Source organism: Capnocytophaga sputigena (assembly GCF_900446695.1).
Classification (GTDB): domain Bacteria; phylum Bacteroidota; class Bacteroidia; order Flavobacteriales; family Flavobacteriaceae; genus Capnocytophaga; species Capnocytophaga sputigena.
The window spans coordinates 1-115343 of the sequence record NZ_UAVP01000003.1 but is presented as its reverse complement, the minus strand read 5'-3'; the positions used below and the strand labels follow the sequence as shown (position 1 = coordinate 115343).

General features: G+C 34.7%; 120 protein-coding genes (1 of these 120 running past the window's edge). 32 read left to right on the top strand and 88 right to left on the bottom strand.

The genetic code is table 11. The features are described from left to right. Window positions 1-804, bottom strand: the 5' portion of a protein-coding gene (locus DR017_RS00655; RefSeq protein ID WP_002679185.1) for a leucine-rich repeat domain-containing protein. Its footprint begins 108 nt before the window's first position; 804 of the gene's 912 nt are visible here — the first part of the coding sequence; the start codon lies at window positions 802-804; its stop codon lies off the left edge, out of view. A 66-nt stretch (window positions 805-870) separates the two neighbouring features. Between DR017_RS00655 and DR017_RS00650 the strand changes: the two genes are divergently transcribed. The 3 genes from DR017_RS00650 (at window position 871) to DR017_RS00640 (ending at window position 3847) form a co-directional block, all read left to right on the top strand. Further along, a complete protein-coding gene (locus tag DR017_RS00650; protein WP_002679032.1) occupies window positions 871-1770 on the top strand; it encodes a GYDIA family GHMP kinase in 900 nt (299 codons plus the stop codon). Window positions 1771-1855: 85 nt separating this feature from the next. Beyond that, complete coding sequence (locus DR017_RS00645) at window positions 1856-3184, top strand: TrkH family potassium uptake protein (protein WP_002679137.1); 1329 nt, start codon at window positions 1856-1858, stop codon at window positions 3182-3184. A 3-nt stretch (window positions 3185-3187) separates the two neighbouring features. After that, complete coding sequence (locus tag DR017_RS00640; RefSeq protein ID WP_002678988.1) at window positions 3188-3847, top strand: potassium channel family protein; 660 nt, start codon at window positions 3188-3190, stop codon at window positions 3845-3847. 79 nt (window positions 3848-3926) lie between these two features. Here DR017_RS00640 and DR017_RS00635 read toward each other — a convergent pair whose 3' ends face one another. The 5 genes from DR017_RS00635 to sucD form a co-directional block, all read right to left on the bottom strand. After that, window positions 3927-5132: an acetate/propionate family kinase gene (locus tag DR017_RS00635; protein WP_002679127.1), complete on the bottom strand. Its 1206-nt coding sequence runs from the start codon at window positions 5130-5132 to the stop codon at window positions 3927-3929. Window positions 5133-5191: 59 nt separating this feature from the next. Further along, window positions 5192-7267, bottom strand: coding sequence for a phosphate acetyltransferase (gene pta / locus DR017_RS00630; RefSeq protein ID WP_002679033.1), 2076 nt, complete (start codon window positions 7265-7267; stop codon window positions 5192-5194). A 109-nt stretch (window positions 7268-7376) separates the two neighbouring features. Next, the gene (locus tag DR017_RS00625) at window positions 7377-8093 is read right to left on the bottom strand and encodes a PA3715 family protein (protein WP_002679057.1); all 717 of its coding nucleotides are present in this window, start codon (window positions 8091-8093) and stop codon (window positions 7377-7379) included. A gap of 58 nt (window positions 8094-8151) precedes the next feature. Further along, window positions 8152-9303, bottom strand: a complete 1152-nt coding sequence (locus DR017_RS00620; RefSeq protein ID WP_002678942.1) for a serine hydrolase domain-containing protein — start codon at window positions 9301-9303, stop codon at window positions 8152-8154. A 136-nt stretch (window positions 9304-9439) separates the two neighbouring features. Next, window positions 9440-10315 carry a succinate--CoA ligase subunit alpha gene (sucD, locus tag DR017_RS00615; RefSeq protein ID WP_002679130.1) on the bottom strand — a complete coding sequence of 292 codons (876 nt, stop codon included), beginning with the start codon at window positions 10313-10315 and terminating at the stop codon, window positions 9440-9442. 226 nt (window positions 10316-10541) lie between these two features. On the opposite strand from sucD, the gene panD reads away from it, so the two are divergent. Beyond that, window positions 10542-10892 (top strand): aspartate 1-decarboxylase, encoded by a 351-nt coding sequence (gene panD, locus DR017_RS00610; RefSeq protein ID WP_002679059.1) that lies wholly within the window; start codon window positions 10542-10544, stop codon window positions 10890-10892. Then, window positions 10889-11845: a lysylphosphatidylglycerol synthase transmembrane domain-containing protein gene (locus tag DR017_RS00605; protein ID WP_002678968.1), complete on the top strand. Its 957-nt coding sequence runs from the start codon at window positions 10889-10891 to the stop codon at window positions 11843-11845. Before panD ends, DR017_RS00605 begins: the two co-directional genes overlap by 4 nt. Here DR017_RS00605 and DR017_RS00600 read toward each other — a convergent pair. The 27 genes from DR017_RS00600 to DR017_RS00470 all read right to left on the bottom strand — a co-directional run bounded on the left by DR017_RS00600 (window position 11775) and on the right by DR017_RS00470 (window position 38532). Then, window positions 11775-12212 (bottom strand): hypothetical protein, encoded by a 438-nt coding sequence (locus DR017_RS00600; protein WP_081450862.1) that lies wholly within the window; start codon window positions 12210-12212, stop codon window positions 11775-11777. The two genes, DR017_RS00605 and DR017_RS00600, sit on opposite strands and share 71 nt — an antisense overlap. 3 nt (window positions 12213-12215) lie before the next feature. Continuing rightward, window positions 12216-12776 carry a hypothetical protein gene (locus tag DR017_RS00595; protein WP_002679066.1) on the bottom strand — a complete coding sequence of 187 codons (561 nt, stop codon included), beginning with the start codon at window positions 12774-12776 and terminating at the stop codon, window positions 12216-12218. Window positions 12777-12808: 32 nt separating this feature from the next. After that, the gene (locus DR017_RS00590; protein WP_002679041.1) at window positions 12809-14350 is read right to left on the bottom strand and encodes a YifB family Mg chelatase-like AAA ATPase; all 1542 of its coding nucleotides are present in this window, start codon (window positions 14348-14350) and stop codon (window positions 12809-12811) included. A 72-nt stretch (window positions 14351-14422) separates the two neighbouring features. After that, complete coding sequence (locus DR017_RS00585) at window positions 14423-15715, bottom strand: glycosyltransferase (protein ID WP_002679044.1); 1293 nt, start codon at window positions 15713-15715, stop codon at window positions 14423-14425. A gap of 67 nt (window positions 15716-15782) precedes the next feature. Continuing rightward, window positions 15783-16976 (bottom strand): tRNA 2-thiouridine(34) synthase MnmA, encoded by a 1194-nt coding sequence (gene mnmA, locus DR017_RS00580; protein WP_002679187.1) that lies wholly within the window; start codon window positions 16974-16976, stop codon window positions 15783-15785. Between the two features lie 8 nt (window positions 16977-16984). Continuing rightward, a complete protein-coding gene (locus DR017_RS00575; RefSeq protein ID WP_002679018.1) occupies window positions 16985-17386 on the bottom strand; it encodes a hypothetical protein in 402 nt (133 codons plus the stop codon). A gap of 25 nt (window positions 17387-17411) precedes the next feature. After that, window positions 17412-18209 (bottom strand): PD-(D/E)XK nuclease family protein, encoded by a 798-nt coding sequence (locus DR017_RS00570; RefSeq protein ID WP_002679123.1) that lies wholly within the window; start codon window positions 18207-18209, stop codon window positions 17412-17414. Beyond that, window positions 18209-19897, bottom strand: coding sequence for a gliding motility-associated ABC transporter substrate-binding protein GldG (gene gldG / locus DR017_RS00565; protein ID WP_002678990.1), 1689 nt, complete (start codon window positions 19895-19897; stop codon window positions 18209-18211). The genes DR017_RS00570 and gldG overlap by 1 nt, the downstream gene beginning before the upstream one ends. Then, window positions 19894-20613: a gliding motility-associated ABC transporter permease subunit GldF gene (gene gldF / locus DR017_RS00560; protein WP_002679149.1), complete on the bottom strand. Its 720-nt coding sequence runs from the start codon at window positions 20611-20613 to the stop codon at window positions 19894-19896. Before gldF ends, gldG begins: the two co-directional genes overlap by 4 nt. A 126-nt stretch (window positions 20614-20739) precedes the next feature. After that, the gene (locus DR017_RS00555; RefSeq protein WP_002679030.1) at window positions 20740-21705 is read right to left on the bottom strand and encodes a hypothetical protein; all 966 of its coding nucleotides are present in this window, start codon (window positions 21703-21705) and stop codon (window positions 20740-20742) included. 22 nt (window positions 21706-21727) lie between these two features. Next, a complete protein-coding gene (locus DR017_RS00550; RefSeq protein WP_002679003.1) occupies window positions 21728-22750 on the bottom strand; it encodes a hypothetical protein in 1023 nt (340 codons plus the stop codon). Then, entirely contained in the window at window positions 22747-23673 is a 927-nt protein-coding gene (locus DR017_RS00545) for a hypothetical protein (RefSeq protein ID WP_002679191.1), read from the bottom strand. Before DR017_RS00545 ends, DR017_RS00550 begins: the two co-directional genes overlap by 4 nt. Window positions 23674-23685: 12 nt before the next feature. Beyond that, a complete protein-coding gene (locus tag DR017_RS00540) occupies window positions 23686-25533 on the bottom strand; it encodes a hypothetical protein (RefSeq protein WP_040361123.1) in 1848 nt (615 codons plus the stop codon). Window positions 25534-25546: 13 nt separating this feature from the next. Further along, the gene (locus DR017_RS00535; protein ID WP_002679105.1) at window positions 25547-26257 is read right to left on the bottom strand and encodes a hypothetical protein; all 711 of its coding nucleotides are present in this window, start codon (window positions 26255-26257) and stop codon (window positions 25547-25549) included. Window positions 26258-26286: 29 nt separating this feature from the next. Further along, on the bottom strand, window positions 26287-27486 hold the full coding sequence (locus DR017_RS00530; protein ID WP_002679011.1) for an SPFH domain-containing protein: 1200 nt from the start codon (window positions 27484-27486) through the stop codon (window positions 26287-26289). 410 nt (window positions 27487-27896) lie between these two features. Next, window positions 27897-28748, bottom strand: coding sequence for a hypothetical protein (locus tag DR017_RS00525; RefSeq protein WP_002679208.1), 852 nt, complete (start codon window positions 28746-28748; stop codon window positions 27897-27899). Window positions 28749-28752: 4 nt separating this feature from the next. Continuing rightward, entirely contained in the window at window positions 28753-29769 is a 1017-nt protein-coding gene (locus tag DR017_RS00520; protein ID WP_002678934.1) for an aldose epimerase family protein, read from the bottom strand. Between the two features lie 117 nt (window positions 29770-29886). After that, window positions 29887-31356: an IMP dehydrogenase gene (gene guaB / locus DR017_RS00515; RefSeq protein WP_002679095.1), complete on the bottom strand. Its 1470-nt coding sequence runs from the start codon at window positions 31354-31356 to the stop codon at window positions 29887-29889. Between the two features lie 170 nt (window positions 31357-31526). Then, window positions 31527-32402: a putative outer membrane beta-barrel protein gene (locus DR017_RS00510; RefSeq protein WP_002678993.1), complete on the bottom strand. Its 876-nt coding sequence runs from the start codon at window positions 32400-32402 to the stop codon at window positions 31527-31529. Between the two features lie 7 nt (window positions 32403-32409). Further along, complete coding sequence (gene arsC, locus DR017_RS00505; RefSeq protein ID WP_002678984.1) at window positions 32410-32751, bottom strand: arsenate reductase (glutaredoxin); 342 nt, start codon at window positions 32749-32751, stop codon at window positions 32410-32412. A gap of 30 nt (window positions 32752-32781) precedes the next feature. Then, window positions 32782-33546: a DeoR/GlpR family DNA-binding transcription regulator gene (locus DR017_RS00500; protein ID WP_002679202.1), complete on the bottom strand. Its 765-nt coding sequence runs from the start codon at window positions 33544-33546 to the stop codon at window positions 32782-32784. Window positions 33547-33717: 171 nt separating this feature from the next. Beyond that, window positions 33718-34266: a DUF8439 domain-containing protein gene (locus DR017_RS00495; RefSeq protein WP_050772798.1), complete on the bottom strand. Its 549-nt coding sequence runs from the start codon at window positions 34264-34266 to the stop codon at window positions 33718-33720. 53 nt (window positions 34267-34319) lie between these two features. After that, a complete protein-coding gene (gene dnaX / locus DR017_RS00490; RefSeq protein WP_002678951.1) occupies window positions 34320-35411 on the bottom strand; it encodes a DNA polymerase III subunit gamma/tau in 1092 nt (363 codons plus the stop codon). A 2-nt stretch (window positions 35412-35413) separates the two neighbouring features. Next, window positions 35414-35932: a hypothetical protein gene (locus tag DR017_RS00485; RefSeq protein WP_002679082.1), complete on the bottom strand. Its 519-nt coding sequence runs from the start codon at window positions 35930-35932 to the stop codon at window positions 35414-35416. A gap of 55 nt (window positions 35933-35987) precedes the next feature. Continuing rightward, window positions 35988-36323 carry a 2Fe-2S iron-sulfur cluster-binding family protein gene (locus DR017_RS00480; protein ID WP_002679007.1) on the bottom strand — a complete coding sequence of 112 codons (336 nt, stop codon included), beginning with the start codon at window positions 36321-36323 and terminating at the stop codon, window positions 35988-35990. After that, window positions 36324-37433 (bottom strand): RHS repeat domain-containing protein, encoded by a 1110-nt coding sequence (locus tag DR017_RS00475; protein ID WP_002679129.1) that lies wholly within the window; start codon window positions 37431-37433, stop codon window positions 36324-36326. It abuts the gene before it with no gap. A 40-nt stretch (window positions 37434-37473) separates the two neighbouring features. Next, window positions 37474-38532: an NAD(P)/FAD-dependent oxidoreductase gene (locus tag DR017_RS00470; RefSeq protein ID WP_002679020.1), complete on the bottom strand. Its 1059-nt coding sequence runs from the start codon at window positions 38530-38532 to the stop codon at window positions 37474-37476. Between the two features lie 200 nt (window positions 38533-38732). On the opposite strand from DR017_RS00470, the gene DR017_RS00465 reads away from it, so the two are divergent. Next, on the top strand, window positions 38733-40958 hold the full coding sequence (locus DR017_RS00465) for a patatin-like phospholipase family protein (RefSeq protein ID WP_002679124.1): 2226 nt from the start codon (window positions 38733-38735) through the stop codon (window positions 40956-40958). A gap of 82 nt (window positions 40959-41040) precedes the next feature. After that, window positions 41041-42495: an aminoacyl-histidine dipeptidase gene (locus tag DR017_RS00460; RefSeq protein WP_002678952.1), complete on the top strand. Its 1455-nt coding sequence runs from the start codon at window positions 41041-41043 to the stop codon at window positions 42493-42495. Between the two features lie 129 nt (window positions 42496-42624). Here DR017_RS00460 and DR017_RS00455 read toward each other — a convergent pair whose 3' ends face one another. The 3 genes from DR017_RS00455 to pepE are packed head-to-tail and all read right to left on the bottom strand — an operon-like array spanning window position 42625 to window position 46070. Further along, window positions 42625-43239 carry a hypothetical protein gene (locus DR017_RS00455; protein ID WP_002679017.1) on the bottom strand — a complete coding sequence of 205 codons (615 nt, stop codon included), beginning with the start codon at window positions 43237-43239 and terminating at the stop codon, window positions 42625-42627. Window positions 43240-43251: 12 nt separating this feature from the next. Then, complete coding sequence (locus DR017_RS00450) at window positions 43252-45375, bottom strand: Tex family protein (protein ID WP_002678994.1); 2124 nt, start codon at window positions 45373-45375, stop codon at window positions 43252-43254. Beyond that, a complete protein-coding gene (gene pepE / locus DR017_RS00445; RefSeq protein WP_002679201.1) occupies window positions 45372-46070 on the bottom strand; it encodes a dipeptidase PepE in 699 nt (232 codons plus the stop codon). The genes DR017_RS00450 and pepE overlap by 4 nt, the downstream gene beginning before the upstream one ends. Window positions 46071-46195: 125 nt before the next feature. Between pepE and DR017_RS00440 the strand changes: the two genes are divergently transcribed. Continuing rightward, the gene (locus DR017_RS00440) at window positions 46196-48547 is read left to right on the top strand and encodes an ATP-dependent helicase (protein ID WP_002679072.1); all 2352 of its coding nucleotides are present in this window, start codon (window positions 46196-46198) and stop codon (window positions 48545-48547) included. A gap of 11 nt (window positions 48548-48558) precedes the next feature. Here DR017_RS00440 and speB read toward each other — a convergent pair whose 3' ends face one another. The 9 genes from speB to pncA all read right to left on the bottom strand — a co-directional run bounded on the left by speB (window position 48559) and on the right by pncA (window position 55939). After that, window positions 48559-49431 carry an agmatinase gene (gene speB / locus DR017_RS00435; RefSeq protein ID WP_002678964.1) on the bottom strand — a complete coding sequence of 291 codons (873 nt, stop codon included), beginning with the start codon at window positions 49429-49431 and terminating at the stop codon, window positions 48559-48561. A 100-nt stretch (window positions 49432-49531) separates the two neighbouring features. Continuing rightward, entirely contained in the window at window positions 49532-49900 is a 369-nt protein-coding gene (locus tag DR017_RS00430; protein WP_040361118.1) for a DUF4293 domain-containing protein, read from the bottom strand. A 55-nt stretch (window positions 49901-49955) separates the two neighbouring features. Next, on the bottom strand, window positions 49956-50861 hold the full coding sequence (locus DR017_RS00425) for a YitT family protein (protein WP_002679038.1): 906 nt from the start codon (window positions 50859-50861) through the stop codon (window positions 49956-49958). An 85-nt stretch (window positions 50862-50946) separates the two neighbouring features. After that, complete coding sequence (locus DR017_RS00420; protein ID WP_002679182.1) at window positions 50947-52137, bottom strand: pyridoxal phosphate-dependent aminotransferase; 1191 nt, start codon at window positions 52135-52137, stop codon at window positions 50947-50949. A gap of 14 nt (window positions 52138-52151) precedes the next feature. Beyond that, a complete protein-coding gene (locus DR017_RS00415; protein WP_002678970.1) occupies window positions 52152-52976 on the bottom strand; it encodes an endonuclease/exonuclease/phosphatase family protein in 825 nt (274 codons plus the stop codon). A 31-nt stretch (window positions 52977-53007) separates the two neighbouring features. After that, on the bottom strand, window positions 53008-53622 hold the full coding sequence (locus DR017_RS00410; RefSeq protein ID WP_002679089.1) for a hypothetical protein: 615 nt from the start codon (window positions 53620-53622) through the stop codon (window positions 53008-53010). Between the two features lie 176 nt (window positions 53623-53798). Beyond that, window positions 53799-55151 carry a M14 family metallopeptidase gene (locus DR017_RS00405; protein WP_040361115.1) on the bottom strand — a complete coding sequence of 451 codons (1353 nt, stop codon included), beginning with the start codon at window positions 55149-55151 and terminating at the stop codon, window positions 53799-53801. Window positions 55152-55168: 17 nt separating this feature from the next. Next, a complete protein-coding gene (locus tag DR017_RS00400; RefSeq protein ID WP_081450861.1) occupies window positions 55169-55399 on the bottom strand; it encodes a hypothetical protein in 231 nt (76 codons plus the stop codon). 3 nt (window positions 55400-55402) lie between these two features. Continuing rightward, on the bottom strand, window positions 55403-55939 hold the full coding sequence (gene pncA / locus DR017_RS00395) for a bifunctional nicotinamidase/pyrazinamidase (RefSeq protein WP_002679080.1): 537 nt from the start codon (window positions 55937-55939) through the stop codon (window positions 55403-55405). A gap of 77 nt (window positions 55940-56016) precedes the next feature. Here pncA and DR017_RS00390 point away from each other — a divergent pair, with 77 nt between their 5' ends. From DR017_RS00390 to recN, 6 genes are all read left to right on the top strand, one after another. Then, on the top strand, window positions 56017-56658 hold the full coding sequence (locus DR017_RS00390; RefSeq protein ID WP_002679146.1) for an O-methyltransferase: 642 nt from the start codon (window positions 56017-56019) through the stop codon (window positions 56656-56658). Between the two features lie 69 nt (window positions 56659-56727). After that, the gene (locus DR017_RS00385; RefSeq protein ID WP_002679101.1) at window positions 56728-58278 is read left to right on the top strand and encodes a helicase HerA-like domain-containing protein; all 1551 of its coding nucleotides are present in this window, start codon (window positions 56728-56730) and stop codon (window positions 58276-58278) included. Beyond that, entirely contained in the window at window positions 58278-58823 is a 546-nt protein-coding gene (locus DR017_RS00380) for a hypothetical protein (protein WP_002678979.1), read from the top strand. Before DR017_RS00385 ends, DR017_RS00380 begins: the two co-directional genes overlap by 1 nt. Before the next feature lie 22 nt (window positions 58824-58845). After that, a complete protein-coding gene (gene ribB / locus DR017_RS00375) occupies window positions 58846-59970 on the top strand; it encodes a 3,4-dihydroxy-2-butanone-4-phosphate synthase (protein ID WP_002679055.1) in 1125 nt (374 codons plus the stop codon). A 10-nt stretch (window positions 59971-59980) separates the two neighbouring features. After that, a complete protein-coding gene (gene porD / locus DR017_RS00370; protein WP_002679074.1) occupies window positions 59981-60862 on the top strand; it encodes a type IX secretion system protein PorD in 882 nt (293 codons plus the stop codon). 5 nt (window positions 60863-60867) lie between these two features. Next, window positions 60868-62526 (top strand): DNA repair protein RecN, encoded by a 1659-nt coding sequence (recN, locus tag DR017_RS00365; protein ID WP_002679048.1) that lies wholly within the window; start codon window positions 60868-60870, stop codon window positions 62524-62526. Window positions 62527-62543: 17 nt separating this feature from the next. On the opposite strand, the gene idi is transcribed toward recN, so the two are convergent. The 3 genes from idi to lgt are packed head-to-tail and all read right to left on the bottom strand — an operon-like array spanning window position 62544 to window position 64550. Then, the gene (idi, locus tag DR017_RS00360) at window positions 62544-63059 is read right to left on the bottom strand and encodes an isopentenyl-diphosphate Delta-isomerase (protein ID WP_002679064.1); all 516 of its coding nucleotides are present in this window, start codon (window positions 63057-63059) and stop codon (window positions 62544-62546) included. Window positions 63060-63068: 9 nt separating this feature from the next. After that, window positions 63069-63581, bottom strand: a complete 513-nt coding sequence (locus DR017_RS00355; RefSeq protein WP_002679015.1) for a DUF192 domain-containing protein — start codon at window positions 63579-63581, stop codon at window positions 63069-63071. A gap of 18 nt (window positions 63582-63599) precedes the next feature. Next, window positions 63600-64550, bottom strand: coding sequence for a prolipoprotein diacylglyceryl transferase (gene lgt / locus DR017_RS00350; RefSeq protein WP_002679042.1), 951 nt, complete (start codon window positions 64548-64550; stop codon window positions 63600-63602). A 110-nt stretch (window positions 64551-64660) separates the two neighbouring features. Here lgt and DR017_RS00345 point away from each other — a divergent pair, with 110 nt between their 5' ends. Continuing rightward, complete coding sequence (locus tag DR017_RS00345; RefSeq protein ID WP_002678939.1) at window positions 64661-65194, top strand: RsmD family RNA methyltransferase; 534 nt, start codon at window positions 64661-64663, stop codon at window positions 65192-65194. A 3-nt stretch (window positions 65195-65197) separates the two neighbouring features. On the opposite strand, the gene DR017_RS00340 is transcribed toward DR017_RS00345, so the two are convergent. After that, complete coding sequence (locus tag DR017_RS00340; RefSeq protein ID WP_002679061.1) at window positions 65198-65884, bottom strand: DNA alkylation repair protein; 687 nt, start codon at window positions 65882-65884, stop codon at window positions 65198-65200. A gap of 124 nt (window positions 65885-66008) precedes the next feature. On the opposite strand from DR017_RS00340, the gene DR017_RS00335 reads away from it, so the two are divergent. The 9 genes from DR017_RS00335 to DR017_RS00295 all read left to right on the top strand — a co-directional run bounded on the left by DR017_RS00335 (window position 66009) and on the right by DR017_RS00295 (window position 74646). Continuing rightward, window positions 66009-66503: a phosphoribosyltransferase family protein gene (locus tag DR017_RS00335; protein WP_040361110.1), complete on the top strand. Its 495-nt coding sequence runs from the start codon at window positions 66009-66011 to the stop codon at window positions 66501-66503. A gap of 14 nt (window positions 66504-66517) precedes the next feature. Then, window positions 66518-68374: an SLC13 family permease gene (locus DR017_RS00330; RefSeq protein ID WP_002679035.1), complete on the top strand. Its 1857-nt coding sequence runs from the start codon at window positions 66518-66520 to the stop codon at window positions 68372-68374. A 41-nt stretch (window positions 68375-68415) separates the two neighbouring features. Next, entirely contained in the window at window positions 68416-68682 is a 267-nt protein-coding gene (locus DR017_RS00325) for a DUF6722 family protein (RefSeq protein WP_002678945.1), read from the top strand. 20 nt (window positions 68683-68702) lie between these two features. Continuing rightward, entirely contained in the window at window positions 68703-69857 is a 1155-nt protein-coding gene (locus tag DR017_RS00320; RefSeq protein WP_002679094.1) for a cysteine desulfurase family protein, read from the top strand. Window positions 69858-69983: 126 nt separating this feature from the next. Continuing rightward, complete coding sequence (locus tag DR017_RS00315; RefSeq protein WP_002679002.1) at window positions 69984-71804, top strand: DUF349 domain-containing protein; 1821 nt, start codon at window positions 69984-69986, stop codon at window positions 71802-71804. 8 nt (window positions 71805-71812) lie between these two features. Then, complete coding sequence (locus DR017_RS00310; protein WP_002678927.1) at window positions 71813-72394, top strand: non-canonical purine NTP diphosphatase; 582 nt, start codon at window positions 71813-71815, stop codon at window positions 72392-72394. 7 nt (window positions 72395-72401) lie between these two features. Beyond that, complete coding sequence (locus DR017_RS00305; RefSeq protein ID WP_002679010.1) at window positions 72402-73082, top strand: ABC transporter ATP-binding protein; 681 nt, start codon at window positions 72402-72404, stop codon at window positions 73080-73082. Between the two features lies 1 nt (window position 73083). Further along, window positions 73084-73938, top strand: coding sequence for a glycosyltransferase family 2 protein (locus tag DR017_RS00300; RefSeq protein ID WP_040361106.1), 855 nt, complete (start codon window positions 73084-73086; stop codon window positions 73936-73938). Continuing rightward, window positions 73939-74646 carry an SAM-dependent methyltransferase gene (locus DR017_RS00295; RefSeq protein ID WP_002678936.1) on the top strand — a complete coding sequence of 236 codons (708 nt, stop codon included), beginning with the start codon at window positions 73939-73941 and terminating at the stop codon, window positions 74644-74646. Here the strand turns inward: DR017_RS00295 and rsmG are convergent. After that, window positions 74643-75260 (bottom strand): 16S rRNA (guanine(527)-N(7))-methyltransferase RsmG, encoded by a 618-nt coding sequence (rsmG, locus tag DR017_RS00290; RefSeq protein WP_002679078.1) that lies wholly within the window; start codon window positions 75258-75260, stop codon window positions 74643-74645. The two genes, DR017_RS00295 and rsmG, sit on opposite strands and share 4 nt — an antisense overlap. Window positions 75261-75306: 46 nt before the next feature. Between rsmG and DR017_RS14230 the strand changes: the two genes are divergently transcribed. Next, window positions 75307-75804, top strand: coding sequence for a DUF4421 family protein (locus DR017_RS14230; protein WP_256587499.1), 498 nt, complete (start codon window positions 75307-75309; stop codon window positions 75802-75804). Then, window positions 75747-76271 (top strand): DUF4421 family protein, encoded by a 525-nt coding sequence (locus DR017_RS14225; protein WP_256587498.1) that lies wholly within the window; start codon window positions 75747-75749, stop codon window positions 76269-76271. The genes DR017_RS14230 and DR017_RS14225 overlap by 58 nt, the downstream gene beginning before the upstream one ends. Here DR017_RS14225 and DR017_RS00280 read toward each other — a convergent pair. The 29 genes from DR017_RS00280 to DR017_RS00135 all read right to left on the bottom strand — a co-directional run bounded on the left by DR017_RS00280 (window position 76219) and on the right by DR017_RS00135 (window position 100031). Continuing rightward, window positions 76219-77376: a class I SAM-dependent methyltransferase gene (locus DR017_RS00280; protein ID WP_040361104.1), complete on the bottom strand. Its 1158-nt coding sequence runs from the start codon at window positions 77374-77376 to the stop codon at window positions 76219-76221. The genes DR017_RS14225 and DR017_RS00280 overlap by 53 nt on opposite strands. A gap of 31 nt (window positions 77377-77407) precedes the next feature. Continuing rightward, on the bottom strand, window positions 77408-78496 hold the full coding sequence (corA, locus tag DR017_RS00275; RefSeq protein ID WP_002679159.1) for a magnesium/cobalt transporter CorA: 1089 nt from the start codon (window positions 78494-78496) through the stop codon (window positions 77408-77410). A gap of 295 nt (window positions 78497-78791) precedes the next feature. Then, the gene (locus DR017_RS00270) at window positions 78792-79232 is read right to left on the bottom strand and encodes a hypothetical protein (protein WP_002679194.1); all 441 of its coding nucleotides are present in this window, start codon (window positions 79230-79232) and stop codon (window positions 78792-78794) included. A 49-nt stretch (window positions 79233-79281) separates the two neighbouring features. Next, a complete protein-coding gene (locus DR017_RS00265; RefSeq protein WP_002679183.1) occupies window positions 79282-79863 on the bottom strand; it encodes a hypothetical protein in 582 nt (193 codons plus the stop codon). A gap of 14 nt (window positions 79864-79877) precedes the next feature. After that, window positions 79878-80165 (bottom strand): YciI family protein, encoded by a 288-nt coding sequence (locus DR017_RS00260; RefSeq protein ID WP_002678996.1) that lies wholly within the window; start codon window positions 80163-80165, stop codon window positions 79878-79880. Window positions 80166-80205: 40 nt separating this feature from the next. Beyond that, complete coding sequence (locus DR017_RS00255; RefSeq protein WP_002678962.1) at window positions 80206-80886, bottom strand: SDR family NAD(P)-dependent oxidoreductase; 681 nt, start codon at window positions 80884-80886, stop codon at window positions 80206-80208. A 487-nt stretch (window positions 80887-81373) separates the two neighbouring features. Next, window positions 81374-81727, bottom strand: a complete 354-nt coding sequence (locus DR017_RS00245) for a VOC family protein (protein ID WP_002679102.1) — start codon at window positions 81725-81727, stop codon at window positions 81374-81376. Window positions 81728-81781: 54 nt separating this feature from the next. Next, a complete protein-coding gene (locus DR017_RS00240; protein WP_002678938.1) occupies window positions 81782-83257 on the bottom strand; it encodes an SLC13 family permease in 1476 nt (491 codons plus the stop codon). A gap of 94 nt (window positions 83258-83351) precedes the next feature. Then, window positions 83352-84557 carry a hypothetical protein gene (locus DR017_RS00235; RefSeq protein ID WP_002679147.1) on the bottom strand — a complete coding sequence of 402 codons (1206 nt, stop codon included), beginning with the start codon at window positions 84555-84557 and terminating at the stop codon, window positions 83352-83354. A gap of 13 nt (window positions 84558-84570) precedes the next feature. Further along, entirely contained in the window at window positions 84571-85098 is a 528-nt protein-coding gene (locus DR017_RS00230; RefSeq protein ID WP_002678995.1) for an SH3 domain-containing protein, read from the bottom strand. Then, window positions 85095-85538, bottom strand: coding sequence for a hypothetical protein (locus tag DR017_RS00225; protein WP_002679125.1), 444 nt, complete (start codon window positions 85536-85538; stop codon window positions 85095-85097). The genes DR017_RS00230 and DR017_RS00225 overlap by 4 nt, the downstream gene beginning before the upstream one ends. A gap of 2 nt (window positions 85539-85540) precedes the next feature. Further along, window positions 85541-86983, bottom strand: a complete 1443-nt coding sequence (locus DR017_RS00220; protein ID WP_002679076.1) for a lipopolysaccharide biosynthesis protein — start codon at window positions 86981-86983, stop codon at window positions 85541-85543. Between the two features lie 5 nt (window positions 86984-86988). Further along, entirely contained in the window at window positions 86989-88332 is a 1344-nt protein-coding gene (locus DR017_RS00215) for a tetratricopeptide repeat protein (protein ID WP_002679081.1), read from the bottom strand. A gap of 17 nt (window positions 88333-88349) precedes the next feature. Then, window positions 88350-88994, bottom strand: coding sequence for a DUF6707 family protein (locus DR017_RS00210; protein WP_002679029.1), 645 nt, complete (start codon window positions 88992-88994; stop codon window positions 88350-88352). A 6-nt stretch (window positions 88995-89000) separates the two neighbouring features. Then, the gene (locus DR017_RS00205; protein ID WP_232501551.1) at window positions 89001-89927 is read right to left on the bottom strand and encodes a hypothetical protein; all 927 of its coding nucleotides are present in this window, start codon (window positions 89925-89927) and stop codon (window positions 89001-89003) included. 27 nt (window positions 89928-89954) lie between these two features. Then, window positions 89955-90644: an SMI1/KNR4 family protein gene (locus DR017_RS00200; RefSeq protein WP_002679121.1), complete on the bottom strand. Its 690-nt coding sequence runs from the start codon at window positions 90642-90644 to the stop codon at window positions 89955-89957. A gap of 11 nt (window positions 90645-90655) precedes the next feature. After that, window positions 90656-91087, bottom strand: coding sequence for a hypothetical protein (locus DR017_RS00195; RefSeq protein ID WP_002679005.1), 432 nt, complete (start codon window positions 91085-91087; stop codon window positions 90656-90658). An 11-nt stretch (window positions 91088-91098) separates the two neighbouring features. Then, the gene (locus DR017_RS00190; RefSeq protein ID WP_002679143.1) at window positions 91099-91788 is read right to left on the bottom strand and encodes an SMI1/KNR4 family protein; all 690 of its coding nucleotides are present in this window, start codon (window positions 91786-91788) and stop codon (window positions 91099-91101) included. A gap of 9 nt (window positions 91789-91797) precedes the next feature. After that, window positions 91798-92430, bottom strand: a complete 633-nt coding sequence (locus DR017_RS00185) for a hypothetical protein (protein WP_002678998.1) — start codon at window positions 92428-92430, stop codon at window positions 91798-91800. A 32-nt stretch (window positions 92431-92462) separates the two neighbouring features. Continuing rightward, window positions 92463-93170 carry an SMI1/KNR4 family protein gene (locus tag DR017_RS00180; protein ID WP_002679189.1) on the bottom strand — a complete coding sequence of 236 codons (708 nt, stop codon included), beginning with the start codon at window positions 93168-93170 and terminating at the stop codon, window positions 92463-92465. 109 nt (window positions 93171-93279) lie between these two features. Beyond that, a complete protein-coding gene (locus tag DR017_RS00175) occupies window positions 93280-93735 on the bottom strand; it encodes a DUF1569 domain-containing protein (protein ID WP_002667695.1) in 456 nt (151 codons plus the stop codon). Window positions 93736-93749: 14 nt separating this feature from the next. Next, complete coding sequence (locus DR017_RS00170; RefSeq protein ID WP_002679178.1) at window positions 93750-94196, bottom strand: GyrI-like domain-containing protein; 447 nt, start codon at window positions 94194-94196, stop codon at window positions 93750-93752. Window positions 94197-94285: 89 nt separating this feature from the next. After that, window positions 94286-94954: an SH3 domain-containing protein gene (locus tag DR017_RS00165; protein ID WP_002679086.1), complete on the bottom strand. Its 669-nt coding sequence runs from the start codon at window positions 94952-94954 to the stop codon at window positions 94286-94288. Window positions 94955-94977: 23 nt separating this feature from the next. Continuing rightward, complete coding sequence (locus tag DR017_RS14220) at window positions 94978-95175, bottom strand: hypothetical protein (RefSeq protein WP_002679100.1); 198 nt, start codon at window positions 95173-95175, stop codon at window positions 94978-94980. Between the two features lie 240 nt (window positions 95176-95415). Beyond that, a complete protein-coding gene (locus DR017_RS00155) occupies window positions 95416-97035 on the bottom strand; it encodes an ABC-F family ATP-binding cassette domain-containing protein (protein ID WP_002679122.1) in 1620 nt (539 codons plus the stop codon). Between the two features lie 27 nt (window positions 97036-97062). Continuing rightward, window positions 97063-97551, bottom strand: a complete 489-nt coding sequence (locus DR017_RS00150; protein WP_002679046.1) for a DUF1877 family protein — start codon at window positions 97549-97551, stop codon at window positions 97063-97065. A 59-nt stretch (window positions 97552-97610) separates the two neighbouring features. Then, window positions 97611-98306, bottom strand: coding sequence for a class I SAM-dependent methyltransferase (locus DR017_RS00145; protein WP_002679104.1), 696 nt, complete (start codon window positions 98304-98306; stop codon window positions 97611-97613). Between the two features lie 93 nt (window positions 98307-98399). Next, window positions 98400-98882 carry an Lrp/AsnC family transcriptional regulator gene (locus DR017_RS00140; RefSeq protein WP_002678948.1) on the bottom strand — a complete coding sequence of 161 codons (483 nt, stop codon included), beginning with the start codon at window positions 98880-98882 and terminating at the stop codon, window positions 98400-98402. Between the two features lie 102 nt (window positions 98883-98984). After that, the gene (locus DR017_RS00135) at window positions 98985-100031 is read right to left on the bottom strand and encodes a M14 family metallopeptidase (protein WP_002679097.1); all 1047 of its coding nucleotides are present in this window, start codon (window positions 100029-100031) and stop codon (window positions 98985-98987) included. Between the two features lie 388 nt (window positions 100032-100419). Between DR017_RS00135 and DR017_RS00130 the strand changes: the two genes are divergently transcribed. Further along, on the top strand, window positions 100420-100899 hold the full coding sequence (locus tag DR017_RS00130; RefSeq protein WP_002678959.1) for a helix-turn-helix domain-containing protein: 480 nt from the start codon (window positions 100420-100422) through the stop codon (window positions 100897-100899). A gap of 312 nt (window positions 100900-101211) precedes the next feature. Here the strand turns inward: DR017_RS00130 and DR017_RS00125 are convergent, their stop codons facing one another. Beyond that, window positions 101212-101610: a hypothetical protein gene (locus tag DR017_RS00125; RefSeq protein WP_040361095.1), complete on the bottom strand. Its 399-nt coding sequence runs from the start codon at window positions 101608-101610 to the stop codon at window positions 101212-101214. A 165-nt stretch (window positions 101611-101775) separates the two neighbouring features. Between DR017_RS00125 and DR017_RS00120 the strand changes: the two genes are divergently transcribed. The 5 genes from DR017_RS00120 (at window position 101776) to DR017_RS00100 (ending at window position 104682) form a co-directional block, all read left to right on the top strand. Then, window positions 101776-102009: a hypothetical protein gene (locus DR017_RS00120; protein WP_002679013.1), complete on the top strand. Its 234-nt coding sequence runs from the start codon at window positions 101776-101778 to the stop codon at window positions 102007-102009. A 96-nt stretch (window positions 102010-102105) separates the two neighbouring features. Further along, the gene (locus DR017_RS00115) at window positions 102106-102360 is read left to right on the top strand and encodes a hypothetical protein (RefSeq protein WP_002679060.1); all 255 of its coding nucleotides are present in this window, start codon (window positions 102106-102108) and stop codon (window positions 102358-102360) included. Between the two features lie 21 nt (window positions 102361-102381). Beyond that, window positions 102382-102657 carry a DUF3853 family protein gene (locus tag DR017_RS00110; protein WP_040361093.1) on the top strand — a complete coding sequence of 92 codons (276 nt, stop codon included), beginning with the start codon at window positions 102382-102384 and terminating at the stop codon, window positions 102655-102657. Further along, a complete protein-coding gene (locus tag DR017_RS00105) occupies window positions 102657-103355 on the top strand; it encodes a helix-turn-helix domain-containing protein (RefSeq protein WP_002678941.1) in 699 nt (232 codons plus the stop codon). Before DR017_RS00110 ends, DR017_RS00105 begins: the two co-directional genes overlap by 1 nt. Further along, on the top strand, window positions 103348-104682 hold the full coding sequence (locus DR017_RS00100; RefSeq protein WP_002679037.1) for a replicative DNA helicase: 1335 nt from the start codon (window positions 103348-103350) through the stop codon (window positions 104680-104682). Before DR017_RS00105 ends, DR017_RS00100 begins: the two co-directional genes overlap by 8 nt. A 212-nt stretch (window positions 104683-104894) precedes the next feature. Here the strand turns inward: DR017_RS00100 and DR017_RS00095 are convergent, their stop codons facing one another. Genes DR017_RS00095 through DR017_RS00060 form a run of 8 tightly spaced genes read right to left on the bottom strand, consistent with a single transcriptional unit; the run spans window position 104895 to window position 115165 of the window. Then, on the bottom strand, window positions 104895-106880 hold the full coding sequence (locus tag DR017_RS00095; RefSeq protein ID WP_002679177.1) for a hypothetical protein: 1986 nt from the start codon (window positions 106878-106880) through the stop codon (window positions 104895-104897). Between the two features lie 31 nt (window positions 106881-106911). Continuing rightward, window positions 106912-108024 (bottom strand): DUF3800 domain-containing protein, encoded by a 1113-nt coding sequence (locus DR017_RS00090; protein ID WP_100066534.1) that lies wholly within the window; start codon window positions 108022-108024, stop codon window positions 106912-106914. A 45-nt stretch (window positions 108025-108069) separates the two neighbouring features. Then, window positions 108070-108264 (bottom strand): hypothetical protein, encoded by a 195-nt coding sequence (locus DR017_RS00085; protein ID WP_002679063.1) that lies wholly within the window; start codon window positions 108262-108264, stop codon window positions 108070-108072. A 1-nt stretch (window position 108265) separates the two neighbouring features. After that, window positions 108266-109276, bottom strand: a complete 1011-nt coding sequence (locus tag DR017_RS00080) for a hypothetical protein (protein WP_002678923.1) — start codon at window positions 109274-109276, stop codon at window positions 108266-108268. A gap of 5 nt (window positions 109277-109281) precedes the next feature. After that, window positions 109282-110295 carry a hypothetical protein gene (locus tag DR017_RS00075; RefSeq protein WP_002679008.1) on the bottom strand — a complete coding sequence of 338 codons (1014 nt, stop codon included), beginning with the start codon at window positions 110293-110295 and terminating at the stop codon, window positions 109282-109284. A gap of 1 nt (window position 110296) precedes the next feature. Next, a complete protein-coding gene (locus DR017_RS00070) occupies window positions 110297-111304 on the bottom strand; it encodes a hypothetical protein (protein ID WP_095909089.1) in 1008 nt (335 codons plus the stop codon). 1 nt (window position 111305) lies between these two features. Next, window positions 111306-112316, bottom strand: a complete 1011-nt coding sequence (locus DR017_RS00065; RefSeq protein WP_095909088.1) for an NADPH-dependent FMN reductase family protein — start codon at window positions 112314-112316, stop codon at window positions 111306-111308. Continuing rightward, window positions 112316-115165, bottom strand: coding sequence for an OmpA family protein (locus DR017_RS00060; protein WP_002682178.1), 2850 nt, complete (start codon window positions 115163-115165; stop codon window positions 112316-112318). Before DR017_RS00060 ends, DR017_RS00065 begins: the two co-directional genes overlap by 1 nt. Window positions 115166-115343: the final 178 nt, after the last annotated feature.

The window sequence follows — 115343 nt, the reverse complement described above, 5'->3', positions numbered from 1 at the left end:
CCATTGTACTTTTTCTACAGATTTTATAAATTGTTTAAAATCAAGCGGGTTGTTATTGATATTTACATAAGTTAAATGAGAATTTTCAGCTAATGCTTGAGGTAATTTAGTAAGATTGTTCGCATTGAAATATACGTTTTCCAAGTGTTGCAAACGCCCTATAGAAGCAGGAACTTCAGTAAGTGCAGCATTGCGCAAAGATAGTTCTTCGAGCAAAGGCAATTTGTCGAAATTATCAGGAAGAGTTTTGATTTTATTTTTAGTGTCGAACTGACTAATGATGAGTGATTTTAGTTTAGACAAAATAAATACTTGTTCAGGGAAAACAATTAATTCAGCTCCCTCAAACTTTAAATTTTCTAATTGTTGTAAGTTGATGAAAGAATTAGGAATTTCAGTAATAGGATTGTAGATGTCTATAGTTTGTAGAGCAGAAAAATGACCAATATTTTCGGGTAGTTTAGTGAGGTTATTGAGGCGTAATACTAATGTTTTTAGTGATTTATTTTCGGCACTCAATTCAGGAAAAGTAGGGATGCCCACTTCTTTTATTTCTAAATATTCTAATTGTTTTGCCTCGGTGAGTAGTTTTTTTAGCAAATTTTCATCTAATTGTACTTGGTCGTTACTATAAATCTTTACTTCTTTGAAATTAGCAAAGTTAGCTTTTGTCAATTCATCAACTGAGTTGATATTAAGTTCGTTACCATCGAAAGTGGCAATGTTTACTCGTATAGATTGTGCTTGAATAAACATAGGAATTGCGATGATAAAGGAGCATAAAAGTTGTTTTATTTTTTTCATTGTTTTACTTTTTATCTGTAAATAATTATTACTTTTGTACTTTCAGAGTGCAAAGATATAAAAAATATGAGAGTAACACAAACTTATTCTTTTCATAGCAATGGTAAATTGCTTATCACAGGTGAATACGCAGTGCTTGATGGGGCACTTGCTTTTGCTCTTCCTACCCGAAAAGGACAAACATTAGAAGTGACTGAAAATAATGAGCAAGGACGCTGGCAAGCCTTTGATAGCAATGGTAATTTGTGGTTTGATAGTGCTGTGCTTACAACAGATGATGACCAGAAAGTGGCTCAAACTCTACAAAAAATACTCACTACAGCTGCAGAACTCAATCCTGATTTTAAAGACAAATGGATACATTCACAAGTGCAGACGCATTTAGAATTTCCTCGTTTCTGGGGGTTAGGAACATCTTCTACACTTATCAATAATATAGCCCAATGGGCAGCGGTAAACCCGTATGAACTTCTTTTTAAGAGTTTTGGTGGTAGTGGTTATGATATTGCTTGTGCTAAGAGCCAAACACCCCTATTATATCGTCTTCAAGAGGACAAACCGCATAGTTACCCCTTGCGTTTTCTTTTCCCTCATACCCATCAAATTTACTTTGTTTATCTCAACCAAAAACAAAATAGCCGAGAAGGTATTGCACGCTATCGCTCAGTAAATAAAAGCAAACGCAAACTTGCTGAAAGCATTACACGCCTTACAGAACGCCTTTTATTAGTATATACCATAACCGATTTTTGTGCTATACTCAATGAACACGAAATGCTCATTAGTGAGTATCTGGGGATTCCTACAGTAAAAGAACGTCTTTTCCCTGATTATAAAGGTACAGTAAAGAGTTTAGGAGCTTGGGGGGGTGATTTTGTATTAGCTATTTCTAAAACTGAGGACACCCCAAATTATTTTTTATCTAAGGGGTTTGATATTTGTATTCCTTATGATGAGATGGTATGAGAAAGATAGTTTCTTTTAGATAAGATAATTTTTTGTACTTTTGTCCGCTGAAAATACAGAAACGCTACGTTAATAATTGTAACAGATGTTAAAAAGAATATCCCCTTATACGCTAATAATGCTTTCCTTCTTTGCTTTGATAGTATTAGGAGCCTTATTGCTGATGATGCCTTTTGCACATATACCCGAAAAAGACTTATCCTTTTTAGAGGCTTTTTTTACAGCTACTTCAGCAGTAACTGTTACAGGACTATCGATAATAAATATAGGGGCTACATTTACTGTCTGGGGGAAACTTATTTTGTTAATTCTCATTCAGTTTGGAGGATTGGGAGTACTTACTATTTCTTCTGTTTTGGTATTACTTATTGCCAAACGTATTGGTTTTTATACTAAACGCTTGGTTGCCGAAGGACTTAATCACAACAAGACCTACGATATTTATGCTATTACTAAGCGTGTAGTGCTTATTACTTTACTTTTTGAGGCAGTAGGAGCAGTGTTTTTATTTTGTTCATTTATTCAAGACTATTCCTTTGGACAGGCATTGTTTATGGCAGTATTTCACTCGGTTTCGGCATTTTGTAATGCTGGTATTTCATTGTTTCCTAATAGTTTTGAGGGCTATACTTATAATATTTTTGTAAATGGAGTGATTGCTTTTCTTATTATTTTTGGAGGTTTAGGTTTTACTACTATTATTCAATCGTATGAATATTTGCGCAAAAAACGTCGGAGGTTGGATATCAACTCACAGTTTTCGATTATTACTACAATTATTTTGCTTGTAGCGGGGACTTTTTTGTTTTTTACTTTGGAATATAGCAATTATTACACTTTATATGGTAAGAGTACTTTCAATCGTTTACTTATTAGTTTTTTTCATTCGGTGAGTTTGCGTACAGCAGGTTTTGATACTATTCCGTTAGAACATTTGAGTAGTGCTACTATTCTTTTTTGCGTAACTTTTATGTTTATAGGAGCCTCGCCTAATTCCACAGGCTCTGGGGTGAAAACTACTACTATTGGTATCTTGTTTTTAGGTATAAAAACAGCGTTGTTTAACAAGAATTATATTGAATTTTCTAAAAGGCGTATTTCTTGGAAACTTTTTAACAAAGCTTCAGCTCTTGTTTTTATAGCAATGATGTACGTACTAACAACAATTATTATACTTACAGCTTTAGAACCTAACATAGAATTTACTAAAATAGCTTTTGAGCTTATTTCGGCATTTAGTACTTGTGGACTTTCAACTGGAATAACTCCAGAGTTGTGTACTTTTTCTAAATTAATATTGATTTTTACGATGTTTCTTGGTAGGGTAGGACCTCTTACTATAATGTTAGCCCTTTCAAGACCACGAGCAGAAGGAAATTACAAATATCCCAAAGAAAATATTTTAATAGGATAGATTATGAAGAATTTTTTAGTCATTGGATTAGGAGAGTTTGGCAAATCAGTAGCTAAAACGCTCTATAAAAACAAAGCTACAGTATTGGCAATAGATTCGCGTGAAGGCGTAATCAAGCAGGCTCTCAATGAGGGAATTATAGAGGAAGCAATCATTCTAGATGCTACAGATGAAATAGCTCTTAAAAAAGTAGTGCGCGATGATTTTGATACTGCTTTTGTGAGCGTAGGAGATAATATTCAGGCAAGTATACTTATTACCTTGCAGTTGAGAGAAATGGGGGTAAAAAATGTGATTTGTAAAGCTGTGAATCACACCCAAGAAAAGGTATTGTATAAAATTGGTGCTACACAAGTAGTATTTCCTGAAGAATTGATGGGAGAAAAAGTAGCTTATTCCGTTTTGCGACCTACTATTATAGAATATTTTAAATTTGCTGAAGATTATTTTATCTATGAAGTAAAAGTACCCAAAAGTTATGTAGGAAAATCGTTGATGGAACTTAATTTAAGGCACAAATATGAGATAAATATTTTGGCAGTAAAACACTCTAATGGCAAAATGAATGTTACTCCTGACCCCAATGTTAAACTCAATAAGGATGACCTTTTGATTATACTCTCTAACGAAAACGTAATTGATAGAGTTACTAAAGCTCCTTAAAAAAGGAACTATTTATAAAAAAGCCAAAGATACAAATTATCAAGTTTGTATCTTTGGCAAAGTATAGTCTAATGATTTGCTATTTTACTAAATCTACTATCTCATTTACTATTTGCAATTCTTCATTAGTAGGGATGATAAGTATCTTCACGCGGCTATCAGCGGCTTGAATCTCTACAGGTTTAGTAGGATGGTTGAGCTCTTCGTTTTTCTTCTCATCAAGTTTTATTCCAAAGAATTCCATATTCTTACAAGCAAATGAACGGGTAAGGGCATCATTTTCCCCTAAACCAGCAGTAAACACAATACTATCTAAGCCATTTAGAGCTGCTGAATAAGCACCTATAAACTTCTGAATGCGGTAGCCATACATCTCATAGCAAAGGGCTGCATTGGCATCACCTGAACGATATAGAGCTGCTACATCACGAGCATCAGAGTGTCCTGTAAGTCCAAGCATACCACTCTTCTTGTTAAAGAGTGTTTTCACTTCCTCATAGCTCATACCCAATTCTTGCCCCAAGAAGAAAGCAACTGAAGCATCAATCTGTCCGGTGCGTGTTCCCATAATGAGTCCATCTAGAGGGGTAAGTCCCATAGAAGTATCTACACATTTACCTTCCTCATTTACAGCAGCCATACTCGCCCCATTACCCAAGTGAATGGTAATATTTTTGATATGTGGGTTGTTGAGGTGTTTACGAGCTTGAGCATCTACATATTTATGACTGGTGCCGTGGAATCCATAAGCGCGCAATCCGTATTTTTCATAGTATTCATTAGGAATGGCATAGCGGAAGGCTTTGGCGGGCATTGTTTGATGGAAAGCAGTATCAAATACGGCTACGTGAGTAGCTTTGTCAAAAAGTTTTTGTGCTACACGTATCCCTTCTAAATGTCCTGGGTTGTGCAAAGGTGATAGCGGAATGAGGCGTTTGATTTCGGCTACTACTTCATCGGTAATTACAGTAGGTTGAACGAATTTCTCACCTCCGTGTACTACACGATGCCCTACCCCTTTGATATCACTGGGGTTGTGGATAACACCTACTTTGGGGTCTGTAAGAAGTTCTGCTACTAAATTCATACCCACTTCGTGAGTAGGGATAGGTTGCTCTTTCTTCACTTCTACTTCCTCGCCGTTCTTCACAGCTACATATTTCACATAGCTACCGTCGATATTGATGCGGTCTACAATTCCTTTTGCTTTTGATTCTCCTGTTTTAGAGTCAATAAGCTGATATTTGAGAGATGAACTCCCTGAATTAATGATTAATATTTCCATTTTAGTCTTTTGTTATTAGTTGTAAGTTTTCCCCTCCTTTGGAGAGGAGGTAGGTGAGGCTAAAATTCTGATTGTATTGCTGTGATAAGTACAGTGTTGTAGATATCAGGAATAAGAGCGCCACGACTGAGGTCGTTTACAGGTTTTTTCAATCCTTGTAACATAGGTCCTATAGCCAGACCACCTGTTTCGCGTTGTACTGCTTTATAGGTGTTATTACCGGTGTTAAGATCAGGGAAGATAAGTACATTAGCTTGTCCTGCCACAGGTGAATTTGGCATCTTTTGTTTACCTACTTTAGGGTCTACCGCAGCGTCATATTGTATAGGTCCTTCTACGAGTAGTTCAGGACGACGTTCTTTTACAAGTGCAGTTGCTTCACGCACTTTATCAACATCGGCACCACTACCTGAGTTACCAGAAGAGTAGGAGAGGAGAGCTACTTTAGGTTCAATACCAAAGGCAATAGCAGAGTCGGCAGAGCTGATAGCTATGTCAGCCAACTGTTCAGCAGTAGGGTTTGGCACTACAGCACAGTCTCCATATACCAATACGCGGTCGTGCAACAACATAAAGAATACTGATGACACTGTGTTTACTCCTGGTTTAGTTTTTACGAATTGTAAAGATGGACGGATAGTGTGAGCGGTTGTATTTACAGCTCCTGATACCATACCATCGGCATCACCGAGGAATACCATCATTGTACCAAAATAAGAAGCATCGAGCATTAAATCTTTAGCTTGCGAAAGCTCCAATCCTTTGCTTTTGCGCAACTCGTATAGTTTTTCAGCATACGCTTCGTATTTTTCACTCTCAGCAGGATTGATGATGTTGATACGATCCTCATTCCATTTCAAGCCCAAAATGTTCTTAGCGCGTGTTTTAATAGCTTCGGGTTCTCCTAAGATAGTGAGGTAAACGAGTTCGTCTTCAGCCAATTGTGAGGCTGCAGTAAGAATACGATCGTCAGTACCCTCTGGTAATACAATATGTTTTTGTCCTGCACGAGCTTTTTGTACCATATTGTATTGGAACATACGAGGGGTAATAGTTTCTGATTTGAAAGAAGCAATACTATTGTTGAGTTTTTCAGCATCTACATTTTCATCAAATAACTGAAGTAACATTTTTACTTTTTCAGTATTTTCAGGGTAGATATGTGCTTGGGTATTACCGATGATATTAGCAGTTTCGAAAGTATCGGTTTTAGCTACCATTATAGGGATATTCTTTTGGATACCATCGAAAATCTTACTCATAGAAGCATTGAGTGTTAAATCACCATAGAGTACTACTCCTTTAATATTAGAGAAGTTAGAATAGTTAGCTACTAAAGATCCAGCTATGAGGTCGATACGGTCGATGGGGAGTACTGCTAAAGTATCTTCGTTTAGCTTGGCTAAATAGTTAGATAATTGCATAGCTCCTACGATAGTTCGTTTGGTAGTAACATCAATATTATCACCTTTATAAAGGAATTCGGCATTGAGAGCGTTAGCAATCTCGCGAATGGTAGGGCGAGAGAGTTCTTCTTTGCGCGGAATAACGGTAAAAGTAGTATCGCTGAAGCGCTGTTCTAAACAGTTGATAGTAGCAGCAGTAGCATTAGTAGCTTTGTTTACAAACACGCTGAGTACGCGAACATCTTTTTCTATAAAATTGTTTAGGGTAGCTTGTACTTGGTTAGCGAGTTCATCTTCTGAAGCAAAATTGTCTTTAAGTACTACCAATGCAGGAATGTTTAGACTTTGAGCTACTGAAGCGTTGAAGTTTGCATCGAAATAGCTATCGTCTACGGCACTTGAACTATCGACTAATACAAAGTCAAACTTACTTTCTAAGGCTTTGTATTTTTTGATGATAGTATCATACACTTCGCCTATATTACCTTCGTTTTTAAGAGCGATAACCTCTTGACGTGTGTAGGCATAGGCTTCATCATAACTCATATCGAGTTTAAAATGTTCTAAAACAGTTTCGATGAAAGTATCTTTTTTAGATTTACTTTCTACAATAGGTCTAAAATAACCTACCTTGGCAGTGTTGCACATAATCATTTGCAAGACTCCCAAACTCACTACTGACTTACCACTATGGGTATTTGCAGCAATGACATAAACAGATTTATTCATTTTTTATTTACTTTTTAGTGTTAAATGTTATAAGTTGCAAAGGTAATAATATAATTTAAGAAAACAAGCGAAAATAATATTTTTATTTTAATACCTAAATAACGAAAGTTTATTCCTCTTTATATTCCTTACCATTGTATCTCAAAAATACGGTTTTAGTGTTTTTCTGCATAATTCCTTCATTACAATCTTTATCAGTTCCCTTTCCAATAAAAGTCTGTTTATTTTTGATATTGAAATAGCCATTAGTCTTTTCGCTATCCATCATAAACATAGATTGGTTTTCATCTGACCAAATTCTTTCACAGTCATCATAACTCCATTCCCCACTGGAAGTACTTAGTGTATATTGGTTTAATACCTTTTTAATAGAGTTTCCTTGAGGTAAAAATAAACTAAATGTTTCTTCAGAATAAGGATTTACTTTGCTACCATTTTTATAGAAAGACCGAATGCCAAAAGCCCGTGCCCCCTCAGTGAGAATAAACTTAGCAGTATCAATGCTAATGTTTTCTAACGCAATAGCATCTGAATGATATTCATCAATTCCTTTGTACGATTGAACTATTCGCTGATCTAAAAGGTTATACAACACTACATAAAGGTCAAATGTAGCCTTGTTTTCATCTCCTTTTTTTATAAGAAATACCATAACTTTTTTATCTGTGTCATAAGGCAAAACCTTTTCGGTATACAAGTCTTTATCTATCTTATCTTTAGGTATTTCTAAAGTCTTGATAACTTGATTGTAAACTTGTACGTTCTCTTGAGCTTTTACCACATAAGAGCAAAGCAAAAAAATAAATGTGAAAAATAGTTGTTTCATTGTGAAATATTTTTTAGGGAAAAGGTAAGAAAAATCACAGAATAAAAAAGTAAAATGCTTATTCATAAATAGAAGGGATATGTTCAGCTCCTTCTAAAATAAAATCGGTGAGACGCTGCAAATAGATACTAATTTGTGGGTCGGTTACATTGAAGAGCATTACTATTACAACTTCTTCATTAGGATATACTGATAACCAGCCAAATCCTCCTACCCCCATACCTGTATGACCAAAATAATCACGTCCGTTCCAATCGCGTTGGACTTGCCAGCCAATACCATAACTTATTTCAGTATCGTCTATGGTACATTGTTTTTTAAGCATTTCGTTTTCGATAGGTTGAGAAAGAAAGTTATGGCGTTCTATAGCTGTACCCATTTTTGCTATATCATTGGATGTAGAAAGAAAACCACCGCCCGCAAGCTTGAAATAGTTATTCACATCGGTAGCTTTATCCAATCCTTTTTTACTACGCGTGTAAGGAATAGCTTCATCTTGAATAATTTTACCTCTATCGGGGAAAGTACGCCACATATTTAGAGGTTTAAAAACTTCTTCTTTGGCTACATCTTCAAACTTTTTGTTGAGACATTTTTCAATAGCTAATGAAATAAGGTTGATGCCATAACTGCTATACAAGAACTTTGTGCCAGGGGCAGATTGTAAGATATCATCCTTAAACAAATCAACTCCTTGTGCTATAGTATAAGGCTTGTTGAGTGTATATTCATTAGCTTTGTAGGAGCGAATTCCTGCTAAGTGTCCTGCTAATTGTTTCACAGTAAAATCAAAAGGTTTTTCAGGGAAATCGGGTATATATTCGTAGAGAGACATATTCCAATCGAATTTTTTCTGTTCTTGCAAACGAGCTAAAACAACCCCAGTAATAGCTTTAGACATACTTGCCACCCTAAAAATTGTAGTTTTAGGGTCAATAGGTGTCTTTTTAGAAAGGTCAGCATATCCATATCCGCTTTGCCATATTGTTTTTCCTTGTTTGGTAACTGTGATAGAGGCTCCAGGAATTAATTCTTCTTGTATGAGGTATTGCAATATTTTTTCAGCTTCTTTTTGAGCTTCTTCAAAAGAAGTTACCTCAGAAGGGTTTTTTCGGAATACATCAGTATCAAGTAGTTTTTTTTGACCAAAAAGGTTGTTGAAGAAAGATATAATTGTAGAAATCAAAACAATAGATATTAGTTTTTTCATTGTAATGTAATGTTTTACTTTTCGGGGCGCAAAAGTACAAATATTGAATGAGTTAATCAAAAATAGCACAAAAAAACTGTCTAAAAAGTGTATATAGGAAACCTTTTTAGACAGTTATTAAACAGTTTGAGTATTTCTATTTTTTGAGTATTTCAGCTACTTTTTCACCTATTTTAGCAGGTGAATCGACTACGTGGATACCGCATTCTCTCAAGATACGTTTTTTAGCTTCGGCAGTATCATCGGCACCACCTACAATAGCTCCAGCGTGCCCCATAGTACGCCCTTTAGGTGCTGTTTCACCTGCTATAAAGCTCACTACAGGTTTTTGGTTGCCATTAGCTTTGATCCAACGAGCTGCTTCAGGTTCTAACTGGCCTCCTATCTCACCTATCATTACAATACAATGAGTTTCAGGGTCGTTCATCAGTAGTTCTACAGCTTCTTTAGTAGTAGTCCCGATGATAGGGTCACCACCTATACCGATAGCAGTAGTAATACCTAAACCTTGACGTACAATTTGATCGGCTGCCTCATAGGTAAGAGTTCCCGATTTAGAAACAATACCTACATTTCCCTTTTTGAAGATAAAGCCAGGCATAATACCTACTTTTGCTTCCTCAGGAGTAATGACTCCAGGACAGTTAGGACCTACCAAACGGCACTCACGATTTTTGATGTAGGCAGCTACTTTTACCATATCGGCAACAGGAATGCCTTCAGTAATAGTGATAATCACTTTGATACCAGCATCAGCAGCTTCCATAATAGCATCGGCAGCAAAGGCAGGAGGTACGAAAATGATAGAAACATCAGCACCGGTAGCTTTTACGGCATCGGCAACAGTATTGAATACGGGCTTTCCTAAGTGCGTTTGTCCGCCTTTATTAGGGGTTATACCACCTACAATGTTAGTGCCATAAGCAATCATTTGTTCGGCGTGAAAAGTACCCTCACTACCAGTAAAGCCTTGTACAATAATTTTAGAATTTTTGTTGACTAATACACTCATTGTATTTGTTTTTTTAGTTTTAACAGAAGCAAAGGTAGATGTTTTTTTTGATATATACAATTGTTATGCAATAAAATAAAAAGAATAATATAAAGAAGTTTTGTATATTACTCATAATCAGTTTGTTTAGAATTTTGAAATTAATAAATTAACAAAATGATAATTTAACAAATTGGCTAATTGACAAATTATTCCTACTTTTGCCGCGTTTTTTAATACAATAAAAATGCAAATAGAAGTATTGAAATCTAAAATTCACCGTGTGAAAGTTACAGGGGCAGATTTAGATTACATAGGTAGCATTACCATAGATGAAGCTTTGGTAGAGGCTGCAGGAATGATAGAAGGTGAGAAAGTATCAATAGTAAATGTGAATAATGGGGAACGTTTTGATACTTATATCATCAAAGGGAAACGAAATTCAGGAGCTATTGTACTAAATGGACCTGCAGCGCGTAGGGTACAAAGAGGAGATATAGTAATTATCATCTCGTATGCTTTAATGGATTTTGAAGAAGCAAAAACCTTTAAACCTTCTATAATCTTCCCTAATGAACAAACAAATCTTTTGGAATGAAAAAATGGTTAAAGATTACCCTTCCACTACTTGTGGGAGGGTTTTTATGTTGGTATGCTTATCAGCAATTTACTGAAGAACAATTTACTGAGATAAAAAAAACATTTCTTGTTGCTGATTATTTTTATATAATTTTAGCTGTGTTTTTAGGATTCTTAGCAGATATATCGCGAGCAGTTCGTTGGGAATTGATGTTTAGACCAATGGGGTATAAAACTTCTTTATTACATCGAATAATGGCAGTGTTTATGGGGTATTTAGTAAATGTAACCATACCGCGTTCAGGTGAAGTATCACGGGCTTTATTAGTAAGCAATTATGATGGAGTACCTTTTGAAAAATCATTTGGAACGATTATCTCTGAACGTGTGATTGATTTACTTTTGTTATTTTTGTTTACCGCTACAGCTTTTGTATTGCAATTTGAGGTGATAAGCAACTTTATACTTTCTAAAATTCCGTTTGAAAAACTCTTGTGGATTTTGCTAATAGGAGGGCTATCGTTTGTGATTTTCTTATACCTTATATATACTTCAGAACGCAAGTTTTTTATAAAAGTGAAGACGTTTTTAAACGGTATAAAAGAAGGCGTATTTTCAGTGTTGAAAATACGCCATCGTTGGATTTTTTTGGCGCATACATTATTTATATGGGCAATGTACTTTTTGATGTTTTATATTCCTTTCTTCGCCTTACCAGAGACTACTAATATAAGTTTACCAAACGTACTTACAGCTTTTGTCATAGGTAGTTTTGCTATGACTTTTACTAATGCAGGATTTGGTGCTTACCCATTTTTTATAGCAGAAGTATTATTTCTCTTTGGAGTTCCAACTCCTATAGGTACAGCTTTTGGATGGCTTGTTTGGACTTCACAATTTGCTATAACACTTCTTCTTGGGGGGGGAGCGTTTGCTTTGCTTCCTTGGCTAAAAGAAAATAACCACAAGTAATGAGCCACGCTATCCAAAAGAGATAAAATCCAAAATGAAAACTGAATTTCATCATCTTATGAGAAGTAGTGGTGAAATCTACATAGGAGAGATAGAACCCTACAGCCCCTATAACAGCAAGTAAAACTGCTAAAGCACGAGCAAATCCTGAACTTACTCTTGAGCGGAAAGTTTGCAGAAATAACAGTAAGATAAATTGTACTATAAATAGCAAAATAGCTGTTTTCCACCACGTTTTAAACACTGCATACTGGCTGTAGAAAGTACTTACCCCTATCTTACCTATAAACGACATTTTAGAGATAAGGATAGCTGAAATGAGGCTCATTACAGCTTGTATGAGAGTAAGGATACTAAAATTTTTCATAGTTTATTTTTTTATGATTTTCCACCCTGATTTCTCGTTGTATTTTAGTTTAAACTTTTGAGTAATAAAGTTGCTATTGGGATAGGGGTCTTTTCCAAAACTATAGAAAGGAGTTTTTTCCTTATCTAAAACTACTACACAAGTAGCCATTTTTTCAGTACTTTTTTCGAGAGTTATTTTTTTATTATTTAGTTTGTAGATAATGGTCTTTACTTGAGCACTATTTTTGTTTTGTTTTACTAAATAAGGGAGAGCCTCTTCAGTTAGGGTAGGGGAGATCACATATACACTATCCTTAGAAAACCACTTTTTACGTGTTTTTTCATTGTTGATAGCTATCAATCCCTCATCAGATAATCGCTGAATGCTCTCAATGAGTTCTTTATCCTTATTGGTTACTAATTTTTGTTTATTAGTATTGAATTTGCCGGTTTCATAGAGAGGGTTTTCCTCTAAATATTCGGTGATGAGTGTAGTAGCTTCATCAGTATCGATTTTGTTGCTTGTGTTACAAGCTACCAAAGTAATAAAAATGGTAGCTATCGCTATAAGATTTTTTTTCATTGTTATAGTGTATTAATGTTAATTATCCATTGTTAACTGTTACCAAACCATCCTTCACGATCTAAACTTCGATACTGAATGGCTTCACCTATGTGGTGAGGTTGTACATTTTCAGTACCTTCTAAGTCGGCAATAGTACGAGCTACCTTCAAAATACGATCATAAGCGCGTGCGGAGAGGTTGAGTTTCATCATTGCATTTTTTAAAAGTTTTAAAGATTCCTCACTTACTTTACAGAATTTTTGTATTTGTTTAGTATTCATTTGGGCGTTGTAATGAATGTGTTCATATTCTTTAAAACGCTCTGTTTGAATGTTGCGCGCGGCAATTACTCGCTTGCGTATTTCGGTGCTACTTTCCCCTTTGCGATCATCAGAAAGTTTTTCAAAAGGAACAGGGTTGACTTCTATATGAATATCTATTCTATCTAATAGGGGACCTGAAATCTTACTCATATAACGTTGCATTTCGGCAGGAGTAGAGTTTACAGGTGCCTCAGGATCATTGAAATAGCCACTAGGGCTGGGGTTCATACTCGCTACTAACATAAATGAAGAAGGGTATGTGATAGAGAATTTAGCACGCGAAATAGTAACCTCTCTATCCTCTAAAGGTTGACGCATCACTTCTAATACAGCACGTTTAAATTCAGGCAATTCATCAAGGAAAAGTACACCATTATGCGCTAAGGATATTTCACCAGGTTGAGGGTATGTACCACCCCCTACAAGGGCTACATCCGAAATTGTGTGATGTGGACTACGGAAAGGACGATGACTCATCAAACCTGTATCTTTGATACGACCTACAACACTATGTATTTTAGTAGTTTCGAGAGCTTCGTGAAGTGTCATAGGAGGGAGGATACTAGGTAATCTTTTGGCTAACATTGTTTTACCAGAACCAGGAGGACCTATGAGAATGATGTTATGACCTCCTGCCGCAGCTATTTCCATACAGCGTTTTACAGTTTCTTGTCCTTTTACATCAGCAAAATCAAATTCAGGAAATTCTAAATTTTTATAAAATTCTTTACGAGTATCCACTATTGTACGAACAAGCTCTCTTTCACCATTGAAAAAATCAATTACTTCTTTGATATTTTCAACACCATAAACCTCTAAATTATCTACAATAGCAGCTTCTTTGGCGTTTTGTGCAGGCAAAATAAAACCTTTAAAACCTTCTTTACGTGCTTGAATAGCAATAGGGAGTGCTCCTTTGATAGGTTGTAGTCCTCCATCTAAAGAGAGTTCTCCCATAATAATATATTTTTCTATCTCGTCACTTTGTATTTGTTCGTTGGCAGCCAATATGCCTATTGCAAGACTAAGATCATAGGCTGAACCTTCTTTACGCATATCGGCAGGAGCCATATTGATAGTGATTTTCTTTCCTGGGATTTTATACCCTGTATTCTGTAAGGCAGCAGCAATGCGAAAGTTACTTTCTTTAATAGCAATATCGGGTAGTCCAACAAGGTGATAGCCAATTCCTTTAACAATATTTACTTCTATAGTAATGGTAGTAGCTTCTACTCCAAACACTGCACTTCCGTATACTTTTACTAACATATTCTTCGGTTGATTTATTTTTTTGACAAAAGTAGTATATTTTTTTGAAAAGACAAGTTTTTAGCAGAAAATTTAACTTGAAAGATTGCTTTCTATGCACTTAGCCAACCGCTGAGTAAGGGATTTACGGCTGTACTGTTCTACTTTTGTGGGGCTGGTTTTAAGTGTTCTGTGCTGAAATTGATGATAGAACTCTAGTATTTTGGCTTTCATTTGAGAGGCATCGGTATATCCTACAAAGGTACCTGTTTGTGTTTCAGTGAGAATAGGAGTAACATCCCAGTTATGAGGTCCTATGGCGAGAATAGGTCGTCCTGAAATCATATATTCAAATAATTTACCCGCAATAATACCTTGTGTTTCTTCAGAATCTATCTCGATGAGCAACAATACTTGCGATTGCTTTTGCAGACTAATAGCTTCTTGATGGCTAATATAACCTTTATTAATATAATAAGGAGTAAGTCCGTTATGGCGAATATCTTCTTCGATTTCTTCACTTACTTTGCCTGCAAAACAAAGTGTGAAATCTTCGGCAAAATGAGGTTCCTCACGTACTAATTCGGCTAATATTTTCCACAACATTTTGGGGTTTCTATCTGATAATAAGGAACCTATATGCGAAATAAGGAATTTATTGGATAGGGGAGGGGTGATTGTTTTTTCCTCATCATAACCATTGGTAATCACCTCGATAGGAGTATTGGTAAGTTGCTGAAAGTCTTTTTGCGTCTTGAAACTTGTTGTAATCACCAAGTCTGATTGTTGTAACACTTCTTTTTCCCAATAATGCTGACGTTTATCTGCCCATTTAGTAAGGCGTAAATCTTTGTAATAACCAATAGTTGTCCACGGGTCACGGAAATCGCTAATCCATTTGAGATGAGAAATTTGTTTCTTTAACTCATAGCCTATAAGGTGTACGCTGTGAGGAGGTGAAGTGGTGATAATAGTTTCTATCTGGTTTTCTTTTATAAACTTATTCAAATACTTTACAGAAGGTTTTACCCAGAATTTGCGAGCATCAGGAATGAAGCAATTACCACGTATCCAAAGTAATACTTTATCTAAAATAGAAACTTTTTTACGTGGAATGATACCTGAACTAATTTTTTTGGTTTTCTTTTTAGAGAATAATGAAGCCCAAGTATAAGGTTCCCATATAGGATGTTTGATAATTTGTATATCGGTAGGCAAATCGTTTCCTATTTCATTGTCGATGATAGGATAAGTTGGATTTTCAGGAATATATACAATAGGTTCTATATTAAAATCTCGTAAATATTTTACGAATTTTAACCAACGTTGTACACCAGGTCCGCCAGCAGGTGCCCAATAATAAGTGATGATAAGTACCTTTCTCATATCCTTTTTCCAATTCTCTATTTTACATAATATACATTATAGTTTATTTGGTAAAGATGTTTTTTTGCTATGAAATCACACCGCTACCCACCAATTCATCTCCGCTGTACCAAGCCGCAAATTGTCCCTCAGTAATAGCACTTTGAGGTTCTGAAAAATGAATATATAAACCATTTTTCACTTTGTATAAAACTGCTTTCTGTAATGGCTGACGATAGCGTATACGTACCATAAACTCTTTCGATTCATATACTTTTAATGCCAAATCTTCACGAATCCAATGTTCATCAGGGGTTGCGATAAACAAAGCACTGCGGAATAATCCACGATGTGTATGTCCTTGTCCTGTATAGATGATATTCTTCTCAATATCAGTTTCTATGATGAACAAAGGTTCTTTGGTTCCACCCACATTTAAGCCTTTGCGCTGTCCTTTGGTGAAATAATGAGCTCCTTGATGAGTACCTACTTTTTTACCGTCTTCAGGTTGATATACAAAACGTTGTGATAAATATTTTAATTCATCTTCATAAGTTTCAAAAAGGCGTAGCATATCAAATTCTGCATATCCTTTCCAATCATTGGGGATTTCAATAATATCGCCTTGTTTGGGTTGTAGTTTTTGTTGTAGAAACTCAGGTAAACGCACTTTTCCTACAAAGCAAAGTCCCTGAGAATCTTTTTTATCAGCGGTTATCAAATCTTGAGCTTTGGCAATGGCTCTTACTTCTGATTTCTGTAATTCCCCGATAGGGAAAAGTGCTTTACTAAGTTGCTCTTGTGAAAGCTGACATAGGAAATATGATTGATCTTTATTTTCATCTTTCCCCGATAGCAATCGGTAGATTTTTTTACCGTTTATTTCTATTTCTTCTTTGCGACAATAATGTCCTGTTGCTACATAATCGGCACCTAAACTAAGGGCAAGTTTCATAAAAACATCAAACTTGATTTCCCGATTACATAACACATCGGGATTGGGTGTTCTACCGTGCTCGTATTCATTGAACATATAATCAACAATACGGGCTTTGTAGGGCTCACTCATATCCACTGTTTGGAATGGAATGCCGAGTTTTTCGGCTACTAAAAGCGCATCATTACTATCTTCTAACCAAGGACATTCGTCGGAAATAGTAACTGAATCATCGTGCCAATTTTTCATAAAAAGGCCTATTACCTCATAGCCTTGTTCTTTTAACAAATAGGCAGCTACGCTACTATCTACTCCCCCACTAAGTCCTACTACTACTCTTTTCATTTAATTATTTAATTATTTTGAGTTTCTAATTTATCTAATACTTCTTTGAGAAAAAAAGAAAAATCTGTATAAGCTTCTTGAAAAGTAGTATCTTTCCAGCCATACCACCAATCATTAGATTGAAATTCTCTATCTTTTAGAAAATCGCTGAAAAAGTACTTTATCTCTTCATTTAAAGTTTGAGAAGAAAAATGTCTCCCTAATCCAAAGTAAATCTCATTATTTAAACGGTAATATTCAATTGCAGCAGCAAAAGATTTCCCTTTATATTCAAGTACAACATAAATATTAGGATATTTATCATCTGTATTCACTACAAAATTACAGTTTTTAAATTCTTCTTGTGAATGTAAACGGTTTTTCCATTCAAAAAGACATTTCTCTCTTGTTATTTCAACTAATGCTTTCAAATGTTTTTGAAGCTCATCAATTTCACTAATTTTTGTGGTAATAATATTCTATATTTTTAACATTATTGTCATCAGTTAGTTGTAACTTTTTAACTAAGAAATCTTGTAACTTGTTGTCCATCTCTTTAAATATTTCTCTGCTATTAAAAACGTGCTTCAAATAATCTATATATTGTATTACTGCACTTTTTACAATAGTTTCTCTTTCAGATATTGCTTGTAAATATTCTTCAAGCCAAACAATAATATCTTCTTTATAGGCTATTTTTACATAACGTCCTGCAAAATCACTTTCTTTATAATTTCCCCACGTTTGTATTGTAGGTTCATTTCCAGCATAACGTGTTAGGTATAGAATATAAATCTGGTTTAATTTATACCCTAATTGTTTGCATATATCAATGTAACGACCAATTTGCTCTTTCTGTTCAACAGCATTATGAATCTTGTTTTCTATGATGAAAGCATATTTTCCTTCTTCTTGGACAAGTCCATCAATACGCCATTTTTCTACTGTAAGAATAGGTTTATCAATTAAAGATATATCAAAATTTAATTTTTTCTTTGTAAGAAAATTCAAAAAGTGATGCAATACAGGTTTATATTTTAACAATGAAATCAGCAAACGACTGTGTGCATTTTCGTTTACATTAAAACTATCCAAAAGATTAGTTCTAAAAGGTATTTTCGATAACTCTTCTTTGTAAATCTTTGAGAAATCAGTCAGTAAAGAACAATTTTCTGTTATTCTTGACAGTTTCTTATCAAAAATAAATTCTTGAAAATCCTGATTTAGTGCTAAAATATCAATGTAGTTTTGCATTATACTTTTCTTATGTTCTTCTTCCTATAAAAATATAACACTGATAGCATTACCAATATCAAAAGCAATAATGGATACACAAATACTTTTATTTGCCAACTATTGATACTTTCAGCTACTTTTTGTTTGTCTAAGAAAGCTAATTGAACTTTCTTATTGCGTAAACTCAAAAACTCAGTATCGTCTAAAAGATAGTTTAAAGCATTCTGCAAGAAGGATTTATTGTCATAATATTTGCTTGTCCATTTATCAAAACCGAGTTCTAAGGGGATATTATTTTTGCTATCTATATCGTTTTTGATAATATCGCCATCGGCGACTACCAACATTTTGGTAGGCTTGCTTCTATCGGATTTTTCTTTGAGGTTTATGGGGCGAATGCGATCTTTATAAACTGAGTTAAACTCTCCTTCCAAAAGCACTGCTAAGGGAATATTTCCGTGTTTATAGGCTTCTTTATTCTGGTTATTGGGGTCGAAGCGCAAGTTGATTTCGCGTGGGGTGCCATCTGCTTTTGAAAAAGGTGAACTAGCGAGAAGCACTGTTTTCTTCACTCCATTTTTCAGCGTATCGATGCTATTGGCAAACTGAAACCTCACTGCATCTAAATGATTGTTGATAAGGTGATTATTACCTGAAATCACCAACGGATTATATACCCAAGGAATAGGCATATAACGGGTTTGAGAGCCATCGCCTGTGGCTACTATGATTTCAGAAAAGTACAAATCGTTTACCAAGGTGTAATTGATACGGAAACCATATTGGAAAAACATATCGGTAAGATTTAGATTGATGGGCATTGCCATTGTCATTCCGCCTGTTTTGTACATATCCTCCAAGGAAACCGCCACATTATCTATCAGCCATAGAGCACGACCGCCATTCATTATATATTGGTCTACGACCTGCTTTTGGGCATCGGTGAAAGGCTCAGTAGGCTTAGGCACGAGTAGTAAATCGAATTTTTCGAGGTCGTGTAGAGTCTTCTCGGGGTTGGTAGCCACTGAATCGAGGGTGAAAGGTGCTATAAAGTAGTATTCGCGCGCTGTTTTGAGGAAGTCGGCCATATAGATATCTTCTAGGGCACCATTACTTCTAAGTATTGCGATTTTCTTCTTTTTATCTAAGGCAAACTTATATAACGCATCGGTAAAATTGTATTCTAACTTCTGAACAGAGTTCTGTACCTGCTCTTGGTCAGTAGAGCCAAGTTTGTTTACAAAGAGACGCACACGCTCACTCTTCTTGCCATCGCTAATGACTGCCCAAGGGAAAATATACTCAATAGAAGATTTTCCTGCTTCATTTTGGGTGATTTGCAAGGGCTGATAGCCATTATTTATCAGTTCTTGAATCACACTTTCGGGGTGCTCCTCCCCTTCTAATGGGTTTATAAAATTGACGATAATGTTGTTATTGGCAGCTGCATACTCGTCTAATAACTGAATTGTTTCAGTCTGTAATTTCTTAAATTCGGTAGGGATATTGCCTTTGAGCAATACATCAATCACGATAGGATTCTGTATTTTAGCAAGTATTTTCTTGCTCACCTCAGAGAGCGTATAACGTTTGTCTTGGGTGAGGTCTATCCGCGTGTGCCATTGTTTGGCGATATAATTGACTGCAAGGAGGCATACTAAGGCTATAACTACCTTGCTAATAGAGTTTTGAAAGAGTTTTTTCATCGTTTGTAGGCTTTGAGTGATAAGGTAGTGAGATATATGAAAAATGAGATAACAGAGAGGAAATATACGATATTTCGGGTGTCGAGCACTCCCCTACTGATAGCGTCGAAATGCGTTTGGAAGCCTACCCCACCAAAATCTTCGGGGGCTATAAAAGCAATAAGCTGGTCGATGCCAAAGAAGAAAAAGAAGCACAGAAAGGCCGCTAACACAAAGGAAATGATTTGGTTACTACTTATAGATGACGCCCATAAGCCTACTGAGGCAAAGGTGGCGACCAGTAAAAACAAAGCAATATAAGACCCCACAGTGCCAGCTATATCTAAGTTGCCTACGGGGTTACCCAACACCCATACCATATAGACATATAGGACTGATGGCAAAAGGATTACAAAGAGCAAGAAGAGGATGCCTAAGTACTTGCCGAGCACCATTTGCAGAGTGCTGACCGGTTTGGTGAACAAAAGGGCTAACATACCGCTTTTTTTCTCTTCGGAGATGCTTCTCATCGTAATGGCGGGTACTAAAAAGACGAAAACCCAAGATGAAAGCCTAAAAAAAGGCAACATATCGGCGAAACCAGCATTGAAAATGTTGTAATCTGTTTTAAAGACCCATAGGAACAAGCCATTGAGCACGATAAAGAGCCCAATGATAGTAAGACCAATGGGCGAAGTGAAGAAATAACGGATTTCTTTTTTGAATAGTGCGTACATTTTTATAGTTAAGAAGTAAGAGATAAAAGGTAAATAGTTGTGAAAGCAACTTACCTTTATTCTTAGTGATTTTTCAGCGTGCAAAAATACAAAAATAAAATAACACTACAACAAAAAAGAGTAAGACTACTTATTTAACTGTGAAATATCAAACTTGCCATCAATATCTTGAACACTTATTTTACCATTGAGAATATCAAAAAAGAAGTCGCGGATTTTATTAAGAGTAAGAGTTGCTGCATTACCATTTTTATCTACTCCTAAATCATAAGTTTTGAGAAGCTGAGCTCCTAAACTCGCTGCAGTAAGTAAGAAATGATTTTCAAACTTATCGGTATCTATCAAATCTACAGCTAATACTTTGCCCACAACAGTATAACTGCGAAGAGTTTTCTGTATTTCGTTATTTACAAGAGTGCTTTTTACCTCATCAGTTTCAATATCCATTGTTATTTTTCCTGAATTAGGTGTTTGAGGTAATCCTTTGTAGAGAGCTCCTAAATCAGCTAAACTGAGGTTGTATAGTTGCGCATTGGCAGTAGCAAGCATTTTTTCTATAGAAAAAGCGCTTGGAAGTAATAGATACACAGAGCCTTCTATACGTATAGAAGGAGTGTTGAATGTGCCAACCACACTGTTTTTCAAGTCTATTTGTTGAGTAGCAAATACTCCTCCACATACGACACAATTATCTAATACAATTTCATCGGCATAGATGCTACCTGCTATAAAAGCATTATAGAGAGTTACACTTTTAGCATTGATATCGGAATGAAATATAAGTTTTAATTTATCAGCTCTTGAAACGATAGAGTTAGCAGAACCTACACTTTTTTGGAAAGCTACATTTCCTTGAGCTTCACTATTTACATAGAGTTCCAATTGAGTAAAGACGGCACCTTGGATTTCTAAGTCTCCATTTTGTATTTCGAGTTTATGGGCGTATACAGGACCTTCTATCACGGTATCTCCTTGTACTGTAATGGTACGAGTTAATTCGGCTACTTTTTCAGGTAATATACTTCCTTTTACTAAATTATCTTTTAGTTGTATATTGCTTTCGTTAAAACGAATTTCTTTTAATTCTTTCATTGTAATAAGTTGATTTTTAGGGTTATATACATTCTATTTCATTGAGTTGTAGCATTTTTAAGATATGACCTTTCACTCGTGAGTTATGGTTATCACTATTGGAATAACGATTATCTATTTCAATATTAAAATACCTTTTGAGTTGCACGATGTTTTCTTCAGGTAATTTATGCCAATTCTGTTTCAAAAAGTTATCCATAAGCTCATTTGTTGGCATCTGAGAGATAAACTCTTGTTGATACAACTTTTTATCTATCTGTTTTTGTTCATTTTCCATTTCTATAAAACAAATAGGAGCGTATGCTGTAGCATTTTTACTTTCTTTTAGCATATTTCGATTGATAAGTTCTTCTAATTGTTTTTGTTTTAACAAAAAAGTATTAGCTTTTTCAATAGTATCAAGAGCTCTTTTTTTGACTATTGAAGCACTGATTTTTGCTTCTAATTCAGCTCCCTCTTTGCCAAAAACAGCTACAGTACTCACCAAATCGTTTTCATAAGCACGATTGTTCTGCTGATTACTTTGTTTACTGAAGGCAAAGGCAGGTTTATTCAGTTCATATATGCGATTAGAAAGTTCATTATTCAGGTCTTCAAAAGTTTTTAAATAGCGTTTAGCAATGCTATTGTAATCTCGTTCCATTTGTTTTTGCTTTTCAACACAACGTTGAGCAAGTCCGCGCAAATGTATGAGAGTTGCATCAACTTGTGATTTTAGTTCTGCAATTTGCTGAGTAATTTCTGAACGGATTGTACTGAAAAAACCTTTAACAATAGCGCCACTTACTTTTTTAGCATTAGCATTTATTGAAGCTATTTGAGCAGCTTCGGTAGCTACAACAGCTCCTGTAAGTCCACCTATTGATTGGTTACAATTATAGATACTTTCTTCAAAAGGTTCAGTATCTACTTCTACATTTACCTCTATTTCCTCAGTTACAGTACCACTATAACTCACACTACCTCCACTTTGTGAAGGACCATACGATACACTTCCTGAATAGGGAATTCTAACTGTTTTTCTAATGGTTTTAGTATAACTCATAGCTGTTCGTTTTTAATGGTTTGGAAATGAGTCGCTATAAAAAGCTTGTTAGCCATATCTTTCACTCTTTGAGAGGTATTGCTAGTTGCAAGCATCTTACTAAATTCACTTTTTACTTCTTGGTGAGGCTCGCAGGCATCATTCCATACTAGTTGTTCTAAGTGTTGATTTAGTGTGTTTTTCATTGCTGATTGTACAGAGGTATTGAGTTGTTCTTTGCTCACAATTACTTCGAGTTTTTTATTATCGAAACTGTCGAAATTGGACTCACATACTAAGGCAGGTATGAGTAATGTTGTATTTTGAACTTTTTCATTTTTTAGTAATACACGTTCTGATAATTTTTTTTGCTCAGAAGTATTAGCTAAAAAGTTAGTCATTGACTCAATCACTTTTTCTGCACGATATTTTATATTAGATATTACAATCTGCTGGCTTGTAATGAGCGATTCTAACTGAGAAATAGGTACTGTAGCAGCTAAGTATTTAGTTCTATTTGATACTTTTCCTACTTCCTGAACTGCAAAATTAAATACAGGACGGTCAAGTTCTAAAATACGTTGTTTAAGATTTTGGTTTATTCCGTTGAAGAGCTTCAAATATCTGTCAGAAAGCATATTGTAATCGCGTTCCATACGATTTTTAATTGCTAAAAGTTGTTTGCGTTGCGCATTGAGTTGCATCAGTTGAGAATCGACTTCGCTTTGTAGTTTAGCTATTTTTTGAGATATTTGGGAACGCATAAGGGTGTAAAAACCTTTGTTTACATTTCTGCAGACCATATCAGCTGCTTGTTGTTCAGCTAAAACTATAGCAGCTTTCATTGCTACCACGGCTGTGGTAGTGTCATTTATCTGATGGGAGACAGATTGTATTTCATCTGCCATTGGTTGGGTGTCTACTACACAATCAATTCGAGCCATAATTCTATAGTTTTATTTGTTATTACTGAAATTATTCAAATTGTTGAGTGCATTTTTGGCTATAACAGGTAAGTTCAATGAAATGTGTTCAAAAGTAACTTCTTCTACATTAGGCACAGGAGGCAATTCAGATGTTTTAGCAAAAAGTGGATTTACAAGAGCAAGAGGTTTTCGGCGATTTTCTAAGTCATGCACTTCATTAGTGGCTACAGCTATTTCATTTGAGTGTCCATCACGCAATTTAGCATCATAATACTCTATATGTCCAAACTTCATAGCTTTGAGTTCTATATCCTCTTTTAGGCGTTCCATATATTCCTCAAAATTATCTTGTATTGTTTTAAATTCTTGAGATTGCATCTCAAAAGCAGCGAGAGTTTCAGCTGAATTGTTGGCTACATCCACTACAGCACTGTTTAAGTTATCTTCTGTTTGTATCATACTATCTTCAGTGCGTTGATAAGAAATCAAAGTGTTGTATTCGGCTACGTATTTTCGCAAATTTTCTTGCATTAAGTTGATGATATCGGCACTTTCCAATCGGTTTGAGCGATAGAAAGCTTCGGTATCTTTATGCCACTCATTTAGATAATGTGTTTTTTGATCGTGAATATGATTGTAGATTTTGAGGCGTTCTAATCGGTTTTCTTGCATTAAGTTTTGTACCATAGGAGCTACAATTTCTTCATAGATTTGATGTACTCCAAAAGGAAGATTGGTAGTGCTACCATCTTCTGCAGTCCACATTCCTGAAGTTAGGTTGTAATACACACGAGAACTCTGTTTTAGATGGAAAGGAATGTACTCTTGTACAGACTCGCTATAATCAAACTTTTCATTGCGAATACGTTCTATTTCTTCGTGTTCTAAAACAGGTGAATAATGATTATAAGGAGATTTCAAGAGTTGATATAACACTTTGTTAGAAGCAGTAATCATTTTATTAGCTGAAGCTACCTTCAATGCTGAAATAGCTTGTACAGAAGTAGCCATAGTGAGCATTAAACTCTTTAATACATTTTCGAATTGCTCAGTTTTATTAGATAAAGAATCTCTTAGTTGATTGATTTCCTGAAATTTGTTGATACTATCGGCATATCGTTCTTTGTTGAAAACAGGAATTATAACAGCACCCTGTGGAACATTATCGGTAGCATATTCATTCAGGTAAGCTAAATACTCGCTCTTATCGGCTACTAAAGGCAAAGATACTGAAGTAGTGTTCAAATCATCCATACAATAGGAAATGGTACGCAATGAACGTTCTAAACTTCCAAAATAGTCGTGTTGATTGATTTTTTGGAATGAAGTAGAGTATTGGTCGGTTTCGATAGTTTCAGTGTTGTAAGAAGTTTCTACTATAGGGGCTTGTTCTGATAGTTTTTCAAGTTTTTCAATGGTTTCTACCAGCAAATCGTTTTGGCGAGGGATTTGAAGTACAACTTCAGATTCGTCTATTTGTCCTGTATAATCTACTATAAAACTTTTATCAGTATATTTTATTTGTTCAGCAATAGGTACATAAGCTAAACCAAGTTTGGTTACTTTGTAATCTCTAAAGATTTCGCTATGTTGTTTCTTGAACTCAGCAATACGTATTTCTTTGTCAGCAATTTCTTTTTCAAGGGTATTTTTTTTAATATAATACACAAAGAAAAATATTAAGGTGAGAAACCACACCCAAAGTCCATCAATTTGTTTTTGCAACATTGCTTTTTCTTCTTCCAAAATTGCAATTTGTTTTTCGATGCATTCCTCTTCGGCTACTATTTTTTCAGCTGCTGCGCTATAATAATCTAATAGTACTTTAGCTTGATCGTGATAGATACTATCGGATTCTGAAAAGATTTTTCCTAACATATTTTTATTTTTTTTAAATTGAATAGACTGATTTTCTGTTTTGATACAATAATTCCATTTTTTTTAGATGATTTTCAATGGTTGTTGTATTGTACTTATAATCACTGATAACGATTAACATATCATTAGCTTCTTGGCAAAAAAGTTTTTCTATTTCACGAGCTTCTATTGTATTTGCAGGTGAAATGTATCGCAAGTTTTCATTTAAAGAGTTAATTCGATGTACAAGGTTTTCGGGTAAATCGGGGAGTGTGCTGATTTGTATTTTTAAATTGTTCATCACTTGTTTCATTTCAGAAATACCCGCCCCAATACTGTTTTCAAAGATAGGCACCTCCCCTACTCTATCGGCTGCTGATAATACAGCAATCATACCTAAAATTAATAAGAAAATAAGAGTTGTTTGTATAACAAATTGCAGGACAAAGAACCAACTGAAGAATATATTAGCACATAGCATCACTCCTATAGCAGCAAAGGCATAAATCCAAGTGAAAAACCATCTTACACCCAATGAACCTACTTCAATAGGTTGCTGTTTCCCTAAATGTATCCAAGGGAAGAGCACATCAATAAAAAACAAGGCATAGACTAATGAGGCTACTATAATATTTAGAATAAGTATATTTGTAGCTAAATTTGTACCCAATAACAGAAAGGCTGTTATCAATAATATTTCACCTAAAACTAAGGCTATTAATGATAATTTTCGACGTATATTCATTTTGTTACCTATTATTTGTTTGCTGAATATTATCGTTTATTCCCACATTTTGGACAAAACTTTGCTGAAGGAGGGAATACAGTTCCACAACGATTACAAACATCGGCTATAGTTTGCTCAGGAGTAATATTGTTTGTTTGTTGTAATTGGGTGCCACAGCTCACACAACGTTTGGCATTGGTATCATTGTCGGCACCACAATTGGGACAAGGATTGTAAGGATTGCCACAGTGAGGGCAAAAACTACTATTACTTGGGTATTTTTTAGCACAATTAGAACAGAAAACCATTTTTATAGGAGCTTGTTCTCCTTGTTGTCCTACTTGTTGATTACCTCCAAAAGTAGGTTGGTTATATTGAGGTTGCATCATTCCTCCTGCCATTCCAGAATTATTCATACCTCCCATCATACTCATTGCCATTAATCCTCCTAATAAACCTCCATTGCCATTTCCGAATCCTTCAATCGCATTGTTAGCAGTATTGAACATTTGTTCTTGTTGCCAAGTGTGTCCTGTAATTGACATTGAGGCTTGGGTAGCAATTGCCTCAGCTACCTTTCTACCTTCTTCAGTAGATTTATCAATATCGATATTAGTGATATTGAATTGAAGGAGTTCTAAACCTAAGTTCGTCCAAAAAGGATTGAGTACATTTTTGAGATAACCTGATAATTCATCTAAAAAAGCTGAAATGTATTTATACCCTACCCGATGTTTGATAACATATTGGGCTATTTGTGATTTTGTTTTAGTAGAGAATTCTCCAAAAAATTGATTTGTAAGATCATCTTGTGTAAATTCAGATTTTGTACCTACAGCTTTAATAAGGAATGTTTCGGAGTCATTTACTTTCAAACCATATCTACCAACGGCTACAAGGGGTAATTGGGTGTTATAATCAGGGTCGTGTATGGGCATTCCACTCACATTCCAATCAATACTAAACGATTGTACTTTGTTTACAAACCATACTTCTGCAGTAAAGGGATTTTTTCCTCCGAAAGGAATTCCGAATAAATTACGCAAAATAGGTATATTTTCAGTGTTGAGAGTATGCTTGCCTGGTCCAAATTTTCCTATGATTTGTCCTTTAGAAAACAATACAGCCTCTTGAGATTCTTGTACAATTAGTTGGGTATAAGTAGCTAAATTAGTTTCGGGGAATTTCCAAGCATAAACTACTCTACTACCTTGAGGAGACCAACTCACGACATCAATTATAGCCATAATCTTTTATCTTTTTTTGTTATACACTACTACATTATATTACTTTGCAAAGGTAATAAAAAATACAAATATTTAATATTTCTTTAATAAAAAATATAATTGTCTATTTTTTGCATTAACGAATTGATGAATTATATAAGTGAGAACTACAAAGCGGAACGCAGCTGATGACAAAAATAAAGTTTAAGTTCTCTATACCCACAAAGGTAAAGTCTAAAGTGAAGTTTTTGATGAAAGGGAGATAAACTCTCTTTTTGGGGATAACACCATTCCCTTTTAAAACTATTTTGGGTATAGAGCGAGAATATCCTATGAGGTGTGTTTGCTATCAAATGAAATCCGATTTGTAGTTTTCTAAATAAGTACAAAGCAAATCTGTTATAAGTTAACTATTTTGTTTGTACTTAACCTCATTTTTTTAGTAGTGTTCCAATAGTTTCTTTATAAACATTTGGTACTACTATTCTGTAATTAGCAATAGTTTCTTTGAGTTTAGTAAGTTCGGCTGTTTTTTCTACAACCAAAGCATTTACTTTTGCTTGACGTTCTTGTAGCAAGCATTGTAACTCTTGTTCATATTGCAATTTACAATTGTTTTGGTAAGTACGGAATTGTGCTTTATAGAAGTTTACTTCACTTTCGTACTCACGATGTTCAGCCAGAAGCTGTTCTTGTAACTGTTGTAGTTCAGAGAGTTCGTATAAAGGAGTGTTTTTAATCTTGAAGACCTGCTCTCCTACTTCTTTAAAGGTAATGAGTTCTTTTTTGTTGAGTTGGTTGCGCACTTCATCAAAATTATGAATGTATTTTCCTATATGAGCAGCTTTAGCTTCTGCCTCTTTATAACAAACCATATCTTCTAATGAAAGAGTTTTGAGATAATCCTCAATAGTAACATCTCTAAGTTGGTTTAGAGGTTCATAATCAATAGGTTTTACTTCTTGTTCAGCTTTAACAAGTACTTCGTTTAGTTTTTTATTTACTATTTCTAAACGGTTTTCTTTTTCTTTGATAGCCGTACGCAAATAAGCTGAAATGGCATATAATGAACCGATTTCATTGAGTTTGCCACCTATATCATCTACCTTTGTGAAAGTATCTAAAGGTTCTCCATCGATGCTAGAAGTATGAGTTTCTATAGAACTAACAAGGTCTTGAATAGGTTTAAGTCGTTCTTTGATACGTTCACATACATAATTAGCCTCTGATGATGTAAGTCCAGAGACATTAAAAAACGGATTTTTGGTTGCTAAATATTTCATCTTCTCACTTGTTATTTTTATCGATTACTTGGAATTTAAACTCAGTGAAGAACTCATATACCTCATTGGGTAGTAGGACTACATTGTTGAACTGAGGATGTTTAGTAGCATCGGCGTAACCTTGTGCTTCAAAGCAGATGCCTTTGTTTTGCCCTAAAGTTTTGCGATGTGCAGGATGTAATTCAGGTAAGTAGTAGCCTGCATAGATATGCAGTACAGGGTGATTGGTACGTACATCCATTTTTAGTGTTCCCTCTCCATTAATGAGAGTTGCCATTACCTCGTCAGCAGATATTTCACGTATAAAGGAATTATCGGTGTGAGGATATACATTCTGTCCGTTGCGGTAATCTAAAGGTGTACCTACTACAGAAGGGCGCTCGCCAGTAGGCGTGAAAAAACCTTCCTCTAAAGGAACGTATTTTTCAGCTTTTATTTGTAGAGTATTGTTGAGTACATTATTATCATTCTCATTAAGGTTGAAATAAGTGTGTTGGGTTAAGTTGAGTATAGTAGGGGCAGTAGTAATTCCGTGGTAATCTATTCGCAAACGATTATCAGTAGTAAGCATATAAGTAACTAATACAGTTACCTCACCAGGGTAGCCTTCTTCACCCTCTTTACTAACATATTGTAAAGTTACAGAAGGATTTTCACCTTTTACTTGATCAATTACTTTCCAAAATACACTATCAAAGCCTATAAAGCCTCCATGTATTTGGTTTTCACCTAAATTGCAATGTAGTTGTATTTCTTTTCCTTCGATAATTACCTTTCCATACTTAATACGTCCTGCATTACGACCGATGATTGCTCCTAAATAAGGGTATTCAACTCGATAAGTATCGCTTATGTATTCTTCAAAGGTATCAAATCCTAATACACATTCTACTATTTTTCCATTTACTGGTACTTTTATGGAGTTAATGATTCCACCAAAGTTCATTATACTTACCTCCATTCCGTTAACATTGCGCAAGGTAATGGTTTGTAATTGTTCTTTACTATATACTTTTTTCATTATCAAACTTATTTTGGTGACAAATGTATGAAATAATTAAGAATTAACAAAGTATTTTTAATATAGAAAAAGCTGGATTCATTTAAAATCCAGCTTTTATAATGTTAGTAATCATTATTATCTTGAATAATTAGGAGCTTCTTTGGTGATGGTAATATTATGAGGATGGCTTTCGGTAATTCCGCTTGTAGTGATACGTACAAAGCGACTCACAGCTTGCAATGTTTCGATATCCTTGGCACCACAGTATCCCATACCTGCACGCAAACCTCCAATGAACTGATGCATACTTTCTTGTAGTTCGCCTTTATATGCCACACGTCCTACAATACCTTCTGGAACGAGTTTTTTGATATCGTCTTCAACATCCTGAAAATAGCGGTCTTTACTACCTTGGTTCATTGCTTCTACCGACCCCATACCACGATAAGATTTATATTTTCTACCTTCAAAAATGATAGTTTCCCCTGGTGATTCCTTAGTGCCAGCAAGCAGAGAGCCAAGCATCACACTATTGGCACCTGCGGCGATAGCTTTTACAATATCACCAGTGTAACGAATACCTCCGTCGGCAATTACAGGGATTCCTTTGCCTTTAAGTGCAGAAGCAACATTCATTACTGCGGATAATTGAGGATACCCCACGCCTGCTACGACTCTAGTAGTGCATATAGAGCCTGGTCCTATACCCACTTTCACTGCATCGGCGCCATTTTCGGCTAAATAAAGAGCAGCCTCAGCAGTGGCAATGTTTCCTACTACTACTTCTAAGTCAGCAAACTTGCTTTTTACGGCTTTGAGAGCATTTACTACGCCTTTTGTATGTCCGTGAGCTGTATCGATAACTACAGCATCAACTCCTGCTTGTACAAGGGCTTCGGCGCGATCTACCACATCAGCAGTAACACCTAAGGCTGCAGCTACACGTAAGCGCCCTAAGCTATCTTTGTTAGAAATAGATTTTTCTTGCAAGTTAGCAATGTCACGGAAAGTTATAAGCCCTACTAATTTATAATTTTTATCTACTACTGGTAGTTTTTCTACCTTACTGCGTTGCAAAATCCCCTCAGCTTCCTTCATAGAAGTACCTTCATTGGCAATTACGAGGTTTTTGGAGGTCATTACTTCAGTTATAGGGCGATTGTTATCGTGTTCAAAGCGTAGATCACGGTTAGTTACAATGCCTTTTAATATTCCATTGTCATCAACGATAGGAATACCTCCAATACTATTTTCTTTCATACAGCGTTTTGCATCACTCACTTTGCTGTTTAATGGAAGTGTAACGGGGTCGATAATCATACCGCTTTCGGCACGTTTGACTTTGCGTATTTGTTTAGCTTGCTCCTCAATAGTCATATTTTTGTGGAGCACTCCTATACCTCCTTCACGTGCCATAGCTATAGCCATAGCAGCTTCAGTTACAGTATCCATTGCTGCAGAGATAATGGGTACATTTAGAGTGATATTACGAGTAAAATGTGAGGTAATTGATACTTCTCGAGGTAATACCTCAGAGTAATTGGGGATAAGAAGGACATCATCATAGGTAAGCCCCTCATTAATAATTTTATCTTGGAAATTCATTTTAAAAAAGAGAATTTAGTTGCGTGCAAATGTACTTCTTTTTTTATATATGAAGCAAATTTTTTACTGAGTATTTTTCTTTTATTGATTACTTTTAGTAAGAAAACACCTATCAGTTTTGATAAACTTTCAACTGATAAGTGTTTTTTTATTATAGTGAAGAAAATTTTCTAAAAAGTATAGGTTACTCCAAAATGAACTCCTATAGATGAGTAAGGAGCATCAGGAGCTCCCTTTCCTTCCCAACTATAAGAGTCTTCAAGAAGCGGAGCTACTTGGGTAGCTAATTGTTTATAACGTTCTATTTGTGGAGAAGAAGATGGTATATTCTGCAAAGCAGTCATATAAGTTTTAAATTCCTGAAGACTGATAGCCGCTGTATTACCTTGTATAGTGCGTGTAGCTGAAAAATCTTTTAGTTTAGATTCCTTGCGTGGTACATTGATGTTGAGGTACTCACCTTCTATAAAAAAAGCTACTTTATCAGCCACTTTAAAACGATAACCGATTCCTCCTATAAAACCAAAAGGTATTTTTCCATGGAAATTATTGTTGAAATCAGCTTTCATATCTACCATAGTTGTAGCAGGAGCCATTGGGTTGAACATTCTTAAAGGTAATTTAGCATTAAGTTCTGTTTGTATTTCGGTTTTACCACCTATTTTGGTTACACCTCCGGCACGTACATACAAATTATCAGTAATATTGAATACTAATGAAAGGGAAGCTCCATAAGCACGACCGTGTCCTTTCATATTTAATACTTGATTTTTATTAGTAGGCATATCCTCACCGTGGAGATATCCCAAAGCTAATTCAGCTCCCCAACGTTTGTGGAAGAAATAACCTCCGCGCAATTGTGCTTGATAACCTTCGCCATAGCTTCCTTTTAAATCAGTAATGGCAGTAGGATTGGAAGCATCTCTACCTAATGTCTTTTCGTGAGCTTTAAATCCATACCCACCACTCACAGAAATGTATGCTTGTGAGTACATAGCTGTTGCTCCCCAAACGAAAGCAATGGCACATAATAGTGTTTTTCTCATTTGTTAATTATATAATATCATTTATTTTTTCAGTAGGGCGACCTATTACAGCTTTATCACCTACCACAACGATAGGGCGTTCGATAAGCTGAGGATATTGTACCATTGCTTCTATGATTTGTTCATCAGTAAGTGTTTTTCCTTTAAAATGTTCTTTCCAGACATTTTCTTTAGTACGAACTAATTCAATAGGAGATAGTTGTAATTTAGTGAGTAACTCTTTAATTTGTTCTTTAGAAATACCTTCTTTAAGGTAATCTACAACTTGATATGCTTTATTAGATTCTTTTAAAAGCTCCAAACCACAACGCGATTTGGAGCATTTAGGATTGTGATATATTTGTATCATAAACAATTTATTAATTTGTGAATTTGTTAGTTAGCAAATTACTACTTCTACACCTCTTTTTTCGAGTTCTTCTACAAATTCAGGGTCTACGTTACTATCGGTGATGAGCATATCTATTTTTTCGACGTAACAAATGAATCCAAAACCGCGTTTATGTATTTTTGAGGAGTCAGCAAGGACGATAGTTTTATCTACACGTTCCATCATTTTTTTGTTGAGATGAGCTTCTCCTACATTGGTAGAACTCAAGCCATAATCAAGATCTATACCTTCTATTCCTAAGAATAAAGTAGTACAAGAGAAGTTGCTAAGAGTTTCTTCGGCGAGTACGCCTATAGTAGAGGTAGAATTTTTGCGTACCTCACCTCCTAGGTGGATAGTGTTTACGTTAGGGTTTTTGCATACTTCTAAGGCAACCCTTAATGAAGGGGTTAATACAGTAAGATTACGGAAGCCATAAAGTTTTTGAGCTAATAAATTAACTGTAGTTCCTGATGAAAGTATGATAAACTCATTTTCTTTGATAAAGTCTAACGCTTTAGTAATAATCCGCGTTTTTTCTTCTACATTTTGAGTTTCTTTCTCAGTTACTGTTTGGTCAAACACATAGCGCATTTGCTTACTAGCACCCCCGTGAGTACGGTGTAGGTAGCCTTCTTGTTCTAAGAGCGTTAAGTCTTTACGTATAGTAACTACTGAAACTTTAAGTTTTTCACTCAGTTCATTTACGCTGATGTACTTTTTGGTTTCTAAGCTCTCCAAAATCTTAGACTGTCGTTCATTAAGTACTTTCATATTTTATAATTTTATTAATATTCGTATTGAAAATAGTTAGTTCAAAAAAGTCCTATATTAACAATTTGACGGCAAAGTTAAACATTATACTGAAAAAAACAAAAGTTTTAGAAATAAAAAAATGCTATTGCAGTTAAATACAATAGCAATAATATTTTACAATACAGATAATTAAGGTTTTAACATTAAGCTAAAAGCATTTTTAAAATCTTGTAACAGAGGATTTTCTTCTAATAATCGCTCATATTTATCCTCAGGAGTAACCGCTATTTTCTTAGCAATCTCTTCATTTACATTTATCTGAATATTTATATCATAATTACGTAATGATCTATGTAGATAATCCAATAAATGGTGTTCCATATTCAGTATTCCAATTTTTGCAGTATTACTAGACACTTCCAAATCAATGGTAGTTCCATCTAGTTTTAAATTGGCTATCTTTAGAATAGAGGCTTGTATACGTTCTCCTTTTGTAAGTAGTTCTTCTATATAATTATCCCAATAGTTTTGAAAAGCCTCTTGAGTAAATGGTTCTTTAGGTAAAGAATTAGGATCTATTATAATCTCTTTATTATTCTTTTGGTGTTCTGTTTTTACGTGTACACTTTTTATGGAAAAACCAGAAACTACATTACTACGTTGTTCTTTACTAATAGAAGGAATATTAGGAATGGGAGAAGCAGTAGTTGTTATAATAGGTTGTGATGGTTGGACCACTTTTGTAACTTCATTAGAGTTTTGTTCTTGCCTATTAAAAACGTGAGCTGGAATTACGAAGCGTCCATCATTTTTTTTTTATCTCCTTGGTAGGTTATAGAGGCGAGTTGTATTAAAGCTATTTCTACCAATAGTCTTTGGTTTTTACTAGTACGGTATTTCAGGTCACAATCGTTAGCTATTGTAATAGCTTCCATTAAAAAAGGGACGGTAGCGCGTGTACTTTGCTCTGTATATTTTTTCTGAGTCTCCTCTCCTACTTCCATTAAATCAATAGTAGTAGGGTTTTTGCATACCATTAGATCACGAAAATGACTTGCTAAACCAGCTATAAAGTGATTGCCATCAAAACCTTGTGCTATCGTATCATTGAATGTAATTAACAACTCAGGAAGTTTATTGTCTAAAATAAGGTCGGTTACTTTAAAATAAACTTCATAATCAAGTACATTTAGTATTTCAGAAGTAGCTTGTCTGGTAATTTTCTCTCCTGAAAAACTTACTACACGGTCAAAAATAGAAAGAGCATCACGCATAGCACCATCAGCTTTTTGTGCGATGATTTGTAAGGCTTCATCTTCAGCAGCTATTCCTTGTTGTTGTGCTATATATTTTAGATATTCTCGAATATCATTGATGGTAATTCTTTTGAAATCAAATATTTGGCAACGTGATAAAATAGTAGGAATAATTTTATGTTTTTCAGTAGTAGCTAAGATGAAAATAGCGTGCTTAGGGGGCTCTTCTAAAGTTTTTAGAAAAGCGTTGAAAGCAGAAGGAGATAACATGTGTACCTCATCAATAATATATACTTTGTATTTGCCTACTTGAGGGGGGATGCGTACTTGTTCAATAAGTTTGCGTATATCGTCTACACTATTATTAGAAGCAGCATCGAGTTCAAAAATATTGAAAGCAAAATCATTTTCATCTTCTACGCCAGCAGTTTGTTCATTTATTTTTTTGGCTAAGATACGGGCACAAGTTGTTTTACCTACACCACGCGGTCCTGTGAAAAGAAGTGCCTGCGCCAAATGATTGTTTTCAATGGCGTTGAGAAGGGTATTGGTGATAGCTTGTTGCCCTACTACATCATGAAATGATTGAGGACGATATTTGCGTGCTGATACTACAAAGTGGTTCATTGTTACTGTTTGTTAGTTTGATAAGTACCAAAGACGAGGTTAGATTCTACTAACTTATTACCATCTTCTTTTAGGAGTACTAAGTTACTAATTGTTATTTGATGATCATAACGCAATAAAGCCCCAGTATTTTCGTTGTAAATAGGACGAGTTGCGATGGTCACTGTTCCTCCCGTAGCTTCGCTATTAAAAGTAATTTGAGGAGAAGCAGGGTATATGGTATTACAAAAATAACTACTGCTTACTACATCACTAAAGGTGCGGTAATACAATTTATAGTTATTAGGTATTGTACCTGTAACTGTTTTTTCTTTATTTTCTAAGACACCTGCAGGAATTGTGAGATAAAGGGCTTGTTTTTGATTATACTTATAGAGAAAATCAACAGCGGTATCATTTGCTCTACAAGAAAGAACGTCGGAATTTTCAAAAGAGATAGATTCGACCTCCATATCACCGTCATTGCAAGCCATAGCAAAAAACCCTATTATAAAAGCAAATAAAAGTATTTTTCTATTCATTCAATTTTAATATTTTGGCAAAGATATAAAAAAATAATATACAAAAGCCTATTATTTAAGAAAAAGGAGCTAATACAACTTCTAACCCATTGATTTCAGGTGTAATAGATATTTGACATCCTAACCTACTATTAGGTTTTACATGAAAAGCTTCAAAAAGCATTGCTTGTTCTTCTTCACCCATTTCAGGTAGTGTGACTTCGTTTTCATTTTGTACATAGCACTGACAAGAAGCACACATTGCCATACCACCACAGATGCCTATTTCGCCATCTTGAGCGATTTCGTAGGCACGCATTACTTCCATTAAATTCATATTCATATCGGTAGGGGCTTCTATTTCGTATAGAAGCCCCTCACGATCGGTTATTTTTAGATGTATTTCGTTCATTTATTTAGTAAAGTATTCTATTTTACGAACACGGGCACAAATAGGTTTATCATTTTCAAACATCAATATTTGTGTCCAGTTTCCCATTTTATCAAAAGTATAACGATATTTGTAATTAAGTTCTGTTGTAATATATGAAGTGAGTAGATTATGTTCATCATATACTTTGGTAGAGACAACTTCTGTATGGGTTTTCATAACTTGAGTCTCACCTGATTTATTAAACATATAGTTAGTCTCTACATAAAAATTAGGGTCATCAGTAGCAGTACAAATTGATTGAATAAGACGTCCCTCTTTGTTATATTTATAAGTACAGATAGTTTCTTGATTTGAAGCATTTAGAAATTTAGACTTAGAAAGTAAACCTTCTTTATTATATTCATTTTCAGTTTTTAGATATACATTTTTGTTCAATATTTTATCTTCTGTTTCTGAAACTTTGTTGAGTTGGTTGTATTTATAAGATTTTTCACGTGTGTAATCTGGACGTATTTTCTTTTCTAATACAATATTTTTCTTTTCATATAGTTGTATGTCTTTTTCTAAAGCTGAATTGCTTGCTACTTTGTTCTTTTCAATACAATTACCTAAATCATCATATTTGAATGTAGTGGTAATAAGCCATTCATTAGTATTGCCATCAGTTTCATCTATTTTTACTAATTGATTTTTCTCGTTGTAAAAATATTGTTGGTTTACTAAAAGCTCTCCATCTCCTAAGGAAAAAGATGATTGACTTTTATTTACTCTTCCTTTTTTATCATAGTAGAATCGCATTCCTCCGAAAGGTTGGTTTTCGGTATTGTAAGTAATTACTTCAAGATTACGACCTGTATTGTCAAAAATATAAGCAATATTGGTTTTAGATAATTTAGTTTCATCTTTTTCAATCTTCCAATCTTCGACATAAGGAAAAACAGTGTAGGTTTTTCCATCAAAAGTTTTAGTACCTTTGGGGTCGGGGTCGAGAAAAAAAGAATAGTCTTCTACTTTTTTTATTTTACCTTTCAATAGTAAAGTTTTACTACTAATTGTATCTATTTGAGCATATAGAGAGACAGAAAAAGCTAAAAATGTGCCTGTTAATAGTATATTTATATTCTTCATTTTATTTAGTTATTAGTTTGCTATAAGATATATTTATTGTTTAAATTGCTTTTACTACAGCTTTTTCGGCTTCTTTTCTACTACCATCAAATCCATCAATTCCTACTACGGTAGTATACTTTAATACGTATTTTTTATTGGGATAAATACGGTTGTAGACACTTTGGCACATTAGAGTAGCTTCGTGAAAACCACAGAGGATGAGTTTCAGTTTACCAGGGTAGGTATTCACATCACCTATGGCATATACACCTTCTATACAAGTTTGATAGTCTAAGGCATTATTTACTTTCACAGCATTTTTTTCAATTTCTACTCCCCAAGTAGCAATAGGTCCTAATTTAGGAGTAAGTCCAAAGAGTGGAATAAAAGTATCTGCTAAAAGAATCTCTTTGTTACCCCCTTCTTGTTCTAATACTAATGATTCCAAATGTCCATTTCCTTCTAACCCTACTACTTCATAGGGTGTTTTTAGATTGATTTTACCAGCTTCTTTTAAGGCTTTTACTTTTTCAACTGAATCTAAAGCTCCTCGAAATTCATTGCGGCGGTGCACCAAAGTAACTGAAGCAGTAGCTACTTTTTCAGCTAAATATATACTCCAGTCTAGAGCGGAGTCTCCTCCACCTGCAATTACAACGTGTTTTCCAATATAGTTTTCTGGATTTTTTACAAAATAAGCTATACCTTTACCTTCATATTGTTCAATATTAGGTAATTCAGGTTTACGAGGTTCAAAAGTGCCTAATCCACCGGCTATAGCTACAGCTTTTCCTTTTATTTGAGTACCTTTATCTGTAGTTACTATGAATGTATCATCATTATTTTTAGTGAGTGTTATTGCAGTTTCACCAAGGGTAAATTCAGGTTGGAATTGTTTGATTTGATCCATTAGGTTATCTATCAATTCTAAGGCGCCTACACTAGGGTATCCTGGTATGTCAAAAATAGGTTTTTTAGGATATAATTCAGTAAGCTGTCCACCTACTTGAGGGAGTGTATCTATCAAGTGGCATTTTAGACGAAGAAGTCCAGCCTCAAATACAGCAAAGAGTCCTGTAGGTCCTGCCCCTATAATAATGATATCTGTTTCTTTCATTTATTACTATTTTTGGGGCAAAGGTATAAAAATAATTGCGAATGACAAATTACGAATGACGAAATTTTGCAACCAGTAATTTTAAAAGAAAGAGTTTTTGAAATATATTTTATGAAATTCTTTTTAATTTGCTAATTTAAAATTTGTTAATTAACTAATTATTTGTACTTTTGTGCCAAGTTTATAAAAGAAGATAATGTATGAGAATTTTATTGTTTATCATACTCCTTATAATTACTCCTTATGTAGTTTATAGTCAGGCAAATATTTCTAAAAAAGATTTAAAAGTAGGTTTAGTACTCAGTGGAGGAGGAGCAAAAGGATTAGCACATATAGGAGTATTGAAAGTATTGGAGGAAGCAGGAGTACGTATTGATTACATTGGAGGTACGAGTATGGGCGCAATGGTAGGTGCTATGTATGCTGCAGGATATTCGGCTAATGAATTAGATTCTATCTTCCGACAATTAGACTTTGATAAACTTTTACAAGACAAAACTTCACGTCATGCAAAGTCATTACACGAACGTTATATATATGATCGCTATGCAGTAGCATTGCCTTTCAATAATTTCAAAGTAGGGTTACCTCGTGCAGTTTCTAAAGGTCAAAATATCTACAATGAATTTGTTAAACTTCTATATCCAGTAAATGAAATTTATGATTTTTCTAAGTTACCAATTCCTTTTTTATGTATTGCTACTGATATAGAGACAGGAAAAGAGGTGATTTTAGAAGATGGTTTTCTACCTCAAGCTATACAAGCCAGCGGGTCGTTCCCTTCGTTGTTTGATTTAGTAGAAATAGATGAGAAATGGCTTACAGATGGTGGTATAGCTAATAATTATCCTGTAGATGAGGTGAAAAAGAAAGGAATGGATATTATTATAGGGGTGGATGTACAGAGTCCATTAGCAAAACATGAGGAAATTAACTCTTTTTTGAGTATCTTTTCACAAATAACTACTTTTCCAATGGTGGATAATATGCCACAGAAAATAAAACAAACTGATGTGTATATCAAGCCTAATATAGAAGGGTTTAATGTGATTTCTTTTGATAAGGGTGAGACAATTATTAACAATGGAAAAATTGCTGCAGAACATTTTTTGCCTCGTTTGCGTGAAATAGCTGCTCACCAAAAACATACTACCCAACGGAGGGAACCTATAGAAAAAATTGATTCTTTTTTTCTAAAAGATATTCACTTCCATAATAACGAACACTTTACACGTAGTTATTTACGTGGGAAACTCCACTTAAAACACTTGAATCGTAAAATTTCTTTTGAAGAACTGAATGATGGATTGTCTAACCTAATGGCAACAAATAACTTTCATTCTATCAATCACCAAATTAGACATACTTTTGAAGGGGAACATATTGATTTTTTTCTGAAAGAAAACCCACAACGTACTTTCTTGAAATTTGGTATTCATTATGACAACTTGTTGAAAACAGGGTTCTTGATGAACTATACACAGAATTATTTTTTACAAGATAGTGATTTTCTTTCCCTTGATCTTATTGTAGGTGATAATATACGTTATCAGTTTGATTATTTTGTAGATAAAGGATTTTATATCAGTTATGGATTACGTTCTAAATTTTTGCAGTTTGACCGTAATTTGAATACAAGACGTTTATCTAATTACAGAATAGAACAATCTGAACTCAATCGAATGGATGTAGAGGCTTATGATTGGGTAAATCAGTTGTACTTACAAACACTCTTAGGTAATGGTTTTGTGTTTGGATTAGGTGTAGAACATCGCAAAATACAATTTGATGCTGAGCAAATATATTCAGTAAGTACTATCGCTTCATATTCTGAAAAGAACCATTTTGGCAGTTTATATTCTTACTTGAAATACGATAGTTTTGACAATGGTTTTTTTCCAAATAAAGGAGTGTATTTTAATACACAATTTAATCTTTATGCACTTGCTTCTAATGATGAAAACTTTAAGAAATTTACCACAGGTAAAGCAGAATTATCATTTGCTATTCCTATCCTACCAAGGTTGAATACACGAATAGGATTTGAAGGAGGTGTTACCATAGGAAACTCTAATAGCTATTCATTAGACTTCTTTTTAGGAGGATATAATAAGAATGTATTTTCTAACTACTCACCTTTCTATGGGTATGATTTTTTGAGTATAGGAGCTAAGAACTACCTGAAAACAGAATGGGTAATAGATTTTCAACCATTTAAAAAACATCACTTGCTTTTATTAGCTAATGTAGCCAAAGCTGATAATAACCTTTTTAAGAGTTTTCAATGGGAAAAATATCCTGATTATTCAGGTTATGGTATAGGGTATGGTATTGAAAGTTTTTTAGGTCCTATAGAGTTAAAATGCACATACTCACCTGAAATACAACAAGCAATATGGCTATTTAATATAGGATATTGGTTTTAAAGTGAAAATAGAAAAATGAAGAGTGAAAAGATGTTAGCGACTAAAAAATATATAATAACTGATAATTAAAAAACTAAATATAATGAAAATAACAGAATTAGAGCCAAAACAATTATGGACCAATTTTGCAAACTTAAATGCAGTACCTCGTCCATCAAAAAAAGAAGAAAAAGTCATTGCTTTTATGGTGGCTTTCGGTAAAAATTTAGGTCTTGATACCTACCAAGACGAAACGGGTAATGTGATTATCAAAAAGCCTGCTACAGCAGGAATGGAGAACCGTAAAACAGTGGTGCTACAATCACATCTTGATATGGTACACCAAAAGAATAATGATACGGTCTTTGATTTCAGTACTGAAGGTATTAAAATGTTAGTGGATGGTGATTGGGTACGTGCTGATGGTACAACTTTAGGAGCTGATAATGGCATTGGGGTGGCAAGTATTATGGCAATACTCCAAAGTAAGGATATTCCTCACCCTGCTCTTGAAGCCCTTTTTACTATTGATGAAGAAACAGGAATGACTGGAGCTAAAGGTCTTAAAGGAGGATTACTCTCTGGAGCTTATTTGCTTAACTTAGATACTGAAGAGGATGACGAAATTGATATAGGTTGTGCTGGAGGTGTAGATGTTTCGGCATTTAGAGAGTACGATGTGGTAGATACACCAATTAATTCGGTAGCCTATACACTTACTTTAAAAGGTCTTCACGGAGGGCATAGTGGTATGGATATACATAAAGGTTATGCTAATGCTAACAAACTGATGAACCGTCTCTTGTTTACTTTTACAGAGAAGTTTGGTTTGCGCATTGCAAGTGTAGATGGAGGTGGTTTGCGCAATGCTATTCCGAGAGAGAGCATAGCAGTGGTAACTATTGATAAAAATGACGAAAAGGCTTTTAAAAAAGAAGTCGTTACACTTACTCAAACACTTCAACACGAGTATTCAGTAACCGAACCGACTCTTACTGTATTGTTAGAGCCTACTGTACTCCCAGAGAAGGTAATGGAACAAGAAGAACAAGAAGATGTGTTGCGAGCTCTTTATGCAGCTTTCAATGGAGTGTATAAGATGAGCCAAACAATAGCTGATCTTGTAGAGACAAGTAATAATGTAGCAAGAGTAATCATCAAGGATGGTGAGATTAATGTGTATTGTCTTACTCGTTCAGCTTCTGAAAGCTCTAAGTATGACTTAGCAGATACTATTCGCTCAGCCTTTGAATTAGCAGGATTTGAAGTAGAATACACAGGTAGTTATCCAGGTTGGGAGCCTAAAGTAGATGCTGAAATCTTAAAGATTGTAAAAGCACAATACGAAACACTTTTTAGTGAAACGCCTAATGTAGTAGCTTGTCATGCAGGTTTAGAGTGCGGTATTTTAGGAACCAATTATCCCAAAATGGAAATGGTGAGCTTTGGTCCTACTATCAAAGGAGCACATTCACCAGCAGAAAGAGTGAATATAGCCTCTGTACAGAAGTTTTGGAAGTTCTTGTTAGCAATACTCCAAAATATTCCTACAAAATAGAGGTTATACTAAATTTATAGTGGAAAAGTCCAGTTTACCAAAGTAAAACATAATATTAATGAACCTATCAAAGTTCAAAAATCTTACTTTGGATATTATAAATTGGATTTTTCCATTTGTCTCATATTACTAATCTTCTTCTTCAACTTCTTCTATTACTACTTTTGTTTTATCAGCAAGTACGATACCGTAATCGGATTTTGCTGCTATAAACCTATCGGTATTATCTAAAATATAATCGATAATACTATCTAATTCGTCGCTTATATCATTTTTAAAGTTTCTAATAGGTATTACAATTCGTGTATTATTGTATTCTTTACCTATTAGACGATAAGTAATCAGTGATGTGTTTCGGTCTTTTAAATCTATTATTATTTTCTGATGAAACTCTTGAAGCTTATAATTATCATCTTTAGTTACAAAATGGATAGCTAATATGTCTTGCCACTTCACCAAGCCTTTTAGAGCTTCATTATTAAGAGTTATGCCTTTATCATTTAAAGAAATGCTCAATTTTGAAGCAAACATTGGTATAGCATAAGTGGTAAACATACCCAATGAAACTAATAGTACTACTATAACAAAGATGTAGCTTACCTCTCTTTTTCCTGCATCTATTACACTTATATCTATTGTTAAATAGATAAAAAAGAACAGGAATATTAGCAGTAAAATAGATACTATTATAAAGCTTTTTAATATTGTTCTTTTTTTAGTATAAGGGATAAAAAGTGTTTTCATATTTATCGATTTTTATATTATCATTGTTAATGAGATGCGTTTGCGCAACTCATCTACTTCTGTTACTTTTACTTGCACTTGTTGGTGGAGTTTTACTACTTCATTTACATCAGAGACATAACCATCTTTCAGTTGAGAGATGTGTACTAATCCACTTTCTTTAACACCTATATCCACAAAGCAACCAAAGGCAGTAATATTGTTTACTATACCAGGTAATATCATTCCTATACGTACATCATCAAAGGTTTTTACATTAGGGTCGAAGGCAAAGGCTTTAGCAGTAGTACGAGGGTCGAGCCCTGGTTTTTCTAATTCCTTTAATACGTCCTTCAAATAAAGTTCACCCACCTTATCTGTTTTGTACTTTTGAATATCAATAGTGGCAATAGCTTGCTTGTTACCTATAAGTTGTGTAACTGAGATACCCGTGTCCTTCGCCATTTGTTTGATGATAGGATAGGCTTCGGGGTGTACTGCTGAATTGTCGAGCGGGTTCTCACTGTTGTGTACACGTAAGAAAGCTACTGCCTGCTGGTATACTTTATCACCCAAACGAGGTACCTTTTTTAAGTCTTCTCGCTTACTAAAAGCACCATTAGCCGAGCGGTAAGCTACTATGTTTTCAGCCATCTTCTCCCCTATTCCTGATACATAACTGAGTAGTGATTTGCTTGCTGTGTTGAGGTTTACCCCTACTTTGTTCACGCAACGCACTACGGTTGCATCGAGCTCTTCTTTCAATAACGACTGGTTTACATCGTGTTGGTATTGACCTACTCCTATGCTTTTAGGGTCTATCTTCACTAATTCAGCTAATGGGTCGGCAAGACGCCTGCCTATGGATACTGCCCCACGTACAGTTACATCGTAATCGGGGAACTCATCGCGAGCTATTTTAGAAGCTGAATACACCGATGCTCCTGCTTCACTCACCACAAATACTTCCACCTTTTTAGGGAAAGCAATACTTCTTACAAACGACTCCGTTTCGCGAGAAGCAGTACCATTGCCTATACTAATGGCTTGGATGTTGTATTGAGAAACCATTGTGCTGAGCTTTTTAGTAGCCATAGTTATATCATTCTGGGGAGCGTGAGGGTAGATAACATCGTGATGCAAAAGGTCGCCTTTTTCATCTAAACACACTACCTTACAACCTGTACGATATCCTGGGTCAATAGCCAAAATGCGCTTTTCACCCAAAGGAGACGCTAATAACAACTGTGAAAGGTTCTCGGCAAACACACTGATAGCTTTCGCATCGGCTTTATCTTTTGCCTCTTGTAGTGTTTCGTTGGAAATAGAAGGCTCTAATAAGCGTTTGTAGCTGTCTTTTACCGTTTTCTTCAAGAAATCGGCTACCTCTCCCCTACTCTTTATGATGTTTTCTTCCATAAAAGGTAAGGTTTCTTCACTATCTACTTGTACTTTTAGTTTTACAAATCCTTCTTTTTCAGCACGCAACATTGCTAATACACGGTGAGAGGGCGCTTTGTTAAGGGCTTCTTCCCAATCGAAATACTGAGCGTATTTCTGAGCTTCTTCCTCTTCGTTTTTACCTTTGGCTACTTCACTACTGATGATTGCTTTGCGCTGAAATATTCGGCGAAGAGTGCGACGTATAAACGTATTCTCGTTAATCCATTCAGCTATAATATCCGAAGCCCCTTGTAAAGCTTCTTCTTCAGTAGGTACTTTATCGGAAAGATAACGCCCTGCTAATAGTTCCAAGTCGGTTACACACTGACTCATTATCTGTTTTGCAAGAGGTTCTAAGCCGTTTTCTTTGGCTACATCAGCTTTAGTTTTACGTCGTTTTTTGTAAGGTAGGTATAGGTCTTCTAATTCATTGAGCTCAAAAGAGTTCTCAATACGTTTGCGCAAATCGTCTGTAAGTTTTCCTTGTTCTTCAATAGAAGAGAGAATCGTTTCTTTGCGCTTACAGATATTGTCGTAATCAGCTTGGGATTTGGCTATATGCTCAATGGCTACTTCATCTAAATTCTGGGTACTATCTTTTCGATAGCGTGCAATGAAGGGAATAGTACAGCCTTCAGTTAATAGTGAAAGTGTGTTTTCAATAACTTTTTCAGGTAGTTGTGTTTGGGCTTTTATATATTGAATATTTGTCATAGTGATCTATCAAAATTGCTAATTTCTATTGGTTCTTTATCTTTTTCAAACCAACGGGCAGTAAATTCTCCTTTTAAATTTATTTCATCTCCCATTACGCGCAGCCAAGAGCCTTCACGCAACCCTATTACTGGTATATTGTTGAACACGTGAAATTCTTTAATACGTGTTTCGCGAGTTTCGCCTTTGTGTTTGCTATGAGGGTCGGGATCAAGATAATGAGGGTTGATATTGAAAGAAATAAGCTCTAAAGTACGGAAAGAAGGAGGATAGACAATAGGCATATCATTAGTAGTTTGCATTGTTTGTCCTGCTATATTACTTCCTGCACTCGTGCCCATATAGGGTGTACCTCCTAATACTACTTTGCGTAAAGAGTTTATAATATCTAATTGATATAGAGCATTTACTAATACAAAGGTATTACCACCTCCTGTAAAAATAGCTTCTGCCTGTTCTATAGCTTGTTTAGGATTGACAAAAGTGTGTAAACCTACTACCCTTTTGTCTAATTGTTGAAAAAAATTAGCGGCTATTTGAGTATACTCATCGTGAGAAATTCCACTGGGACGTGCATAAGGTACAAAAAGAATTTCATTAGTTTCTTGGAAAAAATTGCTGAGTTCATCACGCAAATAAGAGAGATAAGTACCACCATATACAGTTGAGGTACTAGCTAATAAAAGTTTTTTCATCGATTGTTGAATGTTAGGCTGCAAAAGTACTAAATAATTATGAGAGAAGCAAAATTACTATCAGTTCCGAAATTGTCTAATTGCTAAATTATCGCTACCTTTGCGCCCTTAAAAACACACTATTTATGGATACATTTGAAAAGGAACTCAATAGGCTTAATGCACCACAACGCGCAGCAGTACTTCAGAAAGAAGGTCCTATTATTGTAATTGCTGGAGCAGGTTCAGGCAAAACTCGTGTACTTACTTATCGTATTGCTAACCTAATGCGACAAGGAGTAGATGCTTTTCATATACTTGCACTTACCTTCACTAATAAAGCGGCTAACGAAATGAAAAAACGTATTGCAGATATTGTGGGCAATAGCGAGGCTAAGAATCTATGGATGGGTACTTTTCACTCTGTATTTGCTAAAATATTGCGTTTTGAAGCTGATAAATTAGGCTATCCTCAGAACTTTACTATCTATGATACACAAGACTCTCAACGACTTATTAATGGAATTATTAAAGAAAAGGAGTTGGATAAAGATGTATACAAATACAAACAAATACAACAACGCATTTCTTCTTTAAAAAATAATCTTATTACAGTACGAGCTTATTTCAATAATCCTGAACTTGTAGAAAACGATGCTATTAGGAAGCAACCGCGTTTTGGAGAAATCTATCAGGAGTATGTAGAAAGATGTTTTAAAGCAGGAGCAATGGACTTTGATGATTTACTGCTGAAGACAAATGAATTGCTGAATGTATACCCTGAAGTATTAGCTAAATACCAAAATCGCTTTCAGTACATACTTGTAGATGAGTATCAAGATACAAACCACTCTCAGTATCTTATTGTAAAAGCTCTCGCTGACCGTTTTCACAATATTTGTGTGGTAGGTGATGATGCTCAAAGTATTTATGCTTTCCGTGGGGCAAATATCAATAATATACTGAATTTTAAAAGTGATTATCCTGAAGCTAAAGAATATAAATTGGAACAGAACTACCGCTCTACTAAAAATATAGTGGAAGCAGCTAACAGTGTAATTGAACACAACAAAGTACGGTTAGATAAGGTAGTATTCACTGAAAATGAGATGGGAGAGCTTATCAAAGTACATCGCAGTCCTACTGATGCCGATGAAGGACGTTTTGTAGCGAGTTCTATCTTTGAAAATAAGATGCAGCACCAGTTAGCTAATGGGAAATTTGCTGTACTTTATCGAACCAATTCACAATCGCGTGCTATAGAAGATGCTCTTAGAAAACGTGATATACCTTATCGCATTTATGGAGGACTTTCATTCTACCAACGCAAAGAAATTAAAGATATGCTTGCTTATTTGCGTTTGATTATCAATCCTAATGATGAAGAAGCATTGGTACGCATTATCAATTTTCCAGCTCGTGGTATTGGAGAAACTACAATGGAGAAACTTACATTGGCAGCTAATCACTATAAGAAGTCTATCTTTGAGATAATGTACAATGTGAATAAGTTACCTGAATTACATATTAATAGTACAACCAAGCAAAAACTCACAGATTTTGTGGTAATGATATTCAACTTGCAAGCACTCAATCAGCGAGCGAATGTATTTGAGGTAGCAGAACAAGTAGCTAAAAAAACAGGTTTATTGCAAGAATTTAAAAAAGATGGAACTCCTGAGGGTATCGCTAAAATGGAAAACATAGAGGAGATGCTTAATGGTATGAAAGACTTTGTGATTGGACAAGAAGATGTAGCCGATAGTACAGGTAGTTTAGCTGAATATTTAGAAGATGTATCTTTAGCTACGGATAGCGATAAAGAGATAGGAGATGACGATCGAGTAGCCTTAATGACGATTCACTTAGCTAAAGGCTTGGAGTTTCCGTATGTATATATAGTGGGGATGGAAGAAGATCTTTTTCCTTTGGCAAAAAGTATACAATCACGTGATGAATTAGAAGAAGAACGTCGCTTGTTTTATGTGGCGCTTACACGTGCTGAAAAACAAGCTTATCTCACCTATGCTGAAAGACGCTATCGTTTTGGAAATTTATCAGATACTGAACCAAGTAGGTTTATAGAGGAAATAGATGAACGTTACTTACATTACCTTACACATACTTTGTCTAATCCTAACTATCGTTATAAACCTTTGATAGATAGAGATATTTTTGGTGAAGTAGATAAGAGTAAATTGCGTTTACAAAAGCCTATCAGTGGTACTCCTCCTTCTAAAAATGCCCCTACGGGTGATGAACAACAGCGATTACGCAAGCTTAAACCTGTGAATAGTATACAAAATGCTTCACCTAATAGAAGTATCTACAACGAATTAGAAGTAGGAACAACTGTTTATCACGAACGTTTCGGAAAGGGAATCATCAAAGCTCTTGAAGGAGTAGGCAATGATAAAAAAGCACAAGTTAATTTTGAGTCAGGAGGACTGAAAAATATACTATTGCGTTTTGCGAAACTCACTATAATAAATGAATAAAAAAGGTGTCGTTATGAGACACCTTTTTTCTTGTTATATTTAAAATAATAAGCTAACATTTTGTAATAGAGTTTTGCAGCTAAAAAAGCTGTTGGTTTTGCTTGCGGACTATCCATTAGTTCTACAATATCAAATGCTACTACATTACATTTTTTAAACACTTTACGCAAGAGTTTGAGCGTAGGATACCATTGTAAACCACCTGGTTCAGGAGTTCCTGTTGAAGGTGCTATTGCTGGATCAAAAGCATCTAAGTCAATAGTGATATATACATTACCAGATACTTTGTCTAATACATCATCTATCCAATTGTTATTTTTAGCAATTTCGTGAGCAAAGAACACACGCCCTTTAGGCAAATATTGTTTTTCTTCTGCATCCATTGAGCGGATACCTACTTGTACCAATTTGTGCTTTTGGTTCGCTTCAAACACAGCACAAGCGTGATTAGAAGTAGAGCCGTGATACTCAGGGCGTAAATCAGTATGAGCATCAAGTTGTAATACAGTGAGTTTTTCATATTTCTCACCTACAGCCCGTATTGAACCAATAGACACTGAGTGTTCCCCACCAAAAAGAGTAAAGAGCTTATCTTCGTGCTTCAATAGTTCTTGGGTCTTTTCATAAACGGCTTGAGTCATTGCTTCAGGCGAACTATTTTCAGTTACTTCACCTGCTAAATACACTCCATTGAGGTAAGGTTCAGTATCAGTTTCAATATCATATAACTCCATATTTTCTGAGGCATCTAAAAATAATTCAGGACCTTTGTCAGCTCCTTTGCCCCATGTAGATGTACCATCATAAGGTACTGTTACTAACATTACTTTGGCATTTTCCAGTGTTGCATTTTCCTCTGGAATTCCAGCATACGTTCTTTTCATTGTTTATATATTTAGCGAATAAAGTGCAAAGGTAATAAAAAAATCCTAAGTTTATATACTTAGGATTTTTTTAACGCACAACACTACTAAGATTATAGGTCTATCGCAATCGGTCTGCAGATTTTACGAGCTTCTCGTCCCGTCTGATAGCCTTGTTGGCCATAAACAAAAAAACGATAGAAAGCACGGGTGCGAAAACCCCAACACCTTTCTCAGAAATAAAGCTTTCTCCAGGTGAGTTTAGCATTCGATATACAAATATTCCTAGTAAAGTAAAATTTATAAGTATATTCAGCCAGTTGAGCCACTGCTGAACACTTCTTTTCTTATATTTAAATATGCTATAGATAGCTAATACAGCTGAAAGAGCAAAGACTATCGTTCTGATCCAATCTAACCCAAAAAGAACGGGAAGACCTGCTACTATTGCAACTATCAGCATATAAACTGTTTGTATTCTCTGAATCATTTGTTATTGTTTTTTCAGTGGGCAAATATACTACTTTTCTTGAAAATAGGAAAAATTATTTCAATTTATCAAAGCCATTACCATAAACTCCCATAACATTTGTTTTGGTTACAAACGCTGAAGGGTCTATAGTACGTACTAAGCGGAAAATAGAAGTAGCTTCTGTTCTGCGAGCAATTACAATCACTATTTTCTGTGAAGATTTAGAGTACCAACCAATACCATCGATAATAGTACAACCACGCTTTAGTTCACTATTGATATGGTTTGCAATTTCATCGTAGTGTTTTGAAAATATAAATAACTGTACTGATTGTCTTGCCCCATTGATAACAATCTCAACCATTTGCCACATCAATGGAAGAAGGATGAGCCCATAAACAGTTTTTTCAATTGAATTGTCTTGATGTTCTAAAATGAAGAAAGAGGATAATACAATACACACATCCACTACCAAGAGAATACGTGCAATACTCATATTCCAATATTTAGTGAGTATAAATCCTATAATATCGGTACCACCAGTACTTCCATTAGCCGAATATACTAAACCTAAACCCGTGCCACAGAGTAAACCTCCCATAATTACAGAAAGAAAATCACCACTCAAAGGAGGGTGTTCCAAAAAGTAAGGCATTAAATACTCTTTTCCTGCCCAAATCAATCCTGATAAAATAGATATGGAGATAAAAGTTCGGTAAGTGAACTGTTTGCTCACTGCTTTAAAACCTATTAACAATAGGGAGATATTAATTGTCCAATAGGTAATAGCAAAATCTAACCCTAATTTGTAATTTAAGATAAGGCAGATACCTGCTAAACCTCCTGTTACTATTCCATTAGGCATTATAAAGCCTGTAATACCCACAGCATAAGATACTAATCCTACAAATATAGTAAGGTAATCTCTTAGATAAAAAGATTTTAAGTATTTAATAGTTCTACTCTCTGATATAGCCATTGATGTAAGAATTTAAAAGAATAAATGTTCTTATTTTTAAGAAACGGCGCAAAAGTAATACTTTTCATTGAATTGCCAAACAAAATTATTGTAAACTTTCTTTGATACGACGGATAGCTTCTCTCAAATCTTTCTCAGAAGCTGCATACGAAAAACGAATGCAATTAGCATCTCCAAAAGCTTCTCCTGTAACAGTAGCTACCATTGCCTCTTCTAATAGATATAAAGAAAAATCAGTAGCATTGTTTATAACGCGACCTCTCAAGGTTTTACCAAAGAAAGATGATATATCTGGAAACACATAAAAAGCTCCTTCAGGAATGTTGAGTTTAAAGCCTTCAATCTCATTTAAAAGTTGTAATACTAAGTCTCTCCTACGTTTGAACTCATCTACCATATATTGTATTTTGCTCTTAGGAGCTTTTAAAGCCGCAATAGAAGCTCGTTGTGCTATGGCATTAGTACCACTCGTTACTTGTCCTTGTACTTTAGCACAAGCTTTGGAAATCCATTCGGGGGCTCCCATATAACCTATACGCCAACCTGTCATTGCAAATGCTTTAGACATTCCATTTACAGTAATAGTACGTTCATAAAGACTATCGATTTCAGCAACACTAGTTACTCTCTCATTGGTAAAGTTGATGTATTCATAAATTTCGTCAGAAAGGATGAAAATATGAGGATATTTCCTAAGTACTACAGCAAGGGCTTCTAATTCGGCTTTGCTGTAGATAGAACCACTGGGGTTACAAGGGGTATTGAACCATACCATTTTAGTTTTAGAAGTAATAGCCGCTTCTAACTGAGCAGGAGTTATCTTGAAGTTATTCTCAATGGTTGTGTGAACTTCTATTGGAACACCTCCTGCCATTTTAGCTATTTCTTTATAACTCACCCAATAAGGTGCAGGAAAAATTACCTCATCACCAGGGTTGAGCATCGCCAAAGCTACATTAGCTAGACATTGTTTAGCGCCTGTAGAAACTACAATTTGTGAAGGTTTGTAATTGAGGTTGTTGTCTCGTTTGAACTTCTCACAAATTGCCTCTCTCAGCTCTAAATACCCGTCAATAGGTGTGTATTTGCTATAATTTTGCTGTATAGCCTCAATAGCGGCTTCTTTTATAAAATCAGGAATATCAAAATCGGGTTCTCCTAAACTAAGACCAATGATATCCTTGCCTTCAGCTTTGAGTTCTCGTGTTTTAGCTGCCATTCCTAAGGTAGCTGAAACTTCCATAGCGTTGATACGGTCGGATAAATACTGTTTCATATCGTTTTGTTATTTTATTTTAGTTGTAATTGTACCCATACAGGTAAGTGGTCAGAGGGATAGAGACTATCGATGCGGGTTTCTATAATTTTGTATTGTTTTACTTTGATAGATTTTTGGACAAAGATAAAATCTATATGTCCTTTCAAAGGTTCATCAGTTTTAAAAGCATTGAAAGTACCCATATTAGGAGTTTTATTAGTAGGTGATAACTGAGTATCGTACAATTGAGATGCTATTTTTTGAACAGCAGGGTGTTCAGTAGGAAGATTGAAATCACCCATTAAAATGACTTTTCCATTTTTTGCAATTTCTTTGATTTTTCGTAAAACCAAGTCAGCACTTTGTATTTGAGCTACTTTGCCTTCGTGGTCAAAATGAAGATTGAATACCCAAAAGATTGTTTTCTTGTCTTTGAGTTTCACCCAAGAACAGATGCGATTACAGCAAATAGCATCCCAACCTAAGGAAGGGACATCAGGTGTTTGAGAGAGCCAAAAGTTACCTTTATCAAGTAAGACAAAACGATTTTTTTTGAAGAAGATAGCTGAGTGTTCACCAGCTTCTTTACCATCATCACGTCCCACACCTTCACGCTGATAGCTAGGAAAACGCTCTTCTAAGAATTTAAGCTGATGAGCTAAGGCTTCTTGTACCCCAAAGATATCAGGATTTGCATCATTGATAATAGTAAATACCTTTTCTTTTCTATTGCCTTCTGTCCAAGAGTTTACACCATCGTAGCTGTTGTCATAGCGAATGTTGTAAGTCATTACGCTTAAGTTTTGTGCTACAGTAAGAGCAGGTAAAATACATAAAATAAATAATAATTGTTTCATATAAGTCAGATATTTTAAAGGTTGTATTTTATTAATCTGGAGCGTTAATTGTTAGAGTAACTCCTTTATTTCCTTCTTTATAAATCTTGTAATCAATACTTCCTGCTGATTCAATCCAGAGCATATTCACTGTTATACTATCTTTATACAATCGATATTTAATTTCTATAGATTTATTTTTAGTGAATAATGTATCTTTTTTTGGTAATTTCTTTAATAAATTCTGATCTTTTTCAACTGCTCTAAGAGAATCATATAAGGCAGTAAAGTTTGTAATATTAGGGTATTCGCATATAGTAGTAAAAGTGAAATTATGATGGTTAGCTATATCTTTACAATTTTTGCGTTTTTCATTAACTTTTTCTTCTATTTGAGATGATACTCCACAAAATGTTTCAAAATCGTATTGGTCTAATAAAGAAGTGTTAAACTTTAACTCTTTAGGGTTATCGGGATCTGAAAATATATCATAAAGTTTCTTCTCAGTAACATTCAATTGTAACCAACCTACAGGCATTGTCTTGCTATCTCCATCAGTAGGAAGGTATACGCACATAGTAATGTTATCTAACTCTGCTTCATCTATATAGAGATAACAATCAGCAATAGATACTTCAGCTAAAGGAATAAAATTTGAAGAGCGCATCACTTTTGTAAGCCATTCTTCACAGGAAAGTTGTTCTTTTTAAGAAATGGTATCAGAAATAGAGGTAGACAGTTCCTTTTCTGAGGTTTCTTCTTTAGATTTTTGTTTGCAAGAAGAAATTAGTAAGATACAACATAAGAAGATAAAATAATTAATTATGTTCTTCATAATACACATTACTCTTTTCGGTAAATTGGATAAATAATTTTATTTTCTTCTTGTACTCCTTCTCCAAAAATACTATCAAAAAAGTTCCAGTTGAAGAAAGAATCAGTAGCAGTAGGTTCCAAGGTTTCTAACAAATATCGTTTGGCAAATTGTGAAGTAGGTACCACATAATCACCTTTGTAAAACTGCATTTTTTCTTTATGATTACTCACTTGGGTGTCATAATGTAAATAATGCCCTTCAAATGGATGTGTTATAGTCTTAAAGTCTTCTATTTGATAATAATTTACATTCATCAAAGTATCTTTTGTGAGCTCTTTCATTTCTATATTGTGAGCGTTGAGTCGTGCAATTACTTGTTGCCACGCTTTGGGGATTATGTAGTATTCAGGCGATACTTCTTTAGCATCAGTCTGAGCTTGTTTTATTTTTAGTTGTTTAATGTACTGATTATCAGCGTCGGCAACTTCTATAATAGTTTTCATAGTTTCATAGTTAGCTTCTACGCGTTGTTTATATGATTGAAATATGTGAGTATTCAAGCGAACACCTATACAATTCCAAAGTGAAGCATAGCCAATAGCATTGTTTGCTCTACCGATAGTTTCATCAACAATTAAACGTCGAAAAGGTTTGTGGAGCGTATCTTTTTTGAAAATATCGCTTCTATTTAAGAGGGTATCAGCAAGGCGTGGTGTCAATACATTTTCAATATACCCTCCTAAGAAAGCTCCTAACTTTTGTTTGTTAGAAAATGAGTAGCTAAGAGTGTATTGATACTCTTCTTTTCGGCTTACTTGGTTGTCTATAAAAATATCGGGTTGTACTTCTTGAAAGATTTTAGCGAAAGATAAAGTATTTTCTACATCAGCTTTTACAAAATCGTTGTCTAAATTATAATGAGCAGCACTCTCTTTCCTGTTTTCTTGCATTCCTCCTATATTATAGGCAGGAATGGTTACTACCATAACATTCCCAGAAAGTTTGATTTCATTCTGGGCTAAATTACGGAAAAGCAACATCGTAGCGTCCACACCGTCAGGTTCATTGCCGTGAACTGCATTGTTGATGAAGATAATAGTTCGTTCTTTGTGGTATTTATTGAAGTTAAATTCAGCATCAGGGCTGTATATCACCAAATGTAAGGGTACACCATTGTCAGTTTGTCCCATTGTTTTGAAAGATATAGAAGCAAAGTCTTGCGAAAGTTGTTTGTAATAATCAATCACTTCCTCATACGAAGAGCTTTTTAAACCATCTTTATTTTCAAAAGGAGTTTCATATTTCTCAGGTGATGAAAAAAAAGGAGTTTCGCAACTTGCGAGGAGTAAGGCTGATAGTATGTAGGTGATATATTTCATTTTATACAATTTATTTTTTACTTTTTAGTATCTGATACCCAATAGTATTTCCTATATTTTTCATTAGGAAGTACTTTCATAAGCCATTTCGTATTGGTATATGTTCCTGTTTCATTCAAAACTACAATACCATCAGCTAATAGATTATCTGGATTATTATTTTCATCAGAGTCAAAATCAAAAACAGAAACTTGCATTCCTTCTTTTACAGTTGCACCTTCTCTCTGATATGAAATTATTTGAACCATTTCTTAATTAATAGATCTTATTCCTTTGTCAAACAAACTTACTTTGTAGCCCAAGGCTTTAGCATCATTGGCACTATAAGCCACACAAAAATCACCTGCTAAACCACAAAATACGAGTTCTGTAATACCTTTGTCCTGCAAAAAGCCGTGCAACCCTGTATTATTAAGTTTGTTATTGTCGAAAAAAGCACTGTAACTATCTATTTCGGGGTTCATTCCTTTTCTAAAAATGGCTGAAATAGGTCTTATGTCAAGGTCTTTATGTAGTTGAGCACCAAAAGTCCCTTGCACACAATGATCTGGCCACAATATTTGTTCTATACCATTTAACTGAACTACATCAAAAGGCTTTTTACCCTTATGCTGACTTGCAAAACTTTTATGGGTAGCAGGGTGCCAATCCTGAGTAGCAACTACAAGGTCATAACCTTTCTGCATTTCTGCATTGATAAAAGGTATAATTTGATCTCCCTCTTTCACAGGTAAAGATCCTGTAGGCATAAAGTCATTTTGTACATCAATGATAATAAGTGCTTTCATATTGTTGTGAATTTGCGCCCAAAATTACAATATTTTCTAATATTATTACTATCTTTGCCCTAAAAAATATTTCGCTAATGCACTTTTTATCAGAAGATTTAGAAAATTATGCCAATGAACATACTGATAATGAGCCTATTTTATTGCAAGAGCTCAGTAAACGTACACACCTTACTGTACTTCAACCGCGAATGATTAGTGGGCATTTACAAGGGCGTTTTCTCAGTTTGTTATCTAAGTTAGTACAGCCTAAAGTTATTTTGGAAATAGGTACTTATACAGGCTATGCCACTCTTTGCTTGGCAGAAGGATTATCAGCAAATGGGGTATTACATACTATTGATATCAAAGAAGAACTCATCGATTTGCAACGTGAATTTTTTGACTGTAGTGGCTATGGAAGTCAAATAGTACAACATCTCGGTAAAGCTGCCGATATTATTCCTACTCTCAACACTACTTTCGACCTTGTTTTTATTGATGCTGATAAGCAAAACTACAGTCTTTATTTTGATTTGGTTATCGAAAAAATGAACCGAGGAGGCATCATTCTTTCGGATAATGTGTTGTGGAGTGGTAAGGTCATAGAAGAAGTAAAACACAACGATAAGCATACTCAAGCACTAATGATATATAATCAGAAGTTAAAAGATGATTCACGGGTAGAGACAGTGTTATTGCCTATTCGTGACGGCATTACAGTATCAAGAGTAAAATAAGAGAAATTTGTATATTTCGATAAAAGTATGTATCTTTGTCGCTTGAAACACTTTAGATAACTAAACGAAATGACTAATATAGAATCTTTCAAAGAAACCATTACCAACGGCTATACTTTTAAAGGCGATGCTATCACTTTAGGTGGAGCAGTATATGAAGGGCAACCTATTGAAAATGCTTTAGTAAAACTACCTTTAAAAACTTTAAACCGCCACGGGCTTATTGCAGGAGCTACAGGTACAGGAAAAACTAAAACATTACAAGTAATTGCTGAAAATCTTTCTAAAAAAGGCGTTCCAGTACTTTTAATGGACCTGAAAGGTGATCTCAGTGGAATTGCAGCATCGGGTGAAGTAAAACCTTTTATTTTAGAGCGATTAGGTAAAATAGGATTAGACTTTCAACCACAAGCATTTCCTACTGAATTACTCACCATTTCAAACCAGAAAGGAGTGCGTATGCGTGCTACCATTTCAGAATTTGGAGCTGTATTGCTCTCGCGCATTTTGGATCTAAGTGATATACAAGAGGGCGTTCTTGCGGTTGTTTTCAAATATTGTGATGATCACGCATTACCTCTTCTAGATCTTAAAGATCTTAAAAAAATTCTTCAATATGCTACTGAAGAGGGTAAAACGAGTTTTGAAAAAGAATATGGTTCTATCTCTAAAACCTCTACTAGTGCAATCCTACGTAAATTAGTAGAGTTAGAACATCAAGGTGCAGAGCTCTTCTTTGGAGAACGTAGTTTTGAGCCCCAAGATTTGTTGCGTACAAATAGCCAAGGTGAAGGCTATGTGAATATCATTAGACTTACTGATATACAAGATCGTCCTAAGATGTTCTCTACCTTTATGTTGAGTCTGTTGGCTGAAATATACACTACTTTCCCAGAAGTAGGTGATATGGAGAAACCAAAATTGGTTATCTTTATAGATGAAGCACATCTTATCTTCAACGAAGCCTCAAAAACTCTCCTAAACCAATTAGAAAATATTGTAAAACTCATACGTTCTAAGGGCGTAGGATTGATATTTTGTACTCAAAATCCAACAGATATACCTGATGCAGTGCTCTCACAGTTAGGTATGAAAGTGCAACACTCACTTCGTGCATTCACAGCTAAAGATCGTAAAGCTATTAAGCTAATCGCTGAAAATTATCCTTCATCAGAATTTTACGACACTACAGAAACTCTTACAACACTTGGTACGGGAGAGGCTTTAGTGACGGCATTAAACGAAAAAGGAATCCCTACACCTTTGGTAGCCACAATGATGCGTGCTCCTATGAGTAGAATGGATATACTTACCGATACTGAAATAGAAAACCTTGTAAATAACTCTGAATTAGTACGTAAATACAACGAAGTTATCGATCGTGAAAGTGCTTATGAGTTACTCAATAAAAAAATTGAAGAAGTTAATGAGGAAGAACAAAAGCAAAAAGCAGCGAAAGAAGAGGCTGATAGGGCAGAAAAAGTAGAAAAAACATCATCTAACAACAATGCTAAAGCTCCAGCAAAACGCTCAGGACAAAATCCATTAATAAAAATGGTAACTAGTGCTACTTTTATACGAGGTGTATTAGGAATATTGAATAAAATTATTAAGAAATAATGAAAAAGTTTATCATCACCACTATAGCCTTGATCGGGCTTATCGCTTGTAACAACAACAAAAATAATTTTCTGATTACCAATAACAGTATAGGGGTACTTCAAAAAAATACACCTATACAAAAATTAGATTCTATTTTTGCTAAAGATTCAATTGTAAATTCTAATGTGGAAGGAGAGTTGCGTTATGCAAGTTCTGAGCGCATTACAATCTTTAGTAAAGAAGGAAAAGAACTTCTTGAAATCACTCCTACTACCAATGAAAAAGGCGTAGAAGTGATAGAGAGTGTATTAGTACTCTCTCCTTTGTATATTACCGAAAAAGGTATATCGTTAGAGAGTACTTTTAAAGATGTGAAGGATAAATATTCTGATTTAGAAATACAACCCTCTATCAGTAGTGTGCTTGTTACTCCTAAAGGTCAAAATTTCTATTTTACATTCGATAAAACTGCAATCAAAACTGCTTTCAGTCTTACTGATAATATCTCTAAGGATGATATAGAAGAGGGCGCTAAAATCAAACATATCACTATCAACTTTTAAAGTTATATATTATATAAAAAAAATGAATAATTTTAAACTAAACAGCATAGAAGAAGCTGTAGAGGATATAAAAAAAGGAAAAGTAATCATTGTAGTAGATGATGAAAACCGTGAAAATGAAGGAGACTTTATAGCAGCCGCTGAGAAAGTAACTCCAGAAATGATTAACTTTATGATTACTCACGGTCGCGGATTAGTATGTGCACCACTTACTGAAAAAAGATGTGCAGAATTAGACCTACCGATGATGGTGCAGAACAATACTGTACTACACGAAACTCAGTTCACTGTATCAGTAGATTTAAAAGGAAATGGCTGTACTACAGGTATTTCGGCTTTCGATAGGGCTAAAACTATCCAAGCACTAGTAAATCCTGAAACTAAACCATTTGATTTAGGACGCCCTGGACATATATTTCCACTCCGTGCTAAACAAGGAGGTGTGTTACGCCGTTCAGGACACACTGAAGCTGCTATAGACCTCACACGTATAGCAGGACTTTATCCTGCAGGTATTTTAGTAGAAATACTAAATGAAGATGGTACGATGGCTCGCTTGCCTCAATTGGTAGAAGTAGCTAAAAATTTTAACCTTAAAATTATATCTATAGAAGATCTCATTGCCTATCGTATGCGTAAGGATACTTTAGTGGTAAAAAAAGAAGACTTCTTATTACAAACTCCTTATGGAGAATTTCGCTTACGTGCTTATGAGCAAACTACTAACAAACAAATCCATTTGGCATTTACAAAAGGTACTTGGAAAAACGATGAAGCTGTTCTCACTCGTGTACACGCTTCGTTTATTAGCAATGACATTTTAGAAGTCTTAGCTGGTGATAAAGATAATCCATTAGAACGTATCTTTAAGAAAATAAACGAGGAAGGCAAAGGTGCTGTAATTGTAATCAATAAAGAAGGGTATTCTAAAAACCTATTACAACATATTGCTCAAATGAAAGAAAATCAAAAAGGGAATCCGCTACCTCAAATAGATAAAGACACTAAAGATATAGGTATGGGAGCTCAAATACTCAATGATTTAGGTATTCGCAAATTACGCTTACTCAGCAATTCTAAAAATGCTTCAAATTATGTAGGTATGTCAGGCTACGGACTTGAAATCACGGAAGAAATTCCTTATTAAAAACAAATTGATGAAAAAAATACTATTCTTTTTCGGATTATTCAGTTGTGTTTTTGCTCATTCACAAGAGCTTAATGCTATAGTGACAGTAAATACTCAGCAAGTGAATTTGAGCAATCGTTCAGTATTCAAAACTTTAGAAAAGTCATTGCAAGAGTTTATCAATCAAACGCGATGGACAGATATAAAAGTACGTGAAAATGAACGCTTGCGTTGTAGTTTTACATTGGTGATTACTAAGTTTGAAAATACACGTTATGAGGCTACTCTTTTGGTACAATCGTCTCGACCTGTGTATAATAGTGCTTATCAATCACCTATTTTTAACTTGCAAGATAAAGAAGTATCTTTTGAATATCAAGAATTTGCACCACTTTCATTTAATGAAAGTTCTTTTGAGTCTAATCTTACTTCAGTAGTTGCATACTATGCCTATTTGTTGTTAGGCTTTGATAGTGATACTTTTTCAGAAAAAGGAGGTCATTCCTATTTTACGAAAGCCAAACAAATTGCTAATTTAGGACAAAATAGCGGTTATGAAGGATGGACAGACAATGGTAGAAATAATCGTTTTTCACTTATAAACGAACTCATTTCTGAGAATTATGATGATTATCATAAAGCACTATATCAGTACCATCGCTTAGGCTTAGACCAAATGAGTTCTAATGAAAAACAAGCTAAAGAAACAATCCAGAATGCTATCTTGTTATTAGATAGAATACCAAGTCTTCGCCTTAATTCTTATGCAATGACGCTCTTTTTCAATGCAAAAACTGATGAGATTACAGCTATTTTTGCAGGAGGGGCAATGGTAGATACTAAAAAACTAAAAGAAACCTTACAAAAATTAGCCCCAACTCAAAACAGTAAATGGGGAGAAATTAAATAACGACTATGCTCACATCACTTTCTATAAAAAACTATGCTCTTATAGATGACTTGAAAGTAGATTTTCCTGAAGGTTTTATTATAATTACTGGTGAAACAGGTTCGGGAAAATCAATTATGCTTGATGCTCTCTCTCTTATTTTAGGAAAACGTGCCGATATGGCTTCTCTTCGTAATAAAGAAGAAAAATGTGTAATAGAAGCAGAATTTTCACTACAAAAATATAGTTTTCAATCGTTGTTTAACGAATTAGATCTTGACTACGATCCACAAACAATTATCCGTAGAGAGATACTCCCTTCAGGTAAATCAAGGGCTTTCATAAATGATGTCCCTGCTACTTTAGAAGTACTTTCTCGTTTAGGAGAACTTTTAGTAGATATTCACTCTCAACATCAAACTTTAGCCTTGAGTGATACTTCTTTTCAGTTTGAAATTATTGATGCTATGGCTGACGACCAATCACTTCTTATAGCATATTCACAGCTTCATCAATTATTGAAGAAGGAACAGAAAAAATTACAAGAACTTATCGAATTTCAAAAAAATGCAACTAAGGAATATGATTATAATTTGCACCAACTAAAAGAATTTAAATCAGTCACATTAGAAGAAGGCATTCTGGAGGAATTAGAAGAGAGTTATCAAGAAGCTTCAAATATAGAAGATATAAAAGAAAGTGTAACAGAAAGTATACAGTTGCTCAATGATGAGGAAGTAGGGATACTCAATAACTTACGTGAACTCAAGCGTGCATTTTCTAATCTTACAGAATACAAGCAGCAATACAGAGAGCTCTATGAACGTATAGAATCTGCATTTTTAGAACTCGAAGATTTGAACAGTGAAATAGCCTATATAGACGAAAATATAGAAACTGATCCTGAGAGTTTAGAAGAAATATCGGCTCAACTCAACAAAATATACGCACTCCAAAAGAAACACAAAGTAACAACAATTACTGAACTCATTAAAATTCAGAAGGAATTAGAAGAAGCAGTATCTAAAACTGAAAGTGTAGATATAGATCTCAATCAGCAACAAAAAGCAGTAGAAGCCCAAAGGGTTGCTACTTTAGAAAAAGCTACCGAGATTCACAATGCACGTGAAAAGGTAATTCCTGCTTTAGATAAGAAACTCACACACTTTATGCGCGAACTTGGTATGCCAAATGGTAAATTTGCTATAGAGCTCAAAACTACTGATAGTTTCTTTACTAATGGCAATGATGAGTTATCATTCCTTTTTTCAGCTAATAAAGGTGGAGATTTTGGTACTTTGAAAAAAGTAGCTTCAGGAGGAGAACTCTCACGTATAATGTTAGCAGTAAAAGCTATAATGGCAGAGCATACTGCCTTGCCTACTATAATGTTTGATGAAATAGATACAGGAGTGTCTGGAGAAATTTCTCAGAAAATGGGTGATATAATGAAAACAATGAGTAAAAACCGACAAGTATTTGCAATTACTCACTTGCCGCAAATAGCTGCTAAAGGGAATTATCATTTTAAAGTATTTAAAGAAGATAAGAATGGTAAGACTACTACACATTTGAAATTACTCACTGAAGAAGAACGTATTACTGAACTATCAGAAATGTTAGAAGGTAAAAATAGTGGAGTTTCAGCACGAAACCACGCAATAGAGCTATTAAAAAAGGGATGATTAATTCATCCCCTTTTTTATTGACTAATCTGATTGTAGAATTTATCAAAAATAATTTTAAACCATTCAGTATATTGATGAGGATATTTTGTAATATCAGCTTTGATGTTTTTGGGAGATTCCCAACGCCAACTAGATACTTCATCAAGGTTAATAATAGGTGAATTATTGTAATAACCTATAAGAATATGGTCGAGTTCGTGTTCAGTAAGCCCATTGTCAAAAGGGGCTTTGTAAATAAAACTTAACACTTCACTAAGCTCTGTAACAAATCCCATTTCTTCTTGTAATCGGCGTTTACCAGCTTCAATAGTAGTCTCTCCTTCACGTGGATGACTGCAACAAGTGTTTGTCCACAAATTAGGTGAATGGTACTTATTAGCAGCTCTTTGTTGCAGCATAATCTCCCCTTTATCGTTAAGTATAAATACAGAGAAAGCCCTATGCAATAGTGCTTTTTGATGTGCTTCAAGCTTCTCCATCAAGCCTATAGGGTTGTCTTGTTCGTCTACTAATATTACTTTTTCTTCCATCGCAAAGGTTTATTTTACTTCTACCCTATCACCTTTATCAATTCCCCATTTATCAGCTAAACCTCCATTAATTTCGAGTACATACATCGCTGGTTTTTCTGAAGGTAAAGAGGTTTCATCGTATGGGCGAGCGTTTTTAGCAATACTTACTACCTTCTTATCTTTGTCTAAATAGATGATATCCAAAGAAATTTCAGTATTTCTCATATAAAAAGAGCGTGGAGCTTCTTCAGGGAATATAAACCACATTCCTTGATGTTCATCCATTGAAGAACGATACATCAATCCTAAGGAACGTTCCATTTCATTTTTTGCAAACTCTACATCAATGGTTTGGATAAGAGAATCATTTTTGAAAATAGAAAGCTCTCCATCTTTAGTAAACTGAATGTCATCAGGAGTAATCTCTACGATTTGTTCAGTTTTATTACTGCCAAAAAAACGAGGCAAAATGAGAGCGATTGCAGCTAAGGCAACTAATGCTAAAGCTACTGTTACAAAGTGTTTTCTAAAAAATTGCATTTTTGTTTTTGAATATAATTATACTTTTTGTGTTTTTCTAAATAGTAAATAAAAGCCTGCTATGATAAATGGAATACTCAGCCATTGACCTGTAGAAAATAAACCTAAAGAACTTTCAAATCCTCCTTGACTTTCTTTTACAAATTCTACCGCAAAACGGATGCTCCACAAAGCTATTAAGAAAAGACCGAAAATAAAGTAAGGTTTATTCTTCTTGTCAGTTTTCCAATACACGTACCACAATACCCAAAACAGACAGAAATAACCAAAGGCTTCGTATAATTGTGCAGGGTGTTGGTAAGGAATGGAGGCTAATATTTCGGAGAAACGTGGGTCGTGAGCAATGAGTTGGTAAGCCGATTGTGGGTCAGATTGTTGAGTGATTTCCATTGCTTGGCGTGGAGAGATAGCTCCCCCTTGTACAAATTTCACCCCTAAAGGAAAAGTGTCACTTACTTCTTTACCATTGATTTCAGAATTGAAAAAATTCCCAAAACGTACAAACATTCCTCCAATAGTAATAGGAATTACTACACGGTCTAATATCCATGATAGACTGATATCTTTATATTTACGTACATATAGTATCATAGCGATAATAATCCCTACGGCAGCTCCGTGACTTGCTAAACCTGAAAATCCAGTAAGTTCCCAGCCTCCTCCTGCCTTTTCTTTGATAGGTAAAAAGATCTCTAGCAAATGGTCTTTGAAATAATCCCAATTGTAGAAGAAACAATCACCTAAACGTGCACCTACTAAGGTAGCAACTGCTGTATAGACAAATAAAGTATCAAGCTGTTGTACAGTTTTACCTTCATTGAGATATATTTTTTTGGTGAGATACCACCCCAAACTAAAAGCGACGATAAACATCAAACTGTAATAACGAAGAGAAAAAGCATGTACAAAAGGTAAGTCTATAGTAGCGAGAATTTCATTAGAATTCCATATAAAATTTAAAGCAATCATATAGTGATAGTTTTGAGGGCGTAAAAGTACAACTTTTTATTGAATGCACAAGCAATTTGTATGTATTCGTATTTTTTAGTACTTTTGTCGCCAGATATAATTAATGAAAAATGCGCATCATTTCAGGAAAAAATAAAGGTAAACAATTAATAGCACCAGCCAAACTCCCTGTTCGACCTACAACCGATTTTGCCAAGGAGGCTTTGTTCAATATTCTTAACAACTATTACTATTTTGATGAACTTTCGGTACTTGATCTTTTTGCGGGTACAGGAAATATCAGTTATGAATTTGCTAGCAGGGGGTGTCCTTCACTTATTGCAGTGGATAGTCATAGTGGTTGCGTGCATTTTATTAACAAAACAGCACGTGAGCTTGACTATCCTATCACGGTGCTCAAAGCTGATGTGTATGAATACCTCAAACGCACTGTACAGCGTTTTGATGTAATCTTTGCTGACCCTCCTTATGAACTTCCTATAGAAAAATTTACTGAGATTGCCGAGCTTATTTTTGAAAGAGATTTTCTTAATGAAAATGGCACTCTCATTATAGAACATTCTTCTCGTACTGACCTTTCAAATTTACCTCACTTTGTAACCTCTAAAAAATATGGAGGTTGTGTGTTTAGTATGTTTGAATAATTTTCAATTTGTCAATTTAAATTGAAGTAAGTATTCTTTTGTTTCAGCTGAAATACGCAAACTTTCTCTCGCCTTTTGTATGGTTTTGTTTTGTACAAAAGGCGTAAGTGTTTTAGCTTCTATATAAGGGATTGTAGCCTTGTATTGTTTAGCTAAAGCTGTAGCGAAATACCACGCTATCATCATATTGATGTAATATTCTTCTGAACGTATGGCAGCTATCCAATCTAAATGAGTTATTTTAAAATGCTTATCTAAGTAATTAGAGAGTAATACCCCAATAGCATAACGCACTGTATAAGTTTCATTACTTTTGAGCCATTTTAGAACATAACTCAACACTTCTTCAGGGTATTTCAAGAAAATTTTAGGGGCAAAAGTATCGCAAGTAGCCCAATTGTCGATGTATGGTAAAAATTGTGTAGTGTATCGTATTACCTTTTCAAAATCTTTCAATTGAGCTATGATAAAGGCGTGCAGATTATTTTCTTCGTAGTAATAATGAGGCAATTTTTCCAAGAAAGCCATAGCCTCCTTAGGTTGTTGTTTCAGTAATTCTTTAGCTAAAGAGCGCATTGCTGGGGTTCGTACTCCAATGATACGTTCTTTATTAATGGTAGGGATAAGTTTAGCAGTAAAATCGCGATAAGGAATATCAGCTAAAGCTAGAAGACGTTCTGTTATAAACATAATGATAAATAATTGGTGAGGCAAATGTACAAAATAAATGATAAATGATAGAAGTTCAGATAAAAAATCTTGCTTTTTATGGAAATAGTTTGTAACTTTGTCGCGTTTAATAAATTATATGTATATGACACAAATATTAAATCACGCCGATATTGAACACAAGATAAGGCGCATTGCTTATCAAATTTATGAAACACATCTTAATGAAGAGGAAATCGTGTTAGCAGGTATCAATGGCAATGGATATGTATTTGCAGAGAAACTTGCAGTAGCATTGGCAGGTATTTCACCTTTAAAAGTGGTTTTATGCCAAATTATAATGGATAAAAAGAATCCATTGATAGGTACTACGATTTCTATTCCTGCTGAACAATATACTGATAAAGCAGTGATAGTGGTAGATGATGTGCTCAATTCAGGGCGTACACTTATCTATGGAGTGAAACACTTCTTAGAAGTACCTTTAAAACGAATTACAACAGCAGTGTTAGTGAATCGCAATCATAAAGATTATCCTATAAAAGCTGATTTTAAAGGTATTTCATTATCTACTTCCTTACAAGAACACGTTTCAGTAACTTTTGAACCAAGTAATTATAGTGTAGATTTGTCGAATTAATCATTTAATTTGTTATGTACACAACACTCATCATTCTCTTTATATCAGCCTTGTTTTTTATGAGCGGTAAAGTCCGTTCCGATTTGGTAGCAATGTGTGCCTTAGTGCTTTTAGTACTTTTTGGTATTCTTACACCCGAACAAGCCTTGTCAGGTTTTTCGGATAAGGTAGTGGTGATGATGATAGGACTTTTTGTAGTAGGAGGTGCTATCTTCCAAACGGGATTAGCAAAGATGATGAGTAGTAAAATCTTGCGTTTAGCAGGTGATAGTGAGGTGAAACTCCTTGTTCTGGTGATGCTTGTTACAGCTTTTATTGGAGCTTTTGTAAGCAATACAGGCACAGTAGCCTTGATGATGCCTATTGTTGTGAGTATGGCAATGAGTGGTAATATCAATAGTAGTAGGTTGCTGATGCCTATGGCTTTTGCAAGTAGTATGGGCGGTATGATGACGCTCATCGGTACACCTCCTAACTTAGTAATCGATGGAGAATTAGTGAAAAATGGCTATGACAAACTCACTTTTTTCTCATTCACCCCTATAGGATTGGTATGTTTATTAGTAGGGATGTTAGTATTGATACCTATTACTAAAATCTTTTTAACTAAAAAAGGAGAAGGAGGAAGTGATAAAGGAAAAGGAGGAAAATCGCTGAGTGATTTAGTAGGTGAATATCAATTATCTAAGAACTTATATCGCGTATTAGTAAACGAAAATACTTTATTCAAAGGTAAGACACTTAAAGAAATTAATCTTTCACAACGTTATCATATTTCAGTATTAGAAATTAGGCGCAAACCTACTTCTAATAATCCTTTCTTTAAAACAGGCAATCAGGAGATTGTAAATGCTGATACTGTAATTTATGAAGGAGATATTCTTTATTTACGAGGTGATTTTGAGTCAATTAAACAAATGAATGTTGAAAATCACTTGAACTTCCTTGATACACACCATCCTGAACAACGCTTACCTAATGAATTACACTTCCATGATATAGGAATAGCTGAAGTGTTGATAATGCCCGCTTCTAAATTAGTAAATACTCGTATTAGTGATAGCAAACTGCGTGAGCACTATGGACTTAATATCTTAGGTATTCAACGTAAGGATACCTATATTTTGCAGAACTTGAAAGACGAAAAGATGCACGCAGGTGATATATTATTGGTACAAGGAACTTGGGATCATATAGCCAAGTTAGATGCCGAAAGAAGTCAGTTAGTAGTATTAGGTCAACCTCTTGCCGAGGCATCGAAAGTAACCCTCACTCATAAAGCTCCTATAGCAGCGCTAATAATGGTAGCAATGGTAGTAGCAATGATGTTCGATTTTATTCCTATAGCTCCTATAACAGCTGTACTCATAGCCTCTCTTCTAATGGTTATTTCAGGTGCTTTACGCAATATAGAAGCAGCTTACAAAACGATTAATTGGGAGAGTATTGTGCTTATTGCTGGTATGTTGCCAATGGCATTAGCCTTAGAAAAAACAGGAGTATCTGCTTTAGTTTCTAATGCATTAGTAGGAAGTTTAGGTGATAAAAGTCCATATATACTATTAGCAGGGGTATATTTCACCACTTCACTAATGACGATGTTTATTAGTAATACAGCCACAGCAGTACTTTTAGCACCTATTGCTATGAAAACAGCTTTATCGTTAGGTTTACAACCTCAAGCATTTATGTTTGCAGTAGCTGTTGGAGCGAGTATGTGTTTTGCTTCACCATTTTCTACTCCACCCAATGCTTTAGTAATGTCAGCAGGACGTTATACATTTTCCGATTATGTAAAAGTAGGCTTACCATTACAAATTATTATGGGGATTGTAATGGTGTTTGTTTTACCGCTATTATTTCCATTTTGATAAAAAGTTGTATCTTTGCCGAAAATTATTAAAAATAAAGAATGAAAAAAAGAATTTCAGATTTTTTGTTAGACGTTTCTAAATACGTATTTGCAGGCTTGTTAATAGCTCCATTATTTAACTCTTCTTTTATATGTAATGAAGCTTGCTGGTGTGCTTTTATAGTAGCTATATTAGCTCTTATAGTAGGACTTTTCCTCTCTAAACAGAAAAAAGGATTAGGAAATAAAAATAACAATAACCGCAATAAAAATTATCGCAAAAATAATAACAATAGGAATAATAACACTGCTGCCAACAAAGCATAACAATTTCTCCTTCAAAAACTATGAAAGTCTATTTTGATAATGCGGCTACTACTCCCCTTTATCCTGAGGTTGTAGAAAAAATAACAGAAGTATTGAATAATATTTATGGTAATCCATCATCTACTCACGCCTTGGGGCGTGGTGCAAAATCACTTATTGAATACAGTCGCAAGCAAATAGCAAAAGAACTAAATGCTTTACCCTCTGAAATTATTTTTACTTCAGGGGGTACTGAAGCTGATAATTTTATTCTCCACAGTTGCGTACGTGATTTAGGCGTACAAGTAGTTATTTCTTCACTTATAGAACATCACGCTGTACTACATACATTGGAAGTATTAGCTAAGAAATATCCTATACAAATAGTTTATGTGAATCTCACGGAAAGAGGAGATATAGATCTTCAACATTTAAAGAACTTACTTGAGCAATATACTGAAAAAAAGGTATTAGTAAGTTTGATGCATCTAAATAATGAGATAGGAAACATTTTGCCTTTGAAGGAAGTAGCTACACTTTGCAAAGAAAAAGGAGCGTATTTTCATTCTGATACAGTACAATCTGTAGGACATTATTCTATTAACTTACAAGAGATTCCTGTAGATTTTATCACAGCTTCAGCTCATAAGTTTCACGGACCTAAAGGAGTAGGATTTGCTTTTATTAGAAAAGGTATAGCTTTACATAGCATCATTACTGGAGGAGAACAAGAAAAAGGTTTGCGTGCAGGTACAGAAGCTGTACATAACATAGTGGGTATGGAAGTAGCTTTTAACTTGTGCTATAAAAATTTAGACAAGAATACTGAAAAACTCAAAAACTTGAAACAATATTTTATACATCAACTCAAACATCATTTTCCTGAGATAGTATTCAATGGAACATCAGAGAGTTTAAAGGAAAGTAGTTATGCTATAGTGAACGTAGGCTTTCCTGCATTACAACAGCAAGATAACACTTTGCTTTTTCAGTTAGATCTAAAAGGTATTGCCTGCTCAAAAGGAAGTGCTTGCCAAAGCGGTAGCGTACAAGTTTCACATGTATTATCGGCTTTTATGCCAAAAGAAGCACTACAATATCCTTCGTTGCGCTTCTCATTTTCAGCTTTTAATACAATAGAAGAAGTAGATTTTCTCATAGAAAGTCTTAAAGAAATCTCCCTTAATAAATACTGATAATAAACTACTTATGTTTATTATAGAGAATAAAAGTGAAAATATTTTCAAAAAAAAGTACGTATATCAAAATATTGTTGTAATTTAGTAGCGTTTTTAAACAATAGTTGTATTTAAATCTTAGATATGTCAGAGGAAAAAAACACATTAGCCATAGAGGACAATCGTTTAGAAGAAGCTTCATTAGTGAATTATGAGGCAATGTCTCTTAGTGAATTAACTAAAGAGTTGAAAGAACTGCTCCTTACCGAGAAAACTCAAGCTATCAAAAAACAAGTGGATGCTATCCGCTATGAATTTGATAAAAAGTACGATGCACTGGTAGAAGAGAAAAGAGAAGAGTTCATTGCCGATGGAGGTGAACCTCATAACTTTTCTTATGAAATTCCTATCTATAAGGAGTTCTACACAGCTTTCAATAACTATCGTGAAAAGCGTAATCAGTACTACAAGGAAATGGAAAAAACTCATAAGGAAAATCTTGCTAAGCGTCGAGAAATTATAGAAGAGCTAAAGAACCTTATCAATACAGAGGAACACATAGGCACAACTTTTAAACAATTCCAGCAATTGCAAGAACGCTGGCGCAAAGCAGGTGCTGTTTCTAATGCCGATTATGAAGACTTGTGGAATACCTACCACCACCATGTAGAAAATTTCTATGACTATATCCACCTAAGTAAAGATTTACGTGATATTGACTTCAAACGCAATTTGGAAGAAAAATTAAAAATCATTCAACGAGCTGAAGCTCTCGCTCAAGATGATGTAGATGCGCTACTTGCCTCACGTGAACTGCAAGTCTTACATCGTATTTGGAAGGAAGAAATAGGTCCTGTAGATAAAGAACACCGTGAGAGTATATGGCAACGTTTTAGCGAACTGACAAAAAAAATACATGACAAACGTCAATATTACCTCAAAAATTTAGATAAAATATACGAGGAAAATGCTGTGAAAAAACAAAGCATTATCGATCGTATTAAAAAAATAGGAGAAAAAGAACCTACTACACATAATGCTTGGAAGCAACTTTCTAAACAAGTAGAAGAATTGAGACAAAACTTCTTAAACGTAGGAAAAGTTCCTTTGCAACAAGCTGATGAAGTGTGGAAAAACTTCAATGTAGCTTTGCGAAGCTTCAACAAAAAGAAAAACCAGTTCTACAAAGTTCTTAAAAAAGAACAACAAGAAAATTTGACCAAAAAACTAGCCTTAGTAGAAATAGCTAAAGCAAACCAAAATAGCACCGACTGGGAAACTACTACTGAATTGATGAAAAACATTCAGAAAGAGTGGAAAGAAATAGGAAGTGTACCTCTTAGAAACACCGAAAAAATTTGGAAAGAGTTCAAAAAGGCCTGTGATACTTATTTTTCTCATTTTGCAGAAGCAATCCAACATTCTAAGAATAAGGAAAATAATGCTCTTGAACAAAAGAAAGCCTTCTTAGACAAACTAAAAGAATACCAATTAAGCACTGATAGAGATAAGGAAATAGAAACCTTACAGAATTTTGTGAATGAATGGAATGCTTTAGGAGCTACTCATCATTCTAAGAGAACTATTGACATCAAATTCCACAAAATAATTGATGCATTGTACAAAAAACTCAATTTTGATAAACAAGAAATTGAGATTATTAAATACAACAATAAATTAGAACGACTTATCAATGATGATAATGAGAATTCTCTCAACAATGAGGTAATCTTTGTAAAACGTCGTATTGAGGAACTCAAGTCGGAAGTATTGCGATTAGAAAATAACTTGGCTTTCTTTGGTAATATCGATGAGAAGAATCCATTAGTGCGTGATGTGATTAAGAACATCAATAATCAAAAAGAGGCTCTTAAAACTTGGGAAAATAAACTTCGAGAGCTAAAACATTTGCAAAAAGCACAATTAGTTGAAACAGCTGGGGAAAACACAGAAGAAAAAGAATAGTTTTAGTTGTGAAATTAGTATTTGCTACCCATAATCAGCATAAATTGAGGGAAATACAAGCTCTTTTACCTTCAAACATTCAATTGTTGAGTTTGGATGATATCGGCTGTGATGAAGATATTCCCGAAACAGCTACTACCATTGAGGGCAATGCCTTACTAAAAGTACAATACATCCAAAAACACTATCATTGTAATGTTTTTGCTGATGATACAGGTTTAGAAGTTCAAGCATTAAATAATGCTCCAGGGGTATATTCAGCACGTTATGCAGGTGAACACAAAAGCGATGCAGATAATATGCAATTGCTTTTGAGAAATATGGAGGGAATCTCTCACCGAGAAGCTCAATTTAAAACTGTTATAGCCTTGTGCTTAGAAGGTGTTGTATATACTTTTGAAGGTATTGCAAAAGGAAATATAGGTACAACTCCCATAGGAACTAATGGTTTTGGGTATGACCCTATATTTATTCCTGAAAACTCTGATAAAACTTTTGCTGAACTCACTCAAGACGAAAAAAATTGTATCAGTCACCGTGGAAAAGCTTTTGAAAAGTTGTTAGATTTCTTAAATCAAAAAATTCAGTAAGGAAAAGATGAGTTTACTAGAAATTAAAAATATCAAACGCGATTTTAGATTAGGTTCTGAAATACTACACGTACTAAAAGGTATCAATCTTTCCATAGAAAAAGGAGAGTATGTTGCTCTAATGGGACCATCAGGATCAGGCAAATCTACCTTAATGAATATCTTAGGCTGCTTAGATACTCCCACTTCTGGTGAATATATCTTAAACGGAAAAGATGTGAGCAAGATGAGTGATTCAGAGTTAGCTGATATACGTAATAAAGAAATAGGTTTCGTATTTCAAACTTTTAATTTGATGCCACGTACTACAGCTTTAGATAATGTGGCTCTCCCAATGGTATACGCTGGTGTTAAGAAAGAAAAACGACACGAGCGTGCTAAAGAGGTATTGAAATTAGTAGGCTTAGATAATCGTATGCTTCACAAACCTAATGAGTTATCAGGAGGACAACGCCAAAGAGTGGCTGTCGCACGTGCTTTGGTAAATCACCCTTCTATTATTTTAGCAGATGAACCTACAGGAAATCTCGACTCTAAAACTTCTTATGAAATAATGAACCTTTTTGACGAAATTTACCAAAAAGGAAATACCGTTATCTTGGTTACTCACGAGGAAGATATAGCACAGTATGCCAAGCGTATTATCCGATTAAAAGACGGACTTATAGAAACCGATAGTGCTAAGTAAAATGAATATCGGAATTGTTATCCCTGCTTATAATGAGGCAGAAAGCATTGGTACTACTCTACATTCTCTGCTCAATCAAACTTATCTTCCTTCTCAAATTATAGTAGTAGATGATGGTTCTACTGATAGCACTGCTGAGGTAGTAAATCACATTGCTTCTAAGTATCCTATAGTACAATTGATACAACGTGGTGAAAAAGGAGAACACTTACCTGGAGCTAAAGTTGTACAAACTTTCAACTATGGACTTTCTTATCTAAAAGAAGATATAGAAGTGATTTGTAAATTTGATGCAGACCTTATTTTTCCTGATGATTATCTTGAAATACTAAATCTACAATATAGCAAAAATCCTCAATTAGGAATGTTTGGAGGCTTTTGTTATATTGAGAAAAATGGCTTGTGGGTACTTGAAAATCTCACAAATAAAGACCATTTGAGAGGTGCTGTAAAATCATATCGGAAAGCGTGTTTTGAAGCCATAGGAGGATTAAAAATGGCAATGGGGTGGGATACAGCTGATGAGTTATTAGCACGCTATCACGGATGGATAGTACAAACTGATGAAACTCTTCACGTAAAACATCTTCGTCCTACAGGAGCAGGTTATAAAAGCAATGCCCGTTATTTACAAGGAAGCGTATTTTATCGTATGCGATATGGTGTACTTCTTACATTACTTGCTGCAGTAAAATTAGCTGTAAAGAAACGTAGAGGCAAACTCTTCTTAGATTATTGCAAAGGTTTTTACAAAGCAAAACAAGAAAAACAACCTTACTTACTCTCTGCAGAAGAAGGTAAATGGGTAAGGCAATATCGTTGGAAAGGAATTTTTAGCAAATTTTATAACAGATAAATGGAACAAACAAAAGGAAATATATACTTAATCCCCAATTTGTTGGGAGATAGCGCTCTTGATGTATTACCAGCACAAGTGAGCAATATACTGTGTTCACTTACTTATTTTGTAGTAGAAAATGAAAAATCAGCAAGAAAGTTTATCAAACTGATGGTACCAGATAAAAAACAAGCTGATTTACAAATTGCTGTAATTGATAAGCACCAGCGTAATAGTGATTTTAGTAACTTTTTCGCTCCTTGTATGGAAGGAAATTCTATAGGTATTATCTCGGAAGCTGGTTGTCCTGGCATTGCCGATCCTGGTGCTGATATAGTGCGTATAGCTCATCAAAAAGGATTAAAAGTTATCCCCTTAGTAGGTCCTTCTTCACTTTTATTAGCAATGATGGCAAGCGGGCTCAATGGGCAAAATTTTGCTTTCAATGGTTATTTACCTATTGATAAACAAGAACGCAAGAAAATACTGAAAGCCCTAGAACGCAAAGCAAGTGAAGGACAGTCTCAACTATTTATAGAAACTCCTTATCGTAACCAACAAATGTTTAGTAACCTTATGGATAACTTACAAGCTGATACTCTTTTATGTATAGCTTGTGATATTACACTTCCTACTGAAGAAATAAAAACACTCCCAATACATCTTTGGAGAAAGGTAAAAATTGATATACAAAAACGACCTACAATCTTTATAATAGGGGCTTAGAAAGGTAAATACACTATTTTCTTAGTCTCGAAGAAAGGTTCATCGTAATAACTACTGATGTCAGTCAGTACTGCCTTAGGAAAAGGTGCTAACTCCTCAGTAAGTTCGCCACCTTTTAAATAAAGAATACCATTAGAGAGAACGTTTTTAGAAGTCTTCTTGAACTTTCCTTTTACCCAAGGTACAAAATCCTTCATTTGAGTAACAGCACGACTTACTACAAAGTCGTAAGTATCTTTTAGTTCTTCGGCTCTTATTTGCATAGCCGTTACATTGGTGAGCTTTAAAGCTTTTACTACTTCTTGTACTACTTTTATTTTTTTTCCAATAGAATCAACTAATGTAAACTGGCAGTTAGGAAACATTATAGCTAAAGGTATACCAGGGAAGCCTCCACCAGTACCTACATCTAATATTTGAGTACCATCACGGAATTGAATGCATTTAGCTATTGCCAAACTATGTAATACGTGTCGTTCATAAAAATCATCAATATCTTTGCGTGAGATGACGTTTATTTGAGCATTCCACTTTTCATACAATGTTTTGAGCTGTGTGAATTGTTGTTGTTGTTGTTCACTAAGTGAGGGAAAGTATTTGAGTATGATTTCCATAGTTGCTAAAAATATATTACTTTTGTACCCGTTTTTATATTTAACAATGAATTTACGAGCTTTATTATTGATTTTTTTATGGGGCAGCAGCCCTTTGAGTTATGCTCAAGAGCAAGATACCACTTATATTCAACCTTATTCGCAAGAAATATGGCTCAGAGCATATGCACCTACTAAAATGCTCATACTTACGCAAGGGAAAAAGGTTTATTCGCCTAACTACCCATTTAGTTTAGGATTAGGAATAGGTTTGCGCAAGATATTAGGACTTAACGTACTTTATGCACAGAACTTATTCCGACTAAAAAATAAAACTAACCTAAAAACTCGCAGTATAGATATACAAGCTCATAAATATGGTAAACGTATACTTATAGATGCTTATTATCAGGATTATACAGGATTTTATATCGATAGAGGCAAAGAGAATTACACCCTCTTCCCTACTCTTTCTACCCAGCAAATAGGTGTAGAAAGCACTTACGTATGCGTGCTGACAAGTTCTCGGCACGGGCTGCCTTTGAGCAAAGCGAACGCCAAGTGAAATCGGCGGGTAGTTTACTTTTTGGCAGTGGTTTCTATTGGCATCGCATAGAACCTGATGCTAAAACAGAAAATGTGAGCACTGAAGCTTTTGAGAATTTTCAAATAGGTTTTCACGTGGGTTATGGCTATTCGTGGGTGGCTGGTAAACATTGGTTACTTACAGGGGCGTTTATTGGTGGACTGAATTTTGGTAACCAAATCGATGTTCTTCAGGATTTCAATATTAAGATTTATCCTACTTCTATAACGCGCTTTTCATTTGTGTATTTGAAAGATGATTGGACTGTAGCCTTATCGGGAATTTTTAATAACAAGTCAGTTTATCCTATGGATAGCAAACCTATTCGCTTGATTACTCCTAGTATACAATTATCCTTTACTAAGCATTTTTACCTCAAAAGGAAAAACTTCCTCACTCGATTACCTTCCCTAAAAGTACGACCAGCCCTTCAACAGAACGGGTAAAGATAAGATATTTATTACCACCTTCCACGATACAATATTTCTTTTTAATTTCTGCTACCGATAACGGATAGTTTTTAGAGAGAATACAATATTTACTACCTTTCTTCAACTCTTTAGGATTGATAGGAGTTACCTCCAAAACACGTCCAGCAAAGGACTTTTTAAGCTGCTCGGAGGTGTATAGATGAGTATTTACGTCCAACTTCTTTACTTCAAAATGCTGCGTTATATAATTAAAAGCTCCTGATTTCAACAAAGCATTATTAGGAATATATAAGTACTTTTTAGGCGCACTATACACCACTTGAGAACTATGCAACACTTCTTCTGCAAATTGCAAAATAGGCTCTTCAGTCTCCAAATTTACACAATGTATTTGTACTTGTGTTTCTATTTCTGTTTTAGCTTCTTGTACTACTAACACCTCCTTTACTTCATTGCGTAAGGCTACCAAATGTATATGTGTTATCTTGGGTAGCGTATGCAACAGATAACTAATATCTATCATAGGTGAGAGTTTGGTAAGCACTTTATCTGCTTTTTGCAATAGTACAGACTGTAACTCTAAGATATTAGGTGAGAGGTCTTCTAAGAGAAACTTCTTTTGTTTGAGTGCGTCTCTACGATCAGGATCAAGATAAATAAGGTTGTAATGTCCTGTTGTTGCTTTCAAAAAAGCTTCTGCGCTTCCATTTATAAAGGTTGCCTTGCACTCTAATACCTGCCAATTATGTTTTACTTTGCTGAGAAGCTCCTCATTTTCCTCTACTAAAGTAACTTCTTTAAACTTTTCAGAAAGAAAGAATGCATCAATACCGAACCCACAAGTAAGATCTAAAAAACGTTCTCCTTGTAAGTTTTGTGCCTTATACTGAGCGGTTGCCTCAGAGGAGGTTTGTTCTAAATTGAGTGTTGGCGGAAACAATACGTTCTCTTTAACAAGCAAGAAAGGTAATTTTTTACCTGCTGTACGTCTGCCTTCAATCTGTTGTACTAATTCTTTGTTAGAAATGCCATTGAACACAGTTTTTTTCAGGAGCAAATCGGTAGTTGCCCCTTTATATTCCTTGATAAAGTGTTGTACGTTCTTGTCTAACAAATTCATAGCGTGCAAAGATAGTGTATTTTTATGAAAATCAAAGCCATTTTTTACGTTTGAAGTAGAAAATCATTGCTAATGAAATAGCTATCATCACCAACCATACTAATGGATATGCCCACCATACTTCTAATTCAGGCATATATTTAAAATTCATTCCATATACTCCAACAATAAAAGTAAGTGGAATAAAAATAGTAGAAATAAGGGTAAGCAAGCGCATAATGTTGTTCATTTTGTTACTCATTGCCCCCATATAGGTATCAGTAAGTCCCCAAAGGATATCGCGGTAGGTGCTGAGTGTTTCCACAATTTGCACTGTGTGGTCGTGGAGGTCACGGAAATAGTGTTTAGTATCGGTGTTGATAAGATAATGAGGGGTTTTCTCAATCTTGTTTACTACCTCACGAGAAGGCACAATTGATTTTTGCAAAAAGATAGCACTCTTTTTCAGCAACTGAATTTCGGAAATCATATCTTCACGAGCGTGAATGATAATCTCGTCTTCAATGGTTTCAATCTTATCGCTTACTTTATCCAAAATCACAAAATAGTTGTCTACAATAGCATCTAAGAGTCCAAATAGCAAATAGTCAGCTGGGCGTTTGCGCAGACTGCTATCAGCACTTTGCAAACGTTTACGTACGGGTTCAAATACGTCTTCTCCTTCACTTTCTTGAAAAGTGATAAGATAGTTTTTACCTAATACCAAGGCTAAGTGCTCTGAAATGAGTTGTTCGTCTTTACCGTAATAAAGCATTTTGATGATTACCAAAATATGCTCATCAAGTATTTCCACTTTGGGGCGGTGTTCGGTATCTAAGATATCTTCTAAAAGTAAGTTGTTTAACTGTACGTAATTTCCTAATTTCTTTACTTCCTCAATATTATTCAATCCATTTACATTGAGCCAAGTTATGCAGTTGTCTGTTATAAAGTTCAAAGCCTCTTCTGCTGATACTACTTTCTTCATTGAATAAGAGGAATCATTATAACTAATGACTTCTATATTAAGAGGCTTTTCTTTGTTACCAAAATACACCAAACTACCTGCAGGTAAACCTACCTTTTTAGAGCGATTTGCCTTGCGTTTCTTCTTGGTAGTAGAGACTATATTTTTACTCATATATAATTATTATATTAAAATACTGGTTATTAATATTTTATCAAGATATTTTAAAGTTAAAGTGTAACTATTGTAACAAAAGCGAAAGCGTTAGTAAGCGTAATAAATGCTTGTTGCTTTTGTTTAAATTAACGGTTAATACACTGATTATTAGTTTGTTTACATAAACACATACATAGTACATAAATACTTTATGAAATATTAATTGAATAAAAGATTCATTTTTTCTTCATAAATAACTTTATACCAATGAAATAACATTATTAAAGTTTTAGTAAAACATTTGTTATCATAGTTAGAATCTCGTATCTTTTGAATAAAGCAAATGTTCTATAGGTACCCAGTGTTTTCCTTCTCGGTGGTACCATACTGTCAAATATTTGTTATCTAAATAGGAAATATCCCAAGTTACTTCTTTGATGAGAATATCATTCTCTTTACTTTCTTTTTGACTGAAACAATTGTATAGTCCCACTCTAAACTCGCTGATGATTCCATCGAACAAGTCATTCATAATAAAAGTAACTTCACTTTTAGGGTGATACTTGTCTTCATAACGATTGATATAATCTTCGTAATTGAGCTTTAGGATATCTACGTAGGGTATAGGAGGTGCCTTATCAGGCAATGGTGTAGCAGGAGGTTCTTCACTTGCAAAATATTGCTTCTCCTCTACCCTATTTTCACAGCTACCAAGTAGTAAAAATAGAAGAATACTTATAAAAAGTGGTTTCATTTTTAATGTATAATTAATAGACTTTGCCAAAGTTTAGATTTAGAAGAGGTTACTGATTAATAGGATATATTTTAGGATGCTTAATTGCTTCTATCAATGCAGTGACTCTCTGGGCTATTGTCTTATTTTTGGAAGTATTTAAGGACTGAAGCAAAGGGATATTTGCTTCTAATAATTCCATAATAGCCACGTGGTAATAGTGTCGATCTAAGGATTTGACAAGTTTTAAAAACTCTTCATCCATAGTGCCATCATAGGTATCATTGAATAGTTTTTCTTTGTAGGCTTCATATTTGGCAACTTTTCCTTTCGTAGCTTTAAAATCTTTAGTTTGTGGAGACTGAGAACTATAATTTGCTGCCTCAAAAAGTGTGAGCATATCACGTAACAATATAACTTTGTTTGCTTTATCCTCTTCTAACAAAGCGAGATAAAATCTCATTCCCCAAGGAGAGAGCTTTATTAGCCACGCTTGTGATTCAAAACTATAGATAAGGTTTTGATAGTCTTTTTCAGTAGCTGCTCCATCAAGTATTTTTACTATACTTTGCTTTACTATATTAGCATTGGTTTCATAAGGGGTACCAAATCTTCGCCAAGGGAAATTTTTAATTAGTTGTTGTAAGTCCATTTGTTATTATAGTTTTAAGAGAGTACCTTCTCGAATGCTTCAGAGAATTTGGTAGGGATAAATTCAATAATTTGATAGGTAGCTATTCGATGCTCGTGAAAAGGATCTTGAGTAATGATGTCTAGTATTTCTTCCTTACTGCCCCCCTTACACAAAATTACCCCTCCCTTGCGAGGCACCTGTGCTCCTGAAGCAACAAAATGCCCTGAAGCATAATACTTATCTAAGTAAGCGCGATGGGCTTCTAAGTGTTTTTCAACCTCTGAAAGGTCTTTCTGATACGTTAAAATAATGATATACATATTATTAGATATTAGTTTTTATTCTTTACTCGTTAGTGTTTTAAGGCGTTGTATTGGCTACTTGTAAAACCTTTCCGTTGAATACTTCTCCCCCATTGAAAGCAAAATCAGCGATGTAGCGCGCCATTTGTTGTGGGGTGATATTAGCTTTATAATCAGGGAAGGCTTCGGTGAGCATCTCAGTCTGTACGGCTCCTAAGGCTAAGGTATTGAAGATAATACCACGCTCTTTATACTCTTCGGCTAAAAGCTCCGATAGGGTAATCAAGGCACCTTTGGAGGAGCTATATGCTGCCAAACCACCGAACTTCAAGCTCCCTTGTATGCCTCCCATACTGCTAATACTCACCACGTGTGCACCTTTCTCCATAAAAGGCAGTAGTTGTTGTGTGAGGAGTGCTACCCCAAATACATTCACTTTATATACTTCTAAAAAGTCGGTTTCTGTAAGGGCTTCAAAAGGTTTGTTGATGAGTTTTCCTGCGTTGTGAATCAAGATATCTACCTTTTGCCATTGCTCTTTTACAAACTGCGCTACGGCTTCTCTATCCGTAGCTAAGGTAATGTCAAAAGAGAAACAACGTACTTTGGGTAACTTCAGTGCTTCTATAGGAGCTGTATGCCGAGAAAGAGCTAAGATGTTATGCCCTTGAGATGCCAACTGTTGTACCAATTCAAAGCCTATTCCTCGGCTGGTACCTGTGATGATAATGTTCTTCATTTTTTTAATGTTCCTTACTTTTTAAAATTTACAAGATGCTAATCTATTATATTTTTCGTATTGAACAGATTGTTTCATAATTACTTCCAAACTTTCATTATTTATTGTTTTTATTGGTTGTAAGTTCTCATCCAATAAAGTATAATCTTTTGCTTTGAAAAAAGATAATAAATGATAAAGTATTTTATTGCAATCACTTCTGAAATCTATTCTTAAAGAAACTGAAGTAACCCTATTTTCTCTATCAAAAAATACTTCCAAACAGTTAGAATCAGTATTGCCATATATATATCTAAATTCTCACTCCAAGATTTAGTCTTTGGCAGAAAAGAGTTCACCTGCATAAAATCTTCTTTATGAATATTAGCGTGTTCCCATAATTCATATTCAAACTCGTCATTAGATATATCTTTCAATATATATTGATTAGGTATGATTGTAAATTGATATTGCCAAAGTGCCATAATTTATTATCCTAAGAGAGGTTTTATTTTTCTACTTTGTAATCTGTAAAACCTAATACATTTCCCGATGGGTCTAAAAACTCAATCGCCCACCCTGTTCTGATGGAAAACGGTGGACTCAAAAACGATACCCCCTTTCCTTGTAACTCATCATATATTTGTTTTACATCATCCACTTCGATCCAAATAGTTGGTTTCGTGTTAGGGAATTTCTTTTTATCTTTTAAAATAATGGCAGGTTCTTCATCTCCCACACTGAAAGCTATCATTCCTATTTCTGAAAAATCAAACTTGATTTTCAATTTTAAGACTTCTGTAAAAAACCGCTTGCTTTCCTCAAAATTTTCTGCAGGAAGAAAAAAATTATCGTAATTCATAATTTATAATTTATTTATCTAATATATACAAGTAAGATAATGATGCTTTTCATATTATCCTAATAAATGCATTTCACCTACTAAAAACAAGGTAAGATAGCCTATTATCATACTGATGATACCTATAATAAGTCCTATTTTTAGCATATCATTTTGTTTTACTAAACCTGTAGAGTACGCAATTGCATTGGGGGGTGTTGATATAGGCAAACACATTGCTGCTGAAGCCGATAAAGCTATACCGATAAGTATGGTAGAGGTACCTCCTATTTCGCCCAATCTTTCTTGCATTCCATTACAAATAGCCACCAAAATAGGGATTAACAAAGCTGCTGCTGCTGTGTTAGAAATAAAGTTACTGAGAACGTAACAAATAAGTCCTGAGGCAATCAACACTACAATAGGTGACCACGATCCAAAGGGTATGGTAGCGATAGCCAATTTAGCTAATCCTGATTCGTTGATGCCTAAACCTAAAGCAAAACCACCTGCTACCATCCAAATAACACTCCAATCAATCGATTGTAAGTCTTTAGCAGTAATCACTCCTGTAGCAGCAAAAATACCCATAGGTATTAAGGCTACGGTATTGGCATCAATACCCGTTAATTCACTGGGAATTAGCCATAAAAAAATGGTAATGACAAAAGTACCACTCACTACCCACATACGCCAGCCGCGGTGTACTTTACCCAAAATGTGTAAGTTGATTGTCTTTTCTTTCAAAGGAAAGAATTTCAGTATCAATCGCCACGAGATGAAGAGCAACAAAAGTACTAAGGGGAACATAAATGCCATCCACTCACCGAAATCAATACCCATATTTAGTCCTTTAGGATTGTTGAGAGCTTGCAAAGCAATGGCATTAGGAGGTGTACCGATAGGGGTAGCCATACCGCCTAAATTAGCAGCAATGGGGATACTCATCGTGAGCGCTGTACGTCCTTTACCACTCGCAGGTAGTACTACAAAAACAGGTGTAAGGAAAGTGAGCATCATCGCCGCTGTAGCCGTATTGCTTACAAACATTGAGAAAATACCCGTGATAAGCAGAAAGCCTAATAGTACATTTTCGCTCTTGCGCCCAAATGGACGTATTAGATTCTTGGCGAGCAATACATCTAAACCTGATTTAGTGGCAGCAATAGCCAAGAAGAATCCTCCAAGAAAGAGGATAATCACAGGGTTAGCAAAAGTAGCCATAATTTCTTCACTACTAAGCAGCTTTCCAAAAATCTCATTCTCTTCAGCTTTAAAGAAAAACAGACTGTGGTTAGAAACCGTTAAACACATTAGAGCGATAATACCCAATGAAGTAGCCCACGAAGGGATTGCTTCACTAATCCACATTAGGGTGGCAAATACAAAAATAGCGATAATTCGCTGATGTATCACTGTTAGACCATTGATATGGAATATGTCGGTAGGGAGATTCCACACTACAATGGTTAAAAACACTATACACATTAAGGCGATGAGGTGTTTTTTTTCAAAGTGATTGGTCATTACATTTTCTAATTCTTTAGGCATAATATTTTGGTAAGTTTAAAATTCAAAGTAATTTAAAAATGCACCGACAAAGGTACGTAAAAAAGAGTAACCTACCAAAGAAAAGCGATAGTTTTTATTGTCGAATTTCGTTGTTTTCAATAAATATAGATTTATGTAAATCTACTATTCCCAAACGCTCACGAGCAAGAAGCTCAATTTCTTGTTTATCTCTTTTCTTCTCATAATCAGTACACAAATCAGCTATAATGTCCTGTAATCCTCTTGCAGTTTTTCTATGATCACTTGCAAAGAATAAGGTATAAGTTTCAGCATCCCCTTGTTTGTATTCTTTCTTCTTTAGGATTTTTTGCAGACCTCGTATATATTTTGCTTTAGTGGCAACTTCTTTAGGTGTTAGAGGAGGAGGTACTACTTCTGTAGTTCTTCCAAGGAAAACATCAAACAATTCAAAAAACATATCTAATGCTTTTTCTCTTGTTTTGGCTTCCAATAAAAGTATACCCGACCATCCTCTACTATCATAAATAATATATCTTTTCTGTAACCAATGGTAGAATTCAGTTAATATTTTTTCACCAGGAATTTTGGTGTTATCTCGCAACATATATCCTATTAGAAAAACGTGAAAACATTCAACATCATATTTCTCTATATACTTCTCAGGTGAAGTTCTCACAAGCTCAATTAGCTCAATCAATGTCAAAGAGTTACTATCTTTTTTACTGTTTTCTAAACAAAAATCACCAAAGAGTTCGAAAAACTGCTTTAAGGCATTCTCTTCTGTTTTGAAAACTGAAAACAGCAAATTTGACCAGTTATTAGTTTTTTCATTAGGATATATCTGTTGTAGCCAAAGATAAAAGTCGCCTAATACTTTTGTTTGTATTGCAGGGTGTGCTTCTTGCCAATTATTGAGAAATATTTCCAAAGCGAAAATACTCTTTTTGCTAATATGTAGCTCAGGGTGAGGTTCTAAAAAAGCTATCAGTTCCTCTATTGATAAATCCTGAGAATGTTCAGAAAAATACTTATTATAGAATTCATCGAATAATAGGAAGAAGTAGAGCAAAGCTGCTTTTTCACTTTTCCACATAACAAAAAGCTTTTCTGCCCAATTATCAATATCCCTTGGGTATTTTTCTTGTAACCAAGGGAAAAATCCTTGTTGCAGCAATCGAAGCCCTACATCTTCCCCTTTATAGCGAAGAGCCCAACCATTGAAAAAAGTTTTGAGGTAAAATATATCATACTTCCTAATATACATTGGTGCTCGATATTTCATATATCTAAGAAGTTCTAAAGTAGTGATGTTTTTCATAATCAATAATGTTTTATATTCCCCATAAAGAAGCTTGCAATCTCTGAATATGAGGGTCTTCCACTACATCAATAATAGCTAAAATATGAGCTGGAATACGGATGTGATGAGTGAGCAATTCGTTTAATACATTTTGAAGGGCTACAAGATATTCATCATAGGAAATAAGTTCTTGGGCATTTTCAAGCGCTTTAACCACAATTTTATTTGAGGAACACTCCTCTTTTAGCTGACTAATGAACTCATTGGTAACCAATGCTATAGTATCTTTCTCTGGGTGGTATATATCAATATTTAATTCCTCTTGAATAATTGTAGTAGCTTCTTTTTCAGTAAGAGGAACTGTTCCATATATCCAATTATCGTCCCACATCTCCAACATTTCAATAACATCAAGTAAGCCATCAGGCATATCCATTTCTGCCCTTAAGCTAAATTGATAGTTGTAAAGGGCAACTTTTTCCGCATTATAACCTTCTTTCCAAAGAGCTTGTAAGCCTTGGATATAATAGACAATAGCTTTTATTTCTTCTGAAGTCATTTTATTACACTTAGTTTTTCTGGGGCATTAATAGGAATTCTTAGTTGTAAGTTAAGTTCAGAACGAGTGATTATATGGTTTGTATCTTCAAAATAGGCTTCCTTAAAGTACTCGCTATTATCTAAAAACAAAAACCATAAAAGTTCGCTACTCTCTTTATGGATAAGGTAAATAAAACCATCTCCTTCCCAACTACATTCACCTCCATACACTTCATATTGAGCATTTTCTGCCACCATTTGTGGATAGAGATTAGAAACATAATCCGCTTCATTATACTTAAAATAACTATCTAAAGTAGATTGACACAATATACGCAGGTGATACTCTTCCCCTAACCATTGCCCTTCTAAAACAAACATATCACCATTAGGGTAAGTAATAGATTTGATAATAGGATAAGTGTAATTTTCAAGAATGTTTTTGATACGTGGATGCATATTTATTTAAGTATTTTTAATAGTTCTTCTGACAAACAAAATTTGATAAGTGCCCATAACCAAAAGACTCCTACAAACAATGATTTCAAACCAATATTAATCAGCGGGTGAAACGGAAAATCCCAGAAGAAGAAACCTCCTATGGCTACGATACCAAAGAAGGTGGTCTGTAGTGTTTCTTTATAAAAAGGTTGTAAGTTGTATTTGCGATACACAAAACCCGACTTAAGAAGATTATACGAAGTAAAAGCTAAAAGAGTAGCAAATCCAGCTCCATTAATCCCATAAATAGGAATGAGCCACATATTCATTAAAACAGTGCCTATGACCAAGAAAATGCCCAAAAATAGCACTGTGCGATAGTAAGGAGAATTGAGTAATACTGCATTGCTGAAACCTACTAGGGCATCAGAGAGTTTCACTACGGATATGATGATAAGCACGCCAAGCCCTGTGCTATAATCCTTATCGGATAGGAGGGCGTAACACTGCTGGGCATTCACCACAATAAGCACACAAATGACCATACTCACAAAGTAAGTATTTACCGTACTGCGCTTGTACAAATCCGCAAGCTCTTGAGGCTTCTGTTGGTTCATAAATTGTGCTGTGAGGGGACTTACAATCTGGTACATACTGCGGTAAGGAATAGCAATCACTGTGGCGGTAAAGATAGCTACATTATACACCGCAATCTCACTAATAGGCAGGTATTGGTTGAGCATAAACTTATCTATGTCCATCAATACAGAAGCTACAGACCCCGATAAAATCACAAAAAGACTATATAAAAAAACTTCTTTCTTGTTCTTTGGCAATCCCCAAGCAAATTCTGGTCGGCGTACATAGAAAGCGAAAACGAACATCAAGAGCATACGCAAGGCATACACCCAGAACACCCCCCACATCAGTTGGTAAAAGTCAATAATACCAAAGTAAATGGCTACTAATAAAAGCATCACCCCTACCCTATGGAATACTTCTTTGAGGAAATTGCCAAAGACAGTTTTTAGCTGTACACGTGTCCACGCATAAGCAATCTCAAAGTAAGCCATTGCTACTGAAGTGAGGAAAATGAGTAAAACGTAATTGCGCACTTCTGTATTCTTTGCCGAAAGCCATTGAGCGATTTGTTCGTACCCGATTACCCCAATAAAGGTAGCAGGTACAATGATGAGCAAAGGTAAAAAGCAAAGCATTAGGTTGAATTTTGCTTGCTCTTCCTTATGCTGGTAAGCCGTATAATAACGTACTAAAGTATTATTTACTCCAAAAGCGATAAGTGGAGAAAGAATAGTAGCAGTGGAAGTAACATAACTCACCAAGCCATATTGTGCTTTGGAAAGGAAATAAGTAAATAAGAAAAGGGTGTTCAGTGCCCCTATGGCAAACCCCAAATAGGTAGCCACTACATTCTTAAACGACTGACGGAGCACTATGCCCATAATAATTACATTTTGAAGTTAAACTTGTTTTCAAAGAAAGATTGCCATTCGGGAGCTTTAGTAACGCCCATTTGATAATATTGCAATGCTGTATGCTCATCACCTACACCATAATAAGCTAAGGAAAGACGAAAATAATTGTTGAGTTCGTGTGGATAAATATGTACTATATCTGCAACAATAGGCAATGCATCTCCATATTTTTTGGTGAGGAACATCAAATCTACCCATTCAATAAGCGTATTATAAGAATAATCGCCATTTTGTACAGCCTTGCGATAGCCATATTCAGCTTCTTCAAGATTTTGGAATTCAAAATAATTCAATTCGGCATATCGACGCCAATAATAAGGCTCATTAGGTTCAAAAGTGAGTACTTTCTGAATATATTTCAAGGCTTTGCTGTGATTATGTCGCAAGTAATAAAAGTCGGCTAAGGTAATCCACGCTTTGTCTAATTGAGGATCTTCGTGAGTAGCTCTAAAATAATACTCTTCTGCTTTAGTATCATTATGCATTTTTTCATAGCAACGACCTATATGTAAATAAGCTAAAGCTGAAGGATCGTCAAGAGTGAGAGTAATTTTGTAGTTCTCAATGGCTTTTTCGTAATCTTCCATCATTTCGAGTACACGTGCTTTTTCAAAATAAGCCCCCGTGAAAGTATCGTCACTGATAATAGCAAAATCGAGGCAACGCAAAGCATTTTTGTAATCACCAATAGCCAAATAGAGTCTGCCGAGATAATACCAAGCAACTTCACAATAAGGATTTTGATCCAAGTAATGATTTAAGAAAGAAGTAGCCTCTTGTACATCGCCTAAAACTTCATAACAGAATACTAACTGTTGTAGCGCTGTATAGTCCTGAGGGTCTTGTTCTAAACATCTGATAAAATAGTTTTTAGCATTGGTATAATCCTCTACATAGAGGTATTCCATTGCTATTAAGGCATAAATATTGGAAGCATCATCAGTAAGAGTGAGGGCATATTGCAACAACTCAATAGCACGATGATGTTTATTCATTTTAGAATACAGATTAGCCTGCTGTGCGTGTACTTCGGCATTCATAGGTTCAAGCACGAGCAATTCATTGAGAATTTCTGACGCTTCCTCCAAACGGTCTTCAAACACCAGTTGCTCAGCATTTAGCAATTTCAGTGAAGACGCATCGGGGTGTTGCGATAATCCAATCTCTAAGGCACGTTTGGCTTTACTAATGCGCCCATATTCTACGTAATATTCTACAATCTCCTCAAATTCATCCACGTCAAAAAAGAGAATATTATTCTCTTTGAGCATTGATTCAAATTTGCTAACGGCGTAGTTTTCTTCTTCTGGTAACATTTATTTTAAAGATATTCTTAGTAATACTTTATAAATTTCTTATCCAGCAAGGCAGTGAGTTGTTCCGCTATAAGGATATCCATATAGTTTTGGAGCTCTTCCCTGCTGTTATAAGTAGGTTTTGAGAGCCAATTGGGGAAGTCGAGCGTTTTATAATCAACTTCTTCATTAATGAGTTTTACAGCAGAAGCGCTGGCAATAATTGCTATATGAATCCAAAGTTGAGAAGAGGCAGGATATTCATCTATTTCTTCTAAATCGTCTAAATTTTCATTAACAAAATAGAGTGATAAATATCGATGAAAATAGTAATCAAAAGCCTCCTGAGCTCCTTTGGTGCTTTTAAAATCGCTTACGGTTTTAAAATGAGAGAAACACGCTTTACGCTCTTCTGGAGATATGGTAGGTATGGCTGCAATCAAACAAAAAGAATTTTCTATAGGATACCATAGATCAAAATTTTCTGCAAAAGGTACTGCAAGCACTTCTGGTAAGAAAGCTAATAAGCCTTCGTATTGTTTGCTTACAAATAGACATCCTACAAGTTCATAAACAGTTTGTAGGTCTTTACTACTCTTGAGAGAAAGCTTTTTGCGGAGCTTTTCAATGAGTTTTTGCTGTTTTGGAGTAGTACAATAAGGTGCTAATATTTCTATATTCATAATGGCCTAATAATTTTTTAAATAAGTTACTAATTTCTTTTCTACAAATTCGGTCATAGTATCAGCTTGCTTGATGACCTTGGGTTTGGCGTATTCGTGGGCAAAGCAAAATATCTGCTGATTGTCAGGAATATAGAGCAACTTATCGCCATCACCGTATTTCCAAAACTCTCCAAGTACTAAATAGTCTTTGCCGTTGAACGTATCGGTATATAAGTCGGTAAAGCGGATTTCTACCCCTTCTAATCTGAGTTCCCCTATATGCTGGAAGAACAAAGTAAGCTCCTCAGAGAAAGCAACTCCCAAGTCTTGGCTCTTTTGGCTAATCTCCGCTAAAGGAATGCCTGCGGTAACCACATTATATTCATCAAAATCCTTCAGTACCTGCTTGGTAAGTTTGGGATATACAGCTGAAAGTCGCTCCCAATCTTCAGAAGTAGCGATTTGAGGGCTTGCCTGTTCTGTTTTTTCCCTTTTCTCTTTGAGTTCTTTGAGAGAAGCGGAAACAGCTGTGACAAGCTCTGTATCAGTAGCCTCTGTGAACCATTTTTTTAGAGGAGCACTATAGTTTTTTAATCCTACTTTCTTCAAATAATCAGGCAGTGCTTTGGGATTTGTTTTTAGAAAATAGAATTCTATCATATTGCGAATGAGAAAGTCCTTGCTAAAACACATCGTTTTTCCACTCTTGATATAATCCATCTTGAGAATACTAAAGTTCAAGAAGTGATCGTCCGCCAATGCCACTGGGGCGATTTCCTCCAAGGTAACACCTGCATCTTTTAGCGCTTTGTGCGTGTAATTTAGCACGGTAAAGCTAGGCATTTCTTCCTCAAATACTATATCTATAATAGTGCAAAGCTTATCTAATATCTGCTGATACTTTTCAGAAGCAATGAGTTGCTCCATTTGCTCTTTGTCTTTTTGCTCCATAGACATAACTGTAATGTTTTAATTGTTTTACCCCTCCAACTCCTTAGGATCTATCCCCAATACCTTGTGCCACGCTTGGGCGTTCTCACAGGTGGGGTCTATGCCTTTGCCTGCGGTATAAAAAGGCTCCCATTGCCAATCTTCTCCTCCAGTACAACCTACAGCAGCGTAGTTCATCAGGAATTCCTTAAAATTATCAGCTAAATAAGTGCCGAGATTGCTTGCACCATCGTGGCTGAGATACACAACCTTACCATAGTTCTCTGGCTCTAACTCAATAGCGATATAATCGCCGTTAACATTGATATGAAAACACAATTTGTTGTACCAAATACGGTCTTCGGGGTCTTCGTAATTAGGGAAGACATCAGCTGCCCATTCCTTGCGATGTTCCTCATAGTCTAAAAGTAAATCCAATCCAAAGAGCAATTCTCCACAATAGATGTGTGCCAAGGCATCGGGTATTATAGATTCATCTTCAATAGTTACATCATTCACATCCCAATAAAACTCCAAATGAGCGGTGTTTTCCAAAAGCACTTCGCGGAAATGAGGAGGCAATGTATAACCCAATTGCTCCTCTATAGCTTTAACTTCCTCTTCTGTAGCGGGTTTTTCTATCGCAAGAGGTTCTGTAGCCCCACCAAGGTCTTCTATCTTTTCTAAAAATAGGTTTAAACGCTTTTTAAAAAGCTCAAAATTAAAGGGTATCGCCATAATGCTATTTATTAATTGTTTGTTTCCTCCTTATCTTCAAGTCTTATTGTATTGACTTCGCCTAATTTCTTGGATTTCCATACCCTTTCGGCTTGGAATTTGTTCAATCCTACAAAAAGAGAAGCACATTGTAATATCTCTTCCTTAGAAAATGCCTGTTGACTGATAGCAAACCAATCATCCCCATTGATAAGGCTCAGCTTGAGGTGAAAAAGTTTTTCTCCTGCTACTTGCCCTTTTACTTTGTCTACAATACGAGCGGCTGGGATTATGGTAACTTGTACTTTATCTATGGCAGGCATTTCTCTTCTTGTCACAGCTTCATTGCCATTGTGAGCTAAGGTATCTGCTTGCGTTTCTTGGTAATCATCCTCTACAAATAATTGCCATAGGTCGCCATTTTCCGAAAAGTATTCTATCCATTTCATCTTTTTGTTATTCATTTTCTTACTTTTTACCCTTCCAACTCCTTTGGGTTTATCCGCAATACCTTATACCAAGTTTTAGCGTTCTTTGAGGTAGGGTCTATGCCTTTGTCTTGGGTATAAAAAGACTCCCATTGCCAATCTTCTCCTCCAGTACAACCCACAGCAGCATAGTTCATTAGGAATTCCTTAAAGTTATCGGCTATATAAAGTCCGTGATTTTCACTACCATCGTGGCTGAGATACACAACCTTTCCATAATTCTCAGGTTCCAGCTCAATAGCGATAAAATCACCGTTTCTTACTTTTTGAAAAGCCATTTTATTATGCCAAACACGGTCGTATTTATCTTCATAATTAGGAAAAACATCTTTTTGCCAACTTGCTCTGCGTTTTTCATAAAGTAATAAGAGGTCTAATCCAAAACGCAAGACCCCACAAAAGATTGCGTTTAAATCATCAGGAGGAAAGTCCTCATCTTCATCTGTAATGTCGTTGATATCCCAATAAAATTCCAAATGGGCGGTGTTTTCCAAGAGTACTTCGCGGAAATGAGGAGGCAATGTATAGCCTAATTTTGATTCTACGGCTTTGATTTCGTCCTCTGTAGCGGGTTTTTCTATTGTAAGAGGTTCTACCTCGCCACCAAGGTCTTCTATCTTTTCTAAAAATAGGTTTAAACGCTTTTTAAAAAGCTCAAAATTAAAGGGTATCTTCATTTTTTGAGGTTATTTATTATTTTTTAAGATGGTTTCTAAGGGTTCTGTTAGTAAAGTGATTTCAAAAGGGTCGTGCCTAAACTCATAAACATTCTTATTGGCATCTATCCCGATAAAATCGCCGTCTCCATCGGTTATATCCTGTATGTGATAATAGATTTTGTCGTTTAAAGACACTTCGTATAAGTCATTAGGAGTTATATATTGCCGTGCTTCTTTGGGAAGGAGCTTTTCAATAGGGCTATCATCTAAATACTTTATGCGAATGCGGGAAGTATCTATCCCTACCGCCTCAGCTTGCCACTTCAGAAAGTCGTTATTAGCTGTAATATACACCAATAACAATCCATAAGCTACATTCCAACTCACCACACTACTTTTGCCTGTCTCAACCGACTGTATTACGATATTTTCAATCAAGAAATTCCGTCCTTTTTTGTCTTCATACTTGTTGAGCAAAGGAATATCCAAACGCAGTTGGTAGCGCTGTCCTTCGGGCTTCTTTATTCCTTTGATAATTCCTTCTGTAAGTTGTTTTTGCAGGAAATGAAAACGCTGAGGCAGTGCAAGACTTATTTTTACAAATAACTCTTGCATTGCAGGGGTAAAAGTAGGTTTCTTTTTGAATAGATTACCTAACATATTTCTATTTTTTTAGTGTAACTAATACTTTTTTACCCTTCCAACTCCTTTGGGTCTATCCCCAATACCTTATACCAGGTTTTGGCGTTCTTTGAGGTAGGGTCTATGCCTTTGCTTTTAGAATAAAAAGACTCCCATTGCCAATCGTCTCCTCCAGTACAACCCACAGCAGCGTAGTTCATCAGGAATTCCTTAAAGTTATCGGCTATATAAAGCCCGTGGTTTTCACTACCATCGTGGCTCACATACACAACCTTGCCATAATTCTCTGGTTCTAACTCAATAGCAATATAATCGCCGTTGCCTACTTGGTGAAAAGCCATTTTGTTATGCCAAACACGATCGTATTCGTTATTGTAATCGGGATATACGTCCTCTTCCCAGCCCTTGCGACTTTCTTCATAGCCTAAAAGCAAATCCAATCCAAAAAGCAACTCTCCAGAGGAGATTTCTGCTAATTCATCAGGGAGAAAAACTCCATTTTCTTCGTCCTCATAGTCCTCGTCTTCATCTGTATAGATACTCCAATAAAATTCCAAATGGGCGGTATTTTCCAAGAGCACTTCGCGGAAATGCGGAGGCAATGTATAGCCTAATTTTGCCTCTACAGCTTTGATTTCTTCCTCGGTAGCAGGTTTTTCTATCGTAAGAGGGTCAGTCTCACCACCAAGGTCTTCTATCTTTTCTAAAAATAGGTTTAAACGCTTTTTAAAAAGCTCAAAATTGAAGGGTATCGCCATAATGCTATTTATTTTTTTTTTAAAATAATTGTTTGTTTTCTCCAAAGTGCAATTCAAAGTGCAAATTTTTCTCTCTGGAATTTGCTCTTTTGCACTTTGAAAATCCTTGTTACGCTCCAAATTGTCGCAGATGATGGTCAAAATGCTTCCATTGTAGGATTCCCCACTCATCAGGAGTGAGTTTACCAAAGAAAGAATGTGGATGTTGACTGCATTTTTCCCTTCCATTGTTATAAAAAAGGGTTATCAGCTCTTTAGCTCGTTGCTTTTCTTTCTCAAAATCCTCCATAGAGATGTCTGTGATGACATACATCTTATCAGTAGGGGAATTTTTGGGCATAGGCTGGTCATTGATAAATTTTTTCTTTACTAATTTTCCTATAAGCCTACCGATAAATGCTCGCTTGGGGAAGTTTTTCCCTAAAGGAGTTTCTAAAGAAACGTTCAAATGGGCTAACATCTGTACAATGTTCATCTTTCCCCACTGACGCACAGCATCTACTTTCAGATTTTCTAACCGATTGAGTATTTCGTTCTTATCTGCTTCGTTATATAAATTTTTCATTTGCTTATTTAGAGTTATTTGTTCTCTTTTACACCTATAAAAATATCTACTTCGGAGGTATCTCCTTGCTGAGATTTCTCGGTGTAGCGCTCATAGTCATATATATAAGTACGATTGAGTGTGGCGTCGTTGTCCCAGATATGTTGCCACATTGCCCCTACTGCCTGAGGCATAGCACCTTTGGCTACAAACTTTTGAAAGGTTTGTTCTGGGAATTCCCTGCCCTCTAAGCCGTCGGGAATCGTGCTGAGCGAGGTAACTTCCACTCCTATTATACAAGTGTAAGGCTCGGTATAGTCCTTTTGGTAATCAGTGTAAATGCTGTAAATGGTATCGCTTACCTTATTGGGTATTTTTGCCAAAATTTGCTCGCTAAAAAAGCGTTGCCAAAGGTTCCCGATGTCTTGCATCGCTTGTCCGTTCTGATTGGTAGTGCGTACACTAATTCCAACGATTTTCATTTTCTTTGTATTTAATAGTTTTTAATAAATTCTTTTTAACTCCTTACAAACTTGCCAATACTCTCTAAAAGTTGGGGTTTGTCTTCCTTTTAATTAAAATGGCCTACCTCTCTTGTTTTATAAACACCCTTTACAATCTGCCAACAAACATCATAGCCCCCTGCTCCTGTACCATTTTGAGCCTCTATATAGATAATATCGTCTTCTTTGTCATAATAAACGGATGTTTCACTAAAGGCAGGTACATACATATCCGTATAAGCACTTTTAGGAATATTCACTTGTTTGCCATTAATGCTCACCACAAAACTCTTATATTCCGTCTCTGGCTCAGAGCCATCAGTTCCTTCAAAAGGTTTTCCATCTATTTTGTATTCGTAATGGTCGCCTTTGTTTTCTTTGGTAAAGACATGTTTTTTCTTATCGTATTTTTGAGCAGTAAGCTCTACACGAATTCCCATACCTGAAAAAGTAATGGCATTATCGCTTTCTTTTTCTTTCTTAATGGAAAGAAATGTATAAGTAGGTTTCAGTCTGCTGTTATGAATATACCCTTTATCTATGTAATGCCACTTACTTATATCTTCATCAGCATGAAATATATAAACAAGTTTATTATTAGGGAGTGTCCCTAGTATTTTACTTTTGACATTTTCTTTTTCACGGATATTTACATAGCTATCTTTGTCCTTTACCACAAAGAATTGACCAAAAGCACACTGGGAAATTAACAAAAATAAGAATACTATTCGCTGCATAGTCTATTTTTTTGATTGTTCAGTTAAATAAAAAAAACATCAATATTTATTTCATTAGAGGTGTACTCATTCCCATATAAGTCCTTAACTACAGCTCTTAGAGTAGCACCTTTGCCTTTTAGTCTTGCTAATTCTTTTATTTTATCCCATAGATGGTAAGATATTGTATCGTCCTCTTCTTCTATAAAGCCTACATCCCTGACATGTATAGGATTTTTCAATTCAAATATTGTTTTTTCAGCTAAAGGTTGAAGAATTTCAAAGATAGATTCGCAAAATTTACTATATTCCTTCTCTGTATCACTTATAATGACATTTATTACCCAATGAGGGGTTTCATCAGGCGAAAATTCTTTGAAGTTTGTTAGAGATATTTTTGTTTTTTCTATAGTTTGATCAATAGTAATTTACTTAAAGACTTTGACAAAGTTTTTAAACTTTGTCAAAGTCAAGTATAATTGTTATTGTTTGTACATTTTTTCTCTCAATTCCTGAATATTTTTGTCGTCCATATACTCATCAAAGGTCATATAACGGTCGATAATACCACTAGGGGTGAGTTCGATGATACGATTAGCAACGGTTTGCGAAAATTCGTGGTCGTGAGTGGTGAAAAGCACGGTACCTTTGAAGTTTTTCAGCGAGTTGTTGAAGGCGGTGATGCTCTCCAAATCCAAGTGGTTGGTAGGTTCGTTGAGCATTAGCACATTGGCGCGCAACATCATCATACGGCTGAGCATACAGCGCACTTTCTCGCCTCCTGAGAGCACTTTACAGTTTTTGAGGGCTTCCTCGCCACTGAAAAGCATCTTGCCCAAGAACCCGCGCACATATACTTCCTCGCGTTCTTCCTCTGTTTTTGCCCATTGGCGTAACCAATCCACCAAGGAAAGGTCTTGAGTGAAGAAATCGGAGTTATCCACGGGCAGATAAGACTGCGAAGTGGTAATTCCCCAAGCAAAGGTACCCGCATCGGGCTTGAGGTTGCCGTTGAGAATCTCATAAAAAGCAGTGGTGGCACGTGAATCCTTAGAAATCACGGCTACTTTGTCGTCTTTGGCCAAATTGATATCCACATTCTTAAACAATACCTGTCCGTCCACAGACGCGGCGAGGTTTTCCACATGTAGGATTTGGTCGCCCGCCTCACGGTCGCGGTCAAAGATGATCGCAGGGTAACGACGAGAGGACGGTTTGATTTCCTCAATATTGAGTTTCTCCAGCATCTTCTTACGAGAGGTTGCCTGTTTTGATTTGGCCACGTTGGCACTAAAGCGTGCGATAAATTCTTGCAACTCTTTGGCTTTCTCTTCCGCCTTTTTGTTCTGTTGCGCACGCTGACGGGCTGCCAACTGACTACTTTCGTACCAGAAAGTATAGTTACCCGAAAAATGGTTAATTTTTCCGAAGTCAATATCGGAGATATGGGTACAAACGGCATCAAGGAAGTGGCGGTCGTGGGAAACGACAATCACTGTATTGTCGTAATTTGCCAAAAAGTTCTCCAGCCAGCTGATAGTCTCGAAGTCGAGGTCGTTCGTAGGCTCGTCCATTATGAGTACATCGGGGTTGCCAAAGAGTGCTTGTGCCAAAAGTACACGAACTTTAAGCTTGCCGTCCATTTCGGACATTAGGGTATAGTGCATATCCTCAGAGATGCCCAAATTGGAGAGCAGGGCTGCCGCATCACTCTCGGCATTCCAGCCATTCATCTCGTCGAACTGTATTTGTAGCTCACCAATGCGTTCGGCGTGCTCATCGGAATAGTCGGCATAGAGGTCGTCCATCTCTTTTTTGACTTTGGAGAGGACTTTGTTGCCCATAATCACCGTGTCTAAAACGGTGTAATCGTCATAAGCGTAGTGGTCTTGCTCAAGCACCGACATACGCTTGCCCGGTTCGAGGATCACACGCCCCGAAGTAGGTTCTTGCTTGCCTGAAAGGATTTTAAGGAAAGTAGATTTGCCTGCCCCATTGGCACCGATGATGCCGTAGCAGTTGCCTTGTGTAAAGGTTACGTTTACCTCGTCGAAGAGGACGCGTTTTCCGAATTGTACGGATAAATTGGATACTGATAACATTGTTAATGATTAATGTTTAATGATTAATTAAAGGTCTACGGTAAAAATAGTATTTAGTTGGTTCTTCAAAGCATATTTATAAAAATCTAATACCCCTTTGCTCCAACTCAACAAATAGTTAAGTTCTTCCTCGTTTTTAGTATATGAGTAGTCTGAGGGAATTTTGTCAAAATTCTTTTTGATTATCTCTTGTAGATTATTCTCTTCAAGATAGTCTACAATTTTTTGAATATTATCGAGGTCATTTACAAATATTACACAATCATTATGATCCAATAATAAATAACCTCCAAAAACAATATTAGGAGCTATTCCTTCTTCTTTGTACCAATCACCCTCACAAAGACAATAGTGAATGCCTTCCCACGCTTTATCTATCTGATAACTTTTGGGTGTACCCAAGAGATTTTCTTCAATAGTGTTGAGCATATAAGCATACATCTTGTCATCATCTTGTTCTGCAATAGCATCTACTTGCTCATCACTAAGTGCATAAAAAACGCCTAATCGTGCCATATCGTTTATTCTAAAGTTTAAAAAATGCAAAAGTACGGAATATTTGTAAGATATGGAAATTACTTTTCTGCAGTGATTATTAGTGCCATGGATTTTTCTTTATCAAAAGAGTCTTTTTTGAAATTACCATATAGGTTGATGGCTTGAAATCCTATTTGGGAGAGCCACTGGGTAAGTTCATCGGCGAAAATAGGCTGTAACAGTTCCTCATTTTCTATGGTATCGTCCAAAATAGTCTTGAAACGAATTTTTCCTTCCTTATTGAGATAGTAAAATCGCTCAAACTTCACCTTATCGTTGGCTATCAAGGGGAGATTACCGAGGTAATCGCCTTGTTGCTGGGCAAAATATTTTTCAAAATTGACCAATTGCAGGACAAGTTTACCCTCTTGGGTGAGTTGTCCATAAACTTTTTGCAAAAAGAGCTGTATGGAAGCCTTACTATCCAAATGTGGGAGCGTATTACCGATACAAACAATGTTATCAAAGGTGGAAAGCTCATCAATAGTAAGCATATTGCGCTGTTGTACAGTAATACCTTTTTCGGCAGCTTTGGCAATCAATCGTTCACTGAGGTCGATAGCGGTAACTTCGTATCCTTGTGAGTTTAGGTAAGCGGTAAGATTGCCCGTAGCAGCACCTACATCGAGGACGGTATGCCCTTGGAGTTCATCCGCAAAAAATGTTTGATGAGCTGGAGATAACGGAAAGATAAAGTCGTATTTTTCAGCAATTTCGTTGTAGAATTTTGACATAATAAATAACAGATTTTTAAATAATAAAATATTTTTATAACAAAAGAGCTGCCTATTTTTAGGTAGCTCTTTCAAAGTTGTTTAAATATTATTTTATTGTAATTCACGAAAAGCTTTATGCAATAGACGACGCTTGTCGTTAATAGATTCTTCCATAGAAATCATAGTTTCAGAACGAGCTACCCCTTGAATATCATCTATCATATAGATCACTTCTTTGGCGTGTTTAGTGTCACGAGCTCGGATTTTACAAAAGATATTGTACTGTCCTGAAGTAATATGTGCTACTGTTACAAAAGGAATTTCTTCCAAACGTTCTAATACAAACTGAGCTTGATGATTACGCTCTAAAAAAATTCCTACATACGCTATAAAAGTATAGCCCAATCGTTCATAATCTACTGTGAGTGTAGAGCCTTTAATGATACCAAGTTCCTCCATTTTTCGTACTCTCACGTGAACAGTCCCTGCTGAAATTTCCAACTGCTTGGCTATCTCAGTAAAAGGGGTTCGGGTATCATCAATCAATAGATCTAATATTTGATGATCAGTTTCATCTAATTTGTATCTCGCCATCTATTATATTTTTATAATTTACTCAGCGTGCAAAGTAAGTATTTTATTTTGAATTATCCAAATAAAAAGACTTATATTTTGCATTTTCTTTCTTATTTTGTGTTAAAGGTTTTGTAAATCTAAACTATTTTCAATAGAACTTTTATTGATAGGAGCTATTAGATATTTAGACAGAGGCATTTCTCTATGTCCATATTTAGTGGATAAATCTCCTATTTCGGCAATATAAGGGACAAACAAAATTTTAGCATTTTCTAAGATTTCTTTGTAAAGAATACCTACATCATTACCACTATGTGTATCATCACGTAAGATAATATCATAAAAACATTTGTCGTTTTCTGGTATATTGAAATAATCCGTATAATTTACATTTGTAACATAAGAAGTAGCAATATATTCTAATGCTGTTAAAATTGCTATCGCTATGTAAGATCTTGTATGTTCACGATTGTAATCATTGGGGTAATGTCCTGCTTCAAAAAGGATTGTAGGTGTACCTAATGAAGTATATTTATCTCCTGTACAGTTGATATTAAAACTATCATCAAAACGTGCTATTTGATTGGGTATATGATGTTGTAAAATGCTATTCATTACAACAATAACTTCCATTGCCTTTTGACGGATTTCATTGACACTACGTTCTTTATTATAAGCAGGAGCTAAGAAAGAAACAGTAGCAGGAAAAGGGGTTTGCCCTACACTAAAAATAGTTCTTTGGTCGTGTAAATTAAAACAATAATCAGGCTGCACAAGGTCATAAGCTTTACGCAAACATTTGCTTTCAGGCTGTGTAAGTTCGTGAGCATCACGATTGAGGTCGACATTGTTAAAGTTCACACGTGTAAACAGTTCAGATCCGTCAGGATTGAGCATTGGTATACAATAGATACTCAATTCCGATAAAACATTAGCTGTTTGAAGTCTCAGCAAAACATCAAAAAGAGCCTTAGTTGTAGTTGATTCATTACCGTGCATTTGTGACCAAAGTAGTATTTTTTTATTCCCCTTACCTACTCTATACAAGTTGATAGGTATACCTTTCACTGAACTACCCAAATGAATAACTTCATCAAAAGGATATTCATCTAAAAGAGGGGTAATCATTTGATAGGTAATATAACGTCCTAAAAGTTCTTTTTCCATTTTCTTTTCCCTTTTTATATAGATTATTATAAGGACAAAAGTAAGAAATATTTAGTAGATAACAATTATATATACATAAAATTTTGATTAGGATATTTTATTACATAAACATCTATCTAATTACATTTGTATACAATTTTACAATGTAAGAAATTACAGTTGTAACATCTATAAAAATAGAGAATAAGTATTTATAGTAGATAACTCCCAGGAAAATACATATAAATTATTTTTATAATGAATATATAAATAATTATATATGATATAATTACATTGATAATATAAATTGATACTTAAATTTTTGAAATAAATAATTTTGTTTAAATTTGTATATATCAAAATATTGATTTACATTTGTGCATTATTGATAAAATTGATAAAAATTACAATGTTAAACACATCAGACTTTTCCATTCGCTTGCAACAAGTGATGGATTATTATGGATTAAATGCGGCAGCTTTTGCTGATGCTTTAGAAATTCAACGTTCAGGGATATCACATCTTTTATCGGAGCGCAATAAACCGAGTTTAGACTTTATACTAAAACTCATAGAAAAATTTCCAGATGTGGATATGTACTGGATTACTCAAGGAAAAGGAACTTTCCCTCGCAAAGAAGAGAAAGAAGTTTCTGTACCTAAAAAAATACAACAGCCAGACTTATTTAGTGATATTCCAGAAATAGAAATGGAAAGCTCCTCTCCTACTCTATCTTCTCCTATTAAAGAAGAAAAAAAAGTTAGTTTAGATAAAGAGGTATCAGAATTATCTCATTTACCTTCTATAGTGAATAATACTGTGGGAAAGAAAATTAAGCGCATTATCTTTTTTTATGAAGATAATCATTTTGAAGTTTTTGATAGTTAGGTACAAGAAAATAGCCCCAAATTTGACCCAGCTATTTTAAGAAGTTAGGCGTAATTAGTTGACTATCAGACTAATTACGCCTATTTTGTAGCGGGAACTGGACTCGAACCAGTGACCTTCGGGTTATGAGTTTTACAATCATTAATAAAAATATTGATTATCAATGCTTTTTAGATTCAAAAAACACCCAAAAACCCAATAAAAATACTCGGTTATATACTCTATTTTATTATTAATTTACACACAAAAACATCTGTGTTACAATGGTTAATAAACTGTCGTTTATTTCTATAAATTTTGAATTTACCAAAACTATAGCTGTTGGCTTTTCCCTGCTATGATTTGTAGTAGCTGTTGTATTTGTTCATCTTTCTTTGAAATTTGTTTATCCTTTTCACGAATCATATTCATTAAATCGGAGATGAGTTCTTTGATATCTTCGCCATCATTATACACTCCTCCCTGATTTATTTTTTGTTTGCCACCTGCGATTAAATTGCTCTTTGATATTTTCACGTTTATATACTTCCCTTCAATGTACTCCATAATGGTATTTAAAGTATTAGATTGAGGTCTTTTTGTTTCACCATTTATTATTTTTTGAACTCCAACAGCACTTAAACCTGTATTTCGTTCAATTTCATAGGCCGTAACATTGTATTCTTTTATTAAGCCTAACACATACATTAATAAATTATCAATCTCTTCCATAATATACTGAAATTTAATATTTTAATTATTTTTTAGTCAATATTTATATTTAAAAGTTTGTTATATTATATAACTTGTTATATATTTGCAGCCGAAAACAAAAACAATTTTACATTTTAAAATACATTTGTATTTAAAATTATTTTGCAAATATATAAATAAAAAATGAAAGTAAGTAAAATTATCATCGAAAAAATTTTGAATGACAATAATTTTAGCATTGAGTTAGCTAAAAGATTAGGTAACCAACAACAGTCAGTGTTAGGTTTAGCTCGCAGAAACAGCCGTAATTTAACCCTTTGGGAAGCTGTTCTATTTTATAAGGAACAAGGCTTTACTGAGGAAGAAATTTTTTGTGATTCTAAAGCAGAAACTTTAAATTCTATGTCAGAAGAATAAAAAGCTTATATTGCTAAAACGCTAACTTTTATATTAAATAATATTTTTTATATATAAAATATATGTTACAATTATTTTTATAGATAAAATTAGCTAATGAACCCTCTTGTACAAATAGCCTATAAAACAATTCATCAGTTTGAGCTATCGGAAAAAGATACTCAAGCTCTTATTAATATGTTACAAGGTTCAGAACAAGAGCAAAAAGAAAAACAATATAGCAAAAAATTAAAAAAAGTTCCTAAAGAGCTTTTGGAGGAAGTAGAAGTTCTTAGAGAGCTTTTGAAGAGAAAACAGCTTTTTCCTCCTAAAAAATGGAATGGTTATCACAAGGGAATAAAAGTATTTTAAACATCTTTCTTGAATTATGCTATGGATATGCTAGATAACAATACACCTTTATGGCAGCTTACTGTTGGAGAGTTCTTGGAACTTCAGAAAACAGAAATACAACTTGCTTTAGTGGCTAAGAATAAAAAGTATGAATATGGGCTAAAGGGACTAGCTAAAATATTAGGTTGTTCACGCTCTACAGCAAGTAAGATAAAGAGTTCAGGGATTTTAGATGAAGCTATTTGTCAGAATGGTAAACTCATAATAATTGATAAAGAAAAAGCCTTAGAGCTACTCAAAAAAAGCAAAGAGTAATGGACTATCTCAGTTTAACAAAAAAGTTTTGGACTTTTAATGATGTTTATCCACTATCAGCACCTATAGTGGCTATTTATCTTTTTCTGTTAGACAATTGGGATAAGGTAGGAGGTAAAGATTTTGAATTTTCTGACAAAGTAATGAGTAAAAGATTAAAAATAAATAGAAAGACCATAAAAACAAGTAAAGATACTTTACGGAATTTAGGTCTTATTAGTTTTCAGATTACTAATGGATTTCCTACCTTATACAGAATTATTCCTGACTACCTTGTTAGAAATTTTGCTGTAGAAAGAGAAAAAACAAGCGTTAAACAAGTTATTAAAAAACGGGGTGAGAAGTCTGTTTCTCAATTAGGAGAATTTCTAAAAACAAGTGAAATGCCTAAAAAAGAAAGTCTAACACTTCCAAGAGAAGTTCCTAAAGAAAACATTTCTAAAAACATTGATATTCCTTCTTTTGAAGAATTTATGAACTATGCAAAAACATTAGATATTTATGAAGAAGGGTTAGATGTACACTTAAAAATAAAATATGAAACTTGGAAAGATGATGGCTGGGTAAGTGGTTATAACAAACCTATTGTAAATTGGAAACAAACTCTTAAAAACACTATGCCTTATCTAAGGTCAAACAATAAAAACATCTTTAATGTTCCAAAAATAAACAGACCTAAATCTACTTACAATGAATGAAAACATCGATATAGATATAGAAAAATACGTACTTGGCAATCTTGTGAGTGAGTCCCAACTCATTGCGCAATACTATAATATGCTGAGTGTTTATCTTTTTTCTGCACCACAACATCAAGCTATTTACGAAACTATTGTGCGAGTTTGGAAACAATACGGCACTGTAGATTTGATACTATTAGGAAAAGAATTTGAGAAGAAAAAACTAAATTCATACACTGTTTACTGTATTGATTTAGCTAATTTTGCGATTTCATCTGCTAATATAGAGTACCATATAATGCTTTTGGTACAAGAATCTGTAAAACGGGATTTTATCAATAAATTCTCCCTACTTCTCAGTATGGCTCAAAAGAAAGAGAATGATATATTCGACATACGCGATAAGGCTTTTGAATACTTTAATAACCTTTTTATTGATAAGTTTATTGAAAATAACCGTCAAACGCGTGAGTTTCCTGAATTAGTAGAGGCAGTGCAAAAGAATTTCGAGAGTATTCATCAAGGGAAGCTCACAGGATTACAAAGTTCTCTAACTATTATCAATAAAGTATTTGGAGGTTGGCAGAAATCTAATCTTACCATTGTTGCAGGTCGCCCTGGTATGGGGAAAACTACTTTTTTAGTACAACAAATTGTAGATATGGTAGCTCAAGGATATTCGGTAGGGGTATTTTCGTTGGAAATGTCGGCAGAGCAAATTGCCTCTAAAATTATTACTAATTATACTGATATTCCTAATTCTTCCATTCTTCGCAAAGGACTTAAAGATGAGGAAGTGTATCGCTATATCTCTCTGAAAGACAATCTTACCCAAATGAAAATACATATAGATGACACTTCGTCTATTTCAATTGAAAATCTTAAAATGAAGGCAAAGTCAATGGCTCTTCGCTATCATATCAATATATTGTTTGTTGATTATCTACAGCTTATTACCTATCCCAAAGCTAGTAATAGAGAGCAGGAGATTTCTTTTATTTCTCGCAGTTTGAAAGGACTTGCAAAAGAACTCGATATCCCTGTGATTGCTCTTTCTCAGCTGTCACGAAATGTAGAACAGCGCACAGACAAGCGTCCTTTTCTTTCTGACCTAAGAGACTCTGGCGCTATTGAACAAGATGCCGATGAAGTGGTATTCCTCTATCGCCCCGAATATTACGGTATTGACCATTGGGATAAGGAATACAATAATGAAAGTACTAAAAATGAGGTAGAAATCATCATTTCCAAGAACCGACACGGGGGCATTCTCTCTGAGCGTTGTGTTGTGAGTATGGCTACTTCAAAGTTTAGAGATTTAAAAAAGGAAATTAGCGCAATGTAGAGCGATACTTCTCTTTTGTTGATAAAAATAAGAAACCTATGCAAGTGTAGCAGATGTAGTGAATCACCTTACTAAAGCCTCTGGAAAATCTTATCGAGTATGATGAGACTTACAACCATTCTTGTGTATTTTTTATAGTGGGTTATGTGACTAATTTAGCTTATCAATCTATAATAACAGTATTGTTTTTATGGTTACCATTGCAAATACTATTAGATATCATTTGGTATATTGAAGATTGGATCATTATTCACCTGAGCTGATTTGCTAACAGTATTCCAACCATTATTTCCTGTCGTTATAGGTAGATCGTGAATATAAATTTGTTTCAAGAGTATCTGTTTTATAGGATTATTTGACAAATATTCTATAAACTTATTTGAGAATTGGTCTTCATTATGATAGAAAAATTTTATCCCTAAAATTGGATCAATCGTTGATGTTAACTGTCTTATTGACAAGGTGCCACAATGCATATATGATAAAAAACTATATGAGTCTATTACATACACATCTTTATGAGAAAAACCAGAAAATGTCGGATAGTTTGTTACTACAAAAGGGATGATTTCTTTTGAAGAATAATCGCCTAACTTATTGAAATATTGTGGGTTGTTTTTTATAAATTCAGCTTTTCTAATAGCCTGTTCGCAACCTTCTTCTAATCTTTCCCATGCCTCAGCATAATTAAGTGGCTCTATTGAATAGTGAATACATTTCGCCTCAGCTACTAAAACCACATTTTTCATTGAGATAAGAATATCTATTTCTTCTTCACTACCTTTTTTTCCATATTTCCCTGTTGGTATACAAGTTATAGGGTATGAAGTCTCTTTTTGTGTTAACTGATTATGAAGAAAATTTTCAAACTGTACTCCTCTGTCATCAAGGTTAAAACCTCCTTTGAACATAATTTTATCAATAACATTATAGGGAGAAGAACAGGTAATAGGGTAAAATGGCAAAAGATAATATTCTTCAACAGGATATAGCATAGATGTCCAAATATCATTGAATTTTGTCCAATCTGCTTCTAATATAGTTATTACTGCTTTTATTTTTGAACGTTTGATATTAGTAAGTTTTTCAATGTATGATATGAGGTCTTTCTTTAGTATCTTACTTGGAACAGAAGAAAAATCCTTTTGATAAATTATAGATACATTATAATTAACATTTAAGAGTACATACTCAACAATATATTGTATAGCACACCATACTGAAATTGCCTCATCTATTGTACAGTTATTAAGTTTTGGTAATATTGTGCTACCTACAAGAAACTCATAGTAAGCATCTATATAAGACTGTATTTCAATGACTATTAATTTATATTCTTTTGAATATCCTTTTCCAAAACCTAGTGTGATAGAACTATTATTGATTATTACATTCTTTATGCGATAGCTAGAAATGTACTTAAAAAGTCTTGGATTGATACCTTCTTCACGTGCACGACTCATTACATAAGCTTGGCGTTCTGTAAACATCATATTGCCTGCTAAAAGCAGTTTAAGATTATTCTTATTCTCGTAGTCAAAAGTAATAAGTCTATTCTTTTTATCTATATTTACAAAACCATCATTATAGAGTATGTCATTATAAGAATGCTTTAATGCAACAAGCATTTGACTATTTTGTATTAAGTTTATAATTCTACCGGAAAACTCTTCTGGTTTAGAATCTTTATAACTTAGTTCTTTATTAAGAAAGTATCTCAGATAATTTAGCAACAAACTGCATGAATCTGTCATACTTTCTAAACAAGCACGAGCATCAAGTAACCCTACTTTAGGATCTATAGATGGAAGTTTAAAGTTCGTCAAATCTGATAGAAGAAATATTCCCTTTCCTGCTTTTTGTAAAGCTACTTTTCGCTTATCCCATACAACTTTATACTCCCTATTTATCCAAGCTATTATATATTCTGCAATATGACAACCTTTTAGATTCAAGTGTTTATAGTTGTCCTCTATATGCTTATAAAACTCTACACACAAGTTATGCAGGTTATCGGACATTTCTATAAAATATTCTATAGCTGTTTGATCTTCCTCTGTATATGGAATATTTGTATTTACTTTTTCTACTACTTTACATAGCTCTTTTATATCAAAATTATTGCTTGTAGGTTTATATTCTACTTTCTTAGGATGCTTTATAATATATTTCTTATATTCTTTAAAAAAATCTCTCATTTAATTATTATACAAAAATTCACATTCTCTATCACTTACAACTATATTCTTTTATATACTTCATAATTTTTTTGTAAGTGTACAAACAAACAGTAAAATTCAGAAACAAAGGGTTATAGTCTAAAGAATCTTTAAGAATAGTATTCAAAAGAACATAGTTTCTTTTTTGTATATCATCAAAGTTTTTGATATCTTGTTCAATCTCTAACTCTGTTCTGTCAAGAAACATTATGTACTTTTTAATTATAGAAACTACATAATCAGATACCTGTATCATTGCATTTGTTTTAGAATCTATAAAACTATAATTAGTTAAAAGTTTCCTATTTATTTCAAGATCCTCTTCCTTGAGTCCTCTCTGTACTTGTTTTTCTTCATCAAATATTAAATTCTTTCTATGGAATTTTATAATTTCTTGCCTGTAGAATTGAATAAAAGACTCTACCCATGTACCAGTCTCCTCCTTTTGGATAAAAGTAAGCTCTTTTTGTCTTTTAGCTGTACAGATAAGTTTTTTCAATGACATTAATAAAGGATTTGTCAAGTATTTTGATGCTGACTCTTTAATTTGTTCTTCTATCATTCTTATTATGCCCTCTAAAAATTCTTCTTTTTCTGAGTCCTTTATATTTGGATATTTATACTTTTTAAAATGTTCTACGGTTTTTCTACAGTCTTTTTTTAGCACTTGATATAATTCAGCCTTAAATTCCCTAGACCGTATTTCAGTACCCTCTATAGAATCTACAATATCTACAAAAGCATAGTATAGGATTTGCGCAGCACTGAAATGAATGTGCCATTTTTTTTCTTGTATCAACTCTAAAATCTGACGGAAATTATCTTTTCTCAGAATTGCAATAAAATCACCTTTTAAGTCATTTGTTGCCTTAAGTTCTGTTGTAGGTTGTTTTCCAAGTCTTGATTTAAGACTTTCAATAGAAATTGTATCCTCAGCTTGAATACCTCCAAGTACAAATACTGTATCAAATTTTGCATTGAGAGATCCATTTTTAATGATCAAATGCTTTACATTTTCAGTTTCATCATAGTATAGAGTTTCTTTTCTTTCAAGATGTTCTATACTTCCTCCTTGAATAAGAGTGTTCTCTTTTATAGTTTTGTATAATTCTGTGTAACTCATAGCTTTTGGTGTAATGAACAAAATTGAAGCATTTTAAATCTAAAATCAAGTTACCTTTATGACTTGAATACTGTTATACTCTACTACATAAATTCTCTCAGAAGGATAGTGATTTACTTGTTTTGCAATCTCTTCAACGAGATTATCGGCAGTGATGTTTGGATTTTGATTTATGGGGGTGGGGCTTGAACAACTTTGAAAAGCTAGCAACACAAAGACCCAAAGGAACCAATGCTTCATATTAATATACTTTAAATTCTGTTTCGCCTTGAGGAATGTAGAAATAACTATTGAAAAATAAAGGATGTATATCACCTTCATATTCTATCTTTGCCCAAAGTGCTGTATTGCCACGCAAATTATTATCTTTAGTATCTAACATTAAGGCTACTAACTTACCATCTGCAAAAAACTCTAACTTATAATTTGCTATAGGCTGCATCTCTAAAGGAGCTTTTTTATAAATTTCATAATAAGCGTTCCAATTTTCCCTTATTGTTTCTATATCAGCATAAGTAGAAACAAACAGATTTTTTAAGTTATCAAACTCTATTCTTGCGATATTGTCAAGTTCTCTGTTTTTATAGATTTGCCATACTTCTTTGTATTTGGCTAACAATTTGGTCATTAGTAGTTTTTGATCCATTTTGCGCAAATCTTGTGCTGTTGCAAAAGGGGGCTGTAGTTGGTAAGGTAGGTCTACTTCTACTTCAAAACTCCCTTCATAATAAGTTTTACCAGAGCCAGCAAACTTATAAGAAATGCTATCTCCTTGAGCGTTTTTAATAGCTATATTGGGAGTAGTATATTCTGCATAAAGAATATCTTCTGCCTCTTCATTCTTTAAATCATACGATTTAACTTTAAGTGTTACATAAGACTTGTCTACAAGGGTGTTTTGTGTAATGGTTACTCCTCTTTCTTCTAAGGTATAGAGAGGATACATTTTGTAGGAAATTCTATATTTTCCTGAATGAGGTAGCAATTCGTTTACATCTATTGCTCCACCTGTAATTATCCCTCGACCACGATTGTAGGGGACTTTAATATTATCAATAAACATATCAAAATAACAATTGTCATTAGAGTAGTCAATCCCATAAATTTTCTCAGATGGATAGTGTTTTACTTGTTTTGCAATCTCTTCGACGAGATTATCGGCGGTGATGTTTGGATTTTGATTTACGGGGGTGGGTTGTGAGCAGCTATAAAAAGCTGTTAAAACTAAAAGGGTAAAGATGATATGTTTCATTATGATTAATACACTTTAAATTCTGTTTCGCCTTGAGGGATGTAGAAATACCTATTGAAAAAGACGGGCATACCAAACTCTCCATTTTCATATATTAGTTTTGCCCAAAGCACTGTATTGCCACGAATCTTGTTATCTTTAGTATCTAACATTAAGGCTGCTAATTTTCCATCTGCAAAAAACTCTAATTTGTAATTCTCTATGGGCTGTATTTCAAAAGTCCCATTTTTATAGTTGTCGTAAATTACTGCCCAATTCTCCTTTATAGTTTTTGGGGTGGCATAATGAGAAATAAACAAATCTTTCAAACTATCGTATTCTAATCTTGCGATATTGTCAAGTTCTCTGTTTTTATAGATTTGCCATACTTCTTTGTATTTGGCTAACAATTTGGTCATTAATAGTTTTTGATCCATTTTGCGCAAATCTTGTGCTGTTGCAAAAGGAGGTTGTAGCTGGTAAGGAACTTCCAATTCTACTTCAAAACTCCCTTCGTAATAAGTTTTACCAGCACCTGCAAACTTATAAATGGTGTCTCCTTGGGCGTTTTTAATTGCTATATTAGGCGTACCATATTTTGCATAAAAGATATCTCCTTCGTTTTTATCTTTTAAATTATAAGAATAGACATCAAGTGCTACATAAGAGCTGTCTACAAGGGTGTTTAGTGTAACAGTTTTTCCTTCTTCTTCTAAGGTATAGAGAGGATACATTTTGTAGGAAATTGTATATTTTCCTGAATGGGGTAGCAATTGGTTTACCTCTACTGCTGTACTACCAATCAATCCTCTACCAGGAAATGTATGAACCTTAATGTCATTGATAAACATATCAAAATAACAATTGTTATTAGAGTAGCCAAGTCCATAAATTCTCTCAGAAGGATAGTGCTTTACTTGTTTTGCAATTTCTTCAACGAGATTGTCAGCAGTGATGTTTGAATTTTGATTTACGGGGGTGGGTTGTGAGCAGCTATGAAAAACTACTGACACAAAGACACAAAGGAACCAATGCTTCATATCAATACACTTTAAATTCTGTTTCGCCTTGAGGAATATAGAAATACCTATTGAAAAAGACGGGAGTGTTTTCCTCGTCTTTTAATTTTATCCAAAGTGCTGTATTGCCACGAATCTTGTTATCTTTAGTATCTAACATTAAGGCTACTAATTTACCATCTGCAAAAAACTCTAATTTGTAATTTGTTATAGGTTGCATCTCAAAAGAAGTGTTCTTGTAGTTATCATAAAGATATTCCCAATTTTTCTTTATGACTTCCTTTGTAGCGTAATGTGAAACTGCATAATCTTTCAACATATCAAACTCTAATCTTGCGATATTGTTAATTTCTCTGTTTTTATAGATTTGCCATACTTCTTTGTATTTGGCTAACAATTTGGTCATTAGTAGTTTTTGATCCATTTTGCGCAAATCTTGTGCTGTTGCAAAAGGAGGTTGTAGCTGGTAAGGAACATCCAACTCTACTTCAAAACTCCCTTCGTAATAAGTTTTACCAGCGCCTGCAAACTTATAAATGGTATCTCCTTGAGCGTTTTTAATTGCTATATTGGGAGTGACATATTCCTCTGCATAAGAAATATCCGCAGCTTCTTCGTTCTTTAAATCATAAGAACATACCTCAAGTGTTACATAAGACTTGTCTACAAGAGTGTTTTGTGTAGTGGTTACTCCCCTTTCTTCTAAGGTATAGAGAGGGTACATTTTATAAGAAATTGTATGTTTCCCCGAGTGAAATAATAATTCACTTACCTCTACTGCTGTACTACCAATAACTCCCCTTCCTGGAAGTTTGTAAGCTCTAATACCATCCACAAACATTTCAAAATAACAATTGTCATTTGAATATCTGATTTTGTACACTTTTTCAGATGGATAGTGCTTTACTTGTTTTGCAATCTCTTCAACGAGATTATCGGCGGTGATGTTTGGATTTTGATTTACGGGGGTGGGGCTTGAACAGCTATAGAACATTAGCAACACAAAGCCCCAAAGGAACCAATGCTTCATATCAATACACTTTAAATTCCGTTTCGCCTTGAGGAATATAGAAATACTTATTTAAGAATAAGGGACGTATTCCACCTTCGTAATCCACCTTTGCCCAAAGTGCTGTGTTACCTCTAAAGCGATTATCTTTAGTATCTAACATTAAGGCTACTAATTTCCCGTCTGCAAAAAACTCTAACTTGTAATTTTCTAAGGGCTGCATCTCTAAAGTATTATTACTTTTAAAAACATTATAAAAAACTTCCCAGTCCTCTGCTATAGTTTCTTTGGTTTCATAATTAGAAATTGCATAATGTTTTAAGTTATCAAACTCTAATCTTGCAATATTATCAAGTTCTCTATTTTTATAGATTTGCCATACTTCTTTGTATTTGGCTAACAATTTGGTCATTAGTAGTTTTTGATCCATTTTGCGCAAATCTTGTGCTGTTGCAAAAGGAGGTTGTAGCTGATAAGGAACATCCAATTCTACTTCAAAACTCCCTTCGTAATAAGTTTTACCAGCGCCAGCAAACTTATAAATGGTATCTCCTTGAGCGTTTTTAGTAGCTATATTGGGAGTGGCATATTCTGCATAAGAAATATCTTCTGCCTCTTCATTCTTTAAATCATAAGAACATACCTCAAGTGTTACATAAGACTTGTCTACAAGAGTATTTTGTTTAACAATTTTTCCTTCCTCTTCTAAGGTATAGAGAGGATACATTTTATAAGAAATTGTATGTTTCCCCGAGTGAAATAACAAATTACTTACCTCTACTGCTGTGCTACCTCCTCTTACAAAAAGCTTATGAACTCTAATCCCATCCACAAACATTTCGAAATAACAATTGTCATTTGAATATCTGATTTTATATACTTTCTCAGATGGATAGTGTTTTACTTGTTTTGCAATCTCTTCAACGAGATTATCGGCGGTAATGTTTGGATTTTGTGTTATCATAGTTTCTTTTTTTTGTAAACAGCTTTGTAAGCTGAGTAATAAAAATAGTGTTAATATTGCTTTTTTCATTATGCTTGAGATTTAAATAATTCAATTTTAGAAATAGGGAGATCAAATTTTTCAATTAGCGTAAATGGTACATATTTTGACTCATCAATAATATCTCCAAAAAGATAACTCTTAGCTTTTATTTTTCCCCAATAAGTACCTTTTATGCTTGAACAATGTAAAGACAAGTCTACAAAAAAACTTTTGTTTTCTTCTTTGTTTACACCATACTTCAGTTTTAGACTTGCCTCTCCATTTATCTCAGCTCCTGCCTCTGCTTCAACTTTAGTGAAAAAAAATTCAGCCTCCATCCTACCTTTAATCATAGCTTTGAAAGTTATTTTTCCTGTTAAAGTGCGTTCGTTTTTAGCAGTTGTTTTTAGGTTTTGCATTTTCTCATCGAAGGTATAGGTATTGGTAAGCATATTGTAACGCACGTTGTCTTCGAATATTAAATCCCCACGTATTTCGATATTTCCTATGATATTGAATACGTTCTTTTCCTTGAAATTTTCGACAATAAGCTTGTTGTTCTCCTTATTTTCATTTGCTTTAGGGTATTTGGCATTCTTGATATCTCTTCCTTTTTGAAGCAGCTCTAACAAATTAAACTCTCGCTTGAAATTCACTGCCAATACGGGGTCTGCTTTTAGGTTTGCTTCGTAGATTAAAGCTACTTTTCCATTTTCTTGTTTTTGGTAGTACATTCCAGCATTAATGGCTATAGAAGGCGGGATAAACTCTACACCTGCATCGTCTAACTTTTTAAGCACAGCTTTCCCATTTCGTACCATTTTAGAGATTTTTTTGAGTTTATTTCCCAAATTCTTTCCTCGTGTGAGGTAGATAAGCAATAAATCTATAATTATACCAATTGCTACTAGTTCATATATAGCAGCAGCAGCTAGATACCTAGTATAGCTAGTTTCTTTGATAATATTAGTTTGCTTACCTACTAAAGAAACTTTTGTTCCTTTTTTCTCTAAGGTGCGGTTGTGAATTGTGTGTAAGCCATAGACAAAGTCTTTAGCTTGTTCTTCTATATAGTCCAGTATCGAGTCAGCTAAAATGAATCCTAAAGGACTAATGATTTCGAAAATTTTATAAAAGACACTTTGTCTTAGTTCATTTAGAACGTCGGTAATTCCTATGGTTAAATCACTAAACTGTTCTTTTTGGTGGAAGTAATAGCTTGGTTTTTCTTTTCCATAGTTATACTGGAAATGCCCTATCCACACCACATCGGGGTAGGTTCTTACCTCTAATGTAGCTTTGTTAGGATTGGCAAAATAGGCACAACTGTTGATATGATAGGCTTCGGAGGTATAGATAATAGCCTTAGGGTTTAGGAAATCTACTAACAAATAGAAATAGTTGTTAGGGAAATTTTCATGTTTGGCGAAAACCAATTGAGAAAATTGACTTTCTTTTTTTGTGGCTACAACCTGTCCAAATTTTTTTACTATTACGGTATTTTTTTGGTGTTTAGGATTTCTAAAGCAAGCTTTATCAGACCATTCGCCAATTTTTATTTCGAGTTTTTTATATTTTAGAGAGTTACCTGCTATGGTTTCGTATATCAAAGCATCTTGATTGTATTCTAAATAGCGGAAATCAATTTCTACGCGGCGATTTTTCTGGTAAGCTTCTTCTGTATTTCCTTTTACGGCAGGATTACCTTCCCCTTCTCCAGAAATTTTAATTCTATTAGGGTCTAATCCACCTGCTATAAAGAAATCTTTTACGGCTTGCGCTCTTCTTTCAGATAAGGCTTGATTGTAATCTAAAGAGCCTCTATCATCGGCGTGACCAGTGAGCACCATATTTAAATGCTGATTGAAACACAAGAAATTCAATAGTCCATCTAATGTGTTCTTAGCATCTGAACGTATATTAGATTTATCAAAATCAAAATATACATTAGATTTTACTGTTTTGTTTTCAGAAGAAACTTTTTTCAAAGGTGTTTTTCCTTCTTTAAAAACTGAAAAATACTCATCATTGTCTTTTATAGTAATTTCTTTAAACTTGCAAATGTGGTTACTTTTTGCATTTTTATCGAGTTTACCTACTTTAGAAGGTGTTATATTTTTGGGAGGCTCTGTTTTTGTGGAAACTATTTTATTTTTTACATTCAGAAAAATAGCGTGGACTTCTTGATTTCTATCATCTTTGATGTATTTTCCTGTAGCATTATCTTTTACTTTGATAAAAAATTCTTCTACATCTAACATCACACCCTTAACTCTACTCTTCCATTTGAAGGTATCTAATATTGCTAAGATTACTCTTCCTTCATTAACCATAACATTGGAATAGGAGTAAATTTTTTCATCCTCAAAAAGGAAACGTCTATTATTCCATATTTCTATTGTTAAGTTGTGATTGTTTAATCCTTCGGTTTCTAAATGCAAAAAGACAGGGTGTCCATAACAAATATAGTCTTGCTTATTATTATTTTTAATACTTTTCCCTTCAGATTCTCTTGCCCATTTGGAACTTATAATTTTAGCTTGGCACTTTCCTTGGATGTATACTCCTGTGTTGCCCTTATTAGCTCTATTATCAGAGAGACTAGCCTCCACATAGAAGAGATAATTTCCGCAGAGTTTTTTTTCTATTGTAAAATGGAAAGGGGATGAAGAAGGTAGTACTTCTTTTTTGAGAATTGTTCTATTTTCGTTTTGTACAAACCACCTTACTTGTCCTTGTTTTTCTTTAGGAGTAGTATGCTCAAACCACTCCGAAACAAGGAAAAGGATTTCTTTGTTGTTTTGATCGAAATTTACCGTAATTTTTTCACCTAAAACCTCTGTTTTAGGGGTATAGGCTCCTTTTATTATTTTTATACGTTTTACTCCTTTAGACATTTTTACTTTTTTTGAAATTTAAACAGCTTCTATGTATTATTTGAAAAACATTTTTTTTGAGATGTCAGATTAAGTACGTACTAATTGACATTGAAACAAGGTTTTACTTGTTGTATTATCTTATGTATTTCTATCATTACTTGGCTTTTGGTTTTTTGTAGGCTTTATTCTCCCCACT

What these genes read in the sequence shown, in the direction of transcription:
- DR017_RS00280 (WP_040361104.1), bottom strand. Translation starts at nt 77,376, where the DNA reads ATGAATTTGTTAGACAAGAACGTACAACACTTTATCAAGGAATATAAA.
- DR017_RS00475 (WP_002679129.1), bottom strand. Translation starts at nt 37,433, where the DNA reads ATGAAGAATATAAATATACTATTAACAGGCACATTTTTAGCTTTTTCT.
- DR017_RS00225 (WP_002679125.1), bottom strand. Translation starts at nt 85,538, where the DNA reads ATGCATCCACGTATCAAAAACATTCTTGAAAATTACACTTATCCTATT.
- DR017_RS00355 (WP_002679015.1), bottom strand. Translation starts at nt 63,581, where the DNA reads ATGCAATTTTTTAGAAAACACTTTGTAACAGTAGCTTTAGCATTAGTT.
- DR017_RS00135 (WP_002679097.1), bottom strand. Translation starts at nt 100,031, where the DNA reads ATGGAAAAAGAACTTTTAGGACGTTATATTACCTATCAAATGATTACC.
- DR017_RS00195 (WP_002679005.1), bottom strand. Translation starts at nt 91,087, where the DNA reads ATGAATAACAAAAAGATGAAATGGATAGAATACTTTTCGGAAAATGGC.
- DR017_RS14225 (WP_256587498.1), top strand. Translation starts at nt 75,747, where the DNA reads ATGCGTGCTGACAAGTTCTCGGCACGGGCTGCCTTTGAGCAAAGCGAA.
- rsmG (WP_002679078.1), bottom strand. Translation starts at nt 75,260, where the DNA reads ATGGAAATCATACTCAAATACTTTCCCTCACTTAGTGAACAACAACAA.
- DR017_RS00330 (WP_002679035.1), top strand. Translation starts at nt 66,518, where the DNA reads ATGTACACAACACTCATCATTCTCTTTATATCAGCCTTGTTTTTTATG.
- pncA (WP_002679080.1), bottom strand. Translation starts at nt 55,939, where the DNA reads ATGAAAGCACTTATTATCATTGATGTACAAAATGACTTTATGCCTACA.
- DR017_RS00100 (WP_002679037.1), top strand. Translation starts at nt 103,348, where the DNA reads ATGAATGAAAACATCGATATAGATATAGAAAAATACGTACTTGGCAAT.
- DR017_RS00245 (WP_002679102.1), bottom strand. Translation starts at nt 81,727, where the DNA reads ATGAATTACGATAATTTTTTTCTTCCTGCAGAAAATTTTGAGGAAAGC.
- DR017_RS00600 (WP_081450862.1), bottom strand. Translation starts at nt 12,212, where the DNA reads ATGAAAAATTTTAGTATCCTTACTCTCATACAAGCTGTAATGAGCCTC.
- DR017_RS00295 (WP_002678936.1), top strand. Translation starts at nt 73,939, where the DNA reads ATGGAACAAACAAAAGGAAATATATACTTAATCCCCAATTTGTTGGGA.
- DR017_RS00555 (WP_002679030.1), bottom strand. Translation starts at nt 21,705, where the DNA reads ATGAAAGAATTAAAAGAAATTCGTTTTAACGAAAGCAATATACAACTA.
- DR017_RS00460 (WP_002678952.1), top strand. Translation starts at nt 41,041, where the DNA reads ATGAAAATAACAGAATTAGAGCCAAAACAATTATGGACCAATTTTGCA.
- DR017_RS00550 (WP_002679003.1), bottom strand. Translation starts at nt 22,750, where the DNA reads ATGAGTTATACTAAAACCATTAGAAAAACAGTTAGAATTCCCTATTCA.
- DR017_RS00130 (WP_002678959.1), top strand. Translation starts at nt 100,420, where the DNA reads ATGTTAAACACATCAGACTTTTCCATTCGCTTGCAACAAGTGATGGAT.
- DR017_RS00080 (WP_002678923.1), bottom strand. Translation starts at nt 109,276, where the DNA reads ATGAAACATATCATCTTTACCCTTTTAGTTTTAACAGCTTTTTATAGC.
- DR017_RS00215 (WP_002679081.1), bottom strand. Translation starts at nt 88,332, where the DNA reads ATGTTACCAGAAGAAGAAAACTACGCCGTTAGCAAATTTGAATCAATG.
- ribB (WP_002679055.1), top strand. Translation starts at nt 58,846, where the DNA reads ATGAATAATTTTAAACTAAACAGCATAGAAGAAGCTGTAGAGGATATA.
- speB (WP_002678964.1), bottom strand. Translation starts at nt 49,431, where the DNA reads ATGAAAAGAACGTATGCTGGAATTCCAGAGGAAAATGCAACACTGGAA.
- DR017_RS00390 (WP_002679146.1), top strand. Translation starts at nt 56,017, where the DNA reads ATGCACTTTTTATCAGAAGATTTAGAAAATTATGCCAATGAACATACT.
- dnaX (WP_002678951.1), bottom strand. Translation starts at nt 35,411, where the DNA reads ATGAACCACTTTGTAGTATCAGCACGCAAATATCGTCCTCAATCATTT.
- DR017_RS00210 (WP_002679029.1), bottom strand. Translation starts at nt 88,994, where the DNA reads ATGAATATAGAAATATTAGCACCTTATTGTACTACTCCAAAACAGCAA.
- DR017_RS00145 (WP_002679104.1), bottom strand. Translation starts at nt 98,306, where the DNA reads ATGTCAAAATTCTACAACGAAATTGCTGAAAAATACGACTTTATCTTT.
- DR017_RS00645 (WP_002679137.1), top strand. Translation starts at nt 1,856, where the DNA reads ATGTTAAAAAGAATATCCCCTTATACGCTAATAATGCTTTCCTTCTTT.
- DR017_RS00620 (WP_002678942.1), bottom strand. Translation starts at nt 9,303, where the DNA reads ATGAAAAAACTAATATCTATTGTTTTGATTTCTACAATTATATCTTTC.
- panD (WP_002679059.1), top strand. Translation starts at nt 10,542, where the DNA reads ATGCAAATAGAAGTATTGAAATCTAAAATTCACCGTGTGAAAGTTACA.
- DR017_RS00075 (WP_002679008.1), bottom strand. Translation starts at nt 110,295, where the DNA reads ATGAAGCATTGGTTCCTTTGTGTCTTTGTGTCAGTAGTTTTTCATAGC.
- DR017_RS00335 (WP_040361110.1), top strand. Translation starts at nt 66,009, where the DNA reads ATGACACAAATATTAAATCACGCCGATATTGAACACAAGATAAGGCGC.
- DR017_RS00400 (WP_081450861.1), bottom strand. Translation starts at nt 55,399, where the DNA reads ATGGTTCAAATAATTTCATATCAGAGAGAAGGTGCAACTGTAAAAGAA.
- DR017_RS00085 (WP_002679063.1), bottom strand. Translation starts at nt 108,264, where the DNA reads ATGAAGCATTGGTTCCTTTGGGTCTTTGTGTTGCTAGCTTTTCAAAGT.
- DR017_RS00105 (WP_002678941.1), top strand. Translation starts at nt 102,657, where the DNA reads ATGGACTATCTCAGTTTAACAAAAAAGTTTTGGACTTTTAATGATGTT.
- DR017_RS00095 (WP_002679177.1), bottom strand. Translation starts at nt 106,880, where the DNA reads ATGAGAGATTTTTTTAAAGAATATAAGAAATATATTATAAAGCATCCT.
- DR017_RS00590 (WP_002679041.1), bottom strand. Translation starts at nt 14,350, where the DNA reads ATGTTAGTAAAAGTATACGGAAGTGCAGTGTTTGGAGTAGAAGCTACT.
- idi (WP_002679064.1), bottom strand. Translation starts at nt 63,059, where the DNA reads ATGGAAGAAAAAGTAATATTAGTAGACGAACAAGACAACCCTATAGGC.
- DR017_RS00430 (WP_040361118.1), bottom strand. Translation starts at nt 49,900, where the DNA reads ATGATTCAGAGAATACAAACAGTTTATATGCTGATAGTTGCAATAGTA.
- DR017_RS00205 (WP_232501551.1), bottom strand. Translation starts at nt 89,927, where the DNA reads ATGGAGCAAAAAGACAAAGAGCAAATGGAGCAACTCATTGCTTCTGAA.
- mnmA (WP_002679187.1), bottom strand. Translation starts at nt 16,976, where the DNA reads ATGAAAAGAGTAGTAGTAGGACTTAGTGGGGGAGTAGATAGTAGCGTA.
- DR017_RS00340 (WP_002679061.1), bottom strand. Translation starts at nt 65,884, where the DNA reads ATGTTTATAACAGAACGTCTTCTAGCTTTAGCTGATATTCCTTATCGC.
- sucD (WP_002679130.1), bottom strand. Translation starts at nt 10,315, where the DNA reads ATGAGTGTATTAGTCAACAAAAATTCTAAAATTATTGTACAAGGCTTT.
- DR017_RS00530 (WP_002679011.1), bottom strand. Translation starts at nt 27,486, where the DNA reads ATGGCTATAATTGATGTCGTGAGTTGGTCTCCTCAAGGTAGTAGAGTA.
- guaB (WP_002679095.1), bottom strand. Translation starts at nt 31,356, where the DNA reads ATGAATTTCCAAGATAAAATTATTAATGAGGGGCTTACCTATGATGAT.
- corA (WP_002679159.1), bottom strand. Translation starts at nt 78,496, where the DNA reads ATGAGTAAAAATATAGTCTCTACTACCAAGAAGAAACGCAAGGCAAAT.
- gldG (WP_002678990.1), bottom strand. Translation starts at nt 19,897, where the DNA reads ATGAAAAAACTCTTTCAAAACTCTATTAGCAAGGTAGTTATAGCCTTA.
- DR017_RS00305 (WP_002679010.1), top strand. Translation starts at nt 72,402, where the DNA reads ATGAGTTTACTAGAAATTAAAAATATCAAACGCGATTTTAGATTAGGT.
- DR017_RS00125 (WP_040361095.1), bottom strand. Translation starts at nt 101,610, where the DNA reads ATGGAAGAGATTGATAATTTATTAATGTATGTGTTAGGCTTAATAAAA.
- recN (WP_002679048.1), top strand. Translation starts at nt 60,868, where the DNA reads ATGCTCACATCACTTTCTATAAAAAACTATGCTCTTATAGATGACTTG.
- DR017_RS00170 (WP_002679178.1), bottom strand. Translation starts at nt 94,196, where the DNA reads ATGAAAATCGTTGGAATTAGTGTACGCACTACCAATCAGAACGGACAA.
- DR017_RS00520 (WP_002678934.1), bottom strand. Translation starts at nt 29,769, where the DNA reads ATGAAAAAAGTATATAGTAAAGAACAATTACAAACCATTACCTTGCGC.
- DR017_RS00450 (WP_002678994.1), bottom strand. Translation starts at nt 45,375, where the DNA reads ATGACAAATATTCAATATATAAAAGCCCAAACACAACTACCTGAAAAA.
- DR017_RS00120 (WP_002679013.1), top strand. Translation starts at nt 101,776, where the DNA reads ATGAAAGTAAGTAAAATTATCATCGAAAAAATTTTGAATGACAATAAT.
- DR017_RS00545 (WP_002679191.1), bottom strand. Translation starts at nt 23,673, where the DNA reads ATGGCTCGAATTGATTGTGTAGTAGACACCCAACCAATGGCAGATGAA.
- DR017_RS00190 (WP_002679143.1), bottom strand. Translation starts at nt 91,788, where the DNA reads ATGAAGATACCCTTTAATTTTGAGCTTTTTAAAAAGCGTTTAAACCTA.
- DR017_RS00455 (WP_002679017.1), bottom strand. Translation starts at nt 43,239, where the DNA reads ATGAAAACACTTTTTATCCCTTATACTAAAAAAAGAACAATATTAAAA.
- DR017_RS00535 (WP_002679105.1), bottom strand. Translation starts at nt 26,257, where the DNA reads ATGAATATACGTCGAAAATTATCATTAATAGCCTTAGTTTTAGGTGAA.
- DR017_RS00070 (WP_095909089.1), bottom strand. Translation starts at nt 111,304, where the DNA reads ATGAAGCATTGGTTCCTTTGGGGCTTTGTGTTGCTAATGTTCTATAGC.
- DR017_RS00180 (WP_002679189.1), bottom strand. Translation starts at nt 93,170, where the DNA reads ATGGCGATACCCTTCAATTTTGAGCTTTTTAAAAAGCGTTTAAACCTA.
- DR017_RS00165 (WP_002679086.1), bottom strand. Translation starts at nt 94,954, where the DNA reads ATGCAGCGAATAGTATTCTTATTTTTGTTAATTTCCCAGTGTGCTTTT.
- DR017_RS00140 (WP_002678948.1), bottom strand. Translation starts at nt 98,882, where the DNA reads ATGGCGAGATACAAATTAGATGAAACTGATCATCAAATATTAGATCTA.
- DR017_RS00260 (WP_002678996.1), bottom strand. Translation starts at nt 80,165, where the DNA reads ATGTATATCATTATTTTAACGTATCAGAAAGACCTTTCAGAGGTTGAA.
- DR017_RS00540 (WP_040361123.1), bottom strand. Translation starts at nt 25,533, where the DNA reads ATGTTAGGAAAAATCTTTTCAGAATCCGATAGTATCTATCACGATCAA.
- DR017_RS00255 (WP_002678962.1), bottom strand. Translation starts at nt 80,886, where the DNA reads ATGAAGAACATTATCATCACAGGTACCAGCCGAGGAATAGGCTTTGAA.
- DR017_RS00090 (WP_100066534.1), bottom strand. Translation starts at nt 108,024, where the DNA reads ATGAGTTACACAGAATTATACAAAACTATAAAAGAGAACACTCTTATT.
- DR017_RS00470 (WP_002679020.1), bottom strand. Translation starts at nt 38,532, where the DNA reads ATGAAAGAAACAGATATCATTATTATAGGGGCAGGACCTACAGGACTC.
- DR017_RS00425 (WP_002679038.1), bottom strand. Translation starts at nt 50,861, where the DNA reads ATGGCTATATCAGAGAGTAGAACTATTAAATACTTAAAATCTTTTTAT.
- DR017_RS00185 (WP_002678998.1), bottom strand. Translation starts at nt 92,430, where the DNA reads ATGTTAGGTAATCTATTCAAAAAGAAACCTACTTTTACCCCTGCAATG.
- DR017_RS00640 (WP_002678988.1), top strand. Translation starts at nt 3,188, where the DNA reads ATGAAGAATTTTTTAGTCATTGGATTAGGAGAGTTTGGCAAATCAGTA.
- DR017_RS14230 (WP_256587499.1), top strand. Translation starts at nt 75,307, where the DNA reads ATGAATTTACGAGCTTTATTATTGATTTTTTTATGGGGCAGCAGCCCT.
- DR017_RS00595 (WP_002679066.1), bottom strand. Translation starts at nt 12,776, where the DNA reads ATGAAAAAAAATCTTATAGCGATAGCTACCATTTTTATTACTTTGGTA.
- DR017_RS00155 (WP_002679122.1), bottom strand. Translation starts at nt 97,035, where the DNA reads ATGTTATCAGTATCCAATTTATCCGTACAATTCGGAAAACGCGTCCTC.
- DR017_RS00110 (WP_040361093.1), top strand. Translation starts at nt 102,382, where the DNA reads ATGGATATGCTAGATAACAATACACCTTTATGGCAGCTTACTGTTGGA.
- DR017_RS00300 (WP_040361106.1), top strand. Translation starts at nt 73,084, where the DNA reads ATGAATATCGGAATTGTTATCCCTGCTTATAATGAGGCAGAAAGCATT.
- DR017_RS00150 (WP_002679046.1), bottom strand. Translation starts at nt 97,551, where the DNA reads ATGGCACGATTAGGCGTTTTTTATGCACTTAGTGATGAGCAAGTAGAT.
- DR017_RS00405 (WP_040361115.1), bottom strand. Translation starts at nt 55,151, where the DNA reads ATGAAATATATCACCTACATACTATCAGCCTTACTCCTCGCAAGTTGC.
- DR017_RS00440 (WP_002679072.1), top strand. Translation starts at nt 46,196, where the DNA reads ATGGATACATTTGAAAAGGAACTCAATAGGCTTAATGCACCACAACGC.
- DR017_RS00605 (WP_002678968.1), top strand. Translation starts at nt 10,889, where the DNA reads ATGAAAAAATGGTTAAAGATTACCCTTCCACTACTTGTGGGAGGGTTT.
- DR017_RS00230 (WP_002678995.1), bottom strand. Translation starts at nt 85,098, where the DNA reads ATGACTTCAGAAGAAATAAAAGCTATTGTCTATTATATCCAAGGCTTA.
- DR017_RS00485 (WP_002679082.1), bottom strand. Translation starts at nt 35,932, where the DNA reads ATGAATAGAAAAATACTTTTATTTGCTTTTATAATAGGGTTTTTTGCT.
- DR017_RS00525 (WP_002679208.1), bottom strand. Translation starts at nt 28,748, where the DNA reads ATGAAATATTTAGCAACCAAAAATCCGTTTTTTAATGTCTCTGGACTT.
- DR017_RS00635 (WP_002679127.1), bottom strand. Translation starts at nt 5,132, where the DNA reads ATGGAAATATTAATCATTAATTCAGGGAGTTCATCTCTCAAATATCAG.
- lgt (WP_002679042.1), bottom strand. Translation starts at nt 64,550, where the DNA reads ATGATTGCTTTAAATTTTATATGGAATTCTAATGAAATTCTCGCTACT.
- pta (WP_002679033.1), bottom strand. Translation starts at nt 7,267, where the DNA reads ATGAATAAATCTGTTTATGTCATTGCTGCAAATACCCATAGTGGTAAG.
- DR017_RS00570 (WP_002679123.1), bottom strand. Translation starts at nt 18,209, where the DNA reads ATGCAAAACTACATTGATATTTTAGCACTAAATCAGGATTTTCAAGAA.
- DR017_RS00650 (WP_002679032.1), top strand. Translation starts at nt 871, where the DNA reads ATGAGAGTAACACAAACTTATTCTTTTCATAGCAATGGTAAATTGCTT.
- DR017_RS00235 (WP_002679147.1), bottom strand. Translation starts at nt 84,557, where the DNA reads ATGAAAAACATCACTACTTTAGAACTTCTTAGATATATGAAATATCGA.
- DR017_RS00480 (WP_002679007.1), bottom strand. Translation starts at nt 36,323, where the DNA reads ATGAACGAAATACATCTAAAAATAACCGATCGTGAGGGGCTTCTATAC.
- pepE (WP_002679201.1), bottom strand. Translation starts at nt 46,070, where the DNA reads ATGAAAAAACTTTTATTAGCTAGTACCTCAACTGTATATGGTGGTACT.
- DR017_RS00510 (WP_002678993.1), bottom strand. Translation starts at nt 32,402, where the DNA reads ATGAGAAAAACACTATTATGTGCCATTGCTTTCGTTTGGGGAGCAACA.
- DR017_RS00415 (WP_002678970.1), bottom strand. Translation starts at nt 52,976, where the DNA reads ATGAAACAATTATTATTTATTTTATGTATTTTACCTGCTCTTACTGTA.
- DR017_RS00500 (WP_002679202.1), bottom strand. Translation starts at nt 33,546, where the DNA reads ATGAAAGTACTTAATGAACGACAGTCTAAGATTTTGGAGAGCTTAGAA.
- DR017_RS00175 (WP_002667695.1), bottom strand. Translation starts at nt 93,735, where the DNA reads ATGAAAAATTTATATAACGAAGCAGATAAGAACGAAATACTCAATCGG.
- porD (WP_002679074.1), top strand. Translation starts at nt 59,981, where the DNA reads ATGAAAAAAATACTATTCTTTTTCGGATTATTCAGTTGTGTTTTTGCT.
- DR017_RS00220 (WP_002679076.1), bottom strand. Translation starts at nt 86,983, where the DNA reads ATGGGCATAGTGCTCCGTCAGTCGTTTAAGAATGTAGTGGCTACCTAT.
- DR017_RS00410 (WP_002679089.1), bottom strand. Translation starts at nt 53,622, where the DNA reads ATGCGCTCTTCAAATTTTATTCCTTTAGCTGAAGTATCTATTGCTGAT.
- DR017_RS00625 (WP_002679057.1), bottom strand. Translation starts at nt 8,093, where the DNA reads ATGAAACAACTATTTTTCACATTTATTTTTTTGCTTTGCTCTTATGTG.
- DR017_RS00065 (WP_095909088.1), bottom strand. Translation starts at nt 112,316, where the DNA reads ATGAAAAAAGCAATATTAACACTATTTTTATTACTCAGCTTACAAAGC.
- DR017_RS00315 (WP_002679002.1), top strand. Translation starts at nt 69,984, where the DNA reads ATGTCAGAGGAAAAAAACACATTAGCCATAGAGGACAATCGTTTAGAA.
- DR017_RS00585 (WP_002679044.1), bottom strand. Translation starts at nt 15,715, where the DNA reads ATGAGAAAGGTACTTATCATCACTTATTATTGGGCACCTGCTGGCGGA.
- DR017_RS00420 (WP_002679182.1), bottom strand. Translation starts at nt 52,137, where the DNA reads ATGAAACAGTATTTATCCGACCGTATCAACGCTATGGAAGTTTCAGCT.
- DR017_RS00200 (WP_002679121.1), bottom strand. Translation starts at nt 90,644, where the DNA reads ATGGCGATACCCTTTAATTTTGAGCTTTTTAAAAAGCGTTTAAACCTA.
- DR017_RS00320 (WP_002679094.1), top strand. Translation starts at nt 68,703, where the DNA reads ATGAAAGTCTATTTTGATAATGCGGCTACTACTCCCCTTTATCCTGAG.
- DR017_RS00325 (WP_002678945.1), top strand. Translation starts at nt 68,416, where the DNA reads ATGAAAAAAAGAATTTCAGATTTTTTGTTAGACGTTTCTAAATACGTA.
- arsC (WP_002678984.1), bottom strand. Translation starts at nt 32,751, where the DNA reads ATGATACAAATATATCACAATCCTAAATGCTCCAAATCGCGTTGTGGT.
- DR017_RS00265 (WP_002679183.1), bottom strand. Translation starts at nt 79,863, where the DNA reads ATGGACTTACAACAACTAATTAAAAATTTCCCTTGGCGAAGATTTGGT.
- DR017_RS00060 (WP_002682178.1), bottom strand. Translation starts at nt 115,165, where the DNA reads ATGTCTAAAGGAGTAAAACGTATAAAAATAATAAAAGGAGCCTATACC.
- DR017_RS00380 (WP_002678979.1), top strand. Translation starts at nt 58,278, where the DNA reads ATGAAAAAGTTTATCATCACCACTATAGCCTTGATCGGGCTTATCGCT.
- DR017_RS00115 (WP_002679060.1), top strand. Translation starts at nt 102,106, where the DNA reads ATGAACCCTCTTGTACAAATAGCCTATAAAACAATTCATCAGTTTGAG.
- gldF (WP_002679149.1), bottom strand. Translation starts at nt 20,613, where the DNA reads ATGTACGCACTATTCAAAAAAGAAATCCGTTATTTCTTCACTTCGCCC.
- DR017_RS00270 (WP_002679194.1), bottom strand. Translation starts at nt 79,232, where the DNA reads ATGAAACCACTTTTTATAAGTATTCTTCTATTTTTACTACTTGGTAGC.
- DR017_RS00345 (WP_002678939.1), top strand. Translation starts at nt 64,661, where the DNA reads ATGCGCATCATTTCAGGAAAAAATAAAGGTAAACAATTAATAGCACCA.
- DR017_RS00465 (WP_002679124.1), top strand. Translation starts at nt 38,733, where the DNA reads ATGAGAATTTTATTGTTTATCATACTCCTTATAATTACTCCTTATGTA.
- DR017_RS00385 (WP_002679101.1), top strand. Translation starts at nt 56,728, where the DNA reads ATGACTAATATAGAATCTTTCAAAGAAACCATTACCAACGGCTATACT.
- DR017_RS00240 (WP_002678938.1), bottom strand. Translation starts at nt 83,257, where the DNA reads ATGCCTAAAGAATTAGAAAATGTAATGACCAATCACTTTGAAAAAAAA.